Origin of the sequence: Sulfitobacter sp. PR48 (assembly GCF_028807335.1) — a bacterium.
Classification (GTDB): Bacteria; Pseudomonadota; Alphaproteobacteria; order Rhodobacterales; family Rhodobacteraceae; genus Sulfitobacter.
This window is the reverse complement of sequence record NZ_JARAMM010000007.1, coordinates 1-113,630: the sequence shown is the minus strand read 5'-3', so window position 1 is coordinate 113,630 and position 113,630 is coordinate 1. Positions and strand designations below refer to the sequence as shown.

Sequence of the window (113,630 nt, the reverse complement as noted above, 5' to 3'; positions counted from 1 at the left end):
GGCGGTCAACCAGATCGTGGCGGCCAAACTCGGCGCATGAGCGTTCGCTTGCACGACACGATCAGCGCGAGGCAGGGCATCTGAAAGATGCCCGTTCGCGCCCCTTGCCCGCATCGCCACCAACGCAAAAAACCGCCGGAGAAGCCCCCATGAACGCCCCTTTCCGATCCAGCTTGATGACCGTCAAACCGGAATGGATCGACTTCAACGGCCATCTCAACATGGCCTATTACTCCGTGCTGTTCGACCAGGCGGTGGATGAGGTCTATGGCCAGCTGGGCTTTGGTCCCGACTATCAAAAGACCGGCTGCACCACTTATGTGGCGGAATTCCACATCTGTTACCTGCGTGAATTGCATGAGGGCGACCGGGTGAACGCCGCCTTCCATCTGATTGATTTCGATGAGAAACGCTTTCATTCCTATCAGGAATTGTACCACGAGGACGGCTGGCTTGCCGCCACGGCCGAAGGGCTGACCCTGCATGTGGACCAATCCGGCCCGCGCGTCGCCCCGATGCCGCAGAACATCAGGGACGCGCTGGAGGCCTTCAAGGCCCGCCAGGGCGCGCTGCCCCCCGAAGCCCGCGTCGGCCGCCGCATCGGGCTGAAGCGGTAGGGTGGGGTTTGGCCCTGCCTTGTACTTGCAACCGCTCTCGCCGATTTGGGGTGATCGACAACCTTAATTCGGGAAATCGGCAAACTTGTTGTCACTTGTGTGACCTGTATTAGCGCATCCTTGCGGACATCGCTGCCCTGCCACCTGAGTAATCCCGGCGCTGTGGTGTGCTTTCGGTGTACAGCCCATGCACGTTGTGTGACCCTTTCCAATCGGTTAAGAACCCCTGCGAAACCCCGTCGAAGGATGCCCATGCCCCGTTACGAGTACAAAGTCGTCCCCGCCCCCTCCAAGGGGCGCAAGGGCAAAGGTGTGAAGGGGGCTGAGGCCCGGTTTTCCTATGGGTTGCAAGAGCTTATGAACGAGCTTGCGGGCGAAGGCTGGGAATATCAGCGGGCAGAGACGCTGCCCTCGGTCGAACGCTCCGGCCTCACCTCCACCACCACCGAATGGCGCAACGTGCTGGTCTTCCGCCGTCTGCGCAACAATGATGCGGAGGCCTTCTCCCCCGAGCTTCTGCCCGCCCCGGCGGAAGATGATGCGCCCGGGCAACGGGCGGAAAAACCGGCGGCTGTGGCCGCAAAAACCCCGCCCGGAACCGCAGCGCAACAAGCCCCCGCGCCGGTGCAGACCCCCGGCGCCGCACAGGCGTCATCCGATGACCAGCCCTGGGACAATGGCGTCGAGGACACCAGTGATGTGCGGGGGCTAAGCGCCTCGCTTGAGAAGCTGGCAGCGGCAAGGAAGCCTTCTGATTCAGCGTCCTAGGCGGCACTCCTAAAGCGCCCGACCTTGGACTGAGACCCGCATACCCTGCCGCGCCTGCGGCGCTCCCGGGACGGTCGTGTCACAGGATGATTCTGGTTAAAGGTCGGGTGCCTTAAACGTCCAGATCAAGCGCCAGCGCGTGGATGCGCCCGATCAGGTCGGGGCCAAGCGCGGCGTGAACGGCACGATGCCGCGCGATGCGCGACTGCCCCTTGAAAGCCGCCGACCGGATGCGCAGGTTGTAATGCGTTTCCCCGCCCTCGCGATAGCCGCCATGCCCGCGGTGGCTCTCGCTGTCATCCACCACTTCCAGCTCACGCGGATCGAACGCGGTTTGCAATGCCGATCTGATCTCTTCCGTCTTCGACATTTTTACCGTCATTTTCCTGTCAAGCCCCTTCAATCTCTTCGCGGAAAGTCTAAACTCCTCTCTTCGAGTCGAAAAGGTCAATCGCTATGTCCAAACCAGATCCCTTCGGATTCGACATGTCCGTGTCGTCTTCGAAAAAGAAAAACCCGCGCGGTCGGCGCGGCATGTCCGGCGCGTCTGAAACATCGACCCGGATCTGTGATCATGAGGGCTGCGAAGAGGCCGGGAAATACCGCGCGCCGAAAGCGCCCGACGTGCTGGACGATTACTTCTGGTTCTGCCAGCAGCACGTCCGCGAATACAACCTCAAGTGGAACTTCTTTGACGGCACCACCGAGGCGGAGATGAACGCGCAGCTGTCCGAGGATAAGGTCTGGGAACGCAAGACCAAGCCGCTGGGCGATCCGGAGGCGCGTGCATGGGCGCGGCTGGGCATCGAGGATCCGCATCAGGTGCTGGGCAAGAACGCGACCCAGAACCCCGGTCGCGGTGGCCAGGCGGGGCGCAGGCTGCCCCCCACCGAACGCCGCGCGGTCGAGATCCTGGAGGTCAAGGACACGATGACCAAGCCCGAGATCCGCAAGGCCTACAAGCTGCTGATCAAGGTGCTGCACCCCGACATGAACGGCGGCGACCGGTCGCAGGAGGACCAGCTGCAGCAGGTCATGTGGGCCTGGGACCAGATCAAGGGCAGCCGCAGCTTCAAGGACTGACCGGGCCGGGGTGCAGCATGGCTGCACCCGACGCACCACCTGGTAAGCTGCGGGCCCCCCGCATCTTAGGTGCGGGAAATCAGGTGGGCGGCCCGGCTGGCCGCAACCCCGCCTGCCCAGACCACAAGGACCAGCAGATCATCTGCCAGAACCCCCAGCACATGAAGCGGTCCGACAAGGCTGCCTGCCACCCAGTCCCGCAGGATTTCCAGCGGCAAGACCTGTCGCCAGAGCGAATCGAACGGCATCAGCAACACCGCGATCACCGCCCCCAGCACGGTGGCCCCAAGAAAGCTGAGCAGCGCGCGCAGCAGTCCCGGAACCCCCTGCCCGCCAAAACCGCCCGCCACCAGCAGCCCCGCCAGAAACGCCCCGGCGGTGGCCACCCGCAGGAAACCGGCGTCACCATAGCCGAATTTCCCCTGCCCGATCATCGCCAATGCGACGCCGCCGCCTGCCGCGCCAATCGCGGCCGCCACGGCAAAGCGCTGTTGTAGTGTCAATGTTGTCATGATGCATTCTCCTGTCTTGCCTGAACCGGAATAGCCCCGCCTGGTGCAGATATTGCCCTCCGGTTGCGCATCTTTCGTGCAGCTCTGCGGAATGTTCTGGGCAAGGTCGGCCCGTCTTGGCATGTTCGGGTACGAAAAGGAGCCTCGCGATGCGCTATCCCTACGATCTGGGCCAATACACACGGGCCGTCACCACAGGCTCTGCCGATGCGCAACGCTGGTTCGACCGGGGGCTCAACTGGACCTATGGTTTCAACCACAAGGAGGCGATTGCCTGCTTTACCAGGGCCGCCGCCGCCGATCCGGCCTGCGCCATGGCCCATTGGGGCCACGCCTATGCCGCCGGGCCGAATTACAACATGCCCTGGGTCCTGTTCGACAGCAAAGGCCGGGCGGAGGCTCTGGCCGAAGCCTATGATGCGACCCGGGCCGCGCGCGCCGTGATCGACAATGCCAGCCCGGTCGAAGCGGCATTGATCCGGGCGCTGAACGCCCGTTATCCGCAACGCGACCCGGTGGAGGATATGGCCCCCTGGGACCGCGCCTTTGCCGATGCCATGCGGGCCGTACATCAGGCCCATCCGACCGATCCGGACATCGCGACCGTCTTTGTCGATGCGCTGATGAACCTGACGCCCTGGGCCATGTGGGACATCGCGGAAGGTGACGTGGCCCCGGGTGCCGAAACGCTGGAGGCGCAGGCGGTTCTGGAAACCCAGATGGCCCTGCCCGGCGGCATGGCCCACCCCGGTATCCTGCATCTTTACGTGCATCTGATGGAGATGTCGCCCTATCCCGAAAAGGCGCTGAAAGCCTCTGACGTCTTGCGCAGGCTGGTGCCTGATGCCGGCCATCTGGTGCATATGCCCACGCACATCGACGTGCTTTGCGGCGCTTACGAGAACGTGGTGCGCTGGAACGAGCGCGCCATCGAGGCGGACCTGAAATATTACGAGGCCGAAGGCGCGTTCAACATCTACACCGGCTACCGCCAGCACAATTACCACTTTGTCATCAGCGGGGCGCTCTATCTGGGTCAGTTCGAACCGGCGATGCGTGCCGTCCGGGGCATGCGCGAGACGACGCCGGATGCCTTGCTGCAGATCAAATCGCCACCGATGGCGGATTTCTTTGAAACCATCCTGGGGATGGAGCCACATGTGCTGATCCGCTTCGGCATGTGGGAGGAGATCCTCAAGCTGGAACTGCCCGAGGATACCGAAACCTACATCATGTGCACCGCCTTCATCGAATACGCCAGGGGGCTGGCCTATTCCGCGCTGGGGCATATCGAGGAAGCGGATGCGCAGCTTGATACCTTCCTTGCGGTCAAGGCGCGCGTGCCCGAAAGCCGCCTGTTGCACAATGTGCGCGGCGTCGACCTGCTGGAGGTTGCGGCCGCCATGCTTGAAGGGGAACTGGCCTATCGCAAGGGCGACCATGACCTGGCCTTTGCCCATCTGCGGCGTGCCGTGTCACTGGACGATGCCCTGCCTTACGACGAACCCTGGGGCTGGATGCAGCCGACCCGCCATGCGCTGGGGGCGCTGCTGTTCGAGCAGGGTCACACCGTGGAGGCAGAGCAGGTGTTTCGCCAGGATCTGGGGCTGGTCCCCGGCCTGCCCCGCGCCTGCGTGCATCCTGACAACGTCTGGGCCCTGCGCGGGCTGTACGATTGCCTGATCGCCAACGGCAAGACGGATGAGGCGCCGCATGTCAAACTGCGCCTCGACCTTGCAGAGGCGCGCGCGGACCGGCCCGTCAAGGCCGCCTGCGGCTGCGCGCAGGTTGCCATTGACGCGATCTGCGCCAGTTAGGCTCGTGTGACGCAACAAACCCACAGCCCAACCCTTGCACGTACTCAGGATATGTTGCACCAGAGGCGGGCTGATATTTCCCCAATCGGGGCGAAGACCGAAAAGGACGAGGACAAATGGCTGACGGCGCGCTGGACATCAACACCAAACCCACCGAAGACATCAGCGTCCGCGAGGTTTTCGGCATCGACACGGACATGGTTGTCAAGGGTTTCGCCGCCCGGACAGAACGGGTGCCGGAACTGGACAGCACCTACAAGTTCGATCCCGACACCACACTGGCAATCCTGGCAGGCTTCAGCCACAACCGCCGGGTGATGATCCAGGGGTATCACGGCACCGGCAAATCGACGCATATCGAACAGGTTGCATCGCGGCTGAACTGGCCTGCGGTGCGCGTGAACCTCGACAGCCACATCAGCCGGATCGACCTGATCGGCAAGGATGCGATCAAGCTGCGCGATGGCAAGCAGGTCACCGACTTTCAGGAAGGCATCCTGCCCTGGGCGCTGCGCAACCCCACTGCCATCGTCTTTGACGAATATGACGCGGGCCGCGCGGATGTGATGTTCGTGATCCAGCGGGTGCTGGAGGTGGACGGCAAGCTGACGCTGCTGGACCAGAACCAGGTGATCGAACCGCACCCCTATTTCCGCATCTTCGCCACCGCCAACACCGTTGGTCTGGGCGATACCACCGGGCTGTACCACGGCACCCAGCAGATCAACCAGGGTCAGATGGACCGCTGGTCGCTGGTGGCCACGCTGAACTATCTGTCCATCGACGCGGAAACCGCTATCGTTCTGTCGAAGAACCCGCATTACAACAATGCAGAGGGGCGCAAGACCGTGCGCCAGATGGTCACCGTTGCCGATCTGACCCGCACTGCCTTCATGAACGGGGAACTCTCCACCGTGATGTCGCCGCGTACCGTGATCGCATGGGCCCAGAACGCCACGATCTTCCGCAACGTCGGCTATGCCTTCCGCCTGTCCTTCCTCAACAAATGTGATGAGCTGGAGCGTCAGACAGTGGCAGAGTTCTATCAGCGCCTGTTTGACGAGGAACTGCCGGAAAGCGCCGCAAGCGTCAGCCTGGGCTGATCCCGGCAGGCCCCCCGCACCGCCTGAGTGATTGCAGGCCCGGTCGCGCCTGCGATCGGGCCTGCATCCACCGGTCAGACCGTGCGGCGCTTGGTGCCACGCACCTGCGGCTTTGCAGCCCCGGGCACGCATTGAACATGCAGGATCATGCAGAGGTTTCCTCTTCCCAGCGCTTCTGCATCTCTTCGGGCGAGACCGCCTCGATGGTTTGCGACAGCATCCACCGGTGACCGAACGGGTCCAGCAGCGTCGCCGTGCGTTCGCCAAAGGATTGATCCGCCGGCGCGCGCAGCAGGGTCGCCCCGGCCGCCACGGCCTGCGCCACATCCCCGTCGACGGAAGCAGTGGCAAGGTGGAAGGTCACGGCGGTCCCGCCCAGCGTGTCGGGGCTGACGGCGCCGAAATCGGGATATTCATCGCTCAGCATGATGCGCGACTCGCCGATGACCAATTCGGCATGGCCAATCCTGCCGTCGCCGGGATCGGTCATGCGGAAGTCTTCCACGGCGCCAAACGCCTTTGCATAGAACTGGATGGCATCTTTTGCACCTTTGGCAACAAGGTAGGGGACGATGGTATGGGACATCTTTGGAATCCTTGGCTTGTCATGATAGATTATTTACGTTACGTTTCGTAAAGAAATGAGTCAAGAAAAACAAAATCCGCGTGGCCGCCCGCCCAGCAAGGCCGCCAGAGCCAAGGCGCTGGCCGCTGCCGTCGATATCCTCATGCAAGAGGGTTTCGGGCGATTGACCATTGATGCCGTGGCCCTGCGGTCGGGTGTCGGAAAGCCGACGATCTACCGGAACTGGGCAAACGCCAGCGAATTGGCGATGGCCGCCCTGATGGAGAGCCAGCCGAAGGTGAGCCTGCAAACGGCGGGCAGCCTTTCCGACCGGCTGGAGCATCAGATCATGGCGATCGTGGCCGCCTTTGCGACCACGCGGGGCCGTCAGATCGGCCTTGCGCTTGCCGCGGCGGACCGGGACAGCGAAATGACCCGCGCCTTCCGAAACCGTGTGATCCTGTCGGGGCGCGAGGTCGGGCGTGGCCTGATCGCCGAGGCCGTCAGGGAAGGTCAGATTGCCGCGCCGGAGAGCACCGAAGTCATCCTCGACATGATCTATGCCCCGATCTTCTACCGTCTGCTTGTCGGGCATCTGCCGCTGGATCAGCCCTTTGCCAGGGCGCTGGTCGACAAGGGGATGCAGCTTCTTGGTCAGGCGACATCCTGACCAGAGGCTGAAACGCGGCCCGCTGTCAGACCACCGCCCCCTCTCAAATATTATAGCGCCCCGCCTTACACTTGAATCGCCGATACCCTGCCGCGCTTCGCGCTCTCGGGACATCGGCGATACAGAGTGTATCAGGTTAAAGGCGGGACGCTGTAAACCACCGCCGCGGATGCGACGGTGGCCTTGTTCAGCAGCGGGGCGATGTGTCGCCCGGCGCTATCATTCCAGCGGCTGGGACTGGACCTCGCCTTCGGCAGGCATGGATTCAACCGACCGCTGGGCGGCGGCCATGTCCCGCGCGGTGACGAAAGGTTCTGCCGCTTCGAGATCAGCCTTGGTGGCAGAGCTGGTCAGCGTGACATTGCCATTCTCGTCCTGCTGGGCGGACAGGCTGTCCAGTTTCACGGCAACCCATTTCTCACCGATCCCCAGGAAGCCACCGACGCCGATCACGGCACCTTCAACGGAACCGTCGAGGTTCACGATCAGGTCGTCGATCTCGCCGATGCTTTCACCGCTGGCCGAATACACATTTGACCCCATCAGGTCATCTGCAAGGATGGTGTTCTCACCCTGCATGTGGATCTGGCCTTCGACAGGTTTCGCTGTCTCTTCGGGTGCGACCTCGGCGGTCTGGTTCGGATCGCCGGCCAGACCGTCATCCGCAGGCACCTCGGCGGTGTCGGTCCCATCGGACTGCATCGCATCATCGGCAGGTGCTTCGGCAGTGTCGGTGGCCGTGTCATCGGCAGGTACTTCGGCAGTATCAGAGGCCGCGTCGTCAGCAGGCACCGCTGAATCGGCGGTATCGGTTGTCTCCTCCGCCGGGGCTTCCGCATTGTCCTGTGTCAGCGGCTGCTCGCTCGCGGTTGCAGCATCGTCGGCAGGCGCGGTTGCGGTCTGGGCGGCAAGAATGGCGGGGGTCGCAGTCAGTGTCGCGATCAGCGCCAGAGTACTCGCATGTTGCTTCAGATTGGTCATGGTTTTTCTCCTCACTTGGTTGCAGACGGGCTGACTGTGCAGCGTGCAGCGCCGGTCCCGCCGTTCTGACCAGCCAATTCGCAAACCGGTGGTTCGGTTCCGGTCAATTTTTCGGGAACCGGCAGGTTTCAGCCCATGCAGGCCGGAGTCTGACGCAGGTCACCCAGGCAAACGAACCTGAAATCAAGGGGATACAACCAGAGGTTAACAGATGCGGAAAACCGCCGATCCCGACAACCCCGCGACAGGCCTGCCCGGAACATCGCAACACGCCGGCCCCGCCGCGCGGGCCCCGCTGCCTTCAGGTGCCAGGGGCTGCGGCACCCCGGCATCATTGCAGGGTCAATTCCAAAAAAATTGCCGTCACGACGCGCAATTCGGGAAATCCGTCATAAACTTGTTACATGATCAATTCATGCGCGATTCGGATTGCCCTTGCCTGCCTGGCCCTCAGCGGCCCGGCCCGGGCGCTGCCGACCTCCCCTTCCGAACGGGCGACGCTCTTTGCCGCCTGCGCCGGTCGCTACGCCGCGCAGGAGACATTCTGGGGCAGGCAAGCGGACGAAGATCGGGACAGCGACACATTCGACGCGCTGACCGAAGCCGTGATGCCCGCCGCCATCGACTATGGCATGCCGCCTGCCGTTGCCCGGAACGCCAAGTTTCATGCCTGGCGCGACCATGCCTATCTGCGCAATGATGCCGAATTCTCCCCCGACCAGGGCCGCCGCAGCCGCGCCCGCGACCGGCTGGCGCGGGAATTGACGGAATGCAGCGATCTGATCCGCTGAAAGCCACGCGGCCCGCTGGTCATCCGGTCCCAATCGGCCTAGGTTGCATGGCAGAACAGACCATTGCATGAGTGCCCGATGACCACCAAATCCGACAACCCTGCCGACGCGTTCAAAAAGGCACTCGCCGAGGCCTCCAAGGTCATGGCCAACGACCCGGACCTGAATGTCAGCTATTCGGTCGATCCCTCCGGCCTGTCGGGCGATATGATGCGCCTGCCGCAGGTCAGCCGCCGCATGACCCGCGAAGAGGTGCTGCTGGCGCGGGGCACGGCGGATGCGCTGGCGCTGAACCGGCGCTATCACAACGGCCAGACCCATGCGCGTTACCAGCCGCAGGGCGAAATGGCCCGCGATCTGTACGAGGCGATGGAAACCGCGCGCTGCGAGGCAATGGGCGCGCGCGACATGCCCGGCACGGCGGGCAACATCGACGTCAAGATCAAGCATGACGCGCTGCGCAAGGGCTATGATCAGGCCCGGCAGGCCAGCGACGTGCCCCTGGCCACCGCGGCAGGCTATCTTGTGCGCCATCTGGCGACAGGCCGCGACCTGCCCGCGGGCGCGGACAACGCGATGGACCTGTGGCGTGGCTTTATCGAGGAACAGGCCGGCGGCGCGCTTGAGACTTTGGACGACGTGCTGCATGACCAGTCCGCCTTTGCCAAATTCGCGCGCAAGATGATCTCGGATCTCGGCTATGGCGATCAGCTGGGCGATGACCCCGACCAGATGGACGACGATCAGCAGGACGATGCCGAAGAGGGCGCGGAAGAGGAGCAGGATCCCGATTCCACCGGCCAGGACGATCAGGACGAGGATGAGGCCGAAGGCAGCGCCGAGCAATCGCAGGAGGATCAGCAGGATGCCTCCGAGGCGCAGGTCAGCATGGACGACATGGCCGATCAGGAGATGGGCGATGAGGCCGAAATGCCCGAAGGCGACGCCCCGCTGGAGCCGCCTGCCCCGCAGCCCGTGTCGGATGCCGATCCCAATTACCTTGTCTACCTCGATGCCCATGACGAGGTGATCGGCGCCGAGGAACTGGCCGAACCGGTGGAGCTGGAGCGCCTGCGCGCCTATCTGGACCAGCAGCTTGATCCCCTGAAGGGGGCGGTCAGCCGTCTGGCCAACAAGCTGCAACGCCGCCTTCAGGCGCAGCAGAACCGGTCCTGGGAGTTTGACCTGGAGGAAGGCACGCTTGACGCGGGCAGGCTGGCCCGTGTGGTGGCCAACCCCACCACACCGCTGTCCTTCAAGGTCGAGAAAGACACCGAATTCCGCGACACCTGCGTGACGCTGCTGCTGGACAATTCCGGCTCCATGCGGGGGCGGCCCATCTCCATCGCGGCGATCTGTGCCGATGTGCTCGCGCGCACGCTGGAGCGCTGCAACGTCAAGGTGGAGATCCTTGGCTTTACCACCCGCGCCTGGAAGGGCGGACAGGCCCGCGAGGCCTGGCTGAACGAGGGCCGCCCGGTGCAGCCCGGTCGCCTGAACGATCTGCGCCACATCATCTACAAATCCGCCGATGCGCCCTGGCGCCGGACCCGGTCGAACCTTGGCCTGATGATGAAGGAAGGCTTGCTGAAAGAGAACATCGACGGCGAGGCGCTGGAATGGGCGCACCGCCGGATGATGGCCCGCCACGAGGCGCGCAAGATCCTGATGGTGATTTCCGACGGGGCGCCGGTGGATGATTCCACCCTGAGCGTGAACCCGGCGAATTACCTGGAAAAGCACCTGCGCGACGTGATCGCCATGGTCGAAAAGCGCAAGGCGGTGGAACTGCTGGCCATCGGCATCGGCCATGACGTGACGCGCTATTATGACCGCGCCGTGACGATCACGGATGTGGATCAATTGGCCGGTGCGATGACCGAACAGCTGGCCGCGCTCTTTGACAAGGACCCAAGGGCACGGGCGCGCGTCATGGGCATGCGCCGCGCCGGTTGAAGCCGGGTATTTGTGTATTTTGAAGAACAATGAAGGAGCGGGCATGTTCCAGAGTTTCGAGGTCACCGCGCGGCCGGAACAGGGACCGCCCCGGCTGCGGGCGCTGCGCGCAGAGATTGCCGCCGCGGGGCTGGCAGGGTTCATCGTGCCCCGTGCGGATGCCCATCAGGGTGAATATGTGGCCCCCCGCGACGACCGGCTGGCCTGGCTGACGGGGTTCACCGGCTCTGCCGGGTTCTGCGCCGTATTGGCGGAGGTGGCCGGTGTCTTTGTCGACGGGCGGTATCGCACCCAGGTCAAGGCGCAGGTCGCCGCCGATTTCACGCCGGTGCCCTGGCCCGAAACCGGCCTGGGCGAGTGGCTGCGCCGGGAATTGCCGAAAGGGGGCAGTGTGGGGTTCGATCCCTGGCTGCATACGCCGGGGCAGATCGCCCAGGTCGAAGAGGCGCTGACAGGCAGTGATGTGACCCTGCGCGCCTGCGACAATCTGGTGGACCGGATCTGGCCCGATCAGCCCGCGCCGCCGATGGGGGCGGCCAAGGTGCATCCCATCGAATTCGCAGGCGAAAGCCATGACGCCAAACGCGCGCGCCTGGCAGCGGCATTGCGCGAGGCGGGCCACCGCGCTGCCGTGATCACCCTGCCCGACAGCCACAACTGGCTGTTGAACATCCGGGGCGCGGATATCGTGCACAACCCCGTCGCCCATGGCTTTGCGATTCTGCATGACACTGGCGTGGTGGACCTCTTCATGGCGCCCTCCAAGCTGGAGGGCATGGCGGATCACCTTGGGTCCGACGTGCATGTGCATGCGCCCGACAGGCTTTTGGCCAGCCTGTCGGCCCTGGAAGGGCCGGTGCGGCTGGACAAGCAATCGGTGCCCGTCGCCATTGCCGAGGCTTTGGGGGAGCGTGGCATCTGGAGCGATGACCCCTGTGCGCTGCCCAAGGCCTGCAAGAACGAGGCGGAGATCGCGGGATCAGCCGCCGCCCATCTGCGCGACGGCGCGGCCCTGTGCGAGCTCCTGGCCTGGCTTGACGCGCAGCCGGCGGGCAGCGTGACGGAAACCCAGGTGGTGACCGAGCTTGAAGCCAGCCGCCGCCGCGACAATGCCCTGCAGGAGATCAGTTTCGACACTATCGCGGGCACCGGCCCGAATGGCGCGATCATGCACTACCGGGTGACCGAGGAGAGCGATGCCAGGCTGGAAGACGGCCAGCTGATCGTGCTGGATTCCGGCGGCCAATACCTGGACGGGACCACCGACATCACCCGGACCATCGCCATCGGCACCCCGCCCGAGGAGGCGCGCGCCGCCTTTACCCGCGTGCTGGCAGGCATGATCGCGATGAGCCGCCTGCGCTGGCCCGCAGGTCTGGCCGGAAGTCACATAGAAGCCGTGGGGCGCATGCCGCTGTGGCTGGCGGGCCAGGATTTTGACCATGGGCTGGGCCATGGCGTGGGCGCCTATCTGAGCGTGCACGAAGGCCCGCAGCGCCTGAGCAGGCTCAGCAACACGCCGCTGCAGCCCGGCATGATCCTGAGCAATGAGCCCGGCTATTACCGCGAGGGGGCCTTTGGCATCCGCATCGAGAACCTGCTGGTGGTGCGCGCGGCGCCTGCCCTGCCCGGCGGCGACGATCACCGCGCCATGCTGCACTGGGAAACGCTCAGCTTTGCCCCCATCGACCGCCGCCTGATCCTGCCCGAAATGCTGGAGCCTGCGCATATCGCCTGGCTGAACGCTTATCACGCAGCAGTTGCAGAAAAAATCGGGCCGCGGGTATCGCCTGTCACAAAACTGTGGTTGGATGCCGCCACCGCACCACTTTGAAAGGGCGCGGAACGAGGGGAAAGCGATGTCAGACCATATCAAGATCACCAAGGCAGTTGGCACCTGGAGCGTCCGCGCGGGCGGCGCGGTGTTGGGCGAAAGCAGCAATGCGCTGGAACTGGCAGAGGGGGATTATCCCCCGGTGATCTATTTCCCCCGTGGCGATATCGCGATGGCCTTTCTCGACCGGACGGATCACACATCGCATTGCCCGCACAAGGGCGACGCGGTTTATTATTCCGTCGTGACCAAGAGCCGGACACTGGAAAACGCGGTCTGGTCCTATGAGGCGCCCAAGGAGGCCATGGCCCGGATCAAGGACCACCTGGCCTTTTACCCGCTGGACGAGATCACCGTCGAGCAGATCTGACCACCGGCGGGGAAGCCGGTGGCACCTGTGCATCCCTGATCCGCGCGCAGCGCCCGTCAGGCCCCGGCCTGTTCCGCCGGAACTGCCGTGCGCGCGCTGCGCAGGCTGCGCCCCCACCACAGCAGCTGGTCCAGCATCTTTTCTGCCGAGGTCTCCAGATGGGGGAAATCGGACAGCTGTTTCTCGCCCTTTGCCACCGGCAGGTAATCGCCAAAGTTGATATGGACGGCGGCCTGCATCGTCACCATCTCCAGCTCGGCGGCGATGCCCCGGACATGTTCAACCGCCCGCGCCCCGCCAACGCCGCCATATCCGATCAGCCCTGCCGGTTTGCGCCGCCATTCCGCGTGATCCAGCGCGTTTTTCAGCACCGCGGTCGGGCCGTGGTTGTATTCGGCGACGGTGAACACATAGGCGTCGAATTCGGCCATGCGGGCGCGGAAGGCCCCGGCTGCCTGTCTTTGCGCGTCACTCGCCTGCGGGTCGCCGAAAAACGGCAGGGTCACATCGCGCAGGTCGATCCCGCTCACCTCAAAGCCGTGTTGCGCCGCCTTGCGGGCGATCCAGCCTGCGGGTTTGTCGGCGAACCTTCCGTCGCGGGTGCTGCCGGTGATCACCGCCAGGCGCAGCGGTGCCGCCTCCCCGACACCACGGAACGCGCCGGCCAGGGTCACCGGCAGTGAATCGACACTTTCGATCAGGGGGGCAATCCGCGCCAGATGTGCGGCAAATTCCGGGGATGCCGCCCAGTCCTCCTTGGCCTCTTTCGACTGAAACCGGGTGACAATCACCAACCGGCTGCCGTCCGCCGCGCGGTAGACCTCATTGCCAAGCCAGCCGGTTTTGGTGGCCTTCCCGCGCAGCTTCGCGATCTCGTCGAGCTGTACCTTCAGCAAAGCCTCGGCATTGCCGCTCTTTGGTGTGAAGGTGTTTATCAATGTCTCAATGCTCTGGCCTGTCATGGGGATTTTCCTTGCTCTGCTTGCGATTCCGCTACAGGCTTACAATAAGTAAGCCGCTTACGATTAAAAGAACCGGGATCATTGTAAGGAACTGACATGAAAGTAAGCCCTGCGCCCGCGGATCCGTCTGATCCGATGCATGCCGATTGCCCCGGTCGCGAGGTGTTCAAGCTGATTACCGGTCGCTGGAGCCTGCTGATCCTGTGGTCGCTGAAATCGGGCCCGGTCCGGTTTCACCGGATCCGGGATACGGTCGAGGGCATCAGCGAAAGGGTGCTGTCCAGCAGCCTCAAGGATCTTTGCCGTCATGGCCTGATCAGCCGCCATGTCGACCCGAGCGTGCCGCCAAAGGTCAGTTACAGCCTCACGCAGAGCGGGGAAGGACTGCTTGATATCACCGATCAGCTGACAGGCTGGATTGCCCGCGAGCTGGACAATATCGACGCGGCCAAACGGCGATATGACAGGGCGCAATAATCTGCGGAACCCCGGGCGATCAGCTGGCCGATTTATTGCCTGCTCATCAGGGGTTTGGGGCAGAAGGTGAAAACGGCGCGAGGTTGCCCGCGCGCCGTCTTTCTTGAAACAATGAATGCCGCTCAGGCCGCAGGCGTGGCCGGTGTCTCCGGCACTGCCGGCAGCGGTGCCGGGAGTGACGCCTGCACCACATTGGCCAGCCAGTTCGTATCCGCCGCCAGCGCACTGGCATTGGTGTTCTGCAGGACCGCACAGACCACCCCGTCGAACACCACTTCGGTATCGGTGCCGTTGGTCGCGGCACGGATGTCCAGGCGGCTGTCGTCGGCCTCGATGCTCAGGGGGTCGCCCTGGCTTTGCGCCAGCATCAGCACATCTTCGTCCGGGTCGAAATCCGTCACCACGATGGCGGCCTCGCCGGTCTGGTCGAACCCCAGCGCCTCGATGATGTCGGCACCTGCCCCGCCGGTCACCGTGTCGCCGTCATTGGCGCGGATCAGGTCATCGTTGTTGCCGCCGTTGAGCACGTCTGACGCTTCATCGGTCAGGCCGGGAATCTCGGTGCCATTGGTGGGTGTGCGGTAGCCGATGAGCGTATCCTGCCCCGCACCACCCAGGATCGTGTCCGCGCCCAGGCCCCCTTCGAGCACATCATTGCCCAGTTCACCTGCAATGAGGTCATCGCCACGCCCGCCAAAGATGGTGTCACCCTGCGCGCCACCTGACAGGCTGTCGTCGCCACTGTCGCCAAGGATCACATCCGCGCCAAAGCCGCCGTTGATCGTGTCGTTCCCTTCGCGGCCCTGCAGGCTGTCCGCGCCCTGGCGGCCGTCGATCAGGTCATCCCCACCGCCTGCGTTGATGCTGTCGTCACCGGCAGAACCGTCAAGCGTGTCGTCGCCGCCATAGCCGTTCAGCACGTCATCCCCCGCGCCGGCGCGGAACAGGTCGTCACCGCCGGTGCCGATATAGACGTCATCACCCGAGGTGCCTTCTGTCACCGGTTCTTCGGGTGTCTCAGGCGTTTCCGGTTCTTCGGGTGTTTCCGGCGTTTCGGGTGCCGGTGTGTCATCATCGTCATCGTTGAAAATGGCCCCGATCAGGCCCAACCCCAAAAGAGGCAAGAGGAAATAGGCGAGCATGGCAGATCATTCCTTATTTTTGACATATTCCAGAGTTTAAGAATTTGTTAACCTGATAAGGAAGCCCCCAATCCGGCGTTTTTCGCTCTTTGGTGCGCGCATGGAAACAATGCCGGCAAATCCGGCGAATATGCATGGAATCAGAAACGCTTAGCTGTGTTCTTCGGCTGCGGTCGCGGCCAGCGCCCGGTTATAGGCTTTCAGCGCATCGACATGAAAAAGCGCCCCCAGCAACTCCGGGGTGGTATCGGCCGACAGTGTTACAACCGGAATGAAGCGTGCGCCGGAACTCTCGAAAATCGGCATCGCCGATTCGAGGGTCGCCGTGGCGTCGATATAGGTGCCTTCGTCGATCAGGGCCCAGCATTGATCGGCATTTGCCGCGCGCGGGTCTTCGGGCCGCCGCATGACCCGGGCCGCGGTGAACATCGCCAGCAGGTAAGCCTGCGGCCCCGCCGCAAGGTGAATGCCCCGCCGTTCGATCTGGGTGAGGAAGAAACTGCGGTCCACCAGGCGGCTGCCAAGCGCGGTGGACATGCTGACCGCCACCATGACCGCCAGCCCGGTCTGCCAGTCTCCGGTCATCTCGAAAACGATCAGGGTGGTCGAAATCGGCGCGCCCAGCACGGCGGCGGCCACCGCCCCCATGCCCGCCAGCGCATAAAGGCTCGACGAGCCGGACACATCCGGGAACACGCCCGTCGCGATCAGCCCGAAGCCCAGCCCGGTCAGCGCCCCGATCATCAGCGAGGGGGAAAACACCCCGCCCCCCATCCGGCCCCCCAGCGTGATGGCCACCGCCGCCACCTTGAGCACGGCGAAAACGATCACCTCGTTCAGGACCAGCGACCCGGTCAGGGCGCGCGAGGTCGTCTCATAACCGACGCCGATGATATGGGGAAACCACAGCGCAATCACGCCCAGCAGCGCCCCGGCCACCATCGGCCGCAGCCAGCGCGGCAGACGGGTGCGCCCCTGCAGGTAGTTCCCGAAATCCTCGGCCCAGAAGATGCTGCGCATCAGCGCCACGGCGACGATGCCACAGGTCAGACCAAGCAGCAGGAAGGCAGGCAGTTCAACATAGAATTGCAGATCGCCATAGGTCGGCAGGGCAAATTCGGTCACCCCGCCAAATTCCAGCCGGTTGATGACCGTGCCCGCCGCCGATGCGATTACGATGGGGGCAAAGGCATGGACGGCAAAGTGGCGCAACACCACCTCCAGCGCAAAGAGCGCCCCCGCGATCGGCGCGTTGAAGCTGGCCGATACCGCCGCCGCCACCGCACAGCCCAGCAGATCGCGCCCGTTGACGCCGTCGGCGTGGATCAACCGGCAGATCTTGGTCGAGATGACGGCGGCCAGATGCACCACCGGTCCCTCGCGTCCGGAGGATCCCCCGGTGCTGAGGGTGATCCATGACGCCACCGCAGAGGCCAGCCCGGCACGGGTTTCCACCCGCCCCTCGTGCAGCGCGGCCCCCAGGATGACATCACCCACCGTCCGCGCCCGCGCGTCCGGGGTGAAGTGATGCAGGATCACCCCGACAATAAGCCCGCCGATGGCCGGGATCAGGACCACCCAGTACCATTCAAGGCCGGTGATGAAACTATGCAGGGAATTGACATCTTCGGTCCCGTAAAGAGTGGCCTGTAACCAATTGATCCCTTTTCGGAAAAAGAGCGCGGCAAAGCCCGCCGCAATGCCGATCACAAGCGCGATGAACCAGAATTGTACCTTGCCCGGCCCCTGTTGCTTCAGCACCTTCCAGCCGTGGCGGCAGGCATTTGTGGCCCCGCTGATCTGGCCGGAAACAAAGGAGTCCTCCGGCCCGTTCATGGCAGGCTCCGCAGGCATGTCGCGCATTGTCCGGCCCCGGTAAGGCCAGCGGGCCGCAGCGGCCTGGGAGAGGCACCGGGCAAACCCACTACCCTGCCAACAAAGCCTCTGCCGCCGCGCGGGCCGCATCGGTCACCTGGTCGCCGGACAACATCCGCGCGACCTCGTCCACCCGTTCGGGCGGGCTGAGCGGGACAACGGTCGAGGTGGTCATGCCCTTGCTGACCGCCTTGGCCACACGCCAGTGATGCGCGCCAAGTGCCGCGACCTGCGGCGAATGGGTCACCACCAGCACCTGCCCCCCGGCGGCCAGCGCCGACAGCCGCCGGCCCACGGCATCCGCGGTTGCCCCGCCGACACCCCGGTCGATCTCGTCGAAAATCAGGGTCAGGCCCGGTTGCCCCTGGGTCAGACAGACCTTGAGCGCCAGCAGGAAGCGGCTCAGCTCCCCGCCCGAGGCGATCTTGCCCAGCGGCCCGGCGGGCGCACCGGGGTTGGTGGCCACGGTGAAAGACACGGTGTCCCGCCCCTCGGGGCCGGGCTCTTCCGGTTCGATCCGGGTTTCAAACACCGCGCGTTCCATTTTCAGCGGCGCAAGTTCCGCCGTCACCGCCTTGTCCAGCTTGCGGGCGGCCCTTGCCCGTGCCGCGCTCAGCGCCTCGGCCGCAGCGTCGTAATCCGCCTCGGCCTCGCGCACCGCCTTTTCCAGCCCCGCCTGTGCCGCCTCTCCCGCGTCCAGCGCCTCCAGCTTGGCGCGCAGGGTGCCTGCGAAACCGGCCAGCTCGTCCGGTGCCACGTCATGTTTGCGTGCCAGGGCGCGGATCGCGAACAGCCGTTCCTCGGTCTCTTCCAGTTCCAGCGGGTTGAACGACATCTGGTCGATGGCATCGGCCACGCCTGACATCGCCTCGTCCAGTTCCACCATGGCGCGGTTCAGCGCGGCCATCGGCGCCTCCAGCGCGCCCTCGGCACGGGAGGCCGCCCCGTCCAGCCAGCGCAGCGCATCGCCAAGCTGCTGCTCCGCGCCGTTCTGGCCCATGATCTCATAGGCGTTGACCACATCGGCGCGGATTTTCTCTGCCCCCTGCATCAGGCGGCGCTTGGTATCCAGCGTGGCTTCCTCGCCCTCCTGCGGATCCAGCTTGTCCAGCTCGGCAACCGCGTGACGCAGGAATTCCTCCTCCGCCGCGATGGCATCGCGCTCTGCCGCAGCCACCTGCGCTGCCTTGCGGGCCGCCGACAGGGCCGCCCAGGCCCGGCGGCAGCGCCCAATCGCATCCGCGTTGCCGGCAAAATCGTCCAGGATACTGCGGTGGCCGCGCGGGTTCAGCAGGCCGCGGTCGTCGTGCTGGCCATGCAGTTCCACCAGCGTGTCGGAAAGCGCGCGCAGCACCTCGCCGGAACAGCGGCGGTCGTTGACCCAGGATGTCTTGCGCCCGTCAGAGCTGTTGATGCGCCGCAGGATCAGCTCATCCCCGCCCGGCAGCCCCGCCTCTTCCAGCACCGCATGGGCAGCATGTCCCGGCGGCAGATCGAACCAGGCGGTCACCTCGCCCTGCTCTGCCCCCTGCCGGACCAGATCGGCACGCCCGCGCCAGCCCAGCACGAACCCCAGACTGTCGAGAAGAATGGATTTGCCCGCCCCGGTTTCACCGGTCAGCACGTTAAGACCCGGCTGAAAGCCAAGCTCCAGCCGGTCGATGATCAGCATATCCGAAATATCGAGTCCGCGCAGCATGACAGCTTTCCGATGGGCCGGTGGTTATCCCACCTTGCTTACAACCACTCGCCCTTGATGGTCTGCCGGTAAATCGCGCCCAGCCAGTTGTTCTTGTAAAACTTCGGCTCCAGCCCCTGCCCGGTCAACAGCTTGTAGCTGTCCTCGTACCAGTCACTGCCCCGGAAGTTATGCCCAAGGATCGCACCGGCGGTTTGCGCCTCGTGGTTCAGGCCCAGCGACAGGTAGGATTCGACAAGACGGTGCAGCGCTTCGGCGGTGTGGCTTGTGGTCTGGAAATCCTCGACCACCACACGGAACCGGTTGATCGCCGCCGTATAATGGTTGCGCCGCAGATAGTAGCGACCGATCTCCATCTCCTTGCCGGCCAGATGGTCGAAGGCCAGGTCGAACTTGAGAATCGCCGCCTTGGCATATTCGCTGTCTGGATAACGTTCGATCACGTCACGTAGGGATTGCAGCGCCTGAAAGGTCAGGCCCTGGTCCCGGCCCACTTCGTCAATCTGGTCGTAATAGCTCAGCGCCAGCAGGTACTGGGCATAGGCCGCATCGTCATCGTCTGGATAAAAGTCGATGAAACGCTGCGCGGCGGAACGGCTGTTGGGGTAATCCTGATCCTGATGATAGGAAAACGCCTGCATGATCAGCGCGCGCTTGGCCCATTCGGAATAGGGATAGAGCCGCTCGATCTCCGCAAAGTAGAAGGCCGCTTCCTCGGGCTGGCGGCGGTTCAGCTCGAATTCACCGCGTTCGAAAATCTGCTCCGCCGAATAGGTCTCAAGCGGGATTTCCTGCGGATTGAAGAAACTCTTGGTAAGGCGGCCCGTATTCTGACTGCCCCCACAGGCGCCGAGGGTGGCAACAAGGAGCACGGTGCCGATCATGCGCTTGCGCGACATCTTTCGAGACATGCGTTACCCCCTTCGTCCGGTCCTGGCGAGGGTCTTGTGACCCCTGTTAAGCATCTGACTAGCACAATATTTTGCGATGCAAAACTTCGTTTCCACGCTTTGTAGCAAGGTGGCGTTCAAAAGTTGCACAACAATTGCGCCAGATGGCGTTGCATTGGAAATACAGCGCCTTGTGGCATGATTCAATGGGGGTAAATCGACTTAGGCGACCTGCGGGATCTCGTCCCAGACCAGCCCGTAGCCGGGCAGCCGGGCCGCCATTGTCGGATCGCATTTCACCAGCCGGACCGCGTCCGGGGTGGCGAAAAGCGCGCGCAGCAGCGTGTTGGTCAGCGAATGGCCCGCGCGGTACCCCGTGTAATGGCCCAGCAGCGGCGCACCGGCCAGCGCCAGGTCGCCCAGGGCATCCAGCATCTTGTGGCGCACGGGCTCATCCGCATGGCGCAGCCCGCCCGGCGTCAGGATCGCGGCACCGTCGACCACCACGGCGTTTTCCGCCGTGCCGCCGAGCGCCAGACCATTGGCACGCATCGCCTCCACGTCTGCGCGGCGGCAGAAGGTGCGGCTGTCGCAAAGCTCGCGTGCAAAGGAGCCGTTGTTCATCACCAATGTCTTTTGCTGGTGCCCGATGGCGGCATCGGCAAAGTCGATCTCGAAATCAATGCGCAGCGTATCGGCGGGCGCCAGGGTTGCACGTGCTTCCCCATCGGTCACGGTCACTTCCTTGAGCACTTCAAAGGCCATGACCGGGGCCGCCAGCACACGGATGCCGCGCTGCATGAAACCGCGCACGAACTGCACGGCGGACCCATCCAGGATCGGCACTTCGGGGCCGTCAATCTCGATCAGGGCGTTGTGGATGCCACAGCCTGCCAGCGCCGCCATGATATGTTCCACGGTCGAGACATGCAGACCGGCGGCATTTTCCAGCTTTGTGCAGAGCGGCGAACGGTTGACCGCATCCCAGCGCGCCGGGATCATCCGGTCGCCCAGGGCGATGTCGGTCCGCTTGAACCAGATGCCGTGATGCGCGCTGGCGGGATTCACGGTCACCGTGGCGGGCGCACCGGAGTGCAGGCCATGGCCACCGAAGGAGATCGGAGATTTGATGGTTGTTTGCACGGGCTCGTCCTCAGGGTTCATAGATCGTTGTCTAAGTTGAACCCACAAGTAGGGATGCCGTTCGTTACACTCAATTCAATCTTTGCAACCGACTGAAACATGACCGTAACAATTGGGCACAAATGTGCTGGGGCGTCTGCAATTCATTGATAACAAAAGAAAAGGGCCGCCTATTGGCGGCCCGCTTCGTCACATGATGTGAGGTCTCAGTTTGCCTGACGGCGCAGGAAGGCGGGGATTTCGATGCGTTCCTGGTCCGGATCGGCCTCATGCGAGGGCTGAGGTGCCGCCGATGCGCTGCGCTGGGGCGCCTGCTGAACCGGGGGCTGCTGGCGCACCGGGCGCTGCTGCGGCTGGGCCTGGGCTTCGCCTTCGCCATGGCCGGTCATGCGGTTGATCAGGGAGTTGATGCCGAAACGTGGCTTGTCCTGACCACCCTGCCCGGCCGGTGCGGCCTGCTGCGGGCGTTGCTGCGGTGCGGCGGCACGGGGCTGCTGCTCCGGGTTGGCCTTTTGCGCAGCGGCGCGCAGACGGGCCAGCGCCTCGGGCGACGGGGTGCCGGGTGCGGGCGCACGGGGCGCGACATAGCTTTCCGCCTCGGCTTCCGCCTCGATGCTGTCTTCCTCATGGCGCGGTTCGAAAGCGGCAACCTGAGGCTGATAGGCAGGCGCCGGCAGGCCGTCGTTCTCGTCAGTGGATTCATCGGCAAAGATGTCCTCTGCCTGCTCTTCGGCGGCCACACGCTGCACATCCATGTCATTGAACAGCGGTTGCTGGTCTTCCTGCGCGACAGAGGCGGCGGCAGCGGCAACAGGCGCTTCTTCGGTCAGGGTCTGCGGCTTCAGCGGCTGGCTCATGGAGCGGCGCGGCACCGGCATTTCGGTGTTCACATCGGTGGCGTCGATCCCTGTCGCCACGACGCTCACGCGCATCACGCCGCCCATGCCCTCGTCCATGGTGGAACCGACGATGATGTTGGCCTCGGGGTCCACTTCCTCGCGGATGCGGTTGGCGGCCTCGTCCAGTTCGAACAGGGTCAGGTCAGCACCGCCGGTGATGTTGATCAGCACGCCCTTGGCACCGCGCAGGCTGATTTCGTCCAGCAGCGGGTTGGCAATGGCCTTTTCGGCGGCCTGGATGGCGCGATCTTCGCCCTCGGCCTCGCCGGTGCCCATCATCGCCTTGCCCATTTCGTCCATCACGGCGCGGACATCGGCAAAGTCGAGGTTGATCAGGCCCGGACGGACCATCAGGTCGGTCACGCCCTTGACGCCCTGATACAGAACGTCATCGGCCATCGAGAAGGCTTCGGTAAAGGTGGTTTTCTCATTCGCCAGCCGGAACAGGTTCTGGTTGGGGATGATGATCAGCGTATCGACAACCTTTTGCAGCGCCTCGACGCCGTCCTCGGCCTGACGCATCCGCTTGGCACCCTCGAACTGGAACGGCTTGGTCACGACGCCGACGGTCAGCACGCCCAATTCGCGGGCGGCCTGCGCGATGATCGGGGCTGCACCCGTCCCGGTGCCGCCGCCCATGCCCGCAGTGATAAAGCACATATGCGCCCCTGCCAGGTGGTCGACGATCTGTTCGATTGATTCTTCGGCGGCCGCAGCACCGACAGAGGCGCGCGCCCCGGCGCCCAGACCCTCGGTCACTTTGATGCCAAGCTGCACCTTGTTCTCTGCGCGGGCCTGCTGCAACGCCTGGGCGTCCGTGTTGGCCACGACGAAATCCACGCCATCCAGTTGTTTTTCGATCATATTATTGACCGCGTTACCACCGGCGCCGCCAACACCGAAAACGGTGATGCGAGGTTTCAGATCGTCCTGTCCGGGCATAGAAAGGTTCAGTGTCATGTGCTGTCCGCCTGTTTTTTAGCCCACGTCCCATGAGCGCTTCTTCGTCATAAATTCAGGCGATCTTAACGGTCTGAGGCCGTATCGTCACCTATAAAACACCATAATTACGCAACATATGGGCAAATTCTTGCTGATTTTGCCTCTATGTCGGTCCCGCCACTCCATATTGCGATCACCAGTTGTCACGGAACCATTTGACCGCACGTTTGAGCGACCGAGCCGGGTATCTGTCGGCGGGAATGTCGAAATCCCACCATTCGTCCTGTGGATGCGCCGCAAAGAGCGACAGGCCCACCGCGCTGGCAAAACCCGGACCCGTTGCCGCCTGGGGCAGGCCATGCACCCGCAGCGGGCGACCCAGCCGCACCTGCTGGCCCAGGATCTTGCTGGCCAGCCCGTCCAGACCCGGAATCTGACTGCCGCCGCCGGTAAGTACAATCTGTTGGCTGGGCAGGTGGTCGAATCCGGCGGCATCCAGCCGGACCCGGACCTCTTCCAGAATTTCCTCCACCCTGGGCCGCATGATGCCGATCAGTTCGGCGCGGCTGGCGGTCCGGCGGTCATGTTCGTAATCGCCGGTCTCGCCGCCGATCTCGATCATCTCGCGGTCGTCCATCCCGGTGGCATGTACGCCGCCATAGAAGGTCTTGATCCGCTCGGCGTTTGCGGTGGGCACCTGCAACCCCATGGAAATATCCGAGGTCACGTGATCGCCGCCCATGCGCACGCAATCCGCATAGATCATGTGTTTCTTGATAAAGATCGACACCCCGGTCGACCCGCCGCCCATGTCGATACAGGCCGCGCCCAGTTCCTGTTCATCCTCAACCAGAGAGGAAATGCCCGAGACATAGGCCGAGTTCGCGATACCGGCCAGTTCCAGGTCGCAACGTTTGATGCAATGTGCCAGGTGCTGCACGGCGGCGGCATCGACGGTCAGCATGTGCATGTCCACCGACAGGCTGTTACCCAGCTGGCCCCGCGGGTCGATCAGCCCGGACCGGTGGTCCAGTGCAAAGTTCACCGGCTGCGCATGCAGCACTTCGCGGTCCTCGCCGTATTCGGGCACATCGCAATTGGCCAGCACCTGGGCCACGTCCTGTTCGGTCACCGCCTGACCTTCCAGGTCGATCTGGGCATCCAGCCCGTAGCTGCGCGGCTCCGCCCCGGAGAAACAGGCGATCACGTGATCGACGCGGATGCCCGCCATCTTCTGCGCCGCCTGCAGGGCAGTGCGGATGGCACGCTCGGTCTCGCTCATCACGCAGATTTCGCCAAAGCGGACCCCGCGCGACCGGGTTGTCGCGGCACCGATGACGCGGAATCCCGACTGACCGGCCAGCGATCCGATCTCGCCCTCTTCGCCCAGTTCGCCACTGCCGTCGAAGCGCAGCACAAGACATGCGATCTTGGAACTGCCCACGTCGAGAATGGCCACAACGCCCCGCTGCATCGCAACCCTGCGCATGTTCCGCATCGAGCGTTGACTGTCGTAAAGGTCCATCATCGTGTCACTGCCTTGTGATATGGCCGGGACTTATTGTCCCGTGCTCTGCCTTATGTCCCACCACGCTTCGGTGGCTTCTTGTGTCAACCTGACCGTGGGCCGCTGGGCCAGCCGCATGTCCACGCGGGACACGTCGCGGCTGAGCACCTCCTGCGCGCCTTCCAGCGCGATGACCCGCTCCAGCGCCGGGATCGCGTCATATTCGGGCAGCATGATCCGCTGGTCGCGGTCCAGCACCACATCCCAGCGCCGCGCACCCATCCGGACCAGCCCGCGCAGGCGCCCGGCGATCGGTTTGGTTGTCTTGATCAGCTCCAGCGCCTCCGGCACATGGCGCGCCGCCCCTTCGCCCGCGATCAGCGGCAGATCGGGGCGCAGGGCCCGGTTGGCGATCTGGCCCACGGGCGCACCGCCATCATCCACAAGCGTCAGCCCCTCGGCCGTGCGCCAGATTGCCACCGGCACCCGGGGCTTCACGATGACCTGCAACACCCCGCCCGGTTTAATCCGGACATTCGCATTCTTCACGCTGCTCAGGGATGTGATCGTGCTGCGGACCTGGCCCAGGTCCAGATCGAAGGAACTGAGCGGAAATTCGATGGGCACGGCGGTCCGGATTTCGGCGGCCAGCGGCCCGTCAGCCCCGTCGATGGCCATCAGCTTGACCATGAATTCGGGCCGTTCCTCGACCGCGCGGCGCGCATCGGCCACGGCCTCGGTGATTGCGCTCCGGCGCGCGTCGTCAGCCAGATAGATTGTCCCGGCCAGCAGCGTCAGGCAAAAGGGCACCCCTGCCCGCAGCATCAGCCGGAATCCCGGCGTCAGCATCAGCCGCTGCATGCGCCAGGCCCAGCGCGAGGGGGCGGGATCGGCCTTGACCGATGTGGGGGCCTTGCGCCGGATCAGCGACCGCATGAGGCATCCTCCACCATCCAGGCGCAGAAGTCGGGAAAGGACATGCCGCAGCTCTGCGCCTGTTCGGGTGACAGCGAGGTGGCGGTCATGCCCGGCTGGGTGTTTGTCTCCAGCAGGATCAGCCCGTCGGCGCCGCGTGTCTCGTCCCAGCGGAAATCGGTGCGGCTGACCCCCCGGCATCCCAGCGCCTCATGGGCGCGCAGGGCATAGTCCAGGCAGAGGTCGAAGATGTCCTGTGGAATGTCGGCGGGCACCACATGGGTCGATCCGCCTTCCTTGTACTTGGCATCGTAGTCGTACCAGCCGGTTGTGATGATGTCGGTCACCGTCAGGGCGCGCGCGTCACCGCCGGCCCGGGACCCCATCACCGTGGTGGTCAGCTCGCGCCCCGGCGCATAGGTTTCGACCATGACGAACTCAGGCATGGCATCGTCAAGCTGCGGCGGACCGTTGTTTTCCGCATTCACCAGATAGACCCCGACAGAGGAGCCTTCGTTGTTCGGCTTGACCACATAGGGCGGCGGCATGACATGCTGCGCCATCACCTCGGCCTTGCGGCAGATCACGCTGTCCACCACCGGCAGACCGGCGCTGCGATAGACTTCCTTGCTGCGCTGCTTGTCCATTGCCAGGGCCGAGGCAAGAACGCCTGAATGGCTGTAGGGCAGCCCCATCCATTCCAGCAGACCCTGCACGCAGCCATCCTCGCCCCAGCGTCCATGCAGGCAGTTCAGGATGGCATCGGGATTGAGATCGGTCAGAACGGCACAAAGATCGCGGCCTGCATCGACCTCGACCACGTTATATCCGCCATGTTCCCGCAGTGCAGCGGCGCATGCGCGCCCGGTTGAGAGAGACACCTCGCGCTCTGCCGAGAGTCCGCCCAATAGTACCGCCACTGTCGGGGTTGTCCTGCTCGACGTACCCACTGGAGTGCCTTTGTCCCGGACCGTTCTGGCCCATTGTTCTTATTGTTTTCGCCGTTTTCGGCTTATGCCTCTGCGTCCGGCGCGCCTTGAAATTCGCCGATCCGCATGATTTCCCATTCTAGCGTGATCCCGCTTGAATCGTAAACCTTTTTTCGCACCTGCTCACCAAGGTTTTCCAGGTCAGCCGCGGTTGCGTTCTCCGCATTGATCAGAAAGTTCGGGTGTTTCGGGCTCATCTGTGCCCCGCCCAGGCGCGCGCCGCGCATCCCGGCCTCGTCGATCACCTTCCAGGCTTTCAGATCATGCACGTCATCGGCCTGCCCGGTGCTGGAAAACCCCGCCGGATTGCGAAAGGTACTGCCTGCGGAACGGTCCTTGGTCGGCTGGGTTTCATCGCGCCTGGCCAGTTGCGCGGTCATCCGCGCATGCAGCGCCTCAGGGTCGCCTTTTGGCGGGGCGAACACCGCGCTGACAATCACTGCACCCTCGGGCAAGTCACTCTGGCGATAGCGGAAATTCAGGTCCCCGGCGGTCAGGGTCACGATCTCTCCCGCACGGGTGACCACCTGCGCACTGACGAAGTGATCCGCCGCATAGCTGCCGTAACAGCCGGCGTTCATGCGCACCGCCCCGCCGATGCTGCCCGGGATCGTGCGCAGGAATGTCAGGTCCAGACCGGCATCCGCCGCCTTGCGTGCCACATGGGCATCCAGCGCCGCGGCCCCGGCGATGACATGATCCCCGTCAATCTCTATCCCGTTGAAGCCGCGCCCCAGCCGGATCACCACGGCGCGCAACCCGCCGTCGCGCACGATCAGGTTGGAGCCGACTCCCATGGGGAAAACCGCCACCTCATCGGGCAAATCGCGCAGAAAACCGCTCAGGTCCTCCGGATCGGCGGGCTGGAACAGGTAATCCGCCGGGCCACCGACACGCAGCCAGGTCAGATCATTCAGCGGGCGTCGCGCCGTCAGCTTGCCGCGCACGGCCGGAAAGGAAATCTTGTTCATACCGCCCGATTAGCCGCAAAGGCCGGAGCCGTCAAACCGTGGCGCGCGCACGGCGGCTCAGCGCGTCTGGTCATCCACCCGGCTGGCCCGGAACTGCCGCACCAGGCGACCGGCCAGCCAGCCGAAACCGAAGGCGCAAAGCCCGTAGAGCACCAGCGCCGCCTGCGCCATCAGCGCATTGCCCTCTAGCGGGGTGGCATTCAGATGCAGGGCCATCCACAGCATGTTCAGCGCCATGCCCAGGATCAGCACGCCCAGAAAGCCCAGGAGCCGCGCGCGGTATCCCTGAAAGGCACAGGCCAGCATCCAGACGGCAAGCACCGCGATCAGCGCCATGATGGTCGGGCTCATTCCGCAGGCCCCTTGATTTCAACCCGGCCCGCGCCCCGGCGCAGCCAGCGCATCAGGTAGATCACCGGCCAGCGCAGCACCGAACAGCCGCCCGCCAGCACCAGCAGGCCGATCCAGGGCCCATGCTGCATCGTGACATAGCCCAGAATCGGAATACCGATGGCAATCAGGATATAGGCGTTGCGCCAGTGGTAGTCCTTGCTGGGTGTCATCGCGATGACATTTGCCGAAAGCGCCCAGAGACAGGCCAGGATGAGCGATGGGCTCACTGCGGGACCTCAAAGCTCTGACCGCGCAGCCGGGCGATCAGGTAGCGCAGGGGGTTGCGGTACATCGACACGAAGGCGGCGATGGCCAGAAGCGCCATGAACCAGCCGACATGAAGCGCAATCGCGACGATCAGCACCGGTGCCGACAGCAGCAGGGCCACCCCCGGCACATATTGCCGGCGCATCGGCAGCATTGCCACCGCCGCTGATGCCAGCACCCATAGAACGGAAATCCACAATAATGTCATAGCTGCTGCTCCTTCTTCGTCTCGTCGCCGCCCCTTTCCGGGGCTCTTTGATCAGCCGGGCCGCGGTGTTGGATCACAGGCAAGCGGCAGAATTATGGCCAAGAGGCCCGCCGTCAGGCGGCGGCCCCCTTGAGAGCGCGTAGTTTTTCCGGCAGCGCATTGGCCCAGGCGCTGATTGTCCCTGCCCCGAGACAAACCACCATGTCGCCCGGTCCGGCCTGTTCGCGCACCAGGCGCATCAGATCTTCCTCGTTCTGGACCGCACGGGCGTGGCGATGGCCATGGCGGATCAGCCCCGCCACCAGACCGTCGCGGTCTGCGCCCTCGATCGGGTCTTCGCCTGCGGCATAGACCTCGGCAATGCCCACCACATCGGCATCATTGAAACAGGCGCAGAATTCCTCGAAATGGTGATGCAGACGGGTGTAGCGGTGCGGCTGGTGCACGGCGATCACCCGGCCCTCCGTCGCCTGACGCGCGGCTTTCAGCACCGCGGCAATCTCGACCGGATGGTGGCCATAGTCGTCGATGATGGTGACCCCGTCCACTTCGCCCACCTTGGTAAAGCGCCGGTTGACCCCGCCAAAACTTTTCAGCGCCGCGCGGATCTCGTCGCGCTTCATGCCCAGATGGCGCGCCACCGCAACCGCGCTCAGCGCGTTGGAGACGTTGTGATCCCCCGGCATCGGCAGTTCGCAGCCTTCGATCACCGCCCCTTCGGCCTGCAGGTGAATGTCAAAATGCGCCACGCCGCCCTTGTAGGTCAGGTTCCGCGCGCGCACATCGGCCTGGGCGTTGAACCCATAGGTGACAACGCGGCGGTCGGTGATCTTGCCCACCAGCGCCTGCACCTCGGGATGATCGGTGCAGCAGACCGCCAGACCGTAGAAGGGAATGTTGGACACGAAATCAAGGAAACCCTGCCGCAGCCTGTCGAAATCGCCCCAATGTTCCATATGCTCGGGGTCGATGTTGGTGACGATGGCAATGGTTGCGGGCAGGCGGTTGAAGGTGCCGTCGCTTTCGTCGGCCTCCACCACCATCCATTCGCCCTGCCCCATGCGCGCATTCGATCCATAGGCATGGATGATCCCGCCATTGACCACCGTGGGGTCGATGCCGCCCTTGACCAGCAGTTCCGCAACCATGGTGGTTGTCGTCGTCTTGCCATGGGTGCCCGCGACCGCGATGTTGGATTTCAGCCGCATCAGCTCTGCCAGCATCTCTGCCCGGCGCACGATGGGCAGGCCCGCCAGCCGCGCCGCGTCCAGTTCGGGGTTGCCGGGCTTGATCGCCGAAGAGATGACCACCACTTCGGCATTCTCGATGTTCTCGGCCTTTTGCCCCTCGAAGATTACCGCCCCCAGCTCAGCCAGCCGGTCGGTGATCTTGGTCGTCTTCAGGTCGGAGCCCTGCACCCGGTAGCCGTGGTTGATCAGCACCTCGGCAATGCCCGACATGCCGATGCCGCCAATGCCGACAAAATGGATCGGGCCCACATCGGTGGGCAGTTTGGTGGCCGCTGCTGCGTTCATTTTCGTTTTCCTTCCTGGGCCAGGGTCTCGACCATCTGCGCCAGGGCTTGCGCCGCTTCGGGCTTGCCCACCGAATGGGCCGCCCGCGACATCTGCAATGCGGCGTCGGGCTGTTCGAGAATGCTTTGTATCTGTTCGGCCAGCGCCTCGGGGCTGAGCCTGCTTTCGGGGACCATGATCGCGGCCCCCGCCTCGACCAGCCCGCGCGCATTGGCGGTCTGGTGGTCACCTGTCGCGGCGGCAAAGGGGATCAGGATCGAGGGTCGCCCGATCACCGAGATATCCGCGACCGAAGAGGCCCCGGACCGGCTGATGACCAGCTGCGCCTCGCACATCCGGCGCGGCACATCTTCAAAGAAGGGCTGCACGTCCGCGTCGATGGCGTTCTCGGCGTAGTAATCGGCAACCCGCTGGCCGTCCTCGTCGCGGGCCTGATGGCTGACGCGGATGTTCTTGAGCATGGCAAGCGGCAGTGCGGCCAGCGCGGCGGGCACCACATCGCTCAGGATGCGCGCACCCTGCGAGCCGCCCATCACCAGAATTTCCATCGGATAGTCACCGGGGGGGATATAGCCCGCGCCTGCCCGGTCGAGCACCGCGGCGCGCACCGGGTTGCCCACATGCACAGCTTCCACCCCCTCGGGCAACTCCGTCGGCCAGGTGCCGCAGGCCATGGCATCGACCCGTTTGGCAAAGATCGTGTTGACCCGGCCCAGCACGCCGTTCTGTTCATGGATCATGCGCGGCACCCGCAACAGGGTTGCCGCCGACAGCGCCGGGATCGACGGATATCCGCCAAAGCCCACAACCACGGCAGGCCGGTCGCGCATCATCCGCAGGGCGGCCCCCAGCGCCCCCGCACCGATGCGCAGCGGCACCATCGCCTTGGCCAGCACACCGCCCCGCGCAAAGGTGGCGGAACTGACCTGGCTGATTTCGACCTCCGCCGGGAACCCGCCGGTATAGCGCGCGCCGCGTGCGTCGGTGGACAGGCGCACCCGCCAGCCGCGCGTCAGCATCACCTCGGCCAGGGCCTGCGCGGGGAACATGTGGCCCCCGGTGCCTCCGGCTGCGATGATCAACAAGGGTGCGGTCATGGTGTCCTCCGTCCGGGCGCGCCTTCAGCGGGCGCGGCCCCGGCCAAGAATGTCAGAAATCTCGCCCTGCGGCCTGCTGCGCGTGAAGGCCAGCAACATCCCCACCGCGATGCCCGAAGCGATCACCGAAGACCCCCCGTAGCTGACAAATGGCAGGGTCATCCCCTTGGCCGGCAGCAGCCGCACGGCGACGCCCATGTTTATCATGGCCTGCACGCCAAAGATACAGGCAAGCCCGGTGCCCGCCAGCCGCGTGAAAGGGTCCCGTTCACGCACCAGACGCAGCAGCGACCGGACCACGATCACGGTGTAAAGCGCAATGATGCAGAGCACCAGAACCAGCCCGTATTCCTCTGCCGCGACGGCAATGATGAAATCGGTATGGGCATCGGGCAGCGACCATTTCACTTCGCCCTCGCCCACGCCGACACCAAAAAGACCGCCCTCGCGGATTGCATTGGTGGCATAGCCCAACTGCGTGGTCGGATCGACATCGGGGCTGAGAAAGCCATCAATCCGGCGCGCGAAGTGTTCCGAACTGGAATAGGCGAAACTGCCCGCAATCACCACCATCGCGGCCATGCCCACCAGCAGCAGCATCGGCGCCCCGGCGACAAAATACATCACGCCCCAGCCGAACAGCACCAGACAGGCCTGACCGAAGTCGGGCTGCAATGCCAGCATCAGCACGATCGACATGCACAGGGCAAAGGACCAGGCCTTGCCCGGCGGGCCATTGATCTCAAGGCTCGCGGCCAGAAGCCAGGCGGTTGCCACGATAAATCCGGGCTTGAGAAATTCCGAAGGCTGCACACTGGCAAATCCCAGCGAATACCAGCGGGTCGCCCCCTTGCCAAAGTCGGTGCCGAAAAACGGCAGCAGCGCCAGGGCGATGAAGGCGCCGATAAAGCCCAGCACCGCGAGGCGGCGCACCACCACAGGCGACATCATCGAGGTCAGCACCATCGCAAAGATCGCAAGCCCGCCAAAGAAGGCCTGCCTTTGGACATAGTGGAACGGGTCAAACCCGTTCTTGGCAGCCAGCGGCGGCGAGGCGGCCAGCCCCAGCAACATGCCGACAGCGAACAGCATCAATACGCAGGACAAGGCCCAGCGATCCACCGTGCGCCACCATTTTGGAAGAATTGGCTCGCCTTCCCGAACGGGAACCGCGCCATAGACCATCTCTGTCATGGATACACTGCCTTAAACTGCCTCGAACGCCCCATTTTCTGGGGTCTAACTGTCAGCATAACGCCATTTTGCGGATCACGCCAGTCAATTTCCGCCACGCGCCACCGGCACGCCGTGCAATGACGGCGGGCAAAGCGGCGGCACAAGGGGCATCACGCCAACTTGACCCCCCGCTCCGAACCGGGCAAGCCGCTGGCATGAAAGTGGATACGGCAATCATTGGCGCGGGTGCGGCCGGCATGATGTGCGCGGCACATGCCGGGGGGCGTGTGCTTGTGGTCGATCACGCCAGGGCACCGGGCGAAAAGATCCGCATCTCCGGCGGCGGGCGGTGCAATTTCACCAACCTCCACTGCGACCCCTCCGCCTTTCTCAGCCAGAATCCGCATTTCGCGAAATCCGCGCTTGCCCGCTATACCCAATGGGATTTCATCGCTTTGGTCGAAGCCCATGGCATCCCCTGGCATGAAAAGACATTGGGGCAATTGTTCTGTGACACCTCCGCCAAGGATATCGTCGCGATGATGCGCCGGATGATGCAGGTGGCCGGGGCGGAACTGCATTTGCAAACTACCGCATCACAGTTTGCAAAGTCACCAAAGGGCTTTACCTTTGACCTGCAAGGCCCTGATTATACTGGAAAGATCACCGCCAGAAATCTTGTCGTCGCTTCGGGGGGCAAATCCATCCCGAAAATGGGCGCAACCGGCCTTGCCTATGAGATCGCGCGCCGCTTCGACCTGCCGGTGACGGAAACACGCGCGGGCCTTGTGCCCTTCACCTTTGCCGATGGCCGCTTTGCCGAGATATCCGGCGTCGCCACACCGGCCCGCGTCACCGCAGGCGGCACCAGCTTTGACGAGGCGCTGCTGTTCACCCATCGGGGCCTCTCCGGCCCTGCCGTCCTGCAAGCCTCCTCCTATTGGAAAGAGGGTGAGGACATTACGATAAACCTTTGCCCTGAAACAAATATCCTCGATGAGCTGAAAGCACGCCGTCAGGCACGGGGCCGTAAGAACCTGACCACGGAACTGGCCCAGCATCTGCCCGCGCGGCTGGTCGAACACCTGGCCAGCCAGCTGGACCTGAGCGGCAATCTGGCGGATTGGTCAGACACACGTTTGCAAAATCTCGTGACGCATTTGCAAAACTGGCATCTGACCCCCGGCGGCACCGAAGGATACCGCACCGCCGAAGTCACCCTTGGCGGTGTCGATACTGCCGCGCTCTCCTCCCGCTCGATGATGAGCAAGACGGTGCCCGGGCTTTATTTCATTGGCGAAGCGGTGGATGTCACCGGCTGGCTGGGCGGCTACAATTTCCAATGGGCCTGGTCCTCCGCCATGGCGGCCGCCCGCGACATCGCCGGTTGATCAGCCGCCGGTCGCTGCCGCGACCCGTGCCGCGAAATCCTCGCCCCGGCGTTCGAAACTGTCATATTGGTCAAAACTGGCCGCCGCAGGCGCCAGCAGCACCACATCCCCCGGTTCCGCCTCTGCCACCGCGCGGGCCACGGCGACCTCCATCGTGCCACAGACCTCTGCCTCCACGTTCAGCTGCATGGCAAATCCGGCAGCCTCGCGCCCGATCACATAGGCCTTGCGCACGCCGCCCGTGGCAGCGGCCAGCCCTTCCAGCCCGCCTTCCTTCTCAAGTCCGCCACAAATCCAGCGAATCTTGTCGAAAGCCATCAACGCCTTGGCGGCGGAATCCACATTGGTCGCCTTGCTGTCGTTGACATAGCGCACGCCGCCCACCTCCGCGATGGTCTGGGACCGGTGCGGCAACCCGCCAAAGCTGTGAAACGCCGCCTCGATCACCCGTGGCGCCAGCCCCAGCGACCGGCAGGCGGCATAGGCCGCGCAGGCATTCTGATGATTATGCGCCCCCGGCAGCCCCGCCACCCCGCGCAGATCCACGGAAGCCACCTGCTTGCCCTTGCGGTATTCCGACAGGAACCCCTTGCGCGCAAAGACCTGCCAGCCCGGCCCGGTCAGCTTGCGCGTCACGCTGACCCGGATCACCCGGTCATCGGCCCGGCCTTCGGTCATCTGCCCGGCCAGGTATTGCCCCTCCACCTCGTCCACGCCGATCACCGCGCGGTCCGGCCCGCCCTCGGCAAAGAGCCGCCGCTTCGCCGCGAAATAGCCGCCCATCCCATGGTGCCGGTCCAGGTGATCGGGGCTGAGATTGGTGAAGACCGCCACATCCGGCGTCAGCGCCCGCGCCAGATCGGTCTGGTAGCTGCTCAGCTCCAGCACCACGACCTCGCCGTCCACCGCAGGCTCCAGGTCCAGCACCCCGCGGCCGATGTTGCCGGCCAGCTGGCAGGGCCGCCCGGCCTCTTCGAGAATGTGATGGATCAACGCCGAGGTGGTGGATTTCCCGTTCGATCCGGTCACCGCCACCACCCGCGGCATCACGTCGAACCCGTTCCAGTCCGATGTGGCAAAGCTTTGAAAGAACAGGCCGATGTCATTGTCCACCGGCACGCCGGCGTCCAGCGCCGCCGCCACCACCGGGTTCGGTGCCGGGTAAAGATGCGGAATACCGGGGCTGACGATCAGCCGGGCGATGGCTTCGAAGGCACCGGGTTTCTTCAGATCGGCACAGGTCAGCCCCTCGGCCTCTGCCCTGGCGCGGGCATCGGGATTGTCGTCCCAGCACAGCGGCAGGGCACCGCCCGCCACCAGCGCACGCGCCGCCACCAGGCCCGACCGGCCCAGCCCCAGCACCGCCACCTGCGCACCTTCCAATCCCCGTACTGGAATCATTGCATCACCCCTGCTACCCGTTGGCCCGCAGAATGGTCGCAATACGCGCCCTTCACAAGCCGGAGCGCCCAGAATGCCGAACCTCGATACCATCCTGCACCAGCTTGACCAAAAGGCCCGCCTGGATGCCGACTGGGGCCAGGTGGCCAGCTACATTCCGCAGCTGGCCCGGGTCGATCCGGCACAATTCGCGATTTCCGTCGTCACCGCCGATGGCCAGCTGCACCAGGCCGGCGACCATGGCGTGGCTTTCTCCGTCCAGTCGATCACCAAGGTTTTCACCCTTGCCATCGCCCTTGGCCGCTCGGGCGACCAGCTCTGGACACGGGTGGGCCGCGAACCCTCGGGCCGGGCCTTCAACTCCATCGTCCAGCTCGAACAGGAAAACGGCCGCCCCCGCAATCCCTTCATCAACGCAGGCGCCATCGTCACCACCGATGCGGTGCTGGGCAACCGCGCCCCGCGCGAAGCCCTGGCCGAGATCATCCACTTCGTGCGCAGCGCCGCCGGATCCGGCGATATCCACATCAACGAAACCGTCGCGGCCTCGGAAACCGCCTATGGCCACCGCAACTTCGCGCTCGCGCATTTTCTGGCCGCACATGACAATCTGACCAACAGCCCCGACAAGGTGCTGGGCACCTACTTCCACCATTGCGCCATCGAGATGACCACCGCCCAGCTGGCCATGGCGGGCCGCTTCCTGATTCACGCGCCAAACATGCCACGGCTGGTCTCACCCCGCCGCATCCGCCGCCTGAACGCGATGATGCTCACCTGCGGCCATTACGACGGCTCGGGCGACTTCGCCTACCGCGTCGGCATTCCGGGCAAAAGCGGCGTCGGCGGCGGCATCCTCGCCATCGTGCCGCACCAGGCCGCCATCGCGGTCTGGAGCCCGGGTCTCAACCGCTACGGCAATTCCCACCGGGGCACCGAAGCGCTCGCCGAACTGACCACCAGGATGGGCTGGTCGATCTTCTAGAGCGCGCGCCTTTGCCCTGAGGCAGATGACAGCGCCATGTCCCGAGAGCGCGCCGCGCGGCAGGTAATGGCGCTGCAACTTCAAGACGGGGCGCGGTGACCCCCGCTTCATTGTTCCCCAAATATACCGGAGGTGTGGAGGCAGCGCCTCCACCGGCGCGCGCCCCGGCGCGCCGCCCCGCCCGCGGCACGCGGCGCGCCAGCGCGGTTACCGGACCTTCAGCGTCGCCAGACCGATCATGGCGAGGATCAGCGAGATGATCCAGAACCGGATCACGATCTGCGGCTCGGCCCAGCCCTTCTTTTCATAGTGATGGTGGATCGGCGCCATCAGAAAGACCCGTTTGCCGGTGCGCTTGAAGTAGAGCACCTGAATGATCACCGACAGCGCCTCCACCACGAACAACCCACCGACAATCGCCAGCACCAGTTCGTGCTTGGTCGCCACCGCAATCGCCCCCAGGGCACCGCCCAGGGCCAATGACCCGGTATCGCCCATGAAAACCGCGGCCGGCGGCGCGTTGTACCACAAGAAGCCCAGTCCCCCGCCAAAGAGCCCGGCGGTAAAGATCAGGATTTCACCGGTGCCGGGGACATAATGCACATCCAGATAATCGGTGAAATCGACCCGCCCCACCGCATAGGCAATGACCCCCAGCGTGCCGGCCGCGATCATCACCGGCATGATCGCAAGACCGTCCAGACCGTCGGTCAGGTTCACCGCATTGGCCGCCCCCACGATCACGATGATTGAGAAGGGCACAAAGAGAACCCCGAGGTTGATCAGCGTATCCTTGAAGACCGGCAGCGCCAGCTGATATTGCAGCGCTTCGGGATGATATTGCGCGGCCCAGAAACCGGCAATGCCCGAAATCAGAAATCCCAGCAATAACCGTATCTTGCCGGACACACCTGATGTGTTCTGCTTGCTGACCTTGGCGTAGTCATCCGCAAATCCGATGGCGGCAAAGCTCATGGTCACGAAAAGCACCAGCCAGACAAAGGGATTGTCGAGCCGCGCCCAGAGCAGTGTCGAGGTCAGCAGCGCCCCCACGATCAGCAGCCCGCCCATGGTCGGCGTGCCCGCCTTCACGAAATGCCCTTCTGGGCCATCGTCGCGGATCGGCTGGCCCTTGCCCTGCCTGCGGCGCAGCACCGCGATCAGCGGCCGCCCGAAGAGAAAGCCGAACACCAGCGCGGTCAGGAAAGCCCCCCCGGCACGGAAGGTGATGTAACGAAACAGGTTAAAGAAATCACCGCCATCCGAAAGCAGGGTCAACCAATAGAGCATTCAAACGCGTCCTTACTCAACATCTTGTCACATCACCCCGGGTTACAGGGTTTCAACCGGATGGCCCATTTTGCGGATGGCGTCAACAATCGCCCCCAGTTTCATTGAAAGCGACCCCTTGGCCAGCACCACATCCCCGGAATCGAGCAGCCCGCGCAGGTCCGGCAGGACCTCGGCAGAGGTTTCGGCCCGGATCCCGCGCTGGTGCTCGGGCAGCAGGTCATGCAGCGATCCCATCAGCGGGCCGATGCAATGCACCACATCCAGCGCCTGGGTCGCAGGCAGATGGGCAAGGCCCGCGTGCAGCGCCACCGCATCGGGGCCCAGTTCCTTCATGTCACCCAGAAAGGCGATCCGCCGTCCCTTGCTGACCCGGCCGATGTCATGGGTCACCTCTGAGGCGGCCAGAACTTCAAGTGCGGCGGCCATCGAGGTCGGATTGGCATTGTAGCTGTCGTCGATCAGGGCCAGCGTCAGATGGGTTTCGATCGGGTCGAGCACGATCACCTCGCGCACGCCGCGCCCCTTGTAGGGCTGCCAGCGGCCCAGCGATTGCGCCGCCAGCGCCATATCGACCCCCAGCGCATGGCAGACCGCCAGCGCCCCAAGGCCGTTCATCGCGAAATGGCGCCCCGGCGTGGCGATCTTGAACAGGATCGGGACATTGTCATGGCTGGCCTGCACCACGGTGGTATCGGCCTGCACATGCACGTCCAGCAGTTTGAAGTGATGGCCATGCAGGCCGAATTCCAGCTCCCGCAAGCGGCAGTCCACCGCCTTGGCCATCAGGATCGCCGCATGTTCGATATCGGCGTTGATCACGGCCCAGCCGCCCGGTTTCACCCCTTCAAAGATCGAGGCCTTTTCAACGGCGATCCCGGCCAGATCGTCGAAGGCCTCCAGATGGGCGGCGGCAACGGTGGTGACCATCGCCACATCCGCCTGCGCCATCCGCGCCAGCGGGGCGATCTCTCCGGGGTGGTTCATGCCGATCTCGATGATGGCGAATTCGGTGTCGGCAGGCATCCGCGCCAGTGTCAGCGGCACCCCCCAGTGGTTGTTGTAGCTGGCCACGCTGGCATGGGTCCGGCCCTGGTCGCCCAGCATCGCCAGCAGCATTTCCTTGGTCGAGGTCTTGCCGACACTGCCGGTCACCGCGACCACCCTGGCCCGGGTCCGCGCACGGGCCGCCTGCCCCAGCCTTTCAAGCCCCGCCAGCACGTCATCGACAATCAGCAATGGCGCATCCTTGGCCAGGCCTTCGGGGATGCGCGACACCAGGGCGGCACCCGCGCCGCTCTCCAGCGCCTGCGCCACAAAGTCATGGCCGTCGCGGACATCCTTCAGCGCGACAAAGAGGTCGCCCTTTTCTATTGTCCTCGTGTCGATGGACACGCCGTCACAGGTCCATTCCCCCAGCGCCCGCCCGCCGGTGGCTGCCGCGGCCTCCGCTGCCGTCCAGAGCGTCATGCAAGCCTCCCGTCCAGCGCCGCCACGGCAACGCTTGCCTGTTCCACATCGTCAAAGGGCAGCACATCCTGCCCCACGATCTGCCCCGTCTCATGGCCTTTGCCCGCGATCAGCAGCGCATCACCCGGTCCCAGCAGGTCGATGCCGCGCAGGATCGCCTCGGCCCGGTCGCCGACTTCCATCGCGCCGGGCGCGCCTTCGAGGACCGCCGCGCGGATGCTTGCGGGATCTTCGGAGCGGGGATTGTCGTCGGTGACGATCACCGTGTCGGCATGGGTCATCGCCGCCGCCCCCATCAGGGGCCGTTTGGCGCGGTCACGGTCGCCGCCCGCACCGACGATGGCAATCAGACGGCCCATCACATGCGGGCGCATCGCGGCCAGCGCGGTGGCAATGGCATCGGGCGTATGGGCATAATCCACAAAGACCGCCGCCCCGTTGCGCCGGGTCGCGGCAAGCTGCATGCGGCCCCGCACCGTGGTCAGATGCGGCAATGTATCAAATACCTCCTGCGGTTGCCCGCCGCAGGCGATCACGAGGCCTGCAGCCAGCAGCACATTGTCGGCCTGAAACCCGCCGATCAGTTCCAGCCGTTTCTGCACCGCCTTGCCCTGCCATTCAAAGCGCAGGTCCTGCCCGGTCGCGTCATAGCGCTGCGCCGTCAGGTGCAGATCGCCGCCGTCGCGGCCCACGGTCAGCACCTCGCAGCCGCGCGCGCGGGCAATCGCGGCCATGTCGACCCCGCGGGGGTCGTCGGTGTTGATCACCGCCGTGCCATCCTCTGCCAGCACGCGGGCAAACAGTCCCGCCTTGGCGTCGAAATAGGCGTCAAAGGTCTCGTGATAATCCAGATGATCCTGGGTGAAGTTGGTAAAGCCCGCGGCGCGCAGGGTCACGCCATCAAGCCGCCGCTGGTCCAGCCCGTGGCTGGAGGCCTCCATCGCCGCATGGGTGATGCCATTGTCCGCCGCCGCGCGCAGGGTGCGATGCAGGGTGATCGGCTCCGGTGTGGTATGGGCCAGCGGCGCGGTCCAGGCCCCTTCGACACCGGTGGTGCCAAGGTTCACGGCAGCAAAGCCCATCTCGATCCAGATCTGGCGCACAAAGGTCGAAACGGAGGTCTTGCCATTGGTCCCGGTCACCGCCGTCATGGTTTTGGGCTGGCCGCCGAACCACAGGGCAGCGGTGCGCGCCAGCGCCTCGCGGGGGACGTCAGAGACCACCAGCGCGGCCCCGGCGGCGCGGATCGCATCGCCTGCCATCGCGGCCCCCTCGGGGTCGGTCAGCACCGCCACGGCGCCGTCGCCAAGCGCCTTGCCGATGAACCGCGCGCCATGGACCTGGGTGCCGGGCATCGCTGCAAACAGGCACCCCGGCCCGACCTTGCGGCTGTCCACCTGCAGGTCTTCGATTGTCGGATTCGCCCCATTGGCCGCCATCAGGCCAAGGGAGTTCAGTGATGTTTTTCGGGGGCTGCTCATGGCTGCGCCTTTGCGGCTTGGTTCTTGAGGCTAGTTGTTGCCCGCAAGCGTTACCACAGCCTCCTCAAGCGGTTCAACAGTGGGTCGCAGCCCCAGCAGCGGCGCAATCCGGCGGATCATCTCAGCCGCAACCGGCACGGCGGTCCAGCCGGCGGTACGGCGCGGTTTCGCGCCGGAGGTTTCGACCGCTTCGTCCAGCGTGACGATCAGCACGTATTTGGGATCATTTGCCGGGAAAAAGGATGCGAATGTCGCAATCACCTTGTCCTTGTAATATCCGCCCGTGGGTTTGGGTTTGTCCGCCGTACCGGTCTTGCCCGCGATCTGGTAACCCGGCACTTCGGCAAAGCTTGCGGTGCCGTCGGTGACCACCTTGCGCAGGATCCGGCGCGCATCGGCCGAGGCATTGGCCGAGATCAGGCGCGGCCCGAGCTGGGGGGTTTCCTGTTTGATCAGTGTCGGTTTGACCTGATATCCGCCATTGGCCAGCATCGCATAGCCCGCCGCCAGATGCATCGGGCTGCTGGACATGCCATGGCCATAGGAAATCGTCACCGATGACAGTTCGGTCCAGCGCTTCGGCAGCAATGGCTTGCCACCTGCGGCCTCCACGATCTCGAATGGGGTCGCCTCGAAGAAACCCAGTTTCTTGAGGAATTCCTGCTGTCTGGCCGCCCCGATCTGCAGGGCGAGCCGCCCGGTGCCCCGGTTCGACGAATGGACGATGATATCCGCCACGCTCAGCTTGCCGTAGTTCTTGCCATGGAATTCGCCGATCCTGAAACCGCCGACCTTCATCGGCCCGGCGGTGTCGATCACGGTGTCTGCATTGACGAGCCCCAGTTCGATCGCCTGTGTTGCCGCAAAGATCTTGAAGGCCGAGCCCAGTTCGTAAACCCCCTGAACCGAGCGGTTGAACAGCGGGCTGTCCGAAGCATCCCCCTTTGTCGCGGGCCGGGGGCGGTCGTTGGGATCGAAACTAGGCAAGGAGACGACACTGACCACTTCGCCGGTCTTCACGTCCATCAGGACCGATGTGGCGCCCTTTGCATTGAACAGTTTCATCCCGCCCGCCAGCACCTGTTCGGCGGCCGCCTGAACGGTCAGGTCCAGCGACAGCTGCAGCGGCTTGTTGCCGTTGGCAGGGTCGCGCAAATAGTCGTCAAAGTATTTCTCGACGCCCGCAACACCGATGACTTCGGCGGCATGCACGCCTTCCTTGCCAAAGCTGGCACCGCCCATCACATGGGCCGCCAGCTTGCCATTGGGATAAAGACGCATGTCGCGCGGTGCGAACAACAGGCCCGGATCGCCGATGTCATGCACCGCCTGCATCTGTTCGGGGCTGATTTTCTTCTTGATCCACAGGAACTTGCGCTTGCCGGTGAAATCCTTGAGCAGAAGTTCCTCGTCCAGGTCCGGGAAAACACCCACCAGCTTTTTGGCCGCGGCTGCCGGGTCCACCATATGGCGGGGCTGGGCATAAAGCGCATGGGTCTCGAAATTGGTCGCCAGAATATTGCCGTTGCGGTCCACGATATCCGCCCGCGAGGCCGAGATCACGGCACCCGGCGCATGGGCGCGCGGCTCCACCGCTTCGGAAGTTGCCAGAAGCCCCATACGCGCGCCCACCACGGAAAAGGCGCAGAAAAAGAACACGCCCAGCACCAGCAGCCGCCCTTCGGCGCGTTGCCGCGACCGGTCGCGCATCTGCTCGTGCCGGATGCGCTTGTTCTCGCGTTCGATGGCGTCGGGGTTCTCGCCCCGCTGGCGGGCATCCAGAATACGCGCCAGCGGGCGCAGCGGTGTGCGGATCATAGCGGGTCCTCCTGGCTGTCGGGTGCATTCATGGTCGAGACATCGACCGGATCGGTGATCGGCAGCAGCGGTGCCGGCGGATAGGCCACCTGGTCCACCGCGCCGAACTGGTCGGGTTGCAGCGGCAAAAGCCCCAGCCGGTCAAAGTTGAGCACCGCCAGGTCGCGCAGCCGTTCGGGGCGGTTCTGATAGGCCCATTCCGCCTTGAGCACGGCGAGGCGCGCATAGGCCCCGCGAATATTGGCATGCAGCTTGTCAGCCTCGCTCAGCGCCTGCTGGGTCGCGTAATTCTCGCGGTAGGCCCAGAAAGCCAGTCCGATGACCGCCATGGAGGTGAGAACGTATAAGACTGCTCGCATCGTTACTGTCCCTTGACCATCGGCATCCCGATGGATTTCGCATCAACCGCACCGCTGGGTGCATCCGTTCTGATCGCCACCCGCAGCTTTGCCGACCGGCTGCGCGGGTTTTCGTCCAGTTCCTGCGCGTCCGGCCCGATGGCCTTGCGCTTTTCCACCCGGAACTGCGGCTCCGGGCGGTCGACCTCGGGGGCAAAGCGGTTGGCGTTGCCGCCGCCGCCCGACCGGGCCGTCAGGAACCGTTTGACCATCCGGTCCTCGACCGAGTGAAAGGTCACGACAGCCAGTTGACCGCCGGGCCGCAGGGCGCGTTCTGCCGCCATAAGACCCTGGAAAAGCTCGCCATATTCATCGTTGACCGCAATGCGGATCGCCTGAAAGCTGCGGGTCGCCGGATGCGACTGGCCGGGCTTGGCGCGCGGCAGGCAGCCTTCGATCAACTTTGCCAGTTGCAATGTGGTGGTGATCGGCGCCTCGGCACGGGCGCGCGCAATCGCCTTGGCGATGCGGCGGCTTGCGCGTTCCTCGCCATATTGGAACAGGATGTTGGCAATCAGCTCTTCGTCGCCCTCGTTCACCAGATCGGCAGCCGAGGGGCCGTCCTGCGACATGCGCATGTCCAGCGGCCCGTCGCGCATGAAGGAAAAACCGCGTTCGGCCAGGTCCAGCTGCATCGAGGACACGCCGAGGTCGAGCACGATCCCGTCGAGATCCTGCGCATAGGTGTCCATCTTCGAGAACACGCCCTGCTGCATGGTGATCCGCTCGCCATAGGCATCGGCCCATTCCGCCGCCATCTCGAAGGCCAGCGGGTCGCGGTCCACCGCGATCACCCGGGATGCCCCCGCCTCTATCAGGCCGCGGGTATAGCCGCCTGCCCCGAAGGTGCCATCCAGCCAGACACCTGACACGGGTGCGACGGCAGCCAGCAAGGGGCGCAGCAGAACGGGAGTGTGGGGGGCAGTCTGTTGAGGGGAGGCCGCAGCAGCCATCAGGTTCAGGCCTCCTGATCGCCGTCCAGGAAGGCCATCGGATCGAAATCCTCAGGCAGGTCGGTTGCCCAGGCTTCCTCTTCGGCTTCGTAGGTTTCGGGTTTCCAGATCTGGAAGGTATCGCCGGTGGCGAAAAAGAACGCCTCGGCGTCCAGGTCGATCTTCTTGCGCAGCTTGGCGGGGAGCACCAGGCGGCCGGTTTCATCCACCGTGGTGGGAAAGGACTGACCATGGAACAGGCGTTGCAGCGCCTTACGGGCAACCGATCCACGCGGCAGCGCGTCGATCTTGCTGTCCACCTCGTCGATGGCTTCCATTGTATAGCATTCAAGGAAATTGCGCTTGGCATCGCCATAGACGATCACAAGCTCGGGGTTCTCGCCGGATTTCCAGTTGGGGTCGCCGGCTTCCAGCACACGCCGAAAAGAGGCCGGTATGGATACCCGCCCCTTGCTATCGACCTTATGCTGGCTTTCGCCTCTGAACCTGCGGCCCACTTGTTTTCCTGCCTGCGCGCTTTGCGCTTATCTTCTTGTCGCGCCCCCGCGAATTTTCTGTCCTCTGGTCCGAAGTGATCTCCGGACATGGAAACGGCGGGTTGATCTGCTGCCACTGATCAACCCGCCGCCCTCGTCCCGCAGCTTGGCGGGGAAGTCCGACTGCGCGCGCCACCTGGGGGGATGTCTGCTCGCCCGCGCGCCGGATCTCTTTGGTCTGATGAAAGCGAGGTGCCTGTATGAAACCTGCTAGGTTTTATTTTTATTTGGGGTCGTTTGGTGCCCCGTGTCCCGTTCTCATCCGATGCACTAGGGATGCCACGGGAAATCATGGGCGTCTACATTTTTTTTGCCACAAACCCACGATATTTAGTTTTACACATGCTGGTGAGACTAAATCTGGTGGCGAAATTCCGGCCATTTTCCGCCTATTAAGTATAATTTTCAAAAATAAACACAATATATAGCGCCGCGTCATCGCGCACCAAAACTTCCCACGAATTCCCAGAAAAATTCATCCGCAGATTTATCCACAGGGTATGTTCCACTCCTGTTCCATAAAACGAAGGCCAGATTCAAGGGAGATCAACCCATTTCCCATAAATTTGATTCGTATTCGGCAGGTTCTGGCCGAATCACCGGCCCGGACCTCTCCCATTTCCCCCGATTTCCCAGAACACCGCCCCTGATGAGCGGTCTGTCCCATGATTGCCCAGAGAAAGCCCCCGGAACCTCTCCACCAGACCGGAGTTCCCGTATAAAGGGAACTATCACCAGGGTTTCGCCTTGCCACCTGCACCGGCGCTGCCCCTTTTCGTTCACAGGAAAAGCCCAGAAAAAACCAAAAACAGGGCGAACCATGACCGCATTCCTGCCGTCAAACAGGTTTTAATCTTTCGACCCGATAACTAAGCGTCAGCCGTCCGGCGCCCACGATCAAAGGAATGATGAATGAGTATCGCTTCTGATATCGAAGCTTACATGTTGACGCTGATCAACGAGGTACGTGCCGAACATGGCCTGGGGGCGCTGACCCTTGAAATGAATCTGAACCAATCCGCAGACGACCATAGCGACTGGATGATCCGGACCGATACCTTCAGCCATACCGGCGCCGGTGACAGCACGTCGAACGATCGCATTCGGGCCGCAGGCTTTGACCTTTCCGGCGCCTGGCGCACGGGAGAGAACCTTGCGGTGCAGACCATTCGTGGCCCGGATGGCCTGTGGGACGATGTGCGCGACCTGCATGAGGGGCTGATGAACTCCGCCTCGCACCGGGCGAATATCCTGAATGCAAGCTATACCCACATCGGCATCGGCATTGACGTCGGCCCGATGAGCTATGGCACCGGCACCTTTTACAACTCCATCGTCGTCACCCAGAACTTTGGCGCGACCCAGGGCGCCCTGGACGAGCAGATCATGGGTGACGCCCGCGCCAACGTGATCGAAACATCCTTTGGCGAGGATTATATCACCGGTGGCGCAGGCAATGATCTGATCAGCACCGGCAGCGGCCACGACACCATCGACGGCGGCGGCGGCAATGACAGCGTCCGCGCAGGCGATGGCGCGGACTTTGTACGGGGTGGCATTGGCGCGGACGATCTGCACGGCAATGCCGGGTCTGACACCATCCTGGGTGATATCGGCAATGATGCCATCCTCGGCGGCAACGGGAACGATCTGCTGCGCGGCGGCGCGCAGGAGGACAGCATCGCCGGTGGTGAGGGCAATGACCGCATCTTTGGCGAAGGCGGCTTTGACCTGCTGCGCGGCGGCGCGGGCAATGACACCATCGACGGCGGGGATCAGGCCGACAACCTATACGGCGACGGCGGTGACGACCTGCTGCTGGGTGGTGCCGGCTTCGACCGGCTGTTCGGCGGCGACGGCAATGACATGCTCCTTGGCGGCGATACCGGTGACGCCCTGTTCGGCCAGCTGGGCAATGACACCCTGCGCGGCGAAGACGGCGATGACCGCTTTTTCGGCGGTGAGGGCAATGACCTGATCGAGGGTGGCAACGGCAATGACGCCATGAGAGGCGGTGCGGGCTTTGACCGGCTGGACGGGGGGGCAGGCAATGACGTGCTGGTCGGCCTCTTCAACGCCGACACCTTTGTCTTTGCGGATATGGCCGGCGGCTTTGGCAACGACACCATCAATGATTTCGACGCCAACAACCGCTTTGAGCGGATCGACCTCAGCGCGGTACATGCGATTACCGATTTCAACGACCTGATCACGCACCACGTGCAGCAGGTCGGCCGCAGCGTGCTGATCGACGCGGGCGACAACAGTACCATTCTTCTGCTTGGCGTCAGCCTGGGCGATCTCGACGGGACCGATTTCATCTTCTGACCTGCCCGGTTGAATGTGCCGATGGCCTGAAAGCTGCGGGAAGCCGCAGCTTTCAGATTGCTGACAAACCCGGAAACGGCTGCCGCCGGAGGTAAATCGTTCTTCTGCGCTCAGCGTTACGTTCTCGAACGAAGGGCCGCGCCCGAGCCTGGGAGGGCGCATTGAGACGCGCATTCGGAGCGATTCCCTTACAAATATCAATGTTGCCAGTGTGATACGAGAAGTCACCAAAAGCGCCCTCCCGGGGGGAGGGTCGGGCGCGGCCCGGGCTGACACCCGGGCCAAGGCTTGTGGCTGGCGTCGTGGAAGAACGATTTCGTTGTTTCGGGAGGAGCGGGTGCAGGAACGTGCTTTTTCAGCAGCCTGAAAGCTGCGGGAAGCCGCAGCTTTTTCATTTCCAGCCGGATTGCTGACCTCCTGATCAAGAATTTGACGGCATCTGCTTGCACCGGCGCGGCACATTAGCCAAAAGGTTTATAACTTCAGGAGCATACTTTTGACCGTCGGACTAGCCATCATCGCCCATGCCATACGCATGTTGATTCATGAGCCGGGCACCACCCTGCGGGTGATCCTGCCGGGGCTGGCCATGGTCCTGCTCAGCACCATCGCCGCGACAGTGCTGGTATCCGATGTGATTGCCGCCCTCTCCGGCAGCAACGCCAACGCGATACTTCAGATCGCCCCCGCCGATGTCCTGCTGATGCTGGCGCTGGGGCTGACCGGGCTGCTGGGCTATGCCCTGATGGCGATCCACTGGCACCGCCATGTCCTGCTGAACGGACCGGAGCGCGCCCGGGACCTGCGTCCGGGCTGGAGCGTCATTGCCTTCTACATCTGGCGGGCCATCACCGTAGCCCTTGTCCAGATGCTGGCCGCCGTTCCGATTCTGACTGCCCTGACCGTGCTGGCCGGGTTCACCGGCTGGCAGGCCACGCCGGGCCAGACCGGTTCCTCCATGATCCTCGGGCTTCTGGCGGGCATCGCCTTTGTCTGGATCGCCCTGCGGTTCAGCATCACCCTGCCCGCCGCCGCCATGGGCCAGCGTATGGGCCTGCTGCAAAGCTGGATCGTCTCTGCCCCGATGTCCGGCGCGATCCTGTCGGTTGCGGCCCTGCTGTCCCTGATCAACGTGGCGACAAGCGTTATCCTGTCGCTGCTGCTGCCGGGGCCCGGCCCCGCGGGCCTGCTGCTGGAAACCTGCGTGTTCCTGGCCGAAGGGATCATCTTTGTCTCGGTCCTGACCACGCTCTACGGTCATCTGGTGGAAAAACGCCCCCTGGGCTGAAGCGGCGGCGGCTCAGGCCATGCCGCCCTTGACCAGCCCTTCCGCAATCCGCGCATAGGCCTGCGCCATCGGGCCGTCACCGGCGGCCACCGGCGTGCCCGCATCCCCCGCCAGACGGGTTTCCAGATCAATCGGCAAAGCCCCGAGCAAGGGCACGCCCATCTTCTCGGCCTCCGCCGCGACACCACCATGTCCGAATATCGCATGTTCCGCCCCGCAATCGGGACAGACAAACATCGACATGTTCTCGATCAGCCCCAGAACCGGGGTCTTGAGCGTCGCGAACATGTCGATGGCCTTGCGCGCATCGATCAGAGCCACGTCCTGCGGCGTGCTGACAACAATCGCCCCGGTCAGTTCGGACTTGGTACAAAGGGTCAGCTGCACATCCCCCGTGCCCGGCGGCAGATCGACCAGCAGCACGTCCAGCTCCCCCCATTGCACCTGCCCCAGCATCTGCTGCAATGCGCCCATGAGCATCGGTCCGCGCCAGACCACCGCCTTGCCCTCTTCCATCATGAAGCCGATGGACATCATCGTGACCCCATGCGCCTGCAGGGGAATGATCGTCTTGCCATCCGGGCTGGCGGGACGCTTGTTCACCCCCATCATGCGGGGCTGGCTGGGGCCATAAATATCCGCGTCCAGCAGCCCCACCCGGCGGCCCTGACGCGCCAGCGCCACGGCAAGGTTGGAACTGACGGTGGATTTGCCCACCCCGCCCTTGCCGGATGCAATGGCGAGAATGCGGTCCACCCCTGCGGGCCTGACCGGGCCCTCCTGCGGCTTGGGATGGCCCCCGATCTTCAGGCTGGGCGGTGCCGGCGGTTTCCTGGCCGGCCCATGTGCCGTCAGGGCCACGGAAACGCTGCGCACCCCCGGCAATTCCGCGACAACCTTTTCCGCCGCGTCACGCAGCGGGCCCATGGCCTGCGCCACCTCGGCCGAGGGCGCCTCGATGACAAAGCGCACCACATCATCCTCGATCCGCAAGGCCCGGACCAGATCATGTTCGATCAGGTTCTTGCCATCGGGCAGGCTCACACGGGAAAGCGCGGTTTCGACATCGGTCTTGGTGATCGGCATGATAATCTCCTGTGGCTGCCCCTGACATGCCAGTTTCTGCAAAAATCACAAGGGGAGGCGCGCATCTGCCCAAGTCTTCGGCACTGCGCCCAGGAAACGTACCGGAACACCATGTTTTTGCTGCATAGCAGCATTGCAAAACTAATCATTGTGCAGACGCAGCATTACGGCGATATTGTGTACAAGAAGCGCGGCAACGCCCTTCGAGAGAAAGACCAGACGGGGTCATCCTCCTCCCGACACCGTCTGTGATTGGCGGCGACATCCTCCTCCTCCCTGATGTCGCCGCCCTTTTTCTGTTCCACCCCCTGCCCGCAAGTACCGCGCCCTCCACAGCGCGGCGTTTCCGCATTCAGAACAATGACTTGCCGAAAATGCAGCCCATGCGCGCGCCGCATAACGGCAATGCAGCGATGGACGTTGTTCAGGATTTTTTGAGGCGTATATGCCTCTCATCCGAAACGACGATGATATGAAAACAAGAGGCGCCAAAATGGCATATTCGACACTGACAACCGCACCGACATCTTCCTTGCTCAGCCGCATCGGCTCCGCCTTTGATGCGCTGGCAACCCGCTACAAACAGCACCGCATGTACCGTGAAACATTCGACGGTCTCAGCGCATTGAGCAACCGCGACCTGGCCGACCTCGGCCTGAGCCGCAGCGACATCAAGCGCATTGCGATGGAAGCCGCCCGCGGCTGAGATACCTGAATCGGTCGTCCGCCTCCTCCCGGCTGGACGACTGGTACCCGGGGCCGCTGCACTTTCCTCCTCCCTGATGCAGCAGCGCCCCGACAAGACCCGAAGCCGATCCTCCCTTGACGCTTCGGGCCGACAAAGAGCAGCGGTGCCGTCCTCCCACGGCACCGCTGTTTCTTTATCCACCCCCAAACATCTCTGGTCTGGCGCCGCCCTTGCTTGGACCTGGCAGGGCGCGCGACGGGCGGACACACCAGCCAAATCGCCGAGGGCCCCCGAAGGGGATACGGCTATTTTGCTTGTGAGGCCGCACGACGGGTGCCAGGACGGGATCAATCAAGGGTGGTGCCAGACCCTCTGGGATGGTGGGCCCGCAGCAAAAATCAAGCATGTCTTGCGCGCGCAGCGCGCTCCGCAGGATCACGCCTGCGTCAGGGCAGCCGTCTCAGAACGGCCAATCAGAACGGCACGTCATCGCAGCCGGACAGGAATCGCGAGACCACCTTTTTCACCCCGGCCTTCTCGAAATCCACTTCCAGCTTGTCGCCTTCGATCCCGATGATCGCACCATAGCCGAACTTCTGGTGAAACACCCGTTCCCCCATGACAAAACTGCTGACAGCCTGCATGTCGATGGTCACATTGCGCTGCTCGCGCGGCTGGCTGATGCCACGTTCGCCCGCCCGCGCCTGCAGCCGCCGCCAGCCGGGCGAATTATAGACATTCGCCTCCGCCGCCGCCTCATGCAGGGTGCTTTTCGGCATCGCCGCCCCGAAACTGCCGCCATAAAGGCCGGGCGGGGTCAGCACTTCCACATGGTCCTCGGGCAATTCGTCGATGAACCGCGAGGGCATGGCGCTTTGCCATTGGCCGAACACCATGCGGTTCCCGGCGAATGAGATCGTGCATAATTCCTCGGCCCGGGTGATTCCGACATAGGCCAGACGGCGCTCTTCCTCCAGCCCCTTGATCCCGCTCTCATCCATGGAGCGCTGCGAGGGAAACAGCCCGTCCTCCCAGCCCGGCAGGAAGACGGCCGGAAATTCCAGCCCCTTGGCCGCATGCAGGGTCATGATGCTGACCTTCTCGCCGCCATCGTCGCTTTCATTGTCCATGATCAGGCTGACATGTTCCAGGAAACCCTGCAGGTTCTCGAATTGCTCCAGCGCCTTGACCAGTTCCTTGAGGTTGTCGAGCCGCCCCGGCGCCTCCGGCGTCTTGTCGTTCTGCCACATGCCGGTATAGCCGGATTCGTCCAGGATGATCTCTGCCAGTTCCACATGGCTGCTGCTGTCATCCGCCGCCCTGCGCCCCCAGCGGTCGATCCCCTCGATCAGCTGCCGCAGCTGCGCCGCGCCCTTGCCGCCGATGCCGTCATGCGCCAGCAGGATGCGTGCGCCTTCCACCAGATTCACGCCATGTTCGCGGGCGGTGGTCTGGATCTTCTGCTGCGCCACATTGCCCAGCCCCCGCTTGGGCGTGTTCACGATCCGCTCGAAGGCCAGATCGTCATTGGGCGAGGTCACCACCCGGAAATAGGCCATCGCGTCCCGGATCTCCAACCGCTCGTAGAATCGCGGCCCGCCGATCACCCGGTAGGGCAGACCGATGGTCAGGAACCGGTCCTCGAAGGCACGCATCTGGTGGCTGGCGCGCACCAGGATCGCCATGGAATCGAGCCCCATCGCATCCATCCCACGGGTGCCGCGCTGCATCGCCTCGATTTCCTCGCCGATCCAGCGCGCCTCTTCCTCACCGTCCCAATGGCCGATCAGGCGCACCTTCTCGCCCTCCTCGGCCTCGGTCCACAGCGTCTTGCCCAGCCGCCCCTCGTTGCCCGCGATCACGCCGGAAGCGGCGGCAAGGATATGCGGGGTTGAGCGGTAGTTCTGCTCCAGCTTGACCACATGCGCGCCGGGAAAGTCGGTCTCGAAGCGCAGGATGTTGCCCACTTCGGCCCCGCGCCAGCCATAGATCGACTGGTCGTCGTCGCCCACGCAGCAGATGTTGCGGTGCCCCTGCGCCAGCAGCCGCAGCCAGAGGTACTGGGCCACGTTGGTATCCTGGTATTCATCCACCAGAATATATCTGAACCAGCGCTGATATTGCTCCAGCACATCCGGGTGCCTTTGAAAGATCGTGACCATATGCAGCAGCAGGTCGCCGAAATCGCAGGCGTTCAGCTCTTTCAGCCGCCGCTGGTACTGATCGTAGATCTCGGTGCCGCGATTGTTGTAGAGCCCCGCATCGGCAGCAGGCACCTTTTCAGGCGTCAGCGCGCGGTTCTTCCAACTGTCGATGATTCCGGACAGCATCCGGGCGGGCCAGCGCTTGTCGTCGATGTTCTCTGCCGCAACCAATTGCTTGAGCAGGCGCAGCTGATCATCCGTGTCCAGAATGGTGAAGTTCGACTTCAGCCCCACCAGTTCGGCGTGGCGGCGCAGAAGTTTCACGCAGATGGCGTGGAACGTGCCCAGCCAGGGCATCCCCTCGACCTGCTGACCCAGCATCTGGCCCACGCGATTCTTCATCTCGCGCGCCGCCTTGTTGGTGAAGGTCACCGCCAGCACTTCATTGGGCCGCGCACGGCCCGTCACCATCAGATGCACGATCCGCGTGGTCAGCGCCTTGGTCTTGCCGGTGCCTGCCCCCGCCAGCATCAGCACGGGGCCGTCCAGTTGTTCGACCGCGGCACGTTGCGCGGGGTTCAGACCATCCAGGTAGGGCTGCGGCCGCGCTGCCATTGCGCGGGCGGACAGCGACGCGCCTTCGAAGGCGTCCATTTCATCAAAGCTGCTCATGCCGCGAAACATAGCGAGTCGCGGGCCTGATGGAAAGCCAGGTTCTCATTATGTTCACGGCTCGTAAATCAACCCTAACAGAGCCTGAAAGTTTCAGTCTAACCATATGCTTTAGAAGAATTTTCAACGGCTTTAACTGTTTACGGTTCTCTAACCAAATGGCGCTTAGTTTGTTTGGAGTTGGGCAACAAGAACAAGGAAGAAGCAATGTTCACCACAGCAGATGTCCGGGGCCTGCGGCGGCAGATCGACAGGTTCAATGTGCCCATGTTCATCGCCCAGCGCTACCGCGACACCGACACTTTTGAAATTCTTGCCCTGAACCGCCGGCACGAAATCGAAAGCGGCATGTCGATGAAGGGCGTGATGGGCAAACCCCTGAGTGATCTGTTGCCACCGAAACAGGCCGCCGCCGTCGCGGCGAAATATGAAAAATGCCTGACGGAAAAAACCCCCCAGCGCTACCGGGAGGTTCTGAACCTGCCAAGCGGGGCGATGATCTGGGATACGACCTTGCAATATGCGCATATCGCCGGACAGCCGGACCGGATCATCGGCAGCGCCATCGTGCTGGAGCGGATCGAACATGACGACCATGACGAGCTTGCCTTTCAGGACATGCGGTATCTTGCCGCCGCATCGGGCTGTGAGCTGGGCAAGGTATCCGCGCTGCTTGAAGCCGTGGAACAGGGACATTTCGATTCCGAACGTCTGGCAGGCTCGGCCGGGATGCTGGCCGGCCTGTGCCGCACGATTGATTCCAAGCTGAACGAAATCCGCACCGCCGCGGAAAAGCGTATCAATGACCGTGCCGCCCGCGCCCTGGCCCCTGCCCGGATCCACCTGATCGAAACGCCCAAGTCGCAGACCCACAACACGGATGAGGTTGACGCCGCGATCACGGCGCTGGTGGCGCTGATCGGTGCAATGCCGGATCACGACGCCCTGTCATCGCATCGGGCTTCCGCAAGCAACTGACGATCTGGCGCCGTCACCGGGCATCTGGACATTGCCATCTGACCCGGCACAAATGGCGCATGGACCTTCACAACAGATACCCCGCCATCGCCGACCTGCGCGCCCGCGCGCAACGGCGCATTCCGCCCTTTGTCTGGGAATACCTCGACAGTGGCACCGGCACCGAGGCCGCCAAGTCCCGTAACCGCACGGCGCTGGACCGGATCGGCATGATGCCATCGGTCCTGCATGGCGAGATCACGCCGGATCTGACCACGGAGTTTCTGGGTCAGACCTTCCCGGTCCCCTTCGGCATCGCACCGATTGGCATGTCGGGGCTGATCTGGCCCGGGGCCGAGGGCCACCTGGCCCGCGCCGCGGCCCGCCACGAGATCCCCTATGCGATCTCGACCGTCGCCACCCAGAGCCCCGAAGACATCGCCCCCGACCTGGGCAAACACGCCTGGTTCCAGCTTTACCCGCCCCGTGACCCCGAGATTCGCGCCGACATGCTGGCGCGCGCCCGCACCGCCGGTTTCGGCACGCTGGTCCTGACCGTGGATGTGCCCGCCTCCTCCCGGCGCGAACGTCAGGTACGCTCGGGGCTGACCAATCCGCCCCGGCTGACCCCACGGCTGCTGGCCCAGGTGGCAACGCGGCCCACCTGGGCCTGGCAGACGGCGAAACGCGGCATGCCGCATATGCGCGGTCTGGACAAATACGTCACCGACGCCACCGCAAACCTGCCGCCGACCGCACATATGGGCTACCTGCTGCGCACCGCCCCCGACTGGGAGTATGTCGCCTGGCTGCGCGACGCCTGGGAGGGGCCCTTCATCGTCAAGGGCGTGCTGCGCCCCGACGACGCGGTGCGGCTGGCACAGATGGGCATCGACGCGGTCTGGGTCTCCAACCACGCGGGCCGCCAGTTCGACGGCGCCCCCGCCAGCATCGAGGCGCTGCCGGACATCCGCGCCGCCACCTCCCTGCCCCTGATCTTCGACAGCGGCATCGAAGGCGGGCTCGACATCCTGCGCGCGCTGGCGCTCGGGGCGGATTTCGTGATGCTGGGGCGGGCCTTCCATTTTGCCCTTGGCGCCCTTGGCCCGCGCGGCGCCGATCATCTGATCGACCTGCTGGCAAAGGACATGATCGCCAACATGGGCCAGCTGGGCCTGGCAGACCTCGCCGCCCTGCCCGACCCGATCTTCCTGTCCTGAGGTCGCAATGCCGCTGCAAGACGCCGCAGCAAACCTTGCAAAATTGTTACAATCATGACCTTCTGGCTGTTGCGCCGCACCGCAGCATCCCTAGTATGCGCAAAACCTGTCCAGAGGAAGACAAGCCATGCCTGACTTTTCGAAGATCCTGATTGCCAACCGTGGCGAGATTGCCATTCGCATCATGCGAGCGGCCAACGAGATGGGGAAGAAGACGGTTGCCGTCTTTGCGGAGGAGGACAAGCTGGGGCTGCACCGGTTCAAGGCGGACGAGGCCTATCGCATTGGCGAGGGGCTGGGGCCGGTTGCGGCCTATCTGAGCATTGACGAGATCATTCGCGTGGCCAAGGCCTCGGGTGCGGATGCGATCCATCCGGGCTACGGGCTGCTGTCGGAGAACCCCGATCTGGTGGATGCCTGCGTGCAGAACGGCATCACCTTCATCGGCCCGCGCGCCGAGACCATGCGCGCGCTTGGCGACAAGGCCAGCGCGCGGCGGGTTGCCATCGAGGCCGGGGTGCCGGTGATCCCGGCCTCCGAAGTGCTGGGCGACGACATGGATGCAATCCGCGCCGAGGCGCGCGAGATCGGCTATCCCTTCATGCTCAAGGCCTCCTGGGGCGGCGGCGGACGCGGCATGCGCCCGATCTACAAGGAAGAAGAGCTGGAGGAGAAGATCCTGGAAGGCCGCCGCGAGGCGGAAGCGGCCTTTGGCAATGGCGAGGGCTATCTGGAAAAGATGATCCTAAAGGCGCGCCACGTCGAGGTGCAGATCCTGGGCGACAAACAGGGCGAGATCTATCACCTCTTTGAGCGCGACTGCTCGGTCCAGCGCCGCAACCAGAAGGTTGTCGAGCGCGCCCCCGCCCCCTATCTGACCGAGGCACAGCGCGCCGAGATCTGCGAGCTGGGCCGCAAGATCTGCGCCCATGTCGGCTATGAATGCGCGGGCACCGTCGAGTTCCTGATGGATATGGCGGATGAGCAGTTCTACTTCATCGAGGTGAACCCGCGGGTGCAGGTGGAACATACCGTCACCGAGGAAGTCACCGGCATCGACATCGTGCGCGCCCAGATCCTGATCGCCGAGGGCAAGAGCATCGCCGAGGCCACCGGCAAGGCCAGCCAGGATGACGTGCATCTGACCGGCCATGCGCTGCAGACCCGGATCACCACCGAGGATCCGCAGAACAACTTCATCCCCGACTATGGCCGCCTGACCGCCTATCGCTCTGCCACCGGCATGGGCATTCGCCTGGATGGCGGCACCGCCTATGCGGGCGGGGTGATCACCCGCTATTACGACAGCCTGCTGACCAAGATCACCGCCAAGGCGCCGACGCCGGAGATGGCCATCGCCCGCATGGACCGCGCCCTGCGCGAGTTCCGCATCCGCGGCGTCAGCACCAACATCGCCTTTGTCGAGAACCTGCTGAAGCACCCGACCTTCCTGAACAACACCTACCACACGAAGTTCATCGACGAGACGCCGGAGCTGTTCCAGTTCTCCTCGCGCCGCGACCGGGGCACCAAGGTGCTGACCTATATCGCGGATATCACCGTGAACGGCCATCCGGAGACCAAGGGCCATGCCCGCCCCGGCGCGCATCTGCGTGATCCCAGGCCGCCCGCCAGCCGGGCCGAGCCGATGATGGGCACCCGCAACCTGCTGGAGCAGAAGGGCCCCCAGGCGGTCGCCGACTGGATGAGCCAGCAGCGCCAGTTGCTGATCACCGACACCACCATGCGCGACGGGCATCAGTCGCTGCTGGCCACGCGGATGCGCAGCCATGACATGATCAAGGTCGCCCCCGCCTATGCCGCCAACCTGCCGCAGCTGTTCAGCGTCGAATGCTGGGGCGGTGCCACCTTTGACGTGGCCTACCGGTTCCTGCAGGAATGCCCCTGGCAGCGGTTGCGCGACCTGCGCGAAGGCATGCCCAACCTGATGACCCAGATGCTGCTGCGCGCCTCCAACGGGGTGGGCTACACCAATTATCCCGACAATGTGGTGCAGCATTTTGTCCGGACCGCCGCCAGCTCGGGCGTGGATGTCTTCCGCGTCTTCGACAGTCTCAACTGGGTGGAGAACATGCGCGTCGCCATGGATGCGGTGATCGAGGCGAACAAGGTCTGCGAGGGCACGATCTGCTATACCGGTGACATCTTTGACCCGGACCGGGCCAAATATGACCTGAAGTATTACGTCAGGATGGGTCAGGACCTGAAGGCCGCGGGCGCCCATGTGCTGGGGCTGAAGGACATGGCCGGGCTGCTGAAACCCGCCCAGGCGCGGGTGCTGATCAAGGCCCTGAAATCCGAGGTCGGCCTGCCGATCCACTTCCACACTCATGACACCGCTGGCATCGCCTGCGCCACCATCCTCGCCGCGTCCGAAGCCGGGGTCGATGCCGTGGATTGCGCCATGGATGCGCTGTCGGGCAACACCTCCCAGGCCACGCTGGGCTCTGTTGTCTCGGCGCTGCAACATACCGACCGCGACACCGGGCTGGACATGACCGCGATCCGCGAGATCTCGGACTACTGGGAAGAGGTGCGCGCCCATTACGGTGCCTTCGAGACCGGCATGCAGGCGCCTTCCTCCGAGGTCTACCTGCATGAGATGCCCGGCGGCCAGTTCACCAACCTCAAGGCGCAGGCGGCCTCGATGGGGCTGGATGACCGCTGGCCGCAGGTCGCGCGCACCTACCGGGACGTGAACCAGATGTTCGGCGATATCGTCAAGGTCACGCCCTCGTCGAAAGTGGTGGGGGACATGGCGCTGATGATGGTCAGCCAGGGCCTGACCCGCGCGCAGGTCGAAGATCCCGAAACCGATGTGTCCTTTCCCGACAGCGTGATCGACATGATGCGCGGCAACCTGGGCCAGCCCCCCGGCGGCTTCCCCGAGGGGATCGTCAAGAAGGTGCTCAAGGGCGAGAAACCCAATCTCGCGCGCCCCGGCAAACACCTCGCACCCGTGGACCTGGAGGCAACCCGCAAGGAGCTGTCCGAAAAGTTCGATGGCGCCGAAATCGACGATGAGGATCTCTGCGGCTACCTGATGTACCCACGCGTCTTTACCGATTACATGGAGCGTCACCAGCAATACGGCCCGGTGCGCACCCTGCCCACCGCGACCTTCTTTTACGGGATGGAACCCTCCGAGGAAATCTCGGCCGAGATCGACCCCGGCAAGACGCTGGAAATCCGCATGCAGGCCCTGAGCGAGACCTCCGAGGACGGCGAGGTGAAGGTCTTCTTCGAACTCAACGGCCAGCCCCGGGTGATCCGGGTGCCGAACCGCCTGATCACGGCCACCACCGCCCGGCGGCCCAAGGCAGAGGCAGGCAACGAAAGCCACATCGGCGCCCCGATGCCGGGCGTCGTTGCCTCGGTTGCGGCCACGGCGGGCCAGAAGGTCAAGGCGGGCGATCTGTTGCTGACCATCGAGGCGATGAAGATGGAAACCGGCATCCACGCCGAACGCGACGCCGTGATCAAGGCCCTCCACATCCAGCCCGGCGCACAGATCGACGCAAAGGACCTGCTGGTGGAGCTGGAGTAACCCGGGGCTGATCCCCCGGGCACCTGCCCCGGCTGCACGACAAGATTGACCCCCGGTCCGGTTGCTGGACCGGGGGTTTGCGTTTGGGCCGCGCCCACCCGGCCCGTTCTTCGGATCAACCTGTCAGATGAGATTTCCCGCCTAAGATGAATTTCTTTGGACTTTTGGCAGAGTTCTGTACAGTTTTTTCATATTTTCATGAGCAAGGTTGATCAGATGTATTTTCGCAATTCAATTGGGGCTGAGACGCCCGCATCCCGCCCCCCGGGCAGACGGGCCGAACCCGGCGCGGAACGGTTTGTCGCAGAGGACCGGCATGATCGCTCCGACCTGCCGCATCGGGGCGACACAGGGCGATCCCCGGGGTCAAAGGACCACCGCCAGCACCCGGACGACCACGCGGCGGAGGCGACAGAATCCCAGCAGCAAGCGCGGGGCGATCATTTCGAATTCACCTTTGAACATGATGCGCCTGCAGCCTCTGACAGGGGCGCGCAAGACGTGGAAACCCCGGCGGAGGAAGGCGGGAACGTCACCGCCGATGAGAATGGCGATGGCAGGCCGGACCCCGACCCGGCCCCCACGACGCCGATGGACCAAGACCCCGATCCGGCGCCCCCGCCCATTGATCCGCCAGTTGAGCCGGAAGTGCCGCCCGTCACCTCAGGCCGGCCCGGCGGGGCCACCCCGGGCACGCCGCAGGTGACACCGCCCAGCCCGCCACCGGGCAGTGACAATGCCGAAAGCGGCCGTGACCCGGACGCCATGCCGGACCCCGGTGCGGTCCCGCTGACCGGCTATACCAGCGGTGGCCCGGCAGGCACGGCGTATAATGTCACCATTGATTTCGTCGGCATCTGGTCGGCCGAATTGCAAAGCGCCTTTATCGAAGCGGCGGATTACCTGAGTACGATCATCCTGGGTGATCTGCCGGAGGCGCTGGTGGACGGCATCGCCATTGATGACATCACCATCACCGCCACGCTGGACACGATCGACGGCGTCGGCGGTATCCTGGGCAGCGCAGGCCCCCGTGAGCTGCGCGGCGATGGCAGCTACCTGCCCGCGACAGGTGCCATGACCTTTGACAGCGCGGATGCCCAGAACCAGCTTGGCCTTGGCAATTGGGAAGCCATCATCCTGCATGAGATGATGCACGCCATGGGCTTTGGTTCGCTCTGGTCGCTGATGGGGCTGACCAGCGGCTCGGTTGCGGGCGGCGACCTCCGCTTTACCGGCGCAAATGCCACGGATGTCTATCAGAGCGAATTTCCCGGCATCGCCGCCAATGATCCGGGCGCGCCTCTGGGGGTGCCTGTGGAAACCGATGGCGGCTCCGGCACGGCGGGCAGCCATTGGGATGAGGTCCTGTTCAATGCGGAACTGATGACCGGCTATGTGGACACAGGCAGTTTCGTGTCATTGATGACCATCGCCGCGCTGGAGGACATGGGATACGACACCGTATTCGACAACCCCTACAGCGCAACCGACCAATCCGCGCCGATCCCGCCAGACCCGCTGCAGGACATCTTGGGCTGACACGGACGATGCCCGCCGGAGGGGCAGACCATGCGCGGCCTGCCCTGATCCCGTGTTGCGCGGCCCCGTGAATGCGGGCATCCTGCCCCCATGCATCTCTCTGCCCTGACCCTGATCATCCCCGATTATGACGAAGCCATCGCCTTTTATTGCGATGTGATGGGTTTTGACCTGACCGAAGACATCGACCAGGGCCACAAACGCTGGGTCCGCGTCACGCCACCCGGCGGGGGCGCGGGCATGATCCTGGCCGAACCGGCCAATGAGGGGCAGCGTGCCGCCATCGGCAACCAGGGCGCAGGGCGGGTCTGGCTGTTTCTGAACACCGACAACTTTGAGCGCGATTACAATGCTCTGCGCGCCAAAGCTGTCGTGTTCGAGGAGCTCCCGCGCCATGAACCCTACGGCACCGTTGCCGTCTTTCGCGACATCTTCGGCAACCGCTGGGATCTGATCGGCAGCGCGGCACCGGCTGCCGCCTGAAACCCGGCCTGCCCGGTCAGAACGATTTGGTGAGCGACACCTTGAAGGTCCGGCCCGGTGCCTTGCGGGAGGGGGACGACAGATGTCCCACGTAATCCCTGTCAAAGACATTCTCCACGCCAAAGCGCACTTCGGTCCCGTCCAGCCAGCCCTGATCGGGCCGCCAGGTCGCCCGCAGGTTATGCGCTGTGCTGTTTGGCAGATCGGCCCCCAAGGCATCCCGCTGGTCCGCCGAATGGACAATTTCCCAGCTCAGATCGAAATCGTCGTTCCACCGTTTGCCCAGGGTCAGATGAACCCGGTCCGCCGCAAGGTTGCGCCAGACGGTCGAGGTGCCATCGGGATTGTATTCTGTCCCTTGCCCCAGATGGCCTGAGAAATCGGCATAGAAGCCACTGGCCATCCCATAGGAGGCCTCCAGTTCAAAGCCTCTCGATTCCACATGATCCAACTCCGTCCCGGTTGCCCCGGCAACCGTATAGCTGGTGATGTCACGCAATTTCGTCGCATAGAGATTACCCCGGATGGTAAAACTGTCCTCCGGCGCAAAGACATCGGTGCCGGTATAGGCCGCCCCGAACTCCAGCGTATGCGATTTCTCTGCCGTGGCGATGCGCCGCTGGGCCGTGGGGCTGGTGCCCAGATCGTCGATGATCGGCAGCCCTTCGGTATAGGCAGCGCTGCCAAAGACGGAGAGGCCATTGCCGAAATCATAGGCCAGCGCCAGCCCGCCCATCAGCGCATCCTTTTGATAGCTATCCGGTTCAGGTGCCAGCGGCAGCGCCGAGGTGATGCGGGAATTTTCATAGCGCAACGCAGGTGTGATGGTGAACCGTCCCACCGTCATCTCGTCCACCACGAAAAGCGCGTAACGGTCATCACGGCCACCGGGTGCCCCGGCAGCGGTGTTGTCAGCCCGCTCCCGGCGCTGCACCTCGAACCCCGCCAACATGTCATGTGACAGCATCCCGGTCTGGAACAGGGCGCGGTTCGTCAGGGTCAGCTTTGTGGTCTCATAGCGCTGATCGGCGTTGACCGTATCCAGAAGGAAGGGAAAGGTCGGCGTCCCTTCCAGCGGCGAAGACCCCGGCACGTAATCATATTCAATGATCTGATCGGCATAGGAAAGATTGGCCCGCAGGTCGATCAGCGCGCTGGCGGGATTATACCGATATTCCAGAACGCTCTGGGCGGTATCCGTCAGCCGGTCCACATTGCCGAAACTGCCGCCGGTGGTGTCGAACTGGTCATAGGGGACATCCTTGTCGTCAGCCACGGTGCGCGACTGGCTGAAGGTCAGGGATTGCGCATCGTCCTGCCCGAAGGTGAATTTCACCTTGGCCAGATAGGATGGCGTCTGGAACGCGCTGTTCCCGATCACGGCGCCATCCCCGGATTGCAGATCGTTCTGATCCCGGAAGGAATAGTTCAGCAGGAATTCGGCGCGTGTCGTCGGCATCCAGGCCAGATTGGTCGAACTGACTTTGCCGTCGCCGTTGGAACTGTATTCAAAGGTCTGGGAGCCGCCAAAGCCCGGCACACCGCCGGTGAAATCGGAGGCGTCCTTTGTCTCCAGCTTGACCACCCCGCCGACAATGCCGGACCCATAGGCAAAGCTGCCGATGGTGCCACGCAGCACTTCGACCTGACGATAGAGCAGCGGATCGGTGAACAATTGCGTGCCGATGCGGTAAAGCTCTTCCGACCCGACGGTGGCACCATCCACCAGCACGGCGATCTTCTGGTCCGACCCATAGGTCGTATTGGCCCCGAACCCCCGGATGTTGATGCCCGAGCCCTGCGGCGTGGTGCCGTTCACAAGGGTCACACCGGGTATGGAATCGATCACCTGGGCCACGGTGCTGGCCTGCCGGTCGGCAATCTCCTCCTCCCCCACGACGGTCCGCGCCAGCGCCGTGCCAAAGCTCAGGTCGCGCTTGCCGCCGGTCAGGATCAGGGTGCCAAGGAAACCTGGGGTGCCCTCGTCCTGTGTCAGGTCCTGGGTCAGGTCCTGGGCCAGGGCCGGTGCTGCCAGCGACAGGCAGACAAGCGCGGTCGTGCCGCGAAGTAGGGGGGTAAGCATATGCGCCATCCTTCAGGGATAAATAGCCGAAGCTTGCGGAGGCTGGCGCGGCAGGTTTTTGTGAATTGACGATTATCGCAATCGTATGGGTTGCACCCTTAATCGTACCAGACTAAAACAGTCAAGTATTTTACGAAAGCCACGTACCGGACCTGTCGGGCGCAGCCATCGGACCATCCCACATCCGAGGACGCCCATGACCCACCCAACCCCTGCCGACATCCGTGCCTTTCAGGCCGAAAACCCCAGGCTGCGCGCGCGCGATGCCGCTGACCAGCTGAACATTTCCGAGGCAGAGCTGGTGGCCGCCCGCGTCGGGCGCGGCGTGACCCGGATAGAGGCGCATCCCGACAGGGTGATTCCCGCCGCCGAAAAACTGGGCGAGGTCATGGCCCTGACGCGGGTTGCGGCCTGCGTTCACGAAAAGGTCGGCGCATATGGCAACTACCATCCCGGCCCTCATGCCGCGATGACACTGACAGAGAACATCGACCTGCGCATCTTCCCGTCCCATTGGGTCCATGCCTTTGCGGTCGAAACAGAGGCCGAGCAGGGCCCGCGTCGCGCGTTGCAGATATTTGATGCGGCGGGCGACGCGGTACACAAGATCCACCTCAGAGAGACCTCGAACCAGGACGCATGGGCCGGGATCGTGGCCGATCTGGCCACGGCGGATCAGGCAGAGGGTCAGACGGTCGCACAGCGCAAACCCGTCGAGGCGGCAAAATCAGCGCCGGAAAAGCTGGACATCCTGCGCGCCGAATGGGCGCGGCTGACCGACACCCATCAGTTCCTGCGCCTGTGTTCCAAGCTCAAGATGAACCGGCTGGGCGCCTACCGCATTGCCGGGGCTCCTTTCGTGCGCCAGCTTGCCCCGAAAGCCGTGGACGACATGCTGCACGCCGTGCGCGATGCCGGGATCGAGGTGATGATCTTTGTCGGGAACCGGGGCTGCATCCAGATCCACAGCGGTCCGATCCACAAGCTGCACCCGATGGGCCCCTGGCAGAACGTCATGGATCCGGGTTTCAACCTGCATCTGCGGCTCGACAAGGTGGCCGAAGTCTGGGCGGTGGAAAAACCCACGCAGCGCGGCCCGGCAGTGTCGGTAGAGGCTTTTGACGCCGAGGGCGGGCTGATCTTTCAGGTCTTTGGCCTTGGCAAGGAAGGGCGCGATTCCCGCGCCCATTGGGGCCGCATCGTCACCGGCCTGCCGGCATTGGAAGAGGTCCCGGCATGAGGATCGCCTTTCATCGCGGCCTGCTTGCCGCTGCCCTTGCCCTGCCACTGACGCTGGGCCTTCACCCCGCCGCCCGCGCGGATCAATCCGGCGCCGATGTCCTGGCCATCGGCGGTTCGGTGACGGAGATTGTCGTGGCCCTGGGCCAGCAGCACCGGCTGAAGGCGCGCGATACCACCTCCACCTATCCGCCCGATGTGACCGGCCTGCCGGATGTGGGCTATATGCGCGCGCTCTCGCCCGAGGGTGTGCTCTCGGTCGGGCCTGCGCTGATCCTTTCGGAAGAGGGTGCAGGCCCGCCAGAGGCGCTGGAGGTCATCCGCGCCGCCGATGTCGATTTCGTCGAGGTGCCCGACGCCCTTACGGCGGAGGGAATTCTGAACAAAATCAGGGTGATCGGCGACGCTCTTGAAGTGCCTGACCGGGCTGCCGATCTCTCTGCACAGGTAGAGGCCGCGCTTGCCGTTGCCCTGGCGGATGCCGCCCGACCCCAAGGCGATAAGAAGCGGGTGCTCTTTGTGCTGTCCACCCAGGGCGGCAAGATCAACGCCTCCGGCACCGGCACGGAGGCCGATGCGCTGATCCGCATGGCAGGCGGGGTGAACGCGGTTTCGGACTATGCAGGCTACAAGCAGATCACCGATGAGGCGGTAGGTCTGGCCGCGCCGGATGTGATCCTGATGATGGATCGCGGCGGCGACCATGGCGCGGCGGATGACGAATTGTTCGCCCTGCCCGCCATCAGCCTGACGCCTGCGGCCCAAACCCGGTCTGTGGTGCGCATGGACGGGCTGCTGATGCTGGGGTTCGGGCCGCGCACGGCCAGCGCGATCCGGGGCCTGAACGCGGCGCTTTACGGACAGGAAAGCTGACCGATGGCCTCGATGACAGAGATCATCCCGGCCCCGAGGAATCGTCTGGCCCGCGCCCGTGCGCTGCACTGGATGCTCGCAGGCGCGCTGGCGCTGGCCTGCATCGCCAGTCTTGAGGTCGGCGCAACCGATGTGACCCTCTCCGCGATGCTGAGCAAGATCCTGCAGGGACAGGCCCTGTCGCATATGGAACAGGTGGTCCTGTTCGACATCCGCCTGCCGCGTCTGGCCATGGGGGTGCTGGTGGGCGCGGCGCTGGCGGTTTCGGGGGCGGCCATGCAGGGGCTGTTCCGCAACCCGCTGGCCGATCCCGGCATCGTCGGCGTTGGCGCGGGGGCCGGTCTGGGCGCGATCCTGGCCATCGTGCTGGGCGCCTTGCTGCCCGTCTGGCTGATTGATCTGACCGGCAATCAACTGACCCCCTTTGCGGCCTTTCTGGGCGGCTGGGGCGCAACCATCCTGCTTTACAAGGTGTCGACCCGGCACGGGCGCACCTCTGTCGCGACGATGCTGCTGGCGGGCATTGCGCTCGGCGCGCTGGCGGGGGCGCTGTCCGGCATCCTTGTCTATGTGGCCGATGACCGGCAATTGCGCGACCTGACCTTCTGGGGTCTGGGGTCTCTGGCCGGGGCCAGCTGGGCCAAGGTTCTGGGCGCGGGGCCGATGATCCTGCTGGCGCTCGGCGCGGCCATGATGCTGGGCCGGGGGCTGAACGGGCTGGCCCTGGGAGAGGCCACGGCGGCCCATATCGGCATCGACGTGCAGCGCATGAAATCCATCGCCATCCTCGCGGTGGCCGGGGCCACCGGGGCGGCTGTCGCAGTCTCCGGCGGAATCGGGTTCATCGGCATCGTGGTGCCGCATCTGCTGCGCCTGGGCCTTGGCCCCGATCACCGGACATTGCTGCCCAATGCCGCGCTGATGGGGGCAACCCTGCTGATCCTCGCCGATGTGATCGCCCGCGTCGTCATCGCCCCTGCGGAACTGCCGATCGGGATCGTCACCGCCGTACTCGGCGCGCCGGTGTTCCTGTGGATCCTGCTGAAACGCAAGGGGCTGGTGGAGCTGTGAGCCTGATCGCCGAAAACATCCGCGTCCTCTATGGCTCCCGGGCCGCCCTGCGGGGCGTCAGCCTGACCGCCCGGGCCGGAGAGGTCACAGCCATCGTCGGCCCGAACGGATCGGGCAAATCCACCCTGCTGGGGGCGATCACCGCCACCCTGCCCTTTGACGGAAAGGTCAGCATCAACGGGCGCGACATCGCCGGGATGAAACCCTGGGAACTGGCGGCGCAACGCGCGGTCCTGCCACAGGCATCGCGGCTTGCCTTTCCTTTCAGCGTGATCGAGGTCGTGCGCCTGGGCCTGCAAAGCGGCACCGCCGGGGACCGGCCCGAAGTGCCGATGCAGGCGCTTGCCCGTGTCGGGCTGGCCCATTACGCCGACCGCACCTTTCAGGCGCTTTCAGGGGGCGAGGCGCAGCGCGTCATGCTGGCCCGTGTGCTGGCGCAGGTCTGGGCGGCGGTCGAGGACGGCCAGCCGCGCTGGCTCTTGCTGGATGAACCGGTTTCAAGCCTGGATATCGCCCATCAACTGCAGGTGATGGAGATCGCCCGGCGTTTTGCCCGTGACGGCGGCGGCGTGATCGCGGTGATGCATGACCTGAACCTCACCGCGCTTTATGCCGACCGGGTGGCGATCCTGGCCGAGGGGCAGCGCATCGCCTTTGGCACCCCTGCCGAGGTGCTGACGGATGACACCCTGTCACGGGCCTATGGCTGCAGGCTGCGCGTCTCCGCCCCGCCCGCCGCCGGTATTCCCTATATCCTGCCCCATGCCGCCTCTGCCTGAGGGGATCGGCGATGCGGCGACCACCCTGACATCGCATGATGGACCGGGCAGACCCCACAACCGAAAGGACACGATGATGATCTTCACCCTGACCCAACCCGCAGTCACAAAGGTGCCTTCATGATCCCTCAGGTGACACGCAGTGCGCCGGTGTTTCGCAGTTTCGACGAAGCCAAGGCGCGTGCATTCTATCTCGACTGGCTCGGTTTCACCTGGGTGGGGGAGCATCGGTTTGACGCGGATGCGCCGCTTTACGCCTTTCTGCGGCTGGGCGAGTTCCACCTGCATCTGAGCGAACACCACGGCGACGCTACCCCGGGATCCAGCGTGATGGTCCATGTGGACAACCTGCGCGCCTGGCATGCATCCCTGCCCCCCTATGCCAACATGCGTCCGGGGCTGGATCCGCTGCCCTGGGGCCTGCAGATGCGGGTCTGGGACCCCTTCGGCAACCGGCTGAATTTTCTTGACCAGAAAGACGGCAAGTCATTGCCCGATAAAGCTGCCGGTATCGCCAAGTCAATTCTTGACTGAATTTGTCAGATTACGATAACAAGGCATTAATACCCGACTCGAACAGTTGGTTTTTACACGAGCCCGCCCAAACCCGTCCCAGCCACCGCCCAGGCAGCCCGGATGTTCACGAAAAAGGAGACAGACGTGACCAAACCCGAGCATGATGCCACCCCCTCCCCGGTGGCGGCCCCGGCCAGCCCCGGCTGGCGCGATATCGTGATGTCAGGCGCTGACAAAACACAGATCGGCAACCTTGTGCTGGAGCAGCTGACCGGCCTTCCGCATGCTGTCGGAGAAAGTCGATGATCCTGATGCCCGATCTTTCCGCCCACCGCGCACAGGACAATCCCGAGGATACCGCCGTCTATGACGCGCGCGATCTGATCGTGAACGGCCAGAAAGCCAATATCGTTCTGGACGGCCAGACCTATACCCTGCGCATCACCCGCGCGGGCAAGCTGATTTTGACAAAATGACCGAAGCGGTGGATAGCCCGGGCAGCGCTGTCGTCGGCCGGCTGACCAATGTCCCGCCCTGGGAGGCGGAGCTGATTCTGTCGATGCGCCTGTGGATGGACAGCCTTGAGGGGCAGGAAAAGGTCGGCACCGGCTTTGCCCGCTGTTTCGGCACCGCAGGTGGCCGTGCAGAGATCCGACAGTTCGAAAGACTGCTGACCGCGCTCTGCGCCTATGCGCGCCGTCCGCTGGTGCGGCACGGCCTTGGCTGCGACTGCATCGGCTCGGACGAGGCGGTGCTGCAAACCCTCGTGCGCGAGGCGGCACGCGGCGACCTGGCCGAAGCGGCGATGGTGGCCAGCCTGCTTGTGCCTGCCTCCCAGGCGGAACATGTGGCGCTGATGGCGGCTCAGGTCGGCCTGGCCATGCAATGCATCGCCCGCCAGTCACCACCGCCCCGCGGCACTGCCGAAACCGTCCGGAGCCGCACGCTTCACTGACCCGGACACCCAAGCCAGATCGGGCCAAAGCCCCCCTCAAGCGAGTAGACCATGACAAAAGTTCCCAGCCCCTGCATCGACGTCTGCAAATTCAAACGCGAAGGCCATTGCATCGGCTGTTCCATGACAAAGGCACAGAAGTCCGTCTTCAAGGGCCTGAAAAAGAACGCCGCCCGCGAGGCCTACATCGAACTTCTGGTTGCGCAGCAATCGGTGATGGGGCGCTACAGCCACTGGGAAAAGGCCTATGAGACCCGCTGCCGCAAGAAAAAGATCAGCCTCTCCGTCTTGTCCGGCGGCAAGGCGGCGTGAAGGCGGCAGCAGGCATCAGGCAGGCCGCAGAGACCAGAGCAGACCGGAAAAGGACAAGCCAGAGATGACAGCAGCACAGCGCAAGGTATCGTTTGACGACAGCGAGGGCCCGGCCAGCGACCAGCCCGGCCTTTCGCTGCTGGAACATCTGCGCCATGCCGCCCGCAGGGGGCGCTGCAAGACCTATGTCGATCTCTTCGGCGCATGTGCCGCCCTGTCGGGCAACCGGCAGGTGGCCGCGCAGGCCGCGTCAGAGGTGCTGATGCGCTGTCTTCATCAGGCCCTGGGGCAACGCCCCGTGATCTACCGGAGCGGCGAGCGGGCAACTTCCTTTGACGAGGACTGGCTGATGGCCCTCGCCCGCAGCCTGAAATCGAACGACACAGCCAGCGCGACCTTCCTGCTGCATTCCCGCGTGCCCAGACACGCGCGGCGGAACCTTGCCTTTCTTTTGCAGACTGTCGTCGATGCGCAGGAACAAGTTTAGAATAATTCTAATTCGACTTGCCAAACCTCTGCCCCACCTGTAATTTGACGGTGCAAGCCAGCCAGATGCCAGCCAGCACCCCATTCATGATGCAGGAGGCCGCAATGACCCAGACAGCACAGACCCTTTCCACCGATGCAGCGACCCAGATCGTCGAGGCGCTGAACCAATGCGTGGCCGAGACCGCCGTGACCACGATGCTCGCACAGAATTTCCACTGGAACGTGACAGGCATGGCATTCGGCCCCCTGCACGCCCTGTTCCAGACCATCTATGAGGATCATTTCACCGCGCAGGACGATCTGGCCGAACGGGTCAAGGCGCTTGAGGGCCATGCCGAAGGCACCCTTGCCGGCATGCTGAAGCGGTCCAAGGTGGCCGAGGTCACGGGTGTGCCCGCAGCCGCGGACATGGTCCGCCTGATGAAAGAGGCCCAGGAAACGCTTGCTGAAACCCTTGCCGGGGCCGGTGAGCTGGCTGCCGAACAGGGCGACACGCTGACCGAGGATCTGTGCATCGCACGGGGCCAGGCGCATGAGAAATTCGCCTGGATTCTGCGCGCCCATCTGGCCTGAACCCCAGCCTGTACTCTGATCTGGACTCTGGCCTGAAAACGGCGGCAGACCGCCGACAGGTACAGAGACCTCAAAAGCAGACTAATTCAATCAGGTATTGAATCCTCCCTTGCCGGATGGTAGCACCGCGCCATCCAGCAAGGGCAAATGCCCCAGCCAGACTATCCATGAGGTAATCGGAGGCTGGAGCCATGCAGGCAATCCAACATATTCTTGCAGCCACGGTGCTGACACTTGTCCAACCGGTCGCAGCCTGTCTCGCCCAGGAGGTCCAGGGCAAGCACGTCATGATCGAGCTGAACGCGCTTGAGCCGGTCGAAGATGCCTGCCGGATCACATTCCTGGTCCAGAACGGCCATGACACCGACATCGACAGCGCCGTCTATGAGGCTGTGCTTTTCGACACCTCCGGCCAGGTAGACCGGCTGACCCTTTTCGACTTTGGCAGCCTGCCCGCCAGCCGCCCGAGGGCCCGGCAATTTGTCGTGCCGGGGCTGGCCTGCGCCGCGCTTGGCCGTTTGCTGATCAACGGGGCCGAAACCTGCACCGGCACGGACCTGCCCGATGACGCCTGCAACAAGGATCTGGAGCTGCGCAGCCGGGTTGAGACGGAGGTGCTGGGATGATCGCGACAGTGCGGGAAGCCATCCAGCGCGTCACCGACCTGGGGGGGCCGGTCGTGCTTCTGCTGGGGGTGATTTCGGTCCTTGTTCTGAGTGTTGTGCTGTACAAGCTCTGGCAATTCACCGTCGAAGGTGTCGGCCGCCACAAGGCGCTGCAGGCCGCCATCGCCGCCTGGGATGCGGGCGACCGCAGCGCGGCGCGGGGCCATGTCGCGCAATCGCGCAGCTACCTTGTGCCCGTGATGACCATGGCCTTCGACGGTCAGGTCGGTCGCGCCCGGCTCGAAGCGGAGGCCGAGGCGCGCTTTGCCCGGCTCGAAGGCGGTTTCCGCCTGATGGATTCGGTGGCCCAGCTGGCCCCGCTGCTGGGGCTGTTCGGCACGGTTCTGGGCATGATCTCCGCCTTTCAGGCCCTGCAGGAAGCGGGCGCGCAGGTTGATCCTTCGATCCTGGCAGGTGGCATCTGGGTCGCGCTGCTGACAACGGCGGTGGGGCTTGCCGTGGCGATGCCCACATCGGTGGTGCTGAGCTGGTTCGAGGCACGAATGGATGCCGACCGGGTGCTGGCGCAAAAGGCGCTGCAAACGATCCTGGCCCCGCAGGGTCACGGCAATGCGGGCGAGGCTGTCGGGGTTCCGGCCCATGCGTAGAACCCGCCAGCGGCGCGCCTTGTCGATGACCTCCCTGATCGACGTGATCTTTCTGCTGCTGCTGTTCTTCATGCTGACCTCCACCTTTACACGCTTTGCGGAGGTCGAATTCGCCTCTGCCGGTTCGGGCGCTGCCACGCCCGCGCAGAAACCGGTTTTTGTCTCGCTCTCGGCAGATGATCTGCGCCTGAACGGCACTGCCCTGGCGCTTCCGGAGCTTTCCGGGGCGCTGGCCCCGCACCGCGCGGATGGCGCGCCGCTTGGCGTTCTGGTTGCGGCTCGCGCGGATGTGACGGCGCAGCGGCTCACCGATCTTCTGGGCGCCCTGCGCGGCATCCCCGGGCTGAGCGTGACCGTGCTGGAGCCGTCATGAGACGGCGCAACGGCAAATCCCGGCGCGAGCCCACCATCGCGCTGATCAACATCGTTTTCCTGATGCTGATCTTCTTTCTGGTGGCCGGCACCATTGCGGCACCACTTGATGCAAATCTGGCGCTTGTGCGCACGGAAGGGATCGAGGGGACCGCCCCGGCGGATGTGCTGATCGTGCACAGCGATGGGCGCATGACGCACCGGGGCACGCCGGTGGCAAGTGCTGCGGCATTCTACGCCGAGCTGCCGCAGGGCGCGCGCGACAGGGTGCGGGTCATGCCGGACCGCGACCTGCCGGCGGCAACCCTGATCACCCTGGGCCGTGACCTGCGCAACGCCGGGGCAAAGCAGGTCGCCATCGTCACCGAAAGGGGGCTGCAATGACCCGTGTTTCCACCATCGCCAAAGGTGCGGCCCTGTCCTGTGCGGTGCTGGCCCATGGCGCGCTTGCGCTTGTTCTGGTCACCCCGGAACCTGTGCAGATCGAAGGGGCGCAGGGCGCCGCCGAGGTGCGCCTGGGCAGTGGTTTTCAGGACATGGCGGCAGGCACGCTTGCGCCGGAACGGGCAGATGCAGCACTGACGCCTGAACCGGCCGAGAGTATCCCGGCCAAAACCCCCGCAAAGGCCGAAGCGCAGCGCAGCCCCGAAGCCATGACACCGGAGGCTGCCACCCCCTCCGCCATGGCAAGCAGCGATTTGCTTGCCCCCCGGCAACCCGATGTCGCGGCCCCGGCGGTCAGGAGCCTCAGCAGCACCTCGGTGCCCGACAGGCTTGCCAGCACGCCGCCCGAAACCGCCAGCGTCACGCAATCCGCGCGCCCCAGGCTCCGCAGCGCCGCCTTTGTGGCCAAACACAAGGCCCCGCCCCCGCCAAAGACCGAAGCCCGCAGCGCTGTGAAAAAGTCTCAACCCAAGGGCAACGCCCGGCAGAACACCCGTGCCGGTGAGGCCTCCGGCAAAGCCACCGCCAAGGCACGCGCCAGCGGCAACGGCGGGCAGAAACAGGCGGCAGGCAATGCGGCAGCCAGCAATTACCCCGGCGTGGTGATGCGCAGGCTGTCCCGCGCGGGCAAGCCCCGGGTCAATGCAAGGGGAACCGCCGTGATCGCCTTTTCCATCGCGGCCAGCGGCGGCATCGCATCGGTCTCGCTCGCCCGCAGTTCGGGCTCCGCGACACTTGATCAGGCCGCTGTCCGGCTGGTGCGTGGCGCAGGCCCCTTCCCCAAACCGCCACAGGGGGCCATGCGACGCTTCTCGATCGAGATCAAGGGGCGGTAGCGGTTGAACGTTCGGTCCTTGGGTTTTGCTGTGCTGGTGATCACGCAAACCGACAGCCATGATCCGGGGCTTTCAACACAGCCAGTCAGCCAGGATCGACACGCCCGGTCGGCATGGTCATGCTGAGAGCGGACCTTCATCGACAAGTTGACGAATGGCGGCTGAGCGGGACAAAGCTGCCTAACAAACTAGCTCTGAATTCACGCAATGCTTTCAAGCAGAGTATGCAATCTTAAATCTTTACACTAGCTTGCCTGCATTGTTTCCGGCTCTAAAAGGTAGCCAATATTGAACGCTGCAGCTGCGGCGGTCAGGAAAAATGTGGTAAACATCGCCATTTGAATGCCTACCTTTGCGCCGAGTGCTTCTGCAGCCGACCCTCCGAAAAAGATCATCAATGGTAAGGCCGCCGCAAGCAGCGGTCCTACAAAAATTAGTAGATAGCCAGCTGCATGCACGATCAGTCCGGAGCGCCCCTCTATGCACATCCGGACACCTTCACGGATAACTACGACTAACGCGAGAATTTCAGCAAAAGCCAGAATTAGCAGCGAAAAAGCAAAAAACTCCATCCACGCGATAGCTTGTTCAAATGGTACAGAACGCGGGTTTGGATACTGATCGCGCAAAGTGTCGACCTGCCAATTGAACACACCCATTAAAGAAATTGGCATAAGGTGTAGCAAATAGTTGGCAACGCAGAGAAGCACTGCTGTCCATACTACGCGCCTCGATTGCAAAGATAAAAGTGAGCGGGAAAGTGAACGTTTCATACGTGTCCTAAACGTGGGAAAATCAGAGGACTGATAGATGTTCGAAATGGCAAAAATTTGACGAGGATGGTTCTTTCCTTATGCCAAATTTTGAAAGCACCATGTGCATGATATTGTCGATATGGGCTCTCTCCCGCCCTTCGCTGCAATCTGCACGAGGGTCCGGTTTCGGAAGCGAGGACAGCAATCCTGTCGATTGGCTTGCGCAGCAATGTCGGTTCATGCTGAACACCGGTGATGGTTTTGCTGTTGATCAGCATGCTGCCGTCAATCACTGACGCCAATGCCCGGAACAAGCCGCGCGTCACGTTGCTTCGGCCACAAACTGCCGCCCACCGCAAACCACCAAGACGAAACAGCCCTATTCCGGCGCGATACATGATGGCTGGAACTGCAGGTCCGCACGCTCCCGCTCGGTCATGCGGGCAATGTCGGGATGCGAAAGCGGGTCCCTGCCCCAGAGGGCGCGCGCATGGGCCTCGGCGCGGGCCTTGCGCCTGTCCCGGCTGAACCAGCCAAACAGATTTTCAAGTGCATGTGTCATGGCCAGATGATCCGCCAGGCCCCGGCAAAATGGAATCGACTTCGCCAGCGCTTATGTTTAGAAAAACTAAATGCGAAACCTGAACAACATCCCGCTTGCATCGCTCAGGGTGGTGGAGGCCGTCGCCCGCCATGGCACCCTTGCCCGCGCGGCGCTGGAACTGGGGGTCACCTCCGGCGCCTTGAGCCAGCGCCTGACCAAGGCAGAGACCGCCCTGGGCCAGAGCCTGTTCATCCGCACCTCCACAGGCCTCAAGCCGAACAGAACATGCGCCGAGATCGCGCCGCGCCTGACCCGCGTCATGGCGGAACTCTCCTCGATCCTGTCCGACATTGACGCCACCCAGGGCACGACGCTGACGGTCTCGGTCGCGCCGATCTTTGCAAGCCGTTGGCTTATATGGAGAATTAACAAGTTCAATCAGGCAAACCCCGGCATCGGCCTGCGGGTTTTCCCCACGGTCCAGGTGATTGATCTGGACCGGTCGGACGTGGACATCGGGATACGCGTGGGCAGCGACCCTGCCCTGGGCGCCGGCGCCGCCAAACTGCTGGATCAACGCGTCTTTCCGGTCTGTTCCGCGGGGATCGCCGATCAGATCAGCAGGCCCGAAGACCTGCTGAAATTCCCGGTAATCCGCGAAAACGATGACCTTTACGGATGGCGGAACTGGCTGTCCGATCATCACCTTGAAATGCCGCGATTTCCGCCGGGCCCGACCTATGCCGACGCCTCGCTGTGTTTAGATGCGGCGATGACGGGACAGGGCGTGTTCATGGCCTGGGAAACCCTGGCAAGCGACGCGCTGGAGCGGGGGCAGATCATCTCTCCGTTCCGCCACAGGTCCCTGACCGGCGCGACCTATTGGCTGGCGACCAGCCAGTATTCCGCCCGCAAACCCGGTGTCCGGAAGTTCGCGAAATGGCTGGAAGCGGAGCTGAAATGTTCCCAGACCTTCTGGAACAGCCCCGCTGGCTGACCCGCCGTGAACCGCGCGGCCCGGGCGCAGGTGCCGCATTGCCTCTGCCCGCGATGCCGCTATTTTCCCGCCATGCCCTATGAATGGACCACGAAACCAGACGAGACCCCGCAGCGCATGCGCCTCTGGCCGCATCAGTCGCTGCCTGCAAGGGGGTTTGTCGCTTTCGTTCTGGTCACCTTCGCCCTGATCCTGATCCCCACCCTGCCGCTGCTCGGCACCGTGCTTTTGTGGGGGCTGCTGCCCTTCGTGCTGGCGGCGGTGGCGGGCCTCTATTTCGCCCTGCAAAGCAACCATCACGCGCGCCGGATCGAAGAGATCCTGACCCTGGACGCCAATACCGCCCATCTGACCCACCGCACCGCCAAGGGCGAGCTGAAGGAATGGGATTGCAATCGCTATTGGACCCGGGTGACGAAATACGAAAAGGACGGCCCGGTGCCCCATTACGTGACCCTGTCCGGCCAGGGGCGCGAGGTCGAGATTGGCCGTTTCCTGAGCGAGGAAGAGCGCATCGCGCTTTATGACGACCTCAGCCGGTCGCTGCGCGGCTGAGCGCCAGCTCCGTTCATCCGGGCACGACCTGGACAGGCCGCGCCCTGAGGGAGGATCAGCTCAGCTTTTCCTTCACCATCGGGCCAACTTTGCCAAAATCCATCTGGCCGGTGTATTTGCCCTTGAGCACGCCAATCACCTTGCCCATGTCACGGATCGAACTGGCGTTCTGATCGGCAATGGCCTCTTCCACCGCTGCGGCGACCTCGGCCTCGGTCAGCTGGCGGGGCAGGAATTCCTCGATCACCTCGATTTCGGCGTTCTCACGCTCTGCAAGGTCGAGCCGGCCGCCCTCCTCATAGGCGCGGGCCGATTCCTGTCGTTGCTTGGCCATCTTGCCAAGGATCGCCAGCACCTCATCGTCGGCCACACCGTCATCGTTGCCGGTGGCGCGCACCGCGATGTCCTTGTCCTTGATCGCGGCATTGATCAGCCGCAGGGTGGACAGCCGGTCGGCGGCCTTGTCTCTCATCGCCTGTTTCAGCGATTCCGAAATGCGCGTGCGCAGTGTCATGCGGTCCCCTATTTGGTCCAGACAATATCAAAGAGCCTACCATACCCATAGTGGGCGGGGCAGGCAATGGGGCGCGCGCAATGCCAACCTGTTGATCTTTAAGGAAATCTGTTTTCGCCCGCAGCCTTGACCCCGCCCCCGGCGGGCAGTAGGTTGCCAGCCGTTTACCCTGCCACACCCCGTTCTGGAGGCTGCCCCGATGCCCGCGCCCACCCCCCCTCGCCCGACCGCCTGCCTTGCTCTTGCGGATGGGTCGCTTTTTTACGGCATGGGCTTTGGTGCCACCGGCCAGACCACCGCGGAACTGTGCTTCAACACCGCGATGACCGGCTATCAGGAAATCATGACCGACCCCTCCTATGCGGGCCAGATCGTGACCTTTACCTTCCCGCATGTGGGCAATGTCGGCACCAACCCCGAAGACGACGAAACCGGCGATCCGGTGGCAGAGGGCATGGTGGTCAAATGGATGCCCACCGATCCCAGCAACTGGCGCAACGTGCAGCCGCTGTCGGACTGGCTGGCGGCGCGGGGCCGCATTGCCATCGGCGGCGTGGACACCCGGCGCCTGACCCGTGCGATCCGGCATCTGGGCGCGCCGCATGTGGCGCTGGCCCATGACCCCGAGGGCAGTTTCGACATCGAGGCGCTGGTGGCCGCCGCCCGGTCCTTTGCCGGGCTGGAAGGTATGGACCTGGCCAAGGACGTGACCTGTGCGCAATCCTATCGCTGGGATGAAATGCGCTGGGCCTGGCCCGATGGCTATCCGAAACAGGAAAGCCCGAGGCACAGGGTCGTTGCGGTGGATTACGGTGCCAAGCGCAACATCCTGCGTTGCCTGGCCTCTGCCGGCTGCGAAGTGACGGTCCTGCCCGCCACGGCCACCTTTGACGACATCATGGCGCATCAGCCGGACGGGGTGTTCCTGTCCAACGGACCGGGCGACCCGGCGGCAACCGGCGTCTATGCCGTGCCGATGATCCGCGACGTGCTGGACAAGACCGACCTGCCCGTCTTTGGCATCTGCCTTGGCCACCAGATGCTGGCGCTCGCCCTGGGCGGCAAGACCGTCAAGATGAGCCACGGCCACCATGGGGCCAACCACCCCGTCAAGGACTACGATACCGGCAAGGTGGAAATCACCTCGATGAACCACGGTTTCGCGGTCGATGGGCAATCCCTGCCAGATGGGGTGGTGGAAACCCATGTCTCCCTGTTTGACGGATCCAACTGCGGCATCAGGATGGAGGGCCGCCCGGTCTGGTCCGTGCAGCACCACCCCGAAGCCTCGCCCGGCCCGCAGGACAGCTACTACCTGTTCGAGCGTTTTGCCGCCGCCATGGCGGAACGCGCCCCGGAACCGGCGCAGGCCTGAGCTGCCCCGCGCCGTTAACCCCTTGTTAATCTTCTGTTAGTGCAGCCTTAACCGGTTCATTCATACCCTGTCCGAAGTAGAAACATTCGGGCCGGTAACGCATGAGTAACCTTCGCCTGCATTGGCCCGAAGCAACGGTTGCGCAACCCGCGTTGCCCCACAAGCCGCTTGGCCGGCATCTGATCGACGCAGGCGTGATCGGAACCCGCGATCTGCTGCATGCGCTGGATTTGCAACGGCGCCTTGATGCGCCACTGGGCGAAATCCTGATTTGCCAGGGACTTGCCACACAAGATGAGGTTCTGGACGCCCTCTGCGCCCAATGCCGCGCGCATCGGGTCGATCTGGCTGTCGACCCCCCTGACCCGACACTGACCGAGGCCTTGCCGGCCGCGCTCTGCCTGCGTTTTCGCGTGGTGCCCTGGATGCGCGTGGGGGGCATTCTGCTGGTCGCGACCAGCAATCCGGCCGATTTTGACAGGCTTCGGGCCTGCATGATGCCCGAAGGCTTCGCGCTTTTGCCGGTAATCTCGGACGCGCGCCAGATCCGGCACAACATCGGCCTGCTTTATGGCCCTGAACTGGCGCTGCGCGCGGCGCAGCGCGTGCCCGAGGTCGAAAGCTGCCGCAGCTGGCACGGGGAAGGCAATGCACGTCGTTACCTGGCCCTGGCCATCTGCGCGGCCACCGGTGCCGCGCTGGTCCTGGCACCGCTCTGGACCCTGACGGTGGCGCTGCTTTGGGCCTTTGTGACGCTGATGCTCAGCACCGGGTTGAAGATTGCTGCCTTTGCCGCGCAGCTGTCTCATTTTTTGGCCGACCGGCCGCCAGACCACCCTGCCGCCTGCACCCCCTTCAGGCTGCCGCGGGTGTCAATCCTGGTGCCCCTGCTGAAGGAGACCGAAATCGCGGGTGCCCTGATCGCCCGCCTGTCCCGGCTGACCTATCCCAAGTCGCTGCTGAACGTGATCCTGGTCCTGGAAGAGGAAGACCAGCTGACCCGGAAGACCATCGCCCGCACAAAGCTGCCCGGTTGGATCACGGTGATCGAAGTGCCGACGGGAAACGGGCTGACCACCAAGCCCCGCGCGCTGAACTATGCGCTGGATTTCTGCGAGGGGAGCATCATCGGCGTCTGGGATGCAGAGGATGCGCCGGAGCCCGACCAGATCGAAAAGGTGGTGACCCGGTTTCAGTCCGCGCCGGAAAACGTGGCCTGCCTGCAGGGTATCCTGGATTATTACAACAGCAAGGCGAACTGGATTTCCCGTTGCTTTACAATCGAATACGCGACGTGGTGGCGGATGATCCTGCCCGGGGTCGCGCGGCTTGGCATGGTGATCCCGCTGGGCGGCACAACCCTGTTCTTTCGCCGCGACATCCTGGAAAAGCTGAACGGCTGGGACGCCCATAACGTGACCGAAGACGCCGATCTCGGCGTGCGGCTGGCGCGCCATGGTTATGTCACCGAACTGCTGCCGACCGTCACCTATGAGGAGGCGAATTGCCGTGCCTGGCCCTGGGTGCGGCAACGCTCGCGCTGGCTCAAGGGGTTCCTGATCACCTGGATCGTCCATATGCGGCACCCCCGGCAATTGCTGCGCGAGCTGGGCTGGAAACGCTTCTGGGGCGTGCAGACCCTGCTGCTGGCCACCTTTTCGCAGTTTGCCTGCGCGCCGCTGCTCTGGTCCTTCTGGATCACGCTCTTCGGCGCGACACATCCCGTGTCACAGACCCTGGGTGCCCCGGCCATGTGGCTGTTGGCGGGTTTCTTTGCACTGGCCGAAATCGTGAACCTCTGCATCGCCATGGTGGCGGTGTCAGGCCCCCGCCACCGGCATCTGACGGGCTGGGTGCTCAGCACGCCGCTCTATTTTCCGATGGGGGCGCTGGCGGCCTACAAGGCATTGCATGAATTCGTGGTCAGCCCGTTTTTCTGGGACAAGACGGCGCATGGCGCCACGCCTGTCACCCATCCGTCTCCAGTCGCGCGGCCTCCTGCTTGAGCCTGGTGACAAAGGCGAGGGAGATATGCGAGCGCAACGCCTCTTCCGCCCCCGCCTCATCGCGCGCCTCGATGCGGGCGACAATCCGGTCGTGTTCGGCCTGGGCAATCTCTCCGCGCCCCTCGGCGGCAAGCGAGGTCGTCGCCATCAGCGCCATGGAGCGGTAGACGAGGTCCAGCTGCTGCACCAGATAGCGGTTGTGCGAGGCCAGATGGATCTGCTTGTGAAACCGCCGGTTCGACCGGGCAAGCGCCGTGGGGTCGCCCACCAGCGCATCATCGGCGCTGACCATCTCGCGCAGCACCCGGATTTCCTCCGGCGTGGCATGGCGCGCGGCCAGACGGGCGGCCAGCCCCTCCAGCTCTCCGCGCACCACGTAAAGCTCGGCGGTCTGGTTGTGATCCAGCGAGGCGACAATCAGGCTGCGCCCGTCGCGCGACAGCAAGGACTGGGTTTCAAGCCGCTGCAATGCCTCTCTGACCGGCGTGCGCGACACGCCGAACCGCTCCGCCAGTTCACTTTCGACCAGCCGGTCGCCGGGGCGGTAAATGCCAGTGTCGATGGCATCCAGGATCATGGAATAGGCATCGGTCGATCCGGGTTTTGGCGGCGGCATGGTGAATTTCCTCTTTGACGCGCCACCTTAGCGCCCTGCCGCAGCAGCGCAAGGCTTGCAGGGCCGCGATCCAGCGCCTAACAGAAGCACATGACGCGCGATGCCTTTTCCCATGTGGACACCTGGGTCTTTGACCTCGACCACACGCTGTACCCGCCCTCTGCCGGGCTTTTCGCATTGATCGAGGTGCGGATGACCGCCTGGGTGATGCGCAGCCTGAATGTGGCGCAACCCGAGGCCGACCGGCTGCGCCTGCACTACTGGCAGACCCATGGCACCACCCTGGCGGGCCTGATGCGCGAACATGACGTGGACCCGGCCCCCTATCTGGAAGATGTCCATGACATTTCCATGGACAGCCTGACCCCCGACCCGGAACTGGCCGCACAGATCCGCGCCCTGCCGGGGCGGCGCATTGTCTATACCAACGGCTGCGCCCCCTATGCCGAACGGGTGCTGGCCGCGCGCGGGTTAAGCGGGCTGTTCGATGCGGTCTATGGCGTTGAACACGCGGGCTTTCTGCCCAAACCCGACCGCGCCGCATTCGACCGGGTGTTCGCGCTGGACGGTCTGGCGCCGGACCGCGCCGCCATGTTCGAGGATGATGACCGCAACCTGATCGCGCCCCATGCAATGGGGATGAAAACCGTCCACGTCGCCCCGGCGCGACGCGATGCCGCGCATATTCACTACCATACCGACGATCTGACCGCTTTCCTTGGCCTGCTGAAAGGCTAGGGCCTGTGGACGTTCATCGTCGACCACCCGCGCGAGACGGATTTTGCCGCTGGCGCCCTGATGTGAGCGCAGCAATGTGATCATTGGAAGCGAACATCCGGGAGGGCAGAGGCAAAATCCGCCGCGCCCCGCAGGGGTTTCGCCAAAATTGCCCATTTCTGCGCAAAGAGAGCTTGAAATAACTGGCTATTCCGCGCTCTCTTGCCTGGAACTGAGCAATTTTGGACTGAAACGGGTGGGCGAAGATGAGTGTCCACAGGCCCTGGATATCCTTTATGGAATTTGACTGCGACATTCTGATTTCCGGCGGCGGGATCGCGGGTCTTACCGCGGCTGCGGCCTTTGGCACCGCCGGTTTCGACGTGATCTGCGTTGACCCGGCCCCGCCGGTGACAGCCCGTGACGCCAAAGGCGCAGACATGCGCAGCACGGCAATGCTGCAACCGGCCCGCAAGGTGCTGGAGAATGCAGGCGTCTGGGATGCGCTCGCCCCGCATGCCGCGCCCTTGCAGATCATGCGCATTGTTGACGCCGGCGGAGCGCAGGCAGAGCCGCGCGTGAGCCGTGAATTTGACGCCGCCGACATCTCCGACGCGCCCTTCGGGTGGAATTTCCCCAACTGGCTGCTGCGCCGTGAACTGGTGGCGCGACTGGCGGCACTGCCATCCGTCGATTTCAGGCCCGGTACCGGCACCACATCCCTGTTCACCCGCATGGCCGAAGCCCGCGTGGGCCTGACCGACGGCAGCCGCGTGACCACGCGGCTTGTCATCGCCGCAGACGGCCGCACAAGCCCGATGCGCGAGGCCGCCGGAATCGCCGTCACCACCCGGCGCTACGGGCAAAAGGCGCTGGCCTTTGCCGCGACACATCCGATCCCGCATGAGAATGTCTCGACCGAGATTCACCGCACCGGCGGCCCCTTCACGCTGGTGCCGCTGCCCGATCATGAGGGCCTGCCCTGCTCTGCCATTGTCTGGATGGATGACGGACCGGCACAGCGCGCCCGGTCAGAGATGCCGGTCGCAGCTTTTGAACAGGAAATGTCGGAGCGCTCCTGCCATCTCTTCGGCCCGCTCACCCTGGTCACGCCGCGCAACCTCTGGCCGATCATCAGCCAGCATGCCGCAAGCCTGACCGGCGAACGGCTGGCCCTGATCGCGGAGGCCGCACATGTGCTGCCGCCCATCGGGGCGCAGGGTCTGAACATGTCGCTGAAAGACATCGCAACCCTGCTGGAACTGGCGCAGGCCCGCCCCGATGCCCTGGGCGACGCCGCCATGCTCAGGACCTATCATCAGGCCCGCCACGGCGACATCCAGCTGCGCGTGCGGGGCATCGACCTGCTGAACCGCGCCAGCCAGGCCAGCACACCGCTGGCCCGGGATGCCCGCGCCGCCGGGCTCAATGCGCTTTACGGGCTGGCCCCGGTGCGCAGGATGCTGATGCAGATGGGTTTGGGTGTCCGGTAGGAACCGCCTGAACCCGTCGTCGGCGGCCCTGTCAGGATCGAATACTGGAGCATGAAGAAGCACTTGTCCGCGCTTCCTTATGTCAGAATCCCTCCAATCCAACCGCCAGGATCGCGGTCCCGGCGGCGGTCAGAGAACCTTGTCCACCACCGCCCGGAGCCGCGCAAGCGTGGTATCCACGTCATAGAGCTTGTCCAATCCGAACAGCCCCAGCCGGAAGGTGCTGAACCCTTCGGGCTCGCCCACCTGCAAGGGCACACCCGCTGCGATCTGCATCCCCTGGGCGGCAAAGGCGCGGCCGGACTGGATTTCGGGATCGTCGGTATAGCTCACAACCACCCCCGGCGCGCCAAACCCTTCGGCAGCAACCGACACAACCCCCTTGTCGCGCAGCATCCCGCGCACGCCCTCGCCCAGACGCCACTGCGCCTCCTTCAAACGCGCAAAGCCGTAGTCCCGCGTTTCCAGAATCGTATCCCGGAAGGCGCGCAGCGCATCGGTCGGCATGGTCGCGTGATAGGCATGACCGCCATCCTCATAGGCTTTCATGATCGCGCGCCATTTTGCCAGGTCGATGGCGAAACTGTCAGACCGGGTCTCTGCCAGCCGCGCCTCGGCATCCCGGGACATCATCACCAGCCCGGCAGAGGGCGAGGCCGACCAGCCTTTTTGCGGGGCGGAGATCAGCACATCCACCCCCAGCGCCCGCATGTCGATCCAGGCACAGCCCGATGCGATGCAGTCCAGCACCATCAGCGCGCCGACCTCATGCGCGGCCCGGGCCATGGCGGCAATGTAATCATCCGGCAGGATCACACCCGCCGCGGTTTCCACATGCGGCGCAAAGACCACCTGCGGCCTGTTTTCCGCAATCGCGGCAACCACATCCTCGATCGGGGCGGGTGCAAAGGGGCTGGCCGGGGCATTGCCCTGCGCGCGCGCCTTCATCACCGTGACATTCCCGGTCAGATCGCCGCTTTCGATGATCTGGCTCCAGCGGTAGGAAAACCAGCCGTTGCGCACCACCAGCACCTCTGCCCCGCGGGCGAATTGGCGTGCAACCGCCTCCATTGCATAGGTGCCGCCACCGGGCACCAGAGCCACCGCATCGGCCTGATAGACCTCGCTCAGCATCGCCGAAATGTCGCGCATCACCTGCTGGAAGGCCGCCGACATGTGGTTCAGCGAACGGTCGGTAAAGACCACCGAAAATTCATCAAGCCCCGCAGGGTCCACGGAATCGAGCAATGCCATCGTCAGGTTCCTTCTGTGAGATCATGCACCGGTCTTAGGCGGCGATGACGCGCTTGGCAATTCCCGCCAGGCAAGGCGCCGTCAAAGCGGCCCCGGCAGGCGCTCCTCGCTCAGCAGCACATTCGCCTCGACCTCGCCCGCACCGGGCAATGTCATGATGCGCCGCCGCAGGACCCGCTCGAAATCCGGCAGGTCGCGCGCGACCACCCGCAGGCGATAGTCATACATGCCCAGCACATGTTCCACCGTCTGCACCTCGGGAATCGCCACGACAGCGCGTTCGAAATCCTCCAGCGAGACCCGCCCCTTGGTCGCCAGCTTGATGCCCAGAAAGACGGTTACGCCAAACCCCAGCGCCTCGGCGTTCAGCCGCAGTTGCCGCGCGCGGATGATCCCCGCCTCCTCCAGCCGCCGGATGCGCCGCCAGGTGGCGGGCTGGGACAGGCCGAAACGCTTGCCCAGGGCGCTGGCCGATTGCCGCGCGTCCCGCGCCAGCGCGCGGATCAGCTTGCGGTCGATGGCGTCCAACTCGGTCATAGCGGCAACGCGGCCTCCATCTTGATCCGTGCCACATGCATCAGCGCTTCGATATCCGCGATATGCGGCAGGGTCAGGATGCGGCTGCGGTAGATATCCTGATAATGCGCCATGTCCCGCGCGATGATCGACAGCCGCACATCGACCCGGCCAAGAAAGGTCTGCACTTCGATCACCTCCGGCACCTGCCGCGCCCTGGCCAGAAAACTGTCAAAGGCATTGCCCTGGGTCTTGTCCAGCGTCACCCGCAGCGACACCTCCACCGCATAGCCCAATGCGGCCCAGTTGATCACCGCTCCCACCCCGCGCAGCACGCCCGCCTCCTCCAGCCGCGCGATGCGCCGCGCGGTCTTGCCCGCGGTCATGCCGCAGCGCTCGCCCAGGTCCGCCGGGCTCAGCGTCGGCTCTGCCTGCCAGTAGCGCAGCAATCGGCGGTCGACATCATCAAGCATGATTTTTCCGTTCTTTGCCAATTTGACGAATAACATTTTTCATTGTTCCCCAAATACACATAAAACATCAATGGCCACCAGCGCCAACTTCCCTATGGTGCACCTCAGAATTCACCAACCAAAGGACAAGCGATATGCGCGTTTATTATGACCGTGACTGCGACGTGAACCTGATCAAGGACAAGAAGGTCGCCATCCTGGGCTATGGCTCGCAGGGCCATGCCCACGCCCTGAACCTGCGCGATTCAGGTGCCAAGAACCTCGTCGTCGCCCTGCGCGAAGGCTCCGCGTCCGCCGCCAAGGCGACCGGCGAAGGCCTCAAGGTCATGGGCATCGCCGAAGCCGCCGCATGGGCCGACCTGATCATGTTCACCATGCCCGACGAACTTCAGGCCGAGACCTACCGCAAATACGTCCATGACAACATCCGCGAAGGTGCCGCGATTGCCTTTGCCCATGGTCTGAACGTGCATTTCGGCCTGATCGAGCCGAAAGAAGGCATCGACGTGATCATGATGGCGCCCAAGGGCCCCGGTCACACCGTGCGCGGCGAATACACCAAGGGCGGCGGCGTGCCCTGTCTGGTGGCCGTGGACAAGGACGCTTCCGGCAAGGCGCTGGAAATCGGCCTGTCCTATTGCTCCGCCATCGGCGGTGGCCGGTCGGGCATCATCGAAACCAACTTCCGCGAAGAATGCGAAACCGACCTCTTCGGCGAACAGGCGGTGCTCTGTGGCGGTCTGGTTGAGCTGATCCGCATGGGTTTCGAGACCCTGGTCGAAGCCGGCTACGCGCCGGAAATGGCCTATTTCGAATGCCTGCACGAAGTGAAGCTGATCGTGGACCTGATCTATGAAGGCGGTATCGCCAACATGAACTACTCGATCTCCAACACGGCCGAATATGGCGAATATGTCTCCGGCCCGCGCATCCTGCCCTATGACGAGACCAAGGCGCGGATGAAAGCAGTGCTGAACGACATCCAGTCCGGTGCCTTCGTGCGCGACTTCATGCAGGAAAACGCCGTGGGTCAGCCCTTCTTCAAAGGCAGACGCCGCATGAACGACGAACACCAGATCGAACAGGTCGGCGCAAAACTGCGCGAGATGATGCCCTGGATCTCTGCCGGCAAGATGGTCGACAAATCCAAGAACTGATCGGTATGACCACCTGCGAAGCCCGGTTCTGACCGGGCTTCGCACCTCTCCCCCGGCGGGTCCCGACAGCTGCGCGAAATGCCCCGGCTTTATCCCGCCGCCCCTGACCGGCATCATTCGACCAGGATCGAAGCATTCACCTTTGACTTCGTCCTGATCCGGGCCCATCAGTGCATGAGCAAAAGGACAGCCCATGCATGATGCCCCAAGGATCACCACAACCAGCTGGTTGATGATCGCCCTGCTGGCCCTCATCTGGGGCGGCACCTTTCTCGTCACCGAAATTGCGCTGCGCGGCATCACGCCCTTCTGGCTGGCTGCGGCGCGCATCGTCTTTGCGACACTTGTGATGGTCGTGGTTTGGGGGGTGCGGGGGTTCACGCTTTTCGCCAGCCCGCCCGCCGCTGGCGATCTTGTGGCCCTTGTCCTCATCGGGGCGCTCAGCGGGGCTGTGCCGTTTTCCCTGCTGGCCTGGGGCCAACAGCATGTCACCTCCGGCTTTGCAGGTGTCTCGATGGCCGCCATCGCGCTGATCGTCTTGCCGCTGGCGCATTTCTTTGTGCCCGGCGAACGGCTCAACACCCGCAAGGTGATCGGTTTTCTTCTTGGCTTTGCCGGGGTCTGCCTGCTGATCGGCAGCCGGGCTTTCGAGAGCAGCGGCACGGCGCTGGAACTGCCCGGCCGCCTTGCCTGCATCGCGGCGGCGGCCTGCTATGCCGTCAGCTCGATCCTGATGCGCCGCCTGCCTGCCGTGGATACCATCGGGCTGGCCGCGGTTCTGCTGGTGATCGGTGCCGCCCTGATCCTGCCCGCCGCCTGGGCCGTCGAAGGGCCGCCGCCACTACCCGACCGCAATACATTGTTCGTGCTGGCCTTTCTCGGCCTTGTGCCGACGGCGGCCGCCAACCTGCTGCGGGTGACGGTGGTGCGCAGCGCCGGTCCTGTCTTCATGAGCCTGGTGAATTATCAGGTGCCGGTCTGGTCCGTGGTTCTGGGCGCGCTGCTGCTGTCAGAGCCCTTGCCCCCCGCCCTGATCGGTGCCATGGCGCTGATCCTGGCCGGCGTCGCCCTCAGCCAGTTTGGCGCGCTGCGGCGGCTGTTTGGCCGGTAAAGCGTCATGGAAAAACCTGAATCGCCTGACGCTGCCTGAAATCAGGAATTTCAACAGGTTACTTGATACCTGATGCTTCGGGTAGTTCGTCAGACGCGATTGGTGAAACCCCGGATTTGGTGATTTTCCGTTTTCGCGCTATCCTGACCCTATTGATCGCACTTCGCATTACACCTGAACCACCTGACGCTGCCCGAGATCCTGGACTTCTACGCCCTGGGGCATTTCGCCCGGATTTGAGCCGGTTTTGAACGCCTCGGACATGCGAAACCAACAGGTTAGACCGCATCGCGTGACCTCTCATGAACGCGACGCCACCAGGGCGACGACAGCGCCGCGAGGTTAAGCGAAAGGCATTCAGGAAGGGGGAAACCATGACTAGATTTGACAGAAGAGACGTCGTTTCGACGCTGACGGCCCTTGCCGTCGCGGGCTTTTTCACCATGCCGGACGCGGCAGAAGCCGGTGGCGAGGGGCGCTCGCCCTCCACTGCGGCGCTGATCCTGCTGATTGTGACGCAGGTGCATTTGCTCGTGCTGTTCCTGGCCGTGCTGGTGATGACGCAGAACATCAGGAATGCCAAACTTGTGGCAGACAGCCGCGCAGCGGGCGGTGTGCCTGCCCGGCAACGAACCAAACGCGCGGCCAAGGTCGGCTCGGTGCGCCAGCATGGCGATGCGCTCTTTGCCGAGATGAGCAAGAACGGCGCGGCGGCTCTGGCCAAGGCACGTTCGGTAAGGCTCAGCATCCCGATCGCAGGCCAGAATGCCGCGGTGGAAACCACCCTGCGCAAAGCCAACAAAAGCAATACCGCCGCTTTGCAGGCCCAGAGGAAAGCGGCCCGCAACGCCAAGGTCGTGGGCACGCTTTATATGGATTCAATCGGCCTGATCATGGACATGAAGCGCGCAAGACTGGGGTGATCCGCCGCGATCAACCGTCAGCAGGCAGTGAAACCGCATCGCCCACGGCATCGACCACGCTGTCCACGGCCCGTTCCATCAGCGCCGCATCCTCATGTTCGGCCATGACGCGCACCAGCGGCTCGGTCCCCGATTTGCGGATCAGCAACCGCCCGCCGGTGGCAAGATCTGCCTCCGCCTGCGCGATGGCCGCCTGCACCGCCGCATCCTCCAGCGGGGTCTGACCCGCGCCGAAACGCACATTCTTCAGCAATTGCGGCACCGGGTCGAACTGATGCAGCAATTGCGACGCCGCCTTGCCCGACTGGCACATCTCGGCCAGGAATTGCAGCCCCGCCATCAGGCCGTCGCCGGTGGTGGCATGGTCTGTCATCACGATATGGCCCGATTGTTCCCCGCCGAGGTTGAAGCCGCCCTTGCGCATCCGTTCCACCACATAGCGGTCACCGACATTGGTACGTTCCAGCCGCAGGCCGCGCCCTTCCAGGAATTGCTCCAGGCCAAGGTTGCTCATCACCGTGGCGACCAGCGCGCCGCCTGCCAGCTTGCCCTCGTCGGCCCAGCGTGCCGCCATCAGCGCCATGAACTGGTCACCATCGCCGACCATGCCGTTCTCGTCGATCAGGACAACCCGGTCCGCATCCCCGTCAAGGCAGATCCCGACATCGGCACCATGCGCCACGACCGCCTCTGCCGCCGCCTCCGGATGGGTCGATCCGCAGCCCTCGTTGATGTTGTGCCCATTGGGGGAAACCCCCATCGGCACCACCGTCGCCCCCAGTTCCCACAGGGCCATCGGTGCCACATGGTGCGCGGCACCATTGGCGCAGTCGATCACCACCTTCAGACCATCAAGCCGCATCTGCCGGGGAAAGGAGGATTTGACCCGCTCGATATAGCGAAAGCGGCTGTCGTCGATCCGCTTGGCGCGGCCGATCTCGGGCGCCTGCACCATCTCGACCCCATCGGCCACCAGCGCCTCGATCTCGGCCTCCGCCTGATCTGACAGCTTGTAGCCGTCGGGACCAAAGAACTTGATCCCGTTGTCATGCGCGTGATTGTGGCTGGCCGAAATCATCACCCCCAGATCGGCGCGCATCGACCGGGTCAGCAAGCCCACCGCCGGCGTCGGCACCGGGCCCAGCAGCAGCACATTCATCCCCGAACTGGTCAGGCCGGCGGTCAGCGCGTTTTCGAACATATAACCGGACAGCCGGGTGTCCTTGCCGATGACCACCCGGTGCACCCCCTTGCTCTCGCGGCGAAAGTACCGGCCCACCGCCGCACCGATGCGCAGCGCCATTTCGGCGGTCATCGGATAGATGTTTGCCGTGCCGCGCACGCCGTCGGTGCCAAATAGCTTAGTCATCTCGTCGTCCTGATATTGCCGCACGCCACAGCGTGATTGCCTGCAAGGTATCTGCCACGTCATGAACCCGCAATATCTGCGCCCCCTGCGTCACCCCCGCCAGGGCCACGCCAATCGACCCGCCTGCGCGGGAACCCGCCAAAGGCGCGTTCCCAAGTGTCCCGATGAAACCTTTGCGTGAGGCGCCCAGCAGAATCGGCACGCCCAGACCGTGAAACAGGCTGAGCCCCGACAGCAGCGTCAGGTTGTGCTCCAGCGTCTTGCCAAAGCCGATGCCGGGGTCCGCGATGATCCGGTCACGGGCGATGCCCGCGCCCGCCAGCACCGCGATCTGCGCCGCGAGGAAATCATAGACATCCAGCAGCACATTTTCATACTGCGGGTTCTTTTGCATCGTGGCCGGGTCCCCCAGCGCATGCATCACGCAGACAGGCACGCCCGCCCCTGCCGCCACGCCGGCCAGTGCCGGATCATAGGTAAAGCCCGAAACATCATTGATCAGCCCCGCACCGGCCTCCAGCGCGGCCTCTGCGACACAGGCCTTGCGCGTATCGACAGAGATCAGCACGCCGGTGTCGCGCAGCCCGGCGATGATCGGGACAACGCGGCGCGCCTCCTCTTCGGGGTCCACCGTCACCGCGCCGGGCCGGGTGGATTCCCCGCCCACATCGAACAGGTCCACCCCCGCATCCCGCATCCGCAGACCCGCCGCGATGGCATCATCCGCCGCCGCATGCAGCCCACCGTCGGAAAAACTGTCCGGCGTCGCGTTCAGGATGCCCATGACGCGGGGCTGGCCCATCTGGAGCCCGCCAACCGGGGCACGCGGCGCAGTCAGCGCCGCCAGAGGCTCTGCCGGGATCTCCTGCGCCGGGATGACGCGGGATGGTTCTGTCCGCGACAGGGCTTCGGCATGGGTGAACCATGCCCAGCCCCCGGCAAGCGCCACAGCCCCTTCCGGCCGGGCCGGGCCGACCTGTGCCAGCGGTCGGTAATAGACCCTCACAGCTTTGCCTGGTCCAGCGAGACACCGCGCAGGGGGACGGATGCGCCCTCGGGCAGATCGGCCCCCACCACCAGCATTTCCTCCGCATCGAAGGTCGCGGCGAACCATGCGGCCAGCGCCACGGCGTCATGCGGTTGCGCCGAGGGGGTATCGACGGAATCAAGCACGATCTTGGATGGCGCCCAGACGCAGGTCTGGCCGTTGCGCATCGCCCAGTCCAGTTCGGTCCGGGTGGCGACCACCACGCAGCGGTCGTCACGGGCCGCAAGCACCCAGGCATTCTGCTCGATCGCCAGCAGGTCGATCCGCCGCTGCGCCATGCGGTGCTTGAGCTGCGGTGCCGCCACATCCGGGGCCCCCACACACAGGATCAGGGGCCGTCCCAGTTCTTCCAGCTGGTCCAGCCAGCCCGGCAGATGGGGCGAGGCGATGGCGGCATTGCTGAGATAGACCAGTTCGGGATGCGGCGCGTCACCGGGGGCGACCTCTGCCGCCGGGGCATCGCCGCGCGCGCGCACGATCTCGACCCCCAGGGCACCGGGGCCGCGATCCAGCTTCTCGATCCGGATAAAGGCACGCACTGCCTGCGGTTCCAGCAGAATGCGGTCCGCCACCCGTTCGGCAAGGGTTTCCAGCAAGGCCAGCCGTTCCACCGCCAGTTCGGCGGCAATCGCCTCTGTCACGCGGTCATAGCTCAGGATGCGGTCCACATCATCATCGACCGGCCCGGTCAGCGGCTGCACCTCGACCACCACGTTGAAGCAGATGCGCTGCCTGACGCCGCGTTCGGCCTGAAAGGCGCCGATCTCGACCTCGACAATGTGATTGCGCAGGGAAATGCGGTCCAGCGGGTCCGCCCCGGCCAGGGCATCGGCCCGCTCGGAGGGATGGGCAAAGGCAAGGCGGGCTTCTTTGGACATGGCAGGGCTTTCGGATCATGCGGCTCGGACAGGTGTGACTGAGGTATTTCTACCGCGTCACCGCGTCCTTAGCAGCCTGCAATCCGTCAGGCCAGCACCCGAAAACGGCGTCAGTTGGACGCCGACCGCCAGGTATGACGATAAAACAAGTGCACGCCGATCTGCGCGGTTCTGGTATAGACCTTGCTCCAGCGCGGACGCACGGCAGTGGTGTGGTAATGCGTGGCACCGTTTGTCAGCGCAGGCACCTTGCCGTCGATGGTGTATTTGGCAACCTTGGCCACCCGGGCAAAGGCCTTGGGCTCCGCGATGACTTCCTTGTTGCCGTCACAGGTATAGGTGAACTGGCATTGGTACTTCTTGCCGGTGCCCTGGTGGATCACCCCGCAGAAAGACCCCGGGAAACGTCCGCTCTTGACGCGGTTCTTGATCACTTCGGCAACCGCGAACTGGCCCTTGACCGTCTCGCCGCGCGCTTCGAAATAGAGCGCCTCGGCCAGACAGCGCCATTCAGACGACCCGTTCGCTCTGGGCTGTGCATCCAGCCAGGCCTTGGAGAATTTCACATCCCCCTGCGCACCCTCCGGCGCGCTGACGAAAGACTTCAACCGTTTCGCCCCGGCAGATTTCAGACCATTGGTTTCGAGCCGTGCAAGTTCTTCTGCCTTCTCCGCATTGGCATGTGCCGCGACCGGCACCATCAGCATGAGCGAGAGCAGCAGAAAGCTGGCAGTGGAAAGAAACAGACGCATCCTGCGCCCCCATTATGTTATTTCGGTTGGGGCGGGCCTAGCCAAGAATGGGCCGCGCGTAAACCCATCGGCCCGTGCGACATATTGGACGTCAAGTGCTAGATGGCGGAATACCGCCTGCTACCCGATCTTGTGGCCGATCGCCAATTGCGCGGCCGCCAGCCGTGCAACCGGTACGCGAAACGGCGAGCAGGAAACATAGTCAAATCCCACCGCGCGGCAAAAAGCGATTGATTCGGGGTTGCCGCCATGCTCCCCGCAGATCGACAAGGTGATGCCCGGACGGGCCTTGCGGCCACGTTCCGCGCCCAGTTGCAGCAGCTCCCCTACCCCGTCCGTATCAAGCACGTGAAACGGGTCTTCCGGGAAAACGCCCTGCTGGACATAATTCGACATGAACCGCCCCGCATCGTCGCGCGACAGCCCATAGGTCATCTGCGTCAGGTCATTGGTGCCGAAGCTGAGAAAGGAACAATGGGGCGCGATTTCGCCTGCCCGCAGAGCGGCCCGGGGCGTTTCGACCATCACGCCGAGGCGATAGGTGAACTGCACCCCGGTTTCGTTGCGCACGGCGGCAGCAATGGCATCGACGGAGGTCTTGATCAGCTCCACCTCGCGGCGGGCGCTGACCAGCGGGATCATCACCTCGGGCACCACCGGCTCGCCATCGCGGCTGGCGGCAATGGTCGCCTCAAAGATCGCGCGGGCCTGCATCTCGTAGATTTCCGGCACCGTCACGCCCAGGCGCACACCGCGCATCCCCAGCATCGGGTTGTATTCGCTCAGCCCCTCGACCCGCCGGATCACGTCGGACAGGGGCAGGTTCAGCGCCTCCGCCAGCTCGCGCTGGCCGGCCTTGTCACCGGGCAGGAATTCATGCAGCGGCGGGTCGAACAGCCGGATGCAGACCGGCTGGCCCTGCATGATGCGGAACAACTGGGTAAAGTCGTCGCGCTGCATCGGCAGCAGCCGCTCCAGCACCGCGCGCCGGTCCTCCCCGGTTTCGGCAAAGATCATCTCGCGCATCACCGTCAGGCGGCCGGGATCAAAGAACATATGTTCCGTCCGGCACAGCCCGATGCCATGGGCGTTGAAATTGCGCGCGGTCTGGGCATCGGCGGGGGTGTCGGCATTGGCACGGATCTTGATGTCCGCCACCTCCTCGGCCCAGGTCATCAGCCGGTTAAAGGTATCGTCAAGCGCCGCTTCGCGCATCTGGGCGGCCCCGGCCAGCACCTGACCGTTGGAGCCGTCCACGGTGATCTCGTCCCCGGTGGAGAATGTCCGCCCGTCCGATGCGGTGATCTGGCCCTTGCGCAGGTTGAACCGCATGTTGGAGGCCCCCACCACGCAGGGCAGGCCGATGCCGCGCCCGATCACGGCGGCATGGCTGGTGATGCCGCCCCGCTCTGTCAGTACGGCGGCGGCGGCATGCATGCCGCGAATGTCCTCGGGCGAGGTTTCGCGCCGGATCAGGATACAGGCTTCGCCCCGCGCGGCACTTGCCTGCGCCTCCGTCGCGGTAAAGACGATCTTGCCGGTGGCGGCACCGGGGCTGGCGGCAATGCCGCGCCCGATCACGTCGCGCTTGGTGCGCGGGTCCACCTGCCGGTGCAGCAATTCGGTCAGTGTGCGGGGCTGCACCCGCATCAGGGCTTCCTCCCGCGTGATGATCTTGTCATCCGCCAGGGCCACGGAGATGCGCACCGCCGCCCGCGAGGACCGCGCCACGCGCACGCCGTCCAGAATATGCAGACGCCCGTCCTCGATGACGAATTCCACCTGCATTTCCTCGCGCAGCTTCCTGCGCATCAGGGCGGCATGTTCGGTCAGCTCGGCAAAGGCCTCCGGCGCCAGTTCCTCCAGCGACTCGCCGCGCGGGTCCTTGGTCAGGTACAGCGCTGCCGCATCCCCTTCCAGCGCGTCGCGCCCCTGCGACTGGCTCAGGTAGCGCCCGGTGATCTGGGGCGCGCCGGTGTCGCTGTTGACCAGTTGCAGCACGCCAGAGCCGCATTGCCCCGAACCGACGCCAAAGGCCATTTCCTGCACCACCAGCCCCAGCCCGGCATCGGCCGGCGCGCCCTTGGCCTGACGCAGCAGGCGGGCCGATGTGCCGTTCCAGGCCCGCGCCATCGACCGCAGCACCGCCGAGAGCTGGGTGGTGCGGTCCTGGGGAAAGGCTTCTTCCGTTTCCTGTTCATAGGCCTGCAGCGACTGCGCCAGCGCGGCGCGGCCATCGCCGTTCACATCGTCGAACATGTCGGGGTCCAGCCGCGCCACATTGACCGCGTAGGATTGCACGAAACGGGTATAAAGCCCGGCGGCGGCCTCTTCGCCCAGGGATTTGGACAATTCCTTCAGCCGCGCGTCATTGATCCCGATGTTCAGCACCGCCCCCGGCCCGCCCCAGTCCGGGTCTTCGCTGGAGGGGCGCACGCAGAGCATGGCATCTTCGGGGAATTCCGCCACCACCGCATCGACATTGGGCAATTGCGCGTCGCCCAGCCGGTGCACCGCGTCAAAGGACAGGGCAACGGTGCGCGGCACCGGCAGGTCCAGACGCACCAGCCGTTGCAGGCATTTGGCGCGGCCGCCGTGGCTTTCGTTGGCGATGGGCGCAGTGGCCGTGACGAGGGTGGTATCGGGATTATTCTGCACTGCAGCACCTTTGGGTTTCATCGCAGCATAGGGCCTTGCGGCTTAGTGGCAAGAGTGACGATGGGCTGGCGCTGTCTCGCGGGGAACCGCTGGCGGTGGATCGCCCTCCCCGGGTCGCCCCGGGGAGGATGGGCGCTTAACCCTCGATCTTCGTCAGATCCGCGACGGAGGTACAGATGCTGCGGATCCGGCTGAGCAGGTTCAGGCGGTTGCGGCGCACCATGCCATTGTCGGAATTGACCTGCACCGCATCGAAAAACCCATCAATCGGGCCACGCAGGGCGGCCATGGCGGACATGGCGGCGGCAAAGTCCTGCGCCTCCATCGCCGGTTTGATCTGCGCCTCTGCCTGATCGAGGGCCGCAAACAATGCGCGCTCCGCGCCGTCCTCGGCGTATTTGATGTCCGCGCCAAAGGAATATTCGACGCCATCGGCCTCTTCCGCCTGGGTCAGGATGTTGTTCGCGCGTTTGAAGCCCTGGATCAGGTTCTCGCCGTCATCGGTTTTCAGCGTCTCGGAGAGGGCTTTGGCACGTTTGACGAGCAGGGTCAGATCGTCATTGCCGTCCATCGCGATGCAGGCGTCGATCACGTCGTGACGGATGCCCTGATCCTTGAGGTAGACCTTGAGGCGGTCGTGGAGGAAGGAGAGGAGGTCCGGAACTACCCAGCTACATGTTTGTAGCTTATTAGGCCCGATCCTTCCAATTTCCGTGCTTTCCAACTCCTCGAAAAGATCCATTCCTTCTTTAAAGGGCAAAGGTTGCTTCTCATAGTAGGTTGCGAAATCGTTTCGGCTATCGCGACTCTCCGCCCAAGCAATTGAAGTTTCAGAGGAGACAATTACACGGTGTGTTCCGTAGGGATCATTCCATTTCGCCCAGTAAACCCAACCTGCACCTGCTCCAATTTTCTGGTGCAGGCGCGCAACTGCCGCTCGGACTATGGATTCGACAGGAACGCTCAGCCCATTCTCCACGAGCACCCGAATAACCCCCAACGCCGCCCTGCGCAGCGCAAAGGGGTCTTTGCTCCCTGTCGGTTTCTCATCAATCGCCCAGAACCCGGTCAGCTTGTCGATCTTCTCGGCCAGCGCCACGGCCACCGACACGGGCGCGGTCGGCACATCGTCGGACGGCCCCAGCGGCGCGTAATGCTCTTTGGCCGCTGCTGCCACCGCGTCGGACCTGCCCGCCGCGCGCGCATAATAGCTGCCCATCAGCCCCTGCAATTCAGGGAATTCATAGACCATCTCGGAGGACAGGTCCGCCTTGGCCAGACGCGCGGCCTCGTATGCCTCGTCGGGGTCCGCGCCGACCATCGGGGCCAGTTCGCGGGCCAGTGTCGCCATGCGGTCGATCAGCTCGGCCTGGGTGCCCAGCTTGTTGTGGAAAGTGACGTTTTCCAACGCCTTGACCCAGGTCTCCATCCCCTTTTCGGATGTCGCCACGCGCAGGTCGTTTTCCCAAAAGAACTTGGCGTCCGACAGCCGCGCCGACAGCACCTTTTCATTGCCCGCCAGAATGGTCGCGCCCTCGTCCGCCGTGGTGCGGTTGGCAACGGTGATGAACTTTTCGATCCGGCCCGTCTTGGGGTTCTTCACCGAAAAGAATTTCTGATGCTCGCGCATTGACGTCTGCAGAACCTCCGGCGGCAGGTCGAGGAAATCATCCGCAATCGGCCCCATCAGGACCACCGGCCATTCCACCAGCCCCGCAACCTCGGCCAGCAGGCCCGCATCCTCAACCACCTCCATCCCGGCGGCAAAGGCGGCATTGGTGGCGTCGTGCCAGATCGCATCGGCGCGTTCCTGCGGGTTCAGCACGACAAAGGCGCGCTTCAGCTTTGCCTCGTAATCCTCGAACCCCGCGACCGTGATCGCGTCAGGCGCCAGAAAGCGGTGGCCGCGCGTGCTGTTGCCCGCCGTGATGCCATCAACCTCAAGCGGAACGACAGTCGCGCCGCCCTCATCGCTCATCAGGCAGAGGATGGAATGCAGCGGGCGCACCCATTTCAGCGTGCCATTGCCCCAGCGCATGGATTTCGGCCAGGGGAAATTGCGGATCGCCTGTTCCAGCACTTCCGCCACGATGTCAGCAGCCGGGCGGCCCGGTTTTTCGATCCGGGCGAAGAGGATGTTGCCCTTGGGCGTTTCCCGCTCTTCCAGCTGGTCGCGGGTGACACCGGCACCGCGCAGGAAACCTTCGATGGCCTTTTCAGGCGCGTCGGCCTTGGGGCCCTTGCGTTCCTCCACCGTGCGGGGGCTGGCATCCAGCATCCCCTCAAGCGCCAGCGTCAGGCGGCGCGGCGTGGAAAAGGCGGCGGCATGGGCATAGGTCAGACCGGCCTCGACCAGACCATCCGTGACCAGCTTTTGCAGGTCGGCGGCGGCACGTTTTTGCATCCGGGCGGGGATTTCTTCGGAGAAGAGTTCGATCAGCAGGTCTGGCACAGGTCACACTTCGGTTGGGAACGTGGCCGAGGGATAACGGGCGCATCCCCCGCCGTCCAGACCCCGCCGCGACCCCGGGGCGGCTTTTGCCGGTGTTTCCACCCCGGGGCCGCTGATCCGGGGCGAATCTCGTGGTTCCCGTCGCCGCGCCTGTTGTTCTCAAGACAGTGGCGATCTGCCTCAAAGATCTCCCGAAACGCTGCTGACTCAAATGCTTCCGCCACCTCACCGCAATTTGCGCGAAAACCTTCAGCCCATTCAAACCCTTCGTCGATCCGGCATGCGCAATCGCATGGCTCGGCTGGATGCAAACACCACCCAAATGAAGACATGTCAAAAATGACATGTCAAAAATGACATGTCTTCATTTGCGGCTGCGGTTGATCTGCCTCCGCGCCCCAGGCCAGCCTTCCAGATGTTCGCAGGACCGGGGCATGTTCAGCGTTCGGACGAGCCGAGCCGCGCCTATTGCGTCACAGACGATGGCGCGGGCGGGCATTCCTCGCCCACCACGGTGCCATCATAGGCCTTTTCACCGCAGTCGTTCAGCTCGTGCCAGACATAGCCGTGCCCGTCTTCGGTGATCGCGACGATGCGGTCCACGCCGTAATGGACGTTCTTCTGCCCCATGAAGGCCAGCGCGCGGCCCTCCTCCAGCGCTGCACCGATGGCGGCGGCGTCAAAGCAGGAAAACCAGCCCGGCGCATTGCGCGGCGTGGCGCTGTCCAGCAGGACATAGCTTTCGGTCAGGAAAGGCAGGCTCAGCGGCGTGGTGAAACAGGCGCGGAACCGGATCGGCGAACTGTCGGCGTCAATGGCGGTGATCCCCTCGGCCGGGATGGCTTCGGGCTGCTGCGATGTCAAAGACACCAGCGAGACGCTGTCCTGGCGCACTTCGTCATAGAACCCGTAGACCTGCAGGTAATAAAGCACCCCGCCCGCGACCAATGCAGATACCAAGATGACAATCCCTATGATCTTGCCGCTCACGCCGCGTCCCCGGTCCAGCCGCCTGCGCGGGTCTGCACAAAGGCATCGGCGCACATCTTGGCCAGGGTGCGCACCCGCCCGATATAGGCCTGCCGTTCGGTGACGGAGATCACGCCGCGCGCGTCCAGCAGGTTGAACATATGGGAAGCCTTGATGCATTGGTCATAGGCCGGATGCGCCATGACAATGCGCTTGCCGGTCTTGGGGTCCCGGGCGGGCTGGTCGAGGATATGCCTGCAATGGGCTTCCGCCTCTTCGAACTGGCGCAGCAGCACCTCGGTATTGGCGGTGTCGAAGTTCCAGCGCGCGTATTCCTCTTCCGTTTGCTTGAACACATCCGCATAGGTCAGCGGTATTGGCGCGTCGGGGTCGTTGAAGGGCATGTCCATCACGTGATCCACGCCCAGCACATACATCGCCAGCCGCTCAAGCCCATAGGTCAGCTCGCCCGAAACGGGGTGGCAGTCGTGCCCGCCGACCTGCTGGAAATAGGTGAACTGGCTGACCTCCATGCCGTCGCACCAGACCTCCCAGCCCAGACCCCAGGCGCCCAGCGTGGGGCTTTCCCAGTCATCCTCGACAAAGCGGATGTCATGCAGCTCCATGTTGATCCCGATCGCCTCAAGCGAGCCGAGATAGAGCTCCTGCAGATTGGGCGGGCTGGGTTTGATCAGCACCTGATACTGATAGTAATGCTGCAACCGGTTCGGGTTCTCGCCATAGCGTCCGTCGGTGGGGCGGCGCGACGGCTGAACATAGGCCGCCGTCCAGGGCTGGGTGCCCAGGCTGCGCAGAGTTGTGGCAGGATGGAAAGTACCGGCCCCCACCTCCATGTCATAGGGCTGCAGGATGGCGCAGCCGTGGCGCGCCCAATAGCCCTGCAAGGCAAGAATGATTGCCTGGAAAGAACGCGGCGCATCGGGGTTTACGGACATTTGGAGGACCTCTTTCTATGCGCGCCATTCCTACGGCTGTCACCCTGGGGCGTCAATTGCGGCATTGTGATAAAATAGGGGACCATCAGCCATAGCATTCGTGGCGGTTTCCTGCTTATCTGCGCCGGATTTTGATTCAGTGAAAGTACACGCCCCGATGATCCGTCTTGTTCTGGCTGTTTGCGCCGCGACCCTGTCCTTTGCCCCCCCCGCGACCCGTCCCGTGCAGGCCCAGGCCGCAGACGAGGTTGTCTGGGTCCAGATCGAGGCGCAGCCCAGCCTGGCGGCGGCGACCGACCGGGCGCGCGCCTATACCACCCTGCTTGAGGATGTGAACGGGTTTTCACTTGGCGGCGGCTGGTACGGCATCGCCGTCGGCCCCTACCGCCGCTCGGACGCGGAACAGGTCCTGCGCACCTATGTCCGCGACGGGCTGGTGCCGCGCGACAGCTTCATCCAGCTGAGCAGCCGGTTCAACCAGCAGTTCTGGCCAGTGGGTGCCAATGTGCTGAACAGCGGGGTGATCGACACGCCGTCCACGGTGGTGACGACAACACCGGATGCGACACCGGAGGCAACACCGGAACCGCTGGCCGAGGCCCCCACCCCCGCGCCGGAGCCCGAACCCGCCGATGAGACCCCACAAGAGGCCCGCCTGTCCGAGCGTCTGCTTGACGCGCAGGAACGCCGCGATTTGCAGATCGCGCTGCAATGGGCGGGTTTCTACAATGCCAGCATCGACGGCGCCTTTGGCCGCGGCACGCGCAACTCAATGGCGCAATGGCAGGCCGCCAACGGCTATGAAGAGACCGGCGTGCTGACCACCCTGCAGCGCGCCGACCTGCTGAAGCAATATAACGCGGTGCTGGACGGGCTCGGGCTGCGGATGGTCCGGGACGACAAGGCCGGGATCGAGATCATGATGCCCACCGCAGAGGTGGCGCTGGACAAATACGAACCCCCTTTCGTGCAGTACAACAGCACCGGCGACATCGGCGCGCGGGTGCTGCTGATCAGCCAGGCCGGGGATCAGAACACATTGTTCGGCCTCTATGACATCATGCAGACCCTGGAGATCGTGCCGCTGAACGGCCCGCGTGACCGCAAGAACAGCTCTTTCGAGCTGATCGGCGAAAACGGCAGCATCATCAGCCAGACCCAGGTGTCGCTGGAAGATGGCCATATCAAGGGGTTCACGCTGATCTGGCCCGCAGGCGACGAGGAACGCCGCCGCCGGGTCATTGCGGAAATGTCGAAAAGCCTGATCCGTCTGCCCGGCGCGCTCGACCCCGCGGCGGGCAGCAACGAGGAACAGGCCATCGACCTGGTCGCGGGGCTGCAGGTGCGTCAGCCCAAGATCGCGCGCTCCGGCTTCTTTGTCGATGCCAATGGCAGTGTCGCCACCACCTCCGAGGCGGTGCAAGGCTGTGGCCGGCTGACCATCGACGGCGATACCGAAGCCGATGTGATCGCCAATGACAGTGCCAGCGGTGTCGCCATCCTGAAACCGCGCGAGGCGCTGGCCCCCATCGCGATTGCCGAATTCGGCATCGGCACCCCCCGCCTGCAATCGGAAATCTCTGTCGCGGGCTATTCATATGAGGGCGTGCTGTCGGCGGCGACGCTGACCTTTGGCACGCTGTCGGACGTGCGCGGGCTGCAGGGCGAGGAGATGCTGCGGCGTCTGGCACTTGGTGCACAGGCCGGTGACGTCGGCGGCCCGGTTTTCGATGCCAGCGGCAATGTCATGGGCATGTTGCTGCCGCGTGCCACCGGCGCGCAGGAATTGCCGGAGAACGTGAATTTTGCGGTCGATTCAGCGGTGATCGCGGAACTGGCCACAACGGCCGGCCTGACCCTGAAAGCGGGAGAGCGCACAGGCGCCATCGCACCACGTGACCTGCGCCTGAACGCGCAGGGGATGACGGTATTGGTCAGCTGCTGGGAATAACGCCTGGGGAGAGTCGGCTCGGAGTTTTCAAAAACTCCGGACCGATTTTTTCAAAAAAATCGTCTCAATCTGCGATGCTGGAGATGACGAAAACCGGCATCGGACCATCAGCGCGGAAAGCGACCGTCTCCACCGCCCCGCACCGACAAACCCCGGCCATTTTCATGACACCCCAACCGGAGTTTTCAAAAACTCCGGACCGATTTTTTCAAAAAAATCGTCTCAAGCGGCGAAGCCGGACATAACGCAGACCGGCATCGGACCATCAGCGCGGAACGCCGCCCACGCCACCGCCCGGCACCGACAAGCCCCGGCCATTTTCATGACACCTCAACCGGAGTTTTCAAAAACTCCGGACCGATTTTTTCAAAAAAATCGTCTCAATCTGCGATGTCGGGAGTGACGAAAACCGGCATCGGACCATCCGCGCGGAAAGCAGCCCACGCCACCGCCCCGCACCGACAAGCCCCGGCCATTTTCATGACATCCCAACCGGAGCTTTCAAAAACTCCGGACCGATTTTTTCAAAAAAATCGTCTCAATCTGCGATGCCGGAGATGACGAAAACCGGCATCGCATCATCAGCGCGGAAAGCAGCCCACGCCACCGCCCCGCACCGACAAGCCCCGGCCATTTTCGTGACACCCCAACCGGAGTTTTCAAAAACTCCGGACCGATTTTTTCAAAAAAATCGTCTCAATCTGCGATGTCGAGCGTGACGTAGACCGGCATCGGGCCATCGGCCCGGAAAGCAGCCCACGCCACCGCCCCGCACCGACAAACCCAGGTCATTTTCATGACACCACAAACGGAGTTTTCAAAAACTCCGGACCGATTTTTTCAAAAAAATCGTCTCAATCTGCAATGTCGGGCGTGACGTAGATCAGCGTCGGGCCATCCGCCCGGAACGCCGCCGCCACGGCCGTCTGCAGTTCCGACAGGCCCGCCGGCCGCACCGCCCCCGCGCCAAATGCCTCGGCCAGTTTCATGAAATCGGGGTTGCGCGCGACCACCGCGTTGGGCGCAATCTGCGCCCCCACCATGCTGGCCTCGATCGCGCCCAGCTTTCCGTTGTCCCACAGGATGATCGGCAGGCTGAGCCCCAGTTCCACCGCCACGCCCAGCTCGGCCATGGTATAATGGAACCCATAGTCCCCCATGATCGCCAGTGTCGGCAGGCCGGGCCGTCCGATGGCCCCGCCGATGGCCGCAGGCAGGGCATAGCCCAGCGTCCCGAAGCCATATGGATGGTGCCAGTGGCCCGGGCGGTCCATGTTCCAGACCTCTTTCGCGGCATAGGCAAACTGCGTCATGTCGGAATAGATCATGGCATCCTGCGGCAGACAGGCCTGCAAGGCCTCGGCCACCCGCAGGACACCGGGATATTCCGCATCCACCTCGGCACGCCATTTGTGCCGCGCCCGGGTGACCTCCTCCGGGGTCCAGCCGCTGCTCCGGGGGGTTTCCTCTTCCAGGGCCCGCTCCAGGGCAGCGAGGAAACCGGCAGCGTCAGACGGCACGTGCCAGGCCGCGCGCGCCGGGTCGGTGAGGCTTTCGGTATCCAGATCGACCCGCAACATCGGTGCGTCATGGCCAAGCTGCGCGCGCCACAGATCCACCTCGGCCAGTTCCGTGCCGATGGCGATCACGGCATCCGCCTGCGCGATCACCCCGGCAGACTCGGGCCGCGACAGGTAGCTGCCGAAATGCAGCGGTGCGTCGGGGTCGATCACCCCCCGTCCGGCATAGGTGGTAAAGCTGGCCGCGCCCAGTTTGCGCACCAGCTTGCGGGCGGCATCGGCCCCTGCCCGCGCGCCCCCGCCGAAAATGAACATCGGCTTGCGCGCCCCGGCCAGCAGCTGCTGCGCTTTTTCGATGTCCATCGGCCGTCCCCCCGCAACCGGGGTTGGCGGCATCGGCGCGGGTGCTGCGGCTGCCGTCGCCTCCAGCTGTGCAATCGGCACCTGGATGTGCTTGGGACGCGGGCGTCTTGCGCTGAACTCGGCCCATGCCCGGTCAACCAGCGCATAGGCCGCCCCGGCGGTGCGCGCCTCCTCCGACCAGTCGCAGACGGTTTCCGCCGCGCCGCGCTGGTCCTTCATCTGGTGCAACTGCCCACGCCGCGCCGCCACCTCGTCCAGACAGGATGAGATCACCAGCATCGGCACCGAGTCGCTATAGGCCTGCCCCATCGGCGTCATGATGTTGCACAGGCCCGGCCCGGTGATCACATAGGCCACCCCCGGTTTCCCGGTGGCCCGGGCATAGCCGTCGGCCATGAAACCCGCCCCCTGTTCGTGGCGCGCCAGCACATGGGTGATGCCCGCCTCTTCGATGCCCCGGTACATTTCCTGATTGTGCACCCCGGGAATGCCAAAGATCACATCGACCCCGCGATCCTTGAGCATATGTGAAATCTGCGCACCCAATGGCCGCGTCGTCGTATCAGCCATCAGGCCCTCCAGAAACTTACCGTAAACAGAACGTAAACCACCATCAGCTCCAACCGGCCCAGCAGCATGGCAAAGATCAAAATCCATTTGGCGGTATCGTTGAGACTGCTGAAATTGCCCGCAGGCCCGATGATATCACCCAGACCGGGGCCGATGTTGGCCAGTGCCGCCCCTGCCCCGGACACCGAAGTGACGAAATCCAGCCCCGTCATGCTGAGCGCCACGGACACAAGGCCCAGTGTCACCACGAAGAACATGAAGAAGGACATCACCGACGACAGCACATCCGGCCCCACGGGCCGCCCGTCATACCGCGGGGTGAAAATGGCATGTGGCGACCGGATCCGGCCCAACTGCGCACGGATCGAGGCAAACAGAAGCTGATAGCGGAAAATCTTGATCGAACAGGCAGTGGAACCGGCGCAGCCGCCGATCAGCCCGATGAAAAAGAACAGGGCGACCGCGAAGGGCCCCCAAGTCATGTAATCGACCGAGGCATAGCCGGTGCCCGAGATGATCGAGGTGATGTTGAACAGCGCCTCGCGAAAGCTCTGTTCCAGATGGTGCGGAAAGACATGTTGCAGCGTCAGGACCATCACCAGGACCAGCACGGCGATGGTCAGGACAAAACCACGCACCTGCGGATCGCGGTGCAGCGCCAGCGGGTTGCCGTTGATCAGCTGGACGTAGCGTACAAAGGGCATCGCGGCGAGGACCATGAACAGGCTGGCCACATATTCCGGCGCGCCGGTGAACCGACCGAAGGAGGCGTCGTAATTGGCAAAGCCCCCGGTGGAGATGGTGGTCAGCGCATGCACGGTCGCATCGAAGGTGTTCATGCCCAGGGCCAGATAGCTCAGCACGCAGGCCACGGTCAGCCACAGATAGATCACCGCGATCTGGGTGGCGATCTGCCCCGCGCGGGGCAGGATCTTGCCAAAGGTGTCAAAGGCTTCGGATTTGAAGATCTGCATGCCCCCGACCTTGAGTTCGGGCAGGAACACCATGGCCACGACGATGATGCCGATCCCGCCCAGCCACTGCAGGATGCCGCGCCACAGCAGCAGCCCCTTGGGCAGCACGTCCAGCCCGGTCAGCACCGTGGCCCCTGTCGTGGTCAGACCCGACATCGCCTCGAAGACCGCATTGGTGAAACTGGACTGGGTTTCGCCCAGCATGAAGGGCAAGGCGCCGAAGATCGGCAGCATCACCCAGACGCCGGTGGTCAGAAGAAAGGTCTGCTGGATGGTCAGCCCCTGCCGGACCCCGTTTGCACAGGCCAGCGCCATCATGCCGCCTGCCGCCGTGGTGATCAGCCCGGCTTCGACAAAGACGATGACATGGCCGCGCCCTTCGGCCAGATCCACCAGAAGCGGCACGATCATGGCAAGGCCCAGTACCCCCACAAGGAGGCCGACAACATAACCGACAGGGCGCAAATCCATCATGCGGCAGCGTTGGCGTCTGGCACTGGCGGTGTCAAGCAATCAACCCCCCGGACATGAAAACGGCCCGGCGTGCGGCTTTTTGGGCGGCACGGCTCCGGGCCGTTGATCTATAGCGTCTGTCGAAAGTCCTGAAGCATCATGCATCACGGAACGCGTTGAAATCTCCGATTTCAGGCAGCGTTACATGTTTCAGGTTTTTCGCATGACGCTTTGGCAACTGAATGTCGTTCGCCTCAGAAGCCGTAGAGGTCCTTGAAGACGTGGTGCACGATGTCGTCGCGCTTGATGTTCATCTCGGCCAGTTCGGCGTCTGATTTGGCCTGCAGCGCAGTTACCTCATCAAGCCGGCGTTGGCCGGTTGAGCTTGCGATCATGGATTTCCCGATGATGCTGAAGAACGCACCGACATGTGCCAACACCGCCCGTGCGGAGGTGCCGAAGCCATTTGTTGTCATGGTGGTCTGGTAGGTCATTTTGTAGTGCCTTTAATCCTTGTTGTCTCTTCCCTGACCCCCAGATAGGCCTGCCGGCTGTCGGGGAGTACCGCCAAAAATGCATAGCGGGACGCCCCGCCTTGCAGGGCTTGGATGCTGTATGGGGCGCCTCTGGTGCGGGCCGCGCAAACCGGACACCGGATTTTCCGGCGCTGCTGATCTAATGCCCGCCAGTCACACAGGGCAGTCTCCGGCTTTGCACAGGCATGACTACATTGATTGGTGAGCGGGGTCAGCAATGTGACCAAAGCCGGTTTTGCCCGGATCGCCCCCCGGTCAAGATGCAGAAAATCCGCATGTAGAAAGCTGTCATTGCCAGAAAAGCCTGATAGAGCGGCCCTGTATTTTATCCCGCACCCGGAGCCGCCGCATGAAATTCCGCCTCACTTTGGCACTGATGTTGCTCGCCGCCCCTTGCCTTGCCGAAACAACTGCCGGTGTTGCACATCTCCATGAAACCTCCGCACAGGCGCGGCCCCTGTCGCTGACCATCTGGTATCCGACTGAGGCGCAGCCATCGGCCGTTATCGGCGGCAATCCCGTGTTCCAAGGGGTTCCGGCCGCCCCGGACGCCGCCTTTCCAGCCGGGCCGCATCCTTTGGTCGTGATGTCCCACGGTGGTCTGCGATCCGCCAGAGACTCCGGCGCCTGGCTCAGTTCATCCATCGCCCTCGCAGGTTTTGTCGTGGTCGAGGTGAATGCACCACGTCCGGAGACCGCGGCGATTGCCCTTAACGAAATATGGCAAAGACCGCAGGATATGCGCCGCGCCATTGATCTGCTGCTGGCGGACGACACCTGGGGCGCACGTGTTGACGAGAGCAGGATTACAGCGGCGGGATTTGCACTTGGCGCAACCGCCGCCCTGTCCATCGCAGGCGCGGAACTGGATGTTCCGGGCTACATGCGGTCCTGCACCGCCAAGGACGCAACAGAAGGGCCGGATTGCGGGTGGTACGCTGCCGGGGGCGCGGCGCTGTCGGACACCAGCGCGGAAGGCCTGGCAGCCATGGGCAGAGATCCCCGCGTCACCTCGGTGATTGCGGTCAACCCGGAATATCCGGCCCTTCTCACTGCCCCCCCTGCCGATCTGCGCAGCCTGCGGATCTCTCTGGGCGGTTCCGATGACGCGTCGGGGGATCAGAAGTTCACCCAGGCTGTTGAAATCCCTGGATCATCTGCCTTCGATGCCTTCGCGGCCTGCACCAGGGCCGGACCGGATATCCTGATCGAGGAAGACGGAGATGCGGCGCTCTGCGGGTTTTCAGCAGAGGCCCGCCAGACCATCCATCAGGAAATCTCCGGGGTGATCCTGTCTTTCCTCAGCGGTGACAGCGAATAGGCCGGTACGAACCGTCCGCCGACAACGCCCGGCAGACCCTGCCGCGCGCTGCTGCCTTCGATGGTCAGCCGACGTGGAAAAGCGTGTTGAACAGCTTGGGGTCGATGCTGGCCATCTCGAAGGTCGGACCCTCCGTCAGGACCGAAATCGCATCATGCGAATGCAGGCTTTCCTGATGGCTTGCGATCACCCGGAAATCACCGATCCGCCCGTCCCGCTGCAACTGCTCGCAGAACAGCCGTGCCGCATCCTCGACAAAGATCGGATTGGCCGCATTCAGCTCGGCAAAGGCCTGCTCGTCCTCGCGCTTGACCATCACCTGCGTCTCCGTCGGCACCGCGCGGCGGCAGGCGTCGATCAGATCCTCGAACCACAGGCATTCGCGGGCGCAGTCGATCACCGCCGATATCCGCGCGACCGAGCGCTGCGAATGCGGCGTGGCCAGCTGCCCCCGGGTGGCGCGCGCATGTTCGCTGAGCTCCAGTGAGCAGGGGCAGGTGCTGGAATAGACATAATCGAGGTGGATCATCTTCTGGCGCAGCCCGCCCTTTTCCACCAGTTCCAGGGCGATATCGTAATATTGATAACCCGACAGGCCGGAACGCAGGCTTTCGATCTTCATCGGGAAGGAAAACCGCATCTGGATGCGCGCATCCATGCTGTCGAGATCGGCCTTGTAATCGTCCAGCGCCTTTTCGATCACTTCAAAGCTGAAGGTCGCCTCCGCATGTTTGTAAAAGCTGCGCATGATGCGGGACATGTTGATGCCCTTCTTGTCGGCCTCAAGGCTGACGGAACCGGTCACCGATGTCTCAAGCGTCAGATCGCCATTGTCGCGGGTGCGAAAACGGATCGGCAGCCGGAAATTGGAGATGCCGACGTGCTGGATCTGTTGCTGCGCCCCCCGGATCAGGCTGCTGGGGCCGTTCTGAAGGTCGGGGAGCGTGGATTTATAGACCTCTCCCACCGCGAAATCATCCGGGTAGTCGCGCCGGAACACCGGATATTCCGGTGCATCGGACAACAGCCGGGAGACCGATGGATCAAGGGCTGCCACCTCTTCCGGGCTGGCGGTGCTGGCCCATGCCTTCAAAACGCCGAGCGCTTTTTCCGCGTCAGACCGCTCCGGTGCTTTTTCAACTGATGTGATCGCATTCATGGCTCAGGCTCCCCTTGTCCTTGCAGGCTCAATTTAGGGTGCCTTGACCGGATTACCAATCAAGATACCGCATTTCCGGCAGGCTGCGTGGCGAAACCCGACACGCCGGATGCTCAGACCGTCAGCGCCTGCATGAGATCCGCAATCAGGTCGTCCACATGTTCCAGACCCGCAGAGAGGCGCACCAGACCCGGCGAGATGCCCAAAGTGTCCTTTTGCTCCTGCGGCAGGCGCTGGTGGGTCGTGGTCGCCGGATGGGTCGCAATCGACTTCGCATCGGCGAAATTGTTTGAGATCGTGATGATTTCCAGCGCATTGAGGAAACGGAAGCAGGCTTCCTTGCCGCCCTTCACCTCAAAGGCAAGGACAGTGCCCCCTGCAGGTGCCTGCGCAAGTGCCAGCTCCTGCTGCGGATGCCCCGCATGGGTCGGATAGCGCACGGCTTCGACCATCGGATGGCCCGTCAGCGCTTCGGCCAGTTCATGGGCGGTCTGCGCCTGTGCGCGCACGCGCAGGCTCATGGTTTCCAGCGCCTTGAGGTGGGTCCAGGCGGTAAAGGGGTTCATCGCCCCGCCCGTGTGTTTCATATAGGCCTCGATCGGGCCCCGGATCAGCTCGCGCGGCCCGCAGATCGCCCCGCCCAGCATCCGCCCCTGCCCGTCCACATGTTTGGTGGTAGAGACAATGGCGATATCCGCCCCACAGGCCTGCGCATAGGAAAACACCGGGGTTGCCATGGCATCGTCGGCCAGCACCAGCGCGCCGACCGCATGGGCCGCCTTGACCACATGACGGATGTCCACGATTTCCAGCGTGGGGTTCGAAATGCTCTCGAAAAAGACCAGACGGGTGTCGGGGCGGATTGCGGCATCCCATGCGGCGTTGTCGGTGCCGTCGATCAGGGTGATCTCGACCCCGAAACGCGCCAGCACGTCCTCAAGCACGTAAAGGCAGGATCCGAACAGCGCCCGGGAGGCCACCACATGGTCACCGGCCTTGACCAGCGCGGTCAGCGCCCCGCTGACGGCCGCCATGCCCGATGTGCAGGCGAAACAATCCTCATACCCCAGCAGATCCGCGATGCGGTCCTCGAACATGCGCACGGTCGGGTTGCCATAGCGGGCATAGATGAATTCATCCTCGCCCAGCGCCTGGAACCGCGCCTCGGCCTGTTCGGCGCTGTCATAGACGAAGCCCTGGGTCAGGAATACCGCTTCGCTGACCTCGCCGTATTGGCTGCGGCGGGTGCCCGCGTGAACCGCGCGGGTGCTGGGGTGCCAGTCTTTGCTCATGTGTTATCCTTCCGGCCCGGCCTTGCGGGCAATAAAAAACTCCAGACGCGGTCAAGCGAAAGGAGTCTTTCCTCGACCTTTTAGCAGTTCTTGACGGGTCTGGCCCGTCGTGGCCCGCAATCCGGTAACAAATCACCACGCAGGCTTGCTACTGCGCGGCTCCGGTCAGGTCAAGTGCGCAAAAGCGGCCGGCCTGTTGCGCCGGCGCATCGTCACGGTGGCGTAACCTGCGGGTAATCCCTGTGACATATGTTTGCGTCACCAAGCACCCACCAGATATAGTGGCAAGAGGCCCCGCATGGCCGTGATGCACCTCAATCTCGCGTTGCCGGAGGCGCCGATCCCCCGGGATGGCGACACCGCCCCCCTTGCGGCCGTCATGCGCCGCGCGGCGGCGGGTCAGGGGCCAATCGTGGTGATGCTGCACGGGTACAAATATGCGCCCGGCCTGGGGCGACATTGCCCGCACCGGACCCTGTTTGCGGGCGGCGACAACTGGGCCCGGGGCCTGGGACTGGACCGGGATCAGGGCCCGCTGGGCCTGGCCGTGGGATGGGCGGCACGGGGATGGCTGCACGAGGTCCATGACCGCGCACAGCGGGTCGGGGTGGAACTGGCAAGACTGCTGAGCGCAGTGCACCGCAGAGCGCCGCACCGGCCGCTTCAGATCATCGCCCATTCGCTGGGGGCCGAAGTGGCGCTCAGCGCGCTGGAACACAGCGACGCAGGCGCAATCCGGCGGATCGCCCTGCTGACCGGGGCCAGCTTCAGCCAGCGGGCAACAGCGGCGCTGGACACGCCGGCAGGACGCCAGGTGGAACTACTGAACGTCACCAGCCGGGAAAACGACGTTTTCGATTTCCTCTTTGAACGCATGATTGCGCCCGGGCAGCAGGACGGCAGCGCATTGGGTCAGGGGATCCTGGCCCCGAATGTCGTGAACCTGCAACTGGACTGCCCTGCAAGCCTGCGGGGGCTGGCGGGCCTTGGCCTGCCCATCGCCCCGACGCGCCGCCCCGTCTGCCATTACTCCAGCTACCGCAGGCCGGGCACCATGGCGCTTTATGCCCGTTTCCTTGTGGCCCCGGGGGCCTTGCCCTTCGACCTGCTGCGCAATGCCCTTCCGGCGCAGGCAGATCCGCGCTGGTCCCGCCTTGGCATTCGCGGCAAAACCGGCATGATGACCTGGCCCCTGTCAGGAGACGCCACCCCATGACCGCCCCGATCGACCTTTACTACTGGCCCACGCCGAACGGCTGGAAAATCTCCATCGCGCTGGAGGAGATGGCCCTGCCCTATGAAACCCATCTTGTGAACATCGGCGCGGGTGAACAATTCGACCCCGGTTTTCTGAAAATCGCGCCCAACAACCGGATGCCCGCCATTGTCGATCCCGAAGGCCCCGACGGCGCGCCGATCTCGATCTTCGAATCCGGTGCGATCCTGCAATATCTCGCGCGCAAGACCGGGCTGTTCTGCGGCCGGACGGAGCGTGAACGCATCGCGGTGGACCAATGGCTGATGTGGCAGATGGGCGGTCTGGGCCCGATGGCGGGTCAGGCGCATCATTTTCTGAAATTCGCCCCGAAAAAGGATCCGCCGCAGGACATCCCCTATGCCAAGGACCGCTACCGCGCAGAGACCGCGCGGCTATACGGCGTGCTGGACAGGCAGCTTGCGCTGCATGAATACGTGGCGGGGGATTTCGTCTCGATTGCGGATTTCGCGATCTGGGGCTGGGCGTCGCTCTGGGAGGGTCAGCAGCAGAGCCTGGAGGACAAGCCGCATATGGCGCGCTGGCTCGGGGTGATGGGCGCGCGCCCCGCTGTGCAGGCCGGCCGGGCGCTGCACGCTGACAAACGCCCTTAGCCACGGGTTTCGTTTTCTTCAAAGAAAACGGTCCGGACTTTTCAAAAAGTCCGGCACCTCGGCCCGCTCCCCGCGCCAGAGAACAATGCCCCCTGCATCGGTGCATCTCACCACGGCGCAGGCCTGATACGTTAGCCCTGCAAACGCCCGCAGCCGCCGCCGTTTTCTTCAAAGAAAACGAACCGGACTTTTCAAAAAGTCCGGCACCTCAGCCCGCGCCCCGTGCCAGAGAACAATGCCCCCCGCATCGGTGCATCTCACCACGGCGCAGGCCTGATACGGAACCCCGGCAAACGCCCGCAGCCGCCGCCGTTTTCTTCAAAGAAAACGGTCCGGACTTTTCAAAAAGTCCGGCACCTCAGCCCGCTCCACACGCCAGAGAACAATGCCACCTGCATCGGTGCATCTCACCACGACGCAGACCCGATACGGCACCCCTGCAAACGCCCGCAGCCGCCGCCGTTTTCTTCAAAGAAAACGAACCGGACTTTTCAAAAAGTCCGGCACCTCAGCCCTCGTCCTTCTCCACCCCGTAGTCCTGAAACAACTTCCCCTGCATCATGAAAAAGGCGAACATCGCCACAGGCAGGCCGAAGGTCTTGAAATAGACCCAGGTCTCGGTCGCGAAACTGCGCCAGATCAGCTCATTCGCCACCGCCAGGCCAAAGAAAAACAACATCAGCCGCCGGGTCAGCAGCATCCATCCCCGGTCCTGCAAGGGCATCATCTCTTCCATCACGTATTTCAGATAGGATTGCCCGCGCAGCAGCCCCACCGCGAGGATGCCGCCAAACAGCAGGTAGATCATCGTCGGTTTCATCTTGAAGAACCGGTCATCGTTCAGCCAGACCGACAGCCCGCCAAACACCACCACCAGGATCACGGTGGCCACCTGCATCCGGTTCAGCTTGCCGGTAAGCGCCCAGATCGCCCCGGTCGCCGCGACCAGCAGCGGGATAAAGGCGGCGGTCACCACGATGAACCCCTCGTAATCGGTCCCGCCGATGCTGAATGTCCGGTCCTTGAGCCTGAGATAGGCGATAAAAAACAACAGGATCGGCCCGTATTCGAGGGCCGATTTCACAAACGGGTTCACTTCCCTGCGCGCCATGTCCTGCTGCTCCTTTATCCGCCCATTTCCACTATCACAGCACCCGCTGCGATCAATGCCATCAGTGCCACCCGGCGCGGGCCGACCGTCTCTTTCAGAAAGACTACGCCGATCACGGCGGCAAAGACTGTCGATGTCTCGCGCAGCACGGCCGCCTCGCCCACCTTGTCGAGCCTTGTGGCCATCATGATCGCGCCAAAGCTGGCAAAGGCCACCAGCCCGCCGATCAGCCCGCGCAGCATCAGCGGCCCCGGTTCGGGCGGTTCGTCCATCCGCCGCCAGCGCAGCGCCGCGATGACAGGCATCACCAGCCCGTCGATCATGAAAAACCACGCCAGGAAGGTAAAGGGATTCGCCGTGGCCCGGATGCCATAGGCGTCAAAGGTGGTATAAAGCGCCACGAAAAGCCCGGTCAGCACCGCCAGCCCCAGCGCCGCGTTCAGCGTGTCGCGCTGTGCCTCAAGCTTGCGCAGGTTATAGACCGCAAGGCCAAAGATCCCAGACAGCAGCACCGCCACGCCCAGCCATTGCACCCCGGTAAAGCGTTCGCCAAAGATCAGATAGGCCCCGATCACCGCGAACAGCGGCCCGGTGCCGCGCACCACCGGGTAGACGACGGTATAGGCCCCCTTGGTATAGGCCCAGGCCTGCAGCAGCTTGTAGACGATATGTATCGCCCAGGCCCCGACAAAGATCACCCACATATGCGGCTCGGGCCAGGGCACCACAAAAAGCGCAAAGGGCGCGGCCATCGCGCAATAGCAGAAATCAATCGCGCCGCGGGTCATCCAGGGGTCGTGACGCCCTTTCTGCAAGGCGCCGAAAACCGCATGCAGCACAGCCGCGGACAAGGCCAGGAACAGCGCCATCTGATGCCCGGCAGCGGTCCCTTCGATGGAAAGCAGCCAGTCGGTCATGGGCGCATCCCCGGAACCGGGGCCGGTCCGGAACCGTTACAGTCATGCGTGTTCACGACAAAGGCACCCCGATGTACGAAACAATCTTCGCGGATCTGACCAATACCTTCTCGGAGGTTCCGATGCCGGTTGCGGCCCTGCGCATGGCAACCGCGCTGGTTTTTGGCGCGGTCATCGGGCTGGAACGCGAATGGCGGACCAAACCGGCGGGCCTGCGCACGCATATGCTGATCTCGCTGGCCGCCTGCATCTTCATCCTGGTCGCCTTCGAGATCACCGCGCTGGATTTCGGCAGCAACGAGACCAAGCGGGTGGATCCCCTGCGCCTGATCGAGGCGGTCACTGCCGGTGTCGCCTTTCTGGCGGCGGGAGCGATCTTTACCTCAGGCGGCACCGTCAAGAACCTGACCACCGGGGCCAGCATGTGGCTGGCCGGGGCAATTGGCCTGTGCTGCGGCGCAGGGCGGATTCCGCTGGCGGTGCTGGCGACCGTCCTGGCGCTTCTGGTGCTCACCATTGTGACATGGGTCGAAAAACAGGCGCCGCTGGACACAGAAGAGCAGGATGATTGACCGTCATCGTTCGTAGCCCACCAGCGCATCGGCAAATTCCTGCGGGTCGAAGGGCGACAGATCGTCGATCTGCTCGCCCACGCCGATGGCATGGATCGGCAGGCCGAACTTGTCCGCCAGGGCCACCAGCACGCCGCCCTTGGCGGTGCCGTCAAGCTTGGTCATGACCAGGCCGGAAACATCGGAGATCTCCTGAAACACCTTGACTTGGTTCAGCGCATTCTGGCCCGTGGTCGCATCCAGCACCAGCAGGGTGTTATGCGGCGCGCTGGGGTCCTTCTTGCGGATCACACGCACGATCTTGGCCAGTTCCTCCATCAGGTCGCCCCGGTTCTGCAACCGTCCCGCCGTGTCGATCAGCAGCAGATCGGCGCCGTCTTCCTGCGCCTTGCCCATGGCGTCAAAGGCCAGGCTTGCCGGGTCCGATCCCTGCGCCGCCGTCAGCACCGGCACGCCGGCACGTTCGCCCCAGACCTGCAATTGTTCCACCGCCGCCGCGCGAAAGGTATCGCCGGCCGCGATCACCACCTTCTTGCCCGCCGCGCGGAACTGGCTGGCGAGTTTGCCGATGGTGGTGGTCTTGCCCGATCCGTTCACCCCCACCACCAGCACCACCTGCGGCGTTTTGGGATAGATCGGCAAGGGCCGCGCCACCGGATCCATGATCCGGGTGATCTCATCGGCCATCAACTGCTTGATTTCAGAGACGGAAAGTTTCCGCCCGAAACGCCCCTCGGCCATATTGGCGGTGACCCGCAGCGCGGTATCGACCCCCATGTCCGCGGTGATCAGCAATTCCTCAAGCTGTTCGAGCATGTCATCGTCCAGCACCCGGCGCACGACGGTTTTCTGCGCAGGGCTGCGGCCCATCAGACGGCCCAGAAGCCCGCCTTTCCTGACCGGTTCGCTGACCGTCTCGGCCAGTTCCGGCGCGACCGAGGTCATGGTGCTGCGCAGCGGTGCAGGTGCCGCCGGGGTCGGCACCGGATCAGCTGTTGGCGTGACCTCGGGCAGCGGATCATCCTGTGGGATTTCCTGCGGGGCCTCGGGCGGCAAGGGCTCTTGCGGCGGTGTCGGATCCTGCGGCTGCGGCACCCCTGGCGGCGGGGTCGGATCAGGCAGCGGCTGCGGCGCGGGTTCCGGTATCGGCTGTGGCGCTGGCTCCGGTATCGTCTCAGGCTCAGGCTCAGGCTCAGGCTCAGGCTCAGGCTCAGGCTCAGGCTCAGGCTCAGGCTCAGGCTCAGGCTCAGGCTCAGGCTCAGGCTC

At 63.9% G+C, this 113,630-nt stretch carries 107 protein-coding genes (1 of these 107 running past the window's edge); 52 read left to right on the top strand and 55 right to left on the bottom strand.

The features are described from left to right. The 3 genes from gatB to PVW51_RS11130 all read left to right on the top strand — a co-directional run. Positions 1 to 40: the final stretch of an Asp-tRNA(Asn)/Glu-tRNA(Gln) amidotransferase subunit GatB gene (gene gatB / locus PVW51_RS11140; protein WP_274575113.1), read on the top strand. 1,472 nt of this gene lie to the left of the window's left edge; the window shows 40 of its 1,512 coding nt (coding positions 1,473–1,512); its start codon lies off the left edge, out of view; the stop codon is at positions 38 to 40. 109 nt (positions 41 to 149) lie between these two features. Then, on the top strand, positions 150 to 617 hold the full coding sequence (locus PVW51_RS11135; protein ID WP_274575112.1) for a thioesterase family protein: 468 nt from the start codon (positions 150 to 152) through the stop codon (positions 615 to 617). Positions 618 to 869: 252 nt separating this feature from the next. Next, complete coding sequence (locus PVW51_RS11130) at positions 870 to 1,385, top strand: DUF4177 domain-containing protein (RefSeq protein WP_274575111.1); 516 nt, start codon at positions 870 to 872, stop codon at positions 1,383 to 1,385. Between the two features lie 112 nt (positions 1,386 to 1,497). On the opposite strand, the gene PVW51_RS11125 is transcribed toward PVW51_RS11130, so the two are convergent. Beyond that, positions 1,498 to 1,755: a BolA family protein gene (locus PVW51_RS11125; RefSeq protein WP_269363654.1), complete on the bottom strand. Its 258-nt coding sequence runs from the start codon at positions 1,753 to 1,755 to the stop codon at positions 1,498 to 1,500. Positions 1,756 to 1,841: 86 nt separating this feature from the next. Here PVW51_RS11125 and PVW51_RS11120 point away from each other — a divergent pair, with 86 nt between their 5' ends. Continuing rightward, positions 1,842 to 2,468 carry a J domain-containing protein gene (locus PVW51_RS11120; protein WP_067287897.1) on the top strand — a complete coding sequence of 209 codons (627 nt, stop codon included), beginning with the start codon at positions 1,842 to 1,844 and terminating at the stop codon, positions 2,466 to 2,468. Positions 2,469 to 2,533: 65 nt separating this feature from the next. On the opposite strand, the gene PVW51_RS11115 is transcribed toward PVW51_RS11120, so the two are convergent. Next, positions 2,534 to 2,980 (bottom strand): hypothetical protein, encoded by a 447-nt coding sequence (locus PVW51_RS11115; protein WP_274575110.1) that lies wholly within the window; start codon positions 2,978 to 2,980, stop codon positions 2,534 to 2,536. A 149-nt stretch (positions 2,981 to 3,129) separates the two neighbouring features. On the opposite strand from PVW51_RS11115, the gene PVW51_RS11110 reads away from it, so the two are divergent. Then, a complete protein-coding gene (locus tag PVW51_RS11110; protein WP_274575109.1) occupies positions 3,130 to 4,797 on the top strand; it encodes a hypothetical protein in 1,668 nt (555 codons plus the stop codon). A 116-nt stretch (positions 4,798 to 4,913) separates the two neighbouring features. Continuing rightward, positions 4,914 to 5,900 carry a cobaltochelatase subunit CobS gene (gene cobS, locus PVW51_RS11105; RefSeq protein ID WP_274575108.1) on the top strand — a complete coding sequence of 329 codons (987 nt, stop codon included), beginning with the start codon at positions 4,914 to 4,916 and terminating at the stop codon, positions 5,898 to 5,900. A gap of 145 nt (positions 5,901 to 6,045) precedes the next feature. On the opposite strand, the gene PVW51_RS11100 is transcribed toward cobS, so the two are convergent. Then, positions 6,046 to 6,486, bottom strand: coding sequence for a VOC family protein (locus tag PVW51_RS11100; protein WP_274575107.1), 441 nt, complete (start codon positions 6,484 to 6,486; stop codon positions 6,046 to 6,048). 55 nt (positions 6,487 to 6,541) lie between these two features. On the opposite strand from PVW51_RS11100, the gene PVW51_RS11095 reads away from it, so the two are divergent. Further along, positions 6,542 to 7,135: a TetR/AcrR family transcriptional regulator gene (locus tag PVW51_RS11095; protein WP_269363662.1), complete on the top strand. Its 594-nt coding sequence runs from the start codon at positions 6,542 to 6,544 to the stop codon at positions 7,133 to 7,135. Between the two features lie 219 nt (positions 7,136 to 7,354). Here the strand turns inward: PVW51_RS11095 and PVW51_RS11090 are convergent, their stop codons facing one another. Continuing rightward, positions 7,355 to 8,116 (bottom strand): PRC-barrel domain-containing protein, encoded by a 762-nt coding sequence (locus PVW51_RS11090; RefSeq protein ID WP_269363663.1) that lies wholly within the window; start codon positions 8,114 to 8,116, stop codon positions 7,355 to 7,357. Between the two features lie 404 nt (positions 8,117 to 8,520). On the opposite strand from PVW51_RS11090, the gene PVW51_RS11085 reads away from it, so the two are divergent. The 4 genes from PVW51_RS11085 to PVW51_RS11070 all read left to right on the top strand — a co-directional run bounded on the left by PVW51_RS11085 (position 8,521) and on the right by PVW51_RS11070 (position 13,067). Next, positions 8,521 to 8,907, top strand: coding sequence for a hypothetical protein (locus PVW51_RS11085; RefSeq protein WP_274575104.1), 387 nt, complete (start codon positions 8,521 to 8,523; stop codon positions 8,905 to 8,907). Positions 8,908 to 8,985: 78 nt separating this feature from the next. Then, a complete protein-coding gene (gene cobT / locus PVW51_RS11080) occupies positions 8,986 to 10,863 on the top strand; it encodes a cobaltochelatase subunit CobT (protein WP_274575103.1) in 1,878 nt (625 codons plus the stop codon). 43 nt (positions 10,864 to 10,906) lie between these two features. Continuing rightward, positions 10,907 to 12,697 (top strand): aminopeptidase P family protein, encoded by a 1,791-nt coding sequence (locus tag PVW51_RS11075; RefSeq protein ID WP_274575102.1) that lies wholly within the window; start codon positions 10,907 to 10,909, stop codon positions 12,695 to 12,697. A gap of 25 nt (positions 12,698 to 12,722) precedes the next feature. Beyond that, positions 12,723 to 13,067, top strand: a complete 345-nt coding sequence (locus tag PVW51_RS11070; protein ID WP_114276560.1) for a DUF427 domain-containing protein — start codon at positions 12,723 to 12,725, stop codon at positions 13,065 to 13,067. A 56-nt stretch (positions 13,068 to 13,123) separates the two neighbouring features. Here PVW51_RS11070 and PVW51_RS11065 read toward each other — a convergent pair whose 3' ends face one another. Further along, the gene (locus PVW51_RS11065; protein WP_274575101.1) at positions 13,124 to 14,029 is read right to left on the bottom strand and encodes an NAD(P)H-dependent oxidoreductase; all 906 of its coding nucleotides are present in this window, start codon (positions 14,027 to 14,029) and stop codon (positions 13,124 to 13,126) included. A gap of 96 nt (positions 14,030 to 14,125) precedes the next feature. Between PVW51_RS11065 and PVW51_RS11060 the strand changes: the two genes are divergently transcribed. After that, positions 14,126 to 14,506 (top strand): winged helix-turn-helix transcriptional regulator, encoded by a 381-nt coding sequence (locus PVW51_RS11060; protein ID WP_274575100.1) that lies wholly within the window; start codon positions 14,126 to 14,128, stop codon positions 14,504 to 14,506. 122 nt (positions 14,507 to 14,628) lie between these two features. Here PVW51_RS11060 and PVW51_RS11055 read toward each other — a convergent pair whose 3' ends face one another. The 16 genes from PVW51_RS11055 to ftsW form a co-directional block, all read right to left on the bottom strand. Then, positions 14,629 to 15,648: a calcium-binding protein gene (locus tag PVW51_RS11055; RefSeq protein WP_274575099.1), complete on the bottom strand. Its 1,020-nt coding sequence runs from the start codon at positions 15,646 to 15,648 to the stop codon at positions 14,629 to 14,631. Between the two features lie 150 nt (positions 15,649 to 15,798). Then, positions 15,799 to 17,484, bottom strand: coding sequence for a chloride channel protein (locus PVW51_RS11050; protein ID WP_274575225.1), 1,686 nt, complete (start codon positions 17,482 to 17,484; stop codon positions 15,799 to 15,801). 88 nt (positions 17,485 to 17,572) lie between these two features. Beyond that, the gene (recN, locus tag PVW51_RS11045; protein WP_274575098.1) at positions 17,573 to 19,222 is read right to left on the bottom strand and encodes a DNA repair protein RecN; all 1,650 of its coding nucleotides are present in this window, start codon (positions 19,220 to 19,222) and stop codon (positions 17,573 to 17,575) included. A gap of 38 nt (positions 19,223 to 19,260) precedes the next feature. Beyond that, positions 19,261 to 20,133, bottom strand: a complete 873-nt coding sequence (locus tag PVW51_RS11040) for an outer membrane protein assembly factor BamD (protein WP_114276565.1) — start codon at positions 20,131 to 20,133, stop codon at positions 19,261 to 19,263. Positions 20,134 to 20,334: 201 nt separating this feature from the next. After that, on the bottom strand, positions 20,335 to 21,255 hold the full coding sequence (lpxC, locus tag PVW51_RS11035) for a UDP-3-O-acyl-N-acetylglucosamine deacetylase (protein WP_114277492.1): 921 nt from the start codon (positions 21,253 to 21,255) through the stop codon (positions 20,335 to 20,337). Positions 21,256 to 21,461: 206 nt separating this feature from the next. Next, positions 21,462 to 23,114: a cell division protein FtsZ gene (gene ftsZ, locus PVW51_RS11030; protein WP_274575097.1), complete on the bottom strand. Its 1,653-nt coding sequence runs from the start codon at positions 23,112 to 23,114 to the stop codon at positions 21,462 to 21,464. Positions 23,115 to 23,289: 175 nt separating this feature from the next. Then, complete coding sequence (gene ftsA, locus PVW51_RS11025; RefSeq protein ID WP_205388287.1) at positions 23,290 to 24,624, bottom strand: cell division protein FtsA; 1,335 nt, start codon at positions 24,622 to 24,624, stop codon at positions 23,290 to 23,292. Between the two features lie 30 nt (positions 24,625 to 24,654). Further along, complete coding sequence (locus tag PVW51_RS11020; protein WP_269363681.1) at positions 24,655 to 25,539, bottom strand: cell division protein FtsQ/DivIB; 885 nt, start codon at positions 25,537 to 25,539, stop codon at positions 24,655 to 24,657. After that, the gene (locus PVW51_RS11015) at positions 25,527 to 26,468 is read right to left on the bottom strand and encodes a D-alanine--D-alanine ligase (RefSeq protein ID WP_274575096.1); all 942 of its coding nucleotides are present in this window, start codon (positions 26,466 to 26,468) and stop codon (positions 25,527 to 25,529) included. The genes PVW51_RS11020 and PVW51_RS11015 overlap by 13 nt, the downstream gene beginning before the upstream one ends. Positions 26,469 to 26,530: 62 nt before the next feature. Beyond that, positions 26,531 to 27,478 carry a UDP-N-acetylmuramate dehydrogenase gene (murB, locus tag PVW51_RS11010; RefSeq protein ID WP_274575095.1) on the bottom strand — a complete coding sequence of 316 codons (948 nt, stop codon included), beginning with the start codon at positions 27,476 to 27,478 and terminating at the stop codon, positions 26,531 to 26,533. Positions 27,479 to 27,535: 57 nt separating this feature from the next. After that, positions 27,536 to 27,829, bottom strand: coding sequence for a hypothetical protein (locus PVW51_RS11005; protein WP_274575094.1), 294 nt, complete (start codon positions 27,827 to 27,829; stop codon positions 27,536 to 27,538). After that, positions 27,826 to 28,098 carry a DUF2484 family protein gene (locus tag PVW51_RS11000; protein ID WP_269363687.1) on the bottom strand — a complete coding sequence of 91 codons (273 nt, stop codon included), beginning with the start codon at positions 28,096 to 28,098 and terminating at the stop codon, positions 27,826 to 27,828. The genes PVW51_RS11005 and PVW51_RS11000 overlap by 4 nt, the downstream gene beginning before the upstream one ends. Further along, complete coding sequence (locus PVW51_RS10995; RefSeq protein WP_114276572.1) at positions 28,095 to 28,346, bottom strand: DUF2484 family protein; 252 nt, start codon at positions 28,344 to 28,346, stop codon at positions 28,095 to 28,097. The genes PVW51_RS11000 and PVW51_RS10995 overlap by 4 nt, the downstream gene beginning before the upstream one ends. 113 nt (positions 28,347 to 28,459) lie before the next feature. Then, the gene (gene murC / locus PVW51_RS10990; RefSeq protein WP_114276573.1) at positions 28,460 to 29,881 is read right to left on the bottom strand and encodes a UDP-N-acetylmuramate--L-alanine ligase; all 1,422 of its coding nucleotides are present in this window, start codon (positions 29,879 to 29,881) and stop codon (positions 28,460 to 28,462) included. Further along, entirely contained in the window at positions 29,878 to 30,978 is a 1,101-nt protein-coding gene (locus tag PVW51_RS10985; RefSeq protein ID WP_274575092.1) for a UDP-N-acetylglucosamine--N-acetylmuramyl-(pentapeptide) pyrophosphoryl-undecaprenol N-acetylglucosamine transferase, read from the bottom strand. Before PVW51_RS10985 ends, murC begins: the two co-directional genes overlap by 4 nt. 24 nt (positions 30,979 to 31,002) lie before the next feature. Then, the gene (ftsW, locus tag PVW51_RS10980; RefSeq protein WP_269363692.1) at positions 31,003 to 32,172 is read right to left on the bottom strand and encodes a putative lipid II flippase FtsW; all 1,170 of its coding nucleotides are present in this window, start codon (positions 32,170 to 32,172) and stop codon (positions 31,003 to 31,005) included. Between the two features lie 197 nt (positions 32,173 to 32,369). Between ftsW and PVW51_RS10975 the strand changes: the two genes are divergently transcribed. Next, positions 32,370 to 33,545 (top strand): NAD(P)/FAD-dependent oxidoreductase, encoded by a 1,176-nt coding sequence (locus PVW51_RS10975; RefSeq protein ID WP_274575090.1) that lies wholly within the window; start codon positions 32,370 to 32,372, stop codon positions 33,543 to 33,545. On the opposite strand, the gene murD is transcribed toward PVW51_RS10975, so the two are convergent. Continuing rightward, complete coding sequence (gene murD / locus PVW51_RS10970) at positions 33,546 to 34,946, bottom strand: UDP-N-acetylmuramoyl-L-alanine--D-glutamate ligase (protein ID WP_274575088.1); 1,401 nt, start codon at positions 34,944 to 34,946, stop codon at positions 33,546 to 33,548. It abuts the gene before it with no gap. A 73-nt stretch (positions 34,947 to 35,019) separates the two neighbouring features. Between murD and PVW51_RS10965 the strand changes: the two genes are divergently transcribed. Beyond that, positions 35,020 to 35,931: a glutaminase gene (locus PVW51_RS10965; protein WP_114276578.1), complete on the top strand. Its 912-nt coding sequence runs from the start codon at positions 35,020 to 35,022 to the stop codon at positions 35,929 to 35,931. Positions 35,932 to 36,138: 207 nt separating this feature from the next. Here the strand turns inward: PVW51_RS10965 and mraY are convergent, their stop codons facing one another. Genes mraY through mraZ form a run of 7 tightly spaced genes read right to left on the bottom strand, consistent with a single transcriptional unit; the run spans position 36,139 to position 43,838 of the window. Then, the gene (gene mraY / locus PVW51_RS10960) at positions 36,139 to 37,221 is read right to left on the bottom strand and encodes a phospho-N-acetylmuramoyl-pentapeptide-transferase (RefSeq protein WP_274575087.1); all 1,083 of its coding nucleotides are present in this window, start codon (positions 37,219 to 37,221) and stop codon (positions 36,139 to 36,141) included. A gap of 42 nt (positions 37,222 to 37,263) precedes the next feature. Further along, positions 37,264 to 38,691, bottom strand: a complete 1,428-nt coding sequence (locus PVW51_RS10955; protein ID WP_274575086.1) for a UDP-N-acetylmuramoyl-tripeptide--D-alanyl-D-alanine ligase — start codon at positions 38,689 to 38,691, stop codon at positions 37,264 to 37,266. Further along, complete coding sequence (locus tag PVW51_RS10950; RefSeq protein ID WP_274575085.1) at positions 38,688 to 40,172, bottom strand: UDP-N-acetylmuramoyl-L-alanyl-D-glutamate--2,6-diaminopimelate ligase; 1,485 nt, start codon at positions 40,170 to 40,172, stop codon at positions 38,688 to 38,690. The genes PVW51_RS10955 and PVW51_RS10950 overlap by 4 nt, the downstream gene beginning before the upstream one ends. A 30-nt stretch (positions 40,173 to 40,202) precedes the next feature. Continuing rightward, positions 40,203 to 41,990, bottom strand: a complete 1,788-nt coding sequence (locus PVW51_RS10945; RefSeq protein WP_269363704.1) for a peptidoglycan D,D-transpeptidase FtsI family protein — start codon at positions 41,988 to 41,990, stop codon at positions 40,203 to 40,205. Then, entirely contained in the window at positions 41,987 to 42,349 is a 363-nt protein-coding gene (ftsL, locus tag PVW51_RS10940; protein WP_114276583.1) for a cell division protein FtsL, read from the bottom strand. The genes PVW51_RS10945 and ftsL overlap by 4 nt, the downstream gene beginning before the upstream one ends. Before the next feature lie 2 nt (positions 42,350 to 42,351). Further along, positions 42,352 to 43,341 (bottom strand): 16S rRNA (cytosine(1402)-N(4))-methyltransferase RsmH, encoded by a 990-nt coding sequence (gene rsmH, locus PVW51_RS10935; protein ID WP_274575084.1) that lies wholly within the window; start codon positions 43,339 to 43,341, stop codon positions 42,352 to 42,354. A gap of 5 nt (positions 43,342 to 43,346) precedes the next feature. Then, positions 43,347 to 43,838, bottom strand: coding sequence for a division/cell wall cluster transcriptional repressor MraZ (mraZ, locus tag PVW51_RS10930; protein ID WP_114276585.1), 492 nt, complete (start codon positions 43,836 to 43,838; stop codon positions 43,347 to 43,349). 951 nt (positions 43,839 to 44,789) lie between these two features. On the opposite strand from mraZ, the gene PVW51_RS10925 reads away from it, so the two are divergent. Next, the gene (locus PVW51_RS10925) at positions 44,790 to 46,205 is read left to right on the top strand and encodes a CAP domain-containing protein (RefSeq protein ID WP_274575082.1); all 1,416 of its coding nucleotides are present in this window, start codon (positions 44,790 to 44,792) and stop codon (positions 46,203 to 46,205) included. Positions 46,206 to 46,701: 496 nt separating this feature from the next. Further along, the gene (locus tag PVW51_RS10920) at positions 46,702 to 47,493 is read left to right on the top strand and encodes a hypothetical protein (RefSeq protein ID WP_269363710.1); all 792 of its coding nucleotides are present in this window, start codon (positions 46,702 to 46,704) and stop codon (positions 47,491 to 47,493) included. Between the two features lie 12 nt (positions 47,494 to 47,505). Here the strand turns inward: PVW51_RS10920 and PVW51_RS10915 are convergent, their stop codons facing one another. Continuing rightward, entirely contained in the window at positions 47,506 to 48,579 is a 1,074-nt protein-coding gene (locus PVW51_RS10915; protein WP_274575081.1) for an Mrp/NBP35 family ATP-binding protein, read from the bottom strand. A 493-nt stretch (positions 48,580 to 49,072) separates the two neighbouring features. On the opposite strand from PVW51_RS10915, the gene PVW51_RS10910 reads away from it, so the two are divergent. Then, positions 49,073 to 49,285, top strand: coding sequence for a DUF1127 domain-containing protein (locus PVW51_RS10910; RefSeq protein ID WP_114276589.1), 213 nt, complete (start codon positions 49,073 to 49,075; stop codon positions 49,283 to 49,285). A 455-nt stretch (positions 49,286 to 49,740) separates the two neighbouring features. Here PVW51_RS10910 and PVW51_RS10905 read toward each other — a convergent pair whose 3' ends face one another. Beyond that, a complete protein-coding gene (locus PVW51_RS10905; RefSeq protein ID WP_274575078.1) occupies positions 49,741 to 52,083 on the bottom strand; it encodes an ATP-dependent helicase in 2,343 nt (780 codons plus the stop codon). A 207-nt stretch (positions 52,084 to 52,290) separates the two neighbouring features. On the opposite strand from PVW51_RS10905, the gene PVW51_RS10900 reads away from it, so the two are divergent. The 5 genes from PVW51_RS10900 to PVW51_RS10880 all read left to right on the top strand — a co-directional run bounded on the left by PVW51_RS10900 (position 52,291) and on the right by PVW51_RS10880 (position 59,853). Continuing rightward, positions 52,291 to 53,061 carry a hypothetical protein gene (locus tag PVW51_RS10900; protein ID WP_269363716.1) on the top strand — a complete coding sequence of 257 codons (771 nt, stop codon included), beginning with the start codon at positions 52,291 to 52,293 and terminating at the stop codon, positions 53,059 to 53,061. 59 nt (positions 53,062 to 53,120) lie between these two features. Continuing rightward, a complete protein-coding gene (locus tag PVW51_RS10895) occupies positions 53,121 to 54,260 on the top strand; it encodes an alpha-hydroxy acid oxidase (RefSeq protein WP_274575077.1) in 1,140 nt (379 codons plus the stop codon). 127 nt (positions 54,261 to 54,387) lie between these two features. Continuing rightward, a complete protein-coding gene (locus PVW51_RS10890) occupies positions 54,388 to 57,828 on the top strand; it encodes a pyruvate carboxylase (RefSeq protein WP_274575076.1) in 3,441 nt (1,146 codons plus the stop codon). A 216-nt stretch (positions 57,829 to 58,044) separates the two neighbouring features. Next, positions 58,045 to 59,370: a leishmanolysin-related zinc metalloendopeptidase gene (locus PVW51_RS10885; protein WP_274575075.1), complete on the top strand. Its 1,326-nt coding sequence runs from the start codon at positions 58,045 to 58,047 to the stop codon at positions 59,368 to 59,370. Positions 59,371 to 59,460: 90 nt separating this feature from the next. Then, a complete protein-coding gene (locus PVW51_RS10880) occupies positions 59,461 to 59,853 on the top strand; it encodes a VOC family protein (RefSeq protein WP_274575073.1) in 393 nt (130 codons plus the stop codon). A gap of 16 nt (positions 59,854 to 59,869) precedes the next feature. On the opposite strand, the gene PVW51_RS10875 is transcribed toward PVW51_RS10880, so the two are convergent. Then, positions 59,870 to 61,936 (bottom strand): TonB-dependent receptor plug domain-containing protein, encoded by a 2,067-nt coding sequence (locus tag PVW51_RS10875; RefSeq protein ID WP_274575071.1) that lies wholly within the window; start codon positions 61,934 to 61,936, stop codon positions 59,870 to 59,872. Between the two features lie 196 nt (positions 61,937 to 62,132). Between PVW51_RS10875 and PVW51_RS10870 the strand changes: the two genes are divergently transcribed. The 16 genes from PVW51_RS10870 (at position 62,133) to PVW51_RS10795 (ending at position 71,668) form a co-directional block, all read left to right on the top strand. Then, positions 62,133 to 63,176 (top strand): hemin-degrading factor, encoded by a 1,044-nt coding sequence (locus PVW51_RS10870; RefSeq protein WP_274575069.1) that lies wholly within the window; start codon positions 62,133 to 62,135, stop codon positions 63,174 to 63,176. After that, a complete protein-coding gene (locus PVW51_RS10865; protein ID WP_274575068.1) occupies positions 63,173 to 64,048 on the top strand; it encodes a heme/hemin ABC transporter substrate-binding protein in 876 nt (291 codons plus the stop codon). Before PVW51_RS10870 ends, PVW51_RS10865 begins: the two co-directional genes overlap by 4 nt. 3 nt (positions 64,049 to 64,051) lie before the next feature. After that, on the top strand, positions 64,052 to 65,119 hold the full coding sequence (locus PVW51_RS10860; RefSeq protein ID WP_274575067.1) for a FecCD family ABC transporter permease: 1,068 nt from the start codon (positions 64,052 to 64,054) through the stop codon (positions 65,117 to 65,119). Beyond that, the gene (locus tag PVW51_RS10855; RefSeq protein WP_274575066.1) at positions 65,116 to 65,898 is read left to right on the top strand and encodes a heme ABC transporter ATP-binding protein; all 783 of its coding nucleotides are present in this window, start codon (positions 65,116 to 65,118) and stop codon (positions 65,896 to 65,898) included. The genes PVW51_RS10860 and PVW51_RS10855 overlap by 4 nt, the downstream gene beginning before the upstream one ends. A gap of 120 nt (positions 65,899 to 66,018) precedes the next feature. After that, on the top strand, positions 66,019 to 66,432 hold the full coding sequence (locus PVW51_RS10850; protein WP_269363732.1) for a glyoxalase superfamily protein: 414 nt from the start codon (positions 66,019 to 66,021) through the stop codon (positions 66,430 to 66,432). Between the two features lie 126 nt (positions 66,433 to 66,558). Beyond that, the gene (locus tag PVW51_RS10845) at positions 66,559 to 66,720 is read left to right on the top strand and encodes a hypothetical protein (protein ID WP_274575064.1); all 162 of its coding nucleotides are present in this window, start codon (positions 66,559 to 66,561) and stop codon (positions 66,718 to 66,720) included. 5 nt (positions 66,721 to 66,725) lie between these two features. After that, entirely contained in the window at positions 66,726 to 66,890 is a 165-nt protein-coding gene (gene hemP, locus PVW51_RS10840) for a hemin uptake protein HemP (protein WP_274575224.1), read from the top strand. An 8-nt stretch (positions 66,891 to 66,898) separates the two neighbouring features. After that, a complete protein-coding gene (locus PVW51_RS10835) occupies positions 66,899 to 67,369 on the top strand; it encodes a hypothetical protein (protein ID WP_274575063.1) in 471 nt (156 codons plus the stop codon). 51 nt (positions 67,370 to 67,420) lie between these two features. After that, positions 67,421 to 67,681 (top strand): DUF1289 domain-containing protein, encoded by a 261-nt coding sequence (locus tag PVW51_RS10830; RefSeq protein WP_274575062.1) that lies wholly within the window; start codon positions 67,421 to 67,423, stop codon positions 67,679 to 67,681. 64 nt (positions 67,682 to 67,745) lie between these two features. Continuing rightward, positions 67,746 to 68,168, top strand: a complete 423-nt coding sequence (locus tag PVW51_RS10825) for a hypothetical protein (protein WP_114275664.1) — start codon at positions 67,746 to 67,748, stop codon at positions 68,166 to 68,168. A gap of 104 nt (positions 68,169 to 68,272) precedes the next feature. After that, complete coding sequence (locus PVW51_RS10820; protein WP_269363740.1) at positions 68,273 to 68,743, top strand: Dps family protein; 471 nt, start codon at positions 68,273 to 68,275, stop codon at positions 68,741 to 68,743. Between the two features lie 191 nt (positions 68,744 to 68,934). After that, the gene (locus PVW51_RS10815) at positions 68,935 to 69,369 is read left to right on the top strand and encodes a hypothetical protein (RefSeq protein WP_274575059.1); all 435 of its coding nucleotides are present in this window, start codon (positions 68,935 to 68,937) and stop codon (positions 69,367 to 69,369) included. Continuing rightward, positions 69,366 to 70,016, top strand: coding sequence for a MotA/TolQ/ExbB proton channel family protein (locus tag PVW51_RS10810; protein ID WP_274575058.1), 651 nt, complete (start codon positions 69,366 to 69,368; stop codon positions 70,014 to 70,016). Before PVW51_RS10815 ends, PVW51_RS10810 begins: the two co-directional genes overlap by 4 nt. After that, the gene (locus PVW51_RS10805; protein WP_269363743.1) at positions 70,009 to 70,389 is read left to right on the top strand and encodes an ExbD/TolR family protein; all 381 of its coding nucleotides are present in this window, start codon (positions 70,009 to 70,011) and stop codon (positions 70,387 to 70,389) included. Before PVW51_RS10810 ends, PVW51_RS10805 begins: the two co-directional genes overlap by 8 nt. Next, a complete protein-coding gene (locus tag PVW51_RS10800; protein WP_274575055.1) occupies positions 70,386 to 70,772 on the top strand; it encodes an ExbD/TolR family protein in 387 nt (128 codons plus the stop codon). The genes PVW51_RS10805 and PVW51_RS10800 overlap by 4 nt, the downstream gene beginning before the upstream one ends. Continuing rightward, positions 70,769 to 71,668, top strand: a complete 900-nt coding sequence (locus PVW51_RS10795; RefSeq protein ID WP_274575054.1) for an energy transducer TonB family protein — start codon at positions 70,769 to 70,771, stop codon at positions 71,666 to 71,668. The genes PVW51_RS10800 and PVW51_RS10795 overlap by 4 nt, the downstream gene beginning before the upstream one ends. Before the next feature lie 245 nt (positions 71,669 to 71,913). On the opposite strand, the gene PVW51_RS10790 is transcribed toward PVW51_RS10795, so the two are convergent. Continuing rightward, on the bottom strand, positions 71,914 to 72,441 hold the full coding sequence (locus tag PVW51_RS10790) for a hypothetical protein (RefSeq protein WP_274575053.1): 528 nt from the start codon (positions 72,439 to 72,441) through the stop codon (positions 71,914 to 71,916). Positions 72,442 to 72,802: 361 nt separating this feature from the next. Beyond that, entirely contained in the window at positions 72,803 to 72,985 is a 183-nt protein-coding gene (locus PVW51_RS10785) for a hypothetical protein (RefSeq protein ID WP_274575052.1), read from the bottom strand. A 70-nt stretch (positions 72,986 to 73,055) separates the two neighbouring features. On the opposite strand from PVW51_RS10785, the gene PVW51_RS10780 reads away from it, so the two are divergent. Both PVW51_RS10780 and PVW51_RS10775 read left to right on the top strand, forming a co-directional pair. Then, positions 73,056 to 73,964, top strand: a complete 909-nt coding sequence (locus tag PVW51_RS10780; protein ID WP_274575051.1) for a LysR substrate-binding domain-containing protein — start codon at positions 73,056 to 73,058, stop codon at positions 73,962 to 73,964. Between the two features lie 72 nt (positions 73,965 to 74,036). Then, complete coding sequence (locus PVW51_RS10775) at positions 74,037 to 74,519, top strand: DUF2244 domain-containing protein (RefSeq protein WP_274575223.1); 483 nt, start codon at positions 74,037 to 74,039, stop codon at positions 74,517 to 74,519. A gap of 55 nt (positions 74,520 to 74,574) precedes the next feature. Here PVW51_RS10775 and PVW51_RS10770 read toward each other — a convergent pair whose 3' ends face one another. Further along, positions 74,575 to 75,033 (bottom strand): GatB/YqeY domain-containing protein, encoded by a 459-nt coding sequence (locus PVW51_RS10770; protein WP_274575050.1) that lies wholly within the window; start codon positions 75,031 to 75,033, stop codon positions 74,575 to 74,577. A 199-nt stretch (positions 75,034 to 75,232) separates the two neighbouring features. Here PVW51_RS10770 and carA point away from each other — a divergent pair, with 199 nt between their 5' ends. After that, positions 75,233 to 76,408: a glutamine-hydrolyzing carbamoyl-phosphate synthase small subunit gene (gene carA / locus PVW51_RS10765; protein ID WP_274575049.1), complete on the top strand. Its 1,176-nt coding sequence runs from the start codon at positions 75,233 to 75,235 to the stop codon at positions 76,406 to 76,408. Between the two features lie 101 nt (positions 76,409 to 76,509). Then, positions 76,510 to 78,414: a glycosyltransferase family 2 protein gene (locus tag PVW51_RS10760; RefSeq protein ID WP_274575047.1), complete on the top strand. Its 1,905-nt coding sequence runs from the start codon at positions 76,510 to 76,512 to the stop codon at positions 78,412 to 78,414. On the opposite strand, the gene PVW51_RS10755 is transcribed toward PVW51_RS10760, so the two are convergent. Further along, positions 78,377 to 79,030, bottom strand: coding sequence for a GntR family transcriptional regulator (locus tag PVW51_RS10755; protein WP_269363759.1), 654 nt, complete (start codon positions 79,028 to 79,030; stop codon positions 78,377 to 78,379). The two genes, PVW51_RS10760 and PVW51_RS10755, sit on opposite strands and share 38 nt — an antisense overlap. A 90-nt stretch (positions 79,031 to 79,120) precedes the next feature. On the opposite strand from PVW51_RS10755, the gene PVW51_RS10750 reads away from it, so the two are divergent. Both PVW51_RS10750 and PVW51_RS10745 read left to right on the top strand, forming a co-directional pair. Beyond that, positions 79,121 to 79,768, top strand: coding sequence for a pyrimidine 5'-nucleotidase (locus PVW51_RS10750; RefSeq protein ID WP_269363760.1), 648 nt, complete (start codon positions 79,121 to 79,123; stop codon positions 79,766 to 79,768). Positions 79,769 to 80,043: 275 nt separating this feature from the next. Then, on the top strand, positions 80,044 to 81,240 hold the full coding sequence (locus PVW51_RS10745) for a UbiH/UbiF family hydroxylase (RefSeq protein WP_274575045.1): 1,197 nt from the start codon (positions 80,044 to 80,046) through the stop codon (positions 81,238 to 81,240). 129 nt (positions 81,241 to 81,369) lie between these two features. Here PVW51_RS10745 and PVW51_RS10740 read toward each other — a convergent pair whose 3' ends face one another. From PVW51_RS10740 to PVW51_RS10730, 3 genes are all read right to left on the bottom strand, one after another. After that, entirely contained in the window at positions 81,370 to 82,494 is a 1,125-nt protein-coding gene (locus tag PVW51_RS10740; protein WP_274575042.1) for an aminotransferase class V-fold PLP-dependent enzyme, read from the bottom strand. 81 nt (positions 82,495 to 82,575) lie between these two features. Then, positions 82,576 to 83,031, bottom strand: a complete 456-nt coding sequence (locus tag PVW51_RS10735; RefSeq protein WP_269363765.1) for an Lrp/AsnC family transcriptional regulator — start codon at positions 83,029 to 83,031, stop codon at positions 82,576 to 82,578. Then, the gene (locus tag PVW51_RS10730) at positions 83,028 to 83,483 is read right to left on the bottom strand and encodes an Lrp/AsnC family transcriptional regulator (RefSeq protein ID WP_269363767.1); all 456 of its coding nucleotides are present in this window, start codon (positions 83,481 to 83,483) and stop codon (positions 83,028 to 83,030) included. The genes PVW51_RS10735 and PVW51_RS10730 overlap by 4 nt, the downstream gene beginning before the upstream one ends. 134 nt (positions 83,484 to 83,617) lie before the next feature. Between PVW51_RS10730 and ilvC the strand changes: the two genes are divergently transcribed. From ilvC to PVW51_RS10715, 3 genes are all read left to right on the top strand, one after another. Continuing rightward, complete coding sequence (gene ilvC, locus PVW51_RS10725) at positions 83,618 to 84,640, top strand: ketol-acid reductoisomerase (protein ID WP_274575041.1); 1,023 nt, start codon at positions 83,618 to 83,620, stop codon at positions 84,638 to 84,640. A gap of 193 nt (positions 84,641 to 84,833) precedes the next feature. Next, on the top strand, positions 84,834 to 85,751 hold the full coding sequence (locus PVW51_RS10720) for a DMT family transporter (RefSeq protein ID WP_274575040.1): 918 nt from the start codon (positions 84,834 to 84,836) through the stop codon (positions 85,749 to 85,751). Positions 85,752 to 86,125: 374 nt separating this feature from the next. Continuing rightward, positions 86,126 to 86,674, top strand: coding sequence for a hypothetical protein (locus tag PVW51_RS10715; protein WP_274575039.1), 549 nt, complete (start codon positions 86,126 to 86,128; stop codon positions 86,672 to 86,674). A gap of 10 nt (positions 86,675 to 86,684) precedes the next feature. Here the strand turns inward: PVW51_RS10715 and glmM are convergent, their stop codons facing one another. The 8 genes from glmM to PVW51_RS10675 form a co-directional block, all read right to left on the bottom strand. Then, on the bottom strand, positions 86,685 to 88,043 hold the full coding sequence (gene glmM / locus PVW51_RS10710; RefSeq protein WP_269363774.1) for a phosphoglucosamine mutase: 1,359 nt from the start codon (positions 88,041 to 88,043) through the stop codon (positions 86,685 to 86,687). Next, a complete protein-coding gene (gene folP / locus PVW51_RS10705) occupies positions 88,036 to 89,049 on the bottom strand; it encodes a dihydropteroate synthase (RefSeq protein WP_274575038.1) in 1,014 nt (337 codons plus the stop codon). Before folP ends, glmM begins: the two co-directional genes overlap by 8 nt. Continuing rightward, entirely contained in the window at positions 89,046 to 89,969 is a 924-nt protein-coding gene (locus tag PVW51_RS10700) for a dihydroneopterin aldolase (RefSeq protein WP_274575037.1), read from the bottom strand. Before PVW51_RS10700 ends, folP begins: the two co-directional genes overlap by 4 nt. 110 nt (positions 89,970 to 90,079) lie before the next feature. After that, a complete protein-coding gene (locus tag PVW51_RS10695) occupies positions 90,080 to 90,721 on the bottom strand; it encodes a cell wall hydrolase (protein WP_269363780.1) in 642 nt (213 codons plus the stop codon). Positions 90,722 to 90,841: 120 nt separating this feature from the next. Next, a complete protein-coding gene (locus PVW51_RS10690) occupies positions 90,842 to 93,400 on the bottom strand; it encodes a putative PEP-binding protein (RefSeq protein WP_269363782.1) in 2,559 nt (852 codons plus the stop codon). A 115-nt stretch (positions 93,401 to 93,515) separates the two neighbouring features. Beyond that, positions 93,516 to 95,831: a glycine--tRNA ligase subunit beta gene (gene glyS / locus PVW51_RS10685; protein WP_274575035.1), complete on the bottom strand. Its 2,316-nt coding sequence runs from the start codon at positions 95,829 to 95,831 to the stop codon at positions 93,516 to 93,518. 465 nt (positions 95,832 to 96,296) lie between these two features. Continuing rightward, the gene (locus tag PVW51_RS10680; protein ID WP_114275692.1) at positions 96,297 to 96,821 is read right to left on the bottom strand and encodes a DUF6446 family protein; all 525 of its coding nucleotides are present in this window, start codon (positions 96,819 to 96,821) and stop codon (positions 96,297 to 96,299) included. After that, positions 96,818 to 97,756, bottom strand: coding sequence for a glycine--tRNA ligase subunit alpha (locus tag PVW51_RS10675; RefSeq protein ID WP_274575034.1), 939 nt, complete (start codon positions 97,754 to 97,756; stop codon positions 96,818 to 96,820). The genes PVW51_RS10680 and PVW51_RS10675 overlap by 4 nt, the downstream gene beginning before the upstream one ends. A 157-nt stretch (positions 97,757 to 97,913) precedes the next feature. On the opposite strand from PVW51_RS10675, the gene PVW51_RS10670 reads away from it, so the two are divergent. Further along, on the top strand, positions 97,914 to 99,707 hold the full coding sequence (locus tag PVW51_RS10670) for a serine protease (RefSeq protein ID WP_274575033.1): 1,794 nt from the start codon (positions 97,914 to 97,916) through the stop codon (positions 99,705 to 99,707). An 854-nt stretch (positions 99,708 to 100,561) separates the two neighbouring features. Here the strand turns inward: PVW51_RS10670 and PVW51_RS10665 are convergent. The 3 genes from PVW51_RS10665 to PVW51_RS10655 all read right to left on the bottom strand — a co-directional run bounded on the left by PVW51_RS10665 (position 100,562) and on the right by PVW51_RS10655 (position 104,081). Next, the gene (locus tag PVW51_RS10665) at positions 100,562 to 102,160 is read right to left on the bottom strand and encodes a 5-guanidino-2-oxopentanoate decarboxylase (protein ID WP_274575032.1); all 1,599 of its coding nucleotides are present in this window, start codon (positions 102,158 to 102,160) and stop codon (positions 100,562 to 100,564) included. Further along, the gene (locus PVW51_RS10660) at positions 102,160 to 103,608 is read right to left on the bottom strand and encodes a TrkH family potassium uptake protein (RefSeq protein WP_274575031.1); all 1,449 of its coding nucleotides are present in this window, start codon (positions 103,606 to 103,608) and stop codon (positions 102,160 to 102,162) included. Before PVW51_RS10660 ends, PVW51_RS10665 begins: the two co-directional genes overlap by 1 nt. Before the next feature lie 233 nt (positions 103,609 to 103,841). Then, the gene (locus tag PVW51_RS10655; RefSeq protein ID WP_269363796.1) at positions 103,842 to 104,081 is read right to left on the bottom strand and encodes a hypothetical protein; all 240 of its coding nucleotides are present in this window, start codon (positions 104,079 to 104,081) and stop codon (positions 103,842 to 103,844) included. 391 nt (positions 104,082 to 104,472) lie between these two features. Here PVW51_RS10655 and PVW51_RS10650 point away from each other — a divergent pair, with 391 nt between their 5' ends. Then, positions 104,473 to 105,444: an alpha/beta hydrolase family protein gene (locus PVW51_RS10650; protein WP_274575027.1), complete on the top strand. Its 972-nt coding sequence runs from the start codon at positions 104,473 to 104,475 to the stop codon at positions 105,442 to 105,444. A gap of 64 nt (positions 105,445 to 105,508) precedes the next feature. Here PVW51_RS10650 and folE2 read toward each other — a convergent pair whose 3' ends face one another. Next, positions 105,509 to 106,603: a GTP cyclohydrolase FolE2 gene (folE2, locus tag PVW51_RS10645; RefSeq protein ID WP_274575026.1), complete on the bottom strand. Its 1,095-nt coding sequence runs from the start codon at positions 106,601 to 106,603 to the stop codon at positions 105,509 to 105,511. A 113-nt stretch (positions 106,604 to 106,716) separates the two neighbouring features. Then, positions 106,717 to 107,895 (bottom strand): aminotransferase class V-fold PLP-dependent enzyme, encoded by a 1,179-nt coding sequence (locus PVW51_RS10640; RefSeq protein WP_269363801.1) that lies wholly within the window; start codon positions 107,893 to 107,895, stop codon positions 106,717 to 106,719. Between the two features lie 298 nt (positions 107,896 to 108,193). On the opposite strand from PVW51_RS10640, the gene PVW51_RS10635 reads away from it, so the two are divergent. Next, entirely contained in the window at positions 108,194 to 109,111 is a 918-nt protein-coding gene (locus tag PVW51_RS10635; RefSeq protein WP_274575023.1) for a hypothetical protein, read from the top strand. Further along, positions 109,108 to 109,764, top strand: a complete 657-nt coding sequence (locus tag PVW51_RS10630) for a glutathione S-transferase N-terminal domain-containing protein (protein ID WP_274575022.1) — start codon at positions 109,108 to 109,110, stop codon at positions 109,762 to 109,764. The genes PVW51_RS10635 and PVW51_RS10630 overlap by 4 nt, the downstream gene beginning before the upstream one ends. 508 nt (positions 109,765 to 110,272) lie before the next feature. Here PVW51_RS10630 and PVW51_RS10625 read toward each other — a convergent pair. Both PVW51_RS10625 and PVW51_RS10620 read right to left on the bottom strand, forming a co-directional pair. Then, positions 110,273 to 110,875 carry an inner membrane-spanning protein YciB gene (locus PVW51_RS10625; protein ID WP_274575021.1) on the bottom strand — a complete coding sequence of 201 codons (603 nt, stop codon included), beginning with the start codon at positions 110,873 to 110,875 and terminating at the stop codon, positions 110,273 to 110,275. A 14-nt stretch (positions 110,876 to 110,889) separates the two neighbouring features. Next, positions 110,890 to 111,792 carry a DMT family transporter gene (locus tag PVW51_RS10620; protein ID WP_274575020.1) on the bottom strand — a complete coding sequence of 301 codons (903 nt, stop codon included), beginning with the start codon at positions 111,790 to 111,792 and terminating at the stop codon, positions 110,890 to 110,892. Positions 111,793 to 111,863: 71 nt separating this feature from the next. Between PVW51_RS10620 and PVW51_RS10615 the strand changes: the two genes are divergently transcribed. Continuing rightward, entirely contained in the window at positions 111,864 to 112,364 is a 501-nt protein-coding gene (locus PVW51_RS10615) for an MgtC/SapB family protein (protein ID WP_274575019.1), read from the top strand. 3 nt (positions 112,365 to 112,367) lie between these two features. Here the strand turns inward: PVW51_RS10615 and ftsY are convergent. Continuing rightward, positions 112,368 to 113,630 (bottom strand): signal recognition particle-docking protein FtsY (gene ftsY, locus PVW51_RS10610; RefSeq protein ID WP_274575018.1); only part of this gene is annotated, 1,263 nt, incomplete at its 5' end.

Bases quoted from the DNA above. Each gene is read 5' to 3' on its own strand.
- PVW51_RS10800 (WP_274575055.1), top strand. From the start codon at position 70,386: ATGAGACGGCGCAACGGCAAATCCCGGCGCGAGCCCACCATCGCGCTG.
- glmM (WP_269363774.1), bottom strand. From the start codon at position 88,043: ATGACTAAGCTATTTGGCACCGACGGCGTGCGCGGCACGGCAAACATC.
- PVW51_RS10880 (WP_274575073.1), top strand. From the start codon at position 59,461: ATGCATCTCTCTGCCCTGACCCTGATCATCCCCGATTATGACGAAGCC.
- PVW51_RS10950 (WP_274575085.1), bottom strand. From the start codon at position 40,172: ATGAGCAGCCCCCGAAAAACATCACTGAACTCCCTTGGCCTGATGGCG.
- PVW51_RS11095 (WP_269363662.1), top strand. From the start codon at position 6,542: ATGAGTCAAGAAAAACAAAATCCGCGTGGCCGCCCGCCCAGCAAGGCC.
- PVW51_RS11135 (WP_274575112.1), top strand. From the start codon at position 150: ATGAACGCCCCTTTCCGATCCAGCTTGATGACCGTCAAACCGGAATGG.
- PVW51_RS10670 (WP_274575033.1), top strand. From the start codon at position 97,914: ATGATCCGTCTTGTTCTGGCTGTTTGCGCCGCGACCCTGTCCTTTGCC.
- PVW51_RS10630 (WP_274575022.1), top strand. From the start codon at position 109,108: ATGACCGCCCCGATCGACCTTTACTACTGGCCCACGCCGAACGGCTGG.
- PVW51_RS11065 (WP_274575101.1), bottom strand. From the start codon at position 14,029: ATGACAGGCCAGAGCATTGAGACATTGATAAACACCTTCACACCAAAG.
- mraY (WP_274575087.1), bottom strand. From the start codon at position 37,221: ATGCTCTATTGGTTGACCCTGCTTTCGGATGGCGGTGATTTCTTTAAC.
- PVW51_RS10825 (WP_114275664.1), top strand. From the start codon at position 67,746: ATGACAGCAGCACAGCGCAAGGTATCGTTTGACGACAGCGAGGGCCCG.
- cobS (WP_274575108.1), top strand. From the start codon at position 4,914: ATGGCTGACGGCGCGCTGGACATCAACACCAAACCCACCGAAGACATC.
- PVW51_RS10640 (WP_269363801.1), bottom strand. From the start codon at position 107,895: ATGAGCAAAGACTGGCACCCCAGCACCCGCGCGGTTCACGCGGGCACC.
- ftsZ (WP_274575097.1), bottom strand. From the start codon at position 23,114: ATGACACTGAACCTTTCTATGCCCGGACAGGACGATCTGAAACCTCGC.
- PVW51_RS10750 (WP_269363760.1), top strand. From the start codon at position 79,121: ATGACGCGCGATGCCTTTTCCCATGTGGACACCTGGGTCTTTGACCTC.
- PVW51_RS10820 (WP_269363740.1), top strand. From the start codon at position 68,273: ATGACCCAGACAGCACAGACCCTTTCCACCGATGCAGCGACCCAGATC.
- PVW51_RS11050 (WP_274575225.1), bottom strand. From the start codon at position 17,484: ATGAACGGGCCGGAGGACTCCTTTGTTTCCGGCCAGATCAGCGGGGCC.
- PVW51_RS10720 (WP_274575040.1), top strand. From the start codon at position 84,834: ATGCATGATGCCCCAAGGATCACCACAACCAGCTGGTTGATGATCGCC.
- PVW51_RS10985 (WP_274575092.1), bottom strand. From the start codon at position 30,978: ATGACCGCACCCTTGTTGATCATCGCAGCCGGAGGCACCGGGGGCCAC.
- murB (WP_274575095.1), bottom strand. From the start codon at position 27,478: ATGAACAAGATTTCCTTTCCGGCCGTGCGCGGCAAGCTGACGGCGCGA.
- PVW51_RS10735 (WP_269363765.1), bottom strand. From the start codon at position 83,031: ATGACCGAGTTGGACGCCATCGACCGCAAGCTGATCCGCGCGCTGGCG.
- ftsW (WP_269363692.1), bottom strand. From the start codon at position 32,172: ATGACAGAGATGGTCTATGGCGCGGTTCCCGTTCGGGAAGGCGAGCCA.
- PVW51_RS10915 (WP_274575081.1), bottom strand. From the start codon at position 48,579: ATGCCGATCACCAAGACCGATGTCGAAACCGCGCTTTCCCGTGTGAGC.
- PVW51_RS10865 (WP_274575068.1), top strand. From the start codon at position 63,173: ATGAGGATCGCCTTTCATCGCGGCCTGCTTGCCGCTGCCCTTGCCCTG.
- PVW51_RS10625 (WP_274575021.1), bottom strand. From the start codon at position 110,875: ATGGCGCGCAGGGAAGTGAACCCGTTTGTGAAATCGGCCCTCGAATAC.
- PVW51_RS10775 (WP_274575223.1), top strand. From the start codon at position 74,037: ATGCCCTATGAATGGACCACGAAACCAGACGAGACCCCGCAGCGCATG.
- ilvC (WP_274575041.1), top strand. From the start codon at position 83,618: ATGCGCGTTTATTATGACCGTGACTGCGACGTGAACCTGATCAAGGAC.
- PVW51_RS11020 (WP_269363681.1), bottom strand. From the start codon at position 25,539: ATGCGGTCGCTGATCCGGCGCAAGGCCCCCACATCGGTCAAGGCCGAT.
- PVW51_RS10755 (WP_269363759.1), bottom strand. From the start codon at position 79,030: ATGCCGCCGCCAAAACCCGGATCGACCGATGCCTATTCCATGATCCTG.
- PVW51_RS10795 (WP_274575054.1), top strand. From the start codon at position 70,769: ATGACCCGTGTTTCCACCATCGCCAAAGGTGCGGCCCTGTCCTGTGCG.
- PVW51_RS10900 (WP_269363716.1), top strand. From the start codon at position 52,291: ATGTTCACCACAGCAGATGTCCGGGGCCTGCGGCGGCAGATCGACAGG.
- carA (WP_274575049.1), top strand. From the start codon at position 75,233: ATGCCCGCGCCCACCCCCCCTCGCCCGACCGCCTGCCTTGCTCTTGCG.
- folE2 (WP_274575026.1), bottom strand. From the start codon at position 106,603: ATGAATGCGATCACATCAGTTGAAAAAGCACCGGAGCGGTCTGACGCG.
- PVW51_RS10785 (WP_274575052.1), bottom strand. From the start codon at position 72,985: ATGACACATGCACTTGAAAATCTGTTTGGCTGGTTCAGCCGGGACAGG.
- PVW51_RS11085 (WP_274575104.1), top strand. From the start codon at position 8,521: ATGATCAATTCATGCGCGATTCGGATTGCCCTTGCCTGCCTGGCCCTC.
- PVW51_RS11100 (WP_274575107.1), bottom strand. From the start codon at position 6,486: ATGTCCCATACCATCGTCCCCTACCTTGTTGCCAAAGGTGCAAAAGAT.
- PVW51_RS10925 (WP_274575082.1), top strand. From the start codon at position 44,790: ATGAGTATCGCTTCTGATATCGAAGCTTACATGTTGACGCTGATCAAC.
- PVW51_RS11090 (WP_269363663.1), bottom strand. From the start codon at position 8,116: ATGACCAATCTGAAGCAACATGCGAGTACTCTGGCGCTGATCGCGACA.
- PVW51_RS10790 (WP_274575053.1), bottom strand. From the start codon at position 72,441: ATGAAACGTTCACTTTCCCGCTCACTTTTATCTTTGCAATCGAGGCGC.
- PVW51_RS10905 (WP_274575078.1), bottom strand. From the start codon at position 52,083: ATGAGCAGCTTTGATGAAATGGACGCCTTCGAAGGCGCGTCGCTGTCC.
- PVW51_RS10875 (WP_274575071.1), bottom strand. From the start codon at position 61,936: ATGCTTACCCCCCTACTTCGCGGCACGACCGCGCTTGTCTGCCTGTCG.
- PVW51_RS10770 (WP_274575050.1), bottom strand. From the start codon at position 75,033: ATGACACTGCGCACGCGCATTTCGGAATCGCTGAAACAGGCGATGAGA.
- PVW51_RS10895 (WP_274575077.1), top strand. From the start codon at position 53,121: ATGGACCTTCACAACAGATACCCCGCCATCGCCGACCTGCGCGCCCGC.
- PVW51_RS10655 (WP_269363796.1), bottom strand. From the start codon at position 104,081: ATGACCTACCAGACCACCATGACAACAAATGGCTTCGGCACCTCCGCA.
- PVW51_RS10810 (WP_274575058.1), top strand. From the start codon at position 69,366: ATGATCGCGACAGTGCGGGAAGCCATCCAGCGCGTCACCGACCTGGGG.
- PVW51_RS10760 (WP_274575047.1), top strand. From the start codon at position 76,510: ATGAGTAACCTTCGCCTGCATTGGCCCGAAGCAACGGTTGCGCAACCC.
- PVW51_RS10830 (WP_274575062.1), top strand. From the start codon at position 67,421: ATGACAAAAGTTCCCAGCCCCTGCATCGACGTCTGCAAATTCAAACGC.
- PVW51_RS11005 (WP_274575094.1), bottom strand. From the start codon at position 27,829: ATGAGCCCGACCATCATGGCGCTGATCGCGGTGCTTGCCGTCTGGATG.
- PVW51_RS10740 (WP_274575042.1), bottom strand. From the start codon at position 82,494: ATGGCATTGCTCGATTCCGTGGACCCTGCGGGGCTTGATGAATTTTCG.
- PVW51_RS10955 (WP_274575086.1), bottom strand. From the start codon at position 38,691: ATGACGCTCTGGACGGCAGCGGAGGCCGCGGCAGCCACCGGCGGGCGG.
- hemP (WP_274575224.1), top strand. From the start codon at position 66,726: ATGCCCGATCTTTCCGCCCACCGCGCACAGGACAATCCCGAGGATACC.
- PVW51_RS10745 (WP_274575045.1), top strand. From the start codon at position 80,044: ATGGAATTTGACTGCGACATTCTGATTTCCGGCGGCGGGATCGCGGGT.
- PVW51_RS10870 (WP_274575069.1), top strand. From the start codon at position 62,133: ATGACCCACCCAACCCCTGCCGACATCCGTGCCTTTCAGGCCGAAAAC.
- PVW51_RS10805 (WP_269363743.1), top strand. From the start codon at position 70,009: ATGCGTAGAACCCGCCAGCGGCGCGCCTTGTCGATGACCTCCCTGATC.
- PVW51_RS11125 (WP_269363654.1), bottom strand. From the start codon at position 1,755: ATGTCGAAGACGGAAGAGATCAGATCGGCATTGCAAACCGCGTTCGAT.
- PVW51_RS10945 (WP_269363704.1), bottom strand. From the start codon at position 41,990: ATGATCCGCACACCGCTGCGCCCGCTGGCGCGTATTCTGGATGCCCGC.
- PVW51_RS11110 (WP_274575109.1), top strand. From the start codon at position 3,130: ATGCGCTATCCCTACGATCTGGGCCAATACACACGGGCCGTCACCACA.
- ftsL (WP_114276583.1), bottom strand. From the start codon at position 42,349: ATGCGAGCAGTCTTATACGTTCTCACCTCCATGGCGGTCATCGGACTG.
- PVW51_RS10675 (WP_274575034.1), bottom strand. From the start codon at position 97,756: ATGTCCGTAAACCCCGATGCGCCGCGTTCTTTCCAGGCAATCATTCTT.
- PVW51_RS10965 (WP_114276578.1), top strand. From the start codon at position 35,020: ATGCCGAACCTCGATACCATCCTGCACCAGCTTGACCAAAAGGCCCGC.
- PVW51_RS10650 (WP_274575027.1), top strand. From the start codon at position 104,473: ATGAAATTCCGCCTCACTTTGGCACTGATGTTGCTCGCCGCCCCTTGC.
- PVW51_RS11075 (WP_274575102.1), top strand. From the start codon at position 10,907: ATGTTCCAGAGTTTCGAGGTCACCGCGCGGCCGGAACAGGGACCGCCC.
- PVW51_RS10975 (WP_274575090.1), top strand. From the start codon at position 32,370: ATGAAAGTGGATACGGCAATCATTGGCGCGGGTGCGGCCGGCATGATG.
- PVW51_RS11055 (WP_274575099.1), bottom strand. From the start codon at position 15,648: ATGCTCGCCTATTTCCTCTTGCCTCTTTTGGGGTTGGGCCTGATCGGG.
- cobT (WP_274575103.1), top strand. From the start codon at position 8,986: ATGACCACCAAATCCGACAACCCTGCCGACGCGTTCAAAAAGGCACTC.
- PVW51_RS11070 (WP_114276560.1), top strand. From the start codon at position 12,723: ATGTCAGACCATATCAAGATCACCAAGGCAGTTGGCACCTGGAGCGTC.
- PVW51_RS10635 (WP_274575023.1), top strand. From the start codon at position 108,194: ATGGCCGTGATGCACCTCAATCTCGCGTTGCCGGAGGCGCCGATCCCC.
- PVW51_RS10730 (WP_269363767.1), bottom strand. From the start codon at position 83,483: ATGCTTGATGATGTCGACCGCCGATTGCTGCGCTACTGGCAGGCAGAG.
- PVW51_RS10615 (WP_274575019.1), top strand. From the start codon at position 111,864: ATGTACGAAACAATCTTCGCGGATCTGACCAATACCTTCTCGGAGGTT.
- PVW51_RS10910 (WP_114276589.1), top strand. From the start codon at position 49,073: ATGGCATATTCGACACTGACAACCGCACCGACATCTTCCTTGCTCAGC.
- PVW51_RS10715 (WP_274575039.1), top strand. From the start codon at position 86,126: ATGACTAGATTTGACAGAAGAGACGTCGTTTCGACGCTGACGGCCCTT.
- murD (WP_274575088.1), bottom strand. From the start codon at position 34,946: ATGATTCCAGTACGGGGATTGGAAGGTGCGCAGGTGGCGGTGCTGGGG.
- PVW51_RS11040 (WP_114276565.1), bottom strand. From the start codon at position 20,133: ATGTCTCGAAAGATGTCGCGCAAGCGCATGATCGGCACCGTGCTCCTT.
- murC (WP_114276573.1), bottom strand. From the start codon at position 29,881: ATGAACGCAGCAGCGGCCACCAAACTGCCCACCGATGTGGGCCCGATC.
- PVW51_RS10885 (WP_274575075.1), top strand. From the start codon at position 58,045: ATGTATTTTCGCAATTCAATTGGGGCTGAGACGCCCGCATCCCGCCCC.
- PVW51_RS11115 (WP_274575110.1), bottom strand. From the start codon at position 2,980: ATGACAACATTGACACTACAACAGCGCTTTGCCGTGGCGGCCGCGATT.
- recN (WP_274575098.1), bottom strand. From the start codon at position 19,222: ATGCTGCGCGGACTCGATATTTCGGATATGCTGATCATCGACCGGCTG.
- PVW51_RS10695 (WP_269363780.1), bottom strand. From the start codon at position 90,721: ATGCGTCTGTTTCTTTCCACTGCCAGCTTTCTGCTGCTCTCGCTCATG.
- PVW51_RS10690 (WP_269363782.1), bottom strand. From the start codon at position 93,400: ATGAAACCCAAAGGTGCTGCAGTGCAGAATAATCCCGATACCACCCTC.
- PVW51_RS10890 (WP_274575076.1), top strand. From the start codon at position 54,388: ATGCCTGACTTTTCGAAGATCCTGATTGCCAACCGTGGCGAGATTGCC.
- PVW51_RS11060 (WP_274575100.1), top strand. From the start codon at position 14,126: ATGAAAGTAAGCCCTGCGCCCGCGGATCCGTCTGATCCGATGCATGCC.
- ftsA (WP_205388287.1), bottom strand. From the start codon at position 24,624: ATGATGGACCTTTACGACAGTCAACGCTCGATGCGGAACATGCGCAGG.
- PVW51_RS10700 (WP_274575037.1), bottom strand. From the start codon at position 89,969: ATGTCCAAAGAAGCCCGCCTTGCCTTTGCCCATCCCTCCGAGCGGGCC.
- PVW51_RS11120 (WP_067287897.1), top strand. From the start codon at position 1,842: ATGTCCAAACCAGATCCCTTCGGATTCGACATGTCCGTGTCGTCTTCG.
- PVW51_RS10780 (WP_274575051.1), top strand. From the start codon at position 73,056: ATGCGAAACCTGAACAACATCCCGCTTGCATCGCTCAGGGTGGTGGAG.
- PVW51_RS10815 (WP_274575059.1), top strand. From the start codon at position 68,935: ATGCAGGCAATCCAACATATTCTTGCAGCCACGGTGCTGACACTTGTC.
- rsmH (WP_274575084.1), bottom strand. From the start codon at position 43,341: ATGGCTGCTGCGGCCTCCCCTCAACAGACTGCCCCCCACACTCCCGTT.
- PVW51_RS10860 (WP_274575067.1), top strand. From the start codon at position 64,052: ATGGCCTCGATGACAGAGATCATCCCGGCCCCGAGGAATCGTCTGGCC.
- PVW51_RS10660 (WP_274575031.1), bottom strand. From the start codon at position 103,608: ATGATGGATTTGCGCCCTGTCGGTTATGTTGTCGGCCTCCTTGTGGGG.
- PVW51_RS10620 (WP_274575020.1), bottom strand. From the start codon at position 111,792: ATGACCGACTGGCTGCTTTCCATCGAAGGGACCGCTGCCGGGCATCAG.
- PVW51_RS11130 (WP_274575111.1), top strand. From the start codon at position 870: ATGCCCCGTTACGAGTACAAAGTCGTCCCCGCCCCCTCCAAGGGGCGC.
- PVW51_RS10665 (WP_274575032.1), bottom strand. From the start codon at position 102,160: ATGGCTGATACGACGACGCGGCCATTGGGTGCGCAGATTTCACATATG.
- PVW51_RS10995 (WP_114276572.1), bottom strand. From the start codon at position 28,346: ATGACATTATTGTGGATTTCCGTTCTATGGGTGCTGGCATCAGCGGCG.
- PVW51_RS10850 (WP_269363732.1), top strand. From the start codon at position 66,019: ATGATCCCTCAGGTGACACGCAGTGCGCCGGTGTTTCGCAGTTTCGAC.